The sequence below is a fragment of the Haemophilus sp. C1 genome (assembly GCF_001276515.1).
GTDB lineage: Bacteria > Pseudomonadota > Gammaproteobacteria > Enterobacterales > Pasteurellaceae > Haemophilus.
Genome location: NZ_LDVZ01000001.1, coordinates 1 through 115343, shown reverse-complemented (window position 1 = coordinate 115343; position 115343 = coordinate 1). Strand labels below are relative to the sequence as shown.

129 protein-coding genes, 2 tRNA genes and 5 pseudogenes (1 of these 136 running past the window's edge) are annotated in these 115343 nt (G+C 38.4%); 90 read left to right on the top strand and 46 right to left on the bottom strand.

Annotated elements, in window-relative coordinates:
* The 6 genes from pheT to ABW51_RS00630 all read left to right on the top strand — a co-directional run.
* Window positions 1-2210, top strand: partial view of a phenylalanine--tRNA ligase subunit beta gene (gene pheT / locus ABW51_RS00655; protein WP_053465120.1) — the 3' portion only. Its footprint begins 178 nt before the window's first position; 2210 of the gene's 2388 nt are visible here — the last part of the coding sequence; its start codon lies beyond the left edge, outside the window; its stop codon occupies window positions 2208-2210.
* A 1-nt stretch (window position 2211) separates the two neighbouring features.
* Entirely contained in the window at window positions 2212-2502 is a 291-nt protein-coding gene (locus ABW51_RS00650; RefSeq protein ID WP_005631730.1) for an integration host factor subunit alpha, read from the top strand.
* 51 nt (window positions 2503-2553) lie between these two features.
* A complete protein-coding gene (locus ABW51_RS00645; protein WP_053465119.1) occupies window positions 2554-3039 on the top strand; it encodes a C40 family peptidase in 486 nt (161 codons plus the stop codon).
* Between the two features lie 64 nt (window positions 3040-3103).
* Window positions 3104-4057, top strand: a complete 954-nt coding sequence (locus ABW51_RS00640) for a helix-turn-helix transcriptional regulator (protein WP_053465118.1) — start codon at window positions 3104-3106, stop codon at window positions 4055-4057.
* A 58-nt stretch (window positions 4058-4115) separates the two neighbouring features.
* The gene (locus ABW51_RS00635; protein WP_053465117.1) at window positions 4116-5006 is read left to right on the top strand and encodes a 5' nucleotidase, NT5C type; all 891 of its coding nucleotides are present in this window, start codon (window positions 4116-4118) and stop codon (window positions 5004-5006) included.
* Between the two features lie 3 nt (window positions 5007-5009).
* Window positions 5010-5720: an SIR2 family NAD-dependent protein deacylase gene (locus tag ABW51_RS00630; RefSeq protein WP_053465116.1), complete on the top strand. Its 711-nt coding sequence runs from the start codon at window positions 5010-5012 to the stop codon at window positions 5718-5720.
* A gap of 48 nt (window positions 5721-5768) precedes the next feature.
* Here ABW51_RS00630 and rhuM read toward each other — a convergent pair whose 3' ends face one another.
* Window positions 5769-6767, bottom strand: a complete 999-nt coding sequence (gene rhuM, locus ABW51_RS00625) for a virulence protein RhuM/Fic/DOC family protein (RefSeq protein ID WP_053465115.1) — start codon at window positions 6765-6767, stop codon at window positions 5769-5771.
* A gap of 219 nt (window positions 6768-6986) precedes the next feature.
* Here rhuM and ABW51_RS00620 point away from each other — a divergent pair, with 219 nt between their 5' ends.
* From ABW51_RS00620 to recD, 16 genes and pseudogenes are all read left to right on the top strand, one after another.
* On the top strand, window positions 6987-7187 hold the full coding sequence (locus tag ABW51_RS00620; protein WP_038439774.1) for a DNA translocase FtsK: 201 nt from the start codon (window positions 6987-6989) through the stop codon (window positions 7185-7187).
* The gene (locus tag ABW51_RS00615; protein ID WP_053465114.1) at window positions 7184-8029 is read left to right on the top strand and encodes an SIR2 family NAD-dependent protein deacylase; all 846 of its coding nucleotides are present in this window, start codon (window positions 7184-7186) and stop codon (window positions 8027-8029) included. The genes ABW51_RS00620 and ABW51_RS00615 overlap by 4 nt, the downstream gene beginning before the upstream one ends.
* Complete coding sequence (locus ABW51_RS00610) at window positions 8029-8781, top strand: PP2C family protein-serine/threonine phosphatase (protein WP_053465113.1); 753 nt, start codon at window positions 8029-8031, stop codon at window positions 8779-8781. Before ABW51_RS00615 ends, ABW51_RS00610 begins: the two co-directional genes overlap by 1 nt.
* Before the next feature lie 18 nt (window positions 8782-8799).
* Window positions 8800-10035 carry a PD-(D/E)XK nuclease family protein gene (locus tag ABW51_RS00605; RefSeq protein WP_053465112.1) on the top strand — a complete coding sequence of 412 codons (1236 nt, stop codon included), beginning with the start codon at window positions 8800-8802 and terminating at the stop codon, window positions 10033-10035.
* 63 nt (window positions 10036-10098) lie between these two features.
* Window positions 10099-12149: pseudogene (locus ABW51_RS00600) on the top strand (AAA family ATPase).
* A 194-nt stretch (window positions 12150-12343) separates the two neighbouring features.
* Window positions 12344-14023, top strand: a complete 1680-nt coding sequence (locus tag ABW51_RS00595; protein WP_053465111.1) for a solute:sodium symporter family transporter — start codon at window positions 12344-12346, stop codon at window positions 14021-14023.
* On the top strand, window positions 14023-15468 hold the full coding sequence (locus tag ABW51_RS00590; protein WP_053465110.1) for a sulfatase-like hydrolase/transferase: 1446 nt from the start codon (window positions 14023-14025) through the stop codon (window positions 15466-15468). Before ABW51_RS00595 ends, ABW51_RS00590 begins: the two co-directional genes overlap by 1 nt.
* Before the next feature lie 84 nt (window positions 15469-15552).
* Complete coding sequence (locus ABW51_RS00585) at window positions 15553-16365, top strand: D-hexose-6-phosphate mutarotase (protein WP_053465109.1); 813 nt, start codon at window positions 15553-15555, stop codon at window positions 16363-16365.
* Between the two features lie 150 nt (window positions 16366-16515).
* On the top strand, window positions 16516-17040 hold the full coding sequence (infC, locus tag ABW51_RS00580; protein ID WP_197271839.1) for a translation initiation factor IF-3: 525 nt from the start codon (window positions 16516-16518) through the stop codon (window positions 17038-17040).
* A 210-nt stretch (window positions 17041-17250) separates the two neighbouring features.
* Window positions 17251-17448: a 50S ribosomal protein L35 gene (gene rpmI, locus ABW51_RS00575; protein ID WP_005596065.1), complete on the top strand. Its 198-nt coding sequence runs from the start codon at window positions 17251-17253 to the stop codon at window positions 17446-17448.
* 65 nt (window positions 17449-17513) lie between these two features.
* Complete coding sequence (gene rplT / locus ABW51_RS00570; RefSeq protein ID WP_005596075.1) at window positions 17514-17867, top strand: 50S ribosomal protein L20; 354 nt, start codon at window positions 17514-17516, stop codon at window positions 17865-17867.
* Between the two features lie 337 nt (window positions 17868-18204).
* The gene (locus ABW51_RS00565; protein WP_053465107.1) at window positions 18205-18516 is read left to right on the top strand and encodes a tetratricopeptide repeat protein; all 312 of its coding nucleotides are present in this window, start codon (window positions 18205-18207) and stop codon (window positions 18514-18516) included.
* 12 nt (window positions 18517-18528) lie between these two features.
* On the top strand, window positions 18529-19110 hold the full coding sequence (locus ABW51_RS00560; protein ID WP_053465106.1) for a hypothetical protein: 582 nt from the start codon (window positions 18529-18531) through the stop codon (window positions 19108-19110).
* A gap of 146 nt (window positions 19111-19256) precedes the next feature.
* Window positions 19257-19841, top strand: coding sequence for a tetratricopeptide repeat protein (locus ABW51_RS00555; RefSeq protein ID WP_053465105.1), 585 nt, complete (start codon window positions 19257-19259; stop codon window positions 19839-19841).
* A 147-nt stretch (window positions 19842-19988) separates the two neighbouring features.
* Window positions 19989-23624: an exodeoxyribonuclease V subunit beta gene (gene recB / locus ABW51_RS00550; RefSeq protein WP_053465104.1), complete on the top strand. Its 3636-nt coding sequence runs from the start codon at window positions 19989-19991 to the stop codon at window positions 23622-23624.
* Window positions 23624-25546, top strand: coding sequence for an exodeoxyribonuclease V subunit alpha (recD, locus tag ABW51_RS00545; protein ID WP_053465103.1), 1923 nt, complete (start codon window positions 23624-23626; stop codon window positions 25544-25546). The genes recB and recD overlap by 1 nt, the downstream gene beginning before the upstream one ends.
* Before the next feature lie 46 nt (window positions 25547-25592).
* Here recD and ybaK read toward each other — a convergent pair whose 3' ends face one another.
* Complete coding sequence (ybaK, locus tag ABW51_RS00540) at window positions 25593-26069, bottom strand: Cys-tRNA(Pro) deacylase (protein WP_053465102.1); 477 nt, start codon at window positions 26067-26069, stop codon at window positions 25593-25595.
* 58 nt (window positions 26070-26127) lie between these two features.
* Between ybaK and ABW51_RS00535 the strand changes: the two genes are divergently transcribed.
* Entirely contained in the window at window positions 26128-27081 is a 954-nt protein-coding gene (locus ABW51_RS00535) for an oxidoreductase (RefSeq protein WP_053465101.1), read from the top strand.
* A gap of 19 nt (window positions 27082-27100) precedes the next feature.
* Window positions 27101-27457, top strand: coding sequence for a DsrE/DsrF/TusD sulfur relay family protein (locus ABW51_RS00530; RefSeq protein WP_053465100.1), 357 nt, complete (start codon window positions 27101-27103; stop codon window positions 27455-27457).
* A 50-nt stretch (window positions 27458-27507) separates the two neighbouring features.
* On the opposite strand, the gene trpA is transcribed toward ABW51_RS00530, so the two are convergent.
* From trpA to ABW51_RS00515, 3 genes are read right to left on the bottom strand one after another with little or no spacing between them, the layout of a single operon-like run.
* Window positions 27508-28314: a tryptophan synthase subunit alpha gene (gene trpA / locus ABW51_RS00525; protein ID WP_053465099.1), complete on the bottom strand. Its 807-nt coding sequence runs from the start codon at window positions 28312-28314 to the stop codon at window positions 27508-27510.
* Complete coding sequence (gene trpB, locus ABW51_RS00520; protein WP_053465098.1) at window positions 28314-29510, bottom strand: tryptophan synthase subunit beta; 1197 nt, start codon at window positions 29508-29510, stop codon at window positions 28314-28316. The genes trpA and trpB overlap by 1 nt, the downstream gene beginning before the upstream one ends.
* An 18-nt stretch (window positions 29511-29528) precedes the next feature.
* On the bottom strand, window positions 29529-30287 hold the full coding sequence (locus ABW51_RS00515; RefSeq protein ID WP_053465097.1) for an SDR family oxidoreductase: 759 nt from the start codon (window positions 30285-30287) through the stop codon (window positions 29529-29531).
* Window positions 30288-30466: 179 nt separating this feature from the next.
* Between ABW51_RS00515 and purM the strand changes: the two genes are divergently transcribed.
* Together purM and purN are read left to right on the top strand one after the other, a co-directional pair.
* Window positions 30467-31501 carry a phosphoribosylformylglycinamidine cyclo-ligase gene (gene purM, locus ABW51_RS00510; RefSeq protein ID WP_053465096.1) on the top strand — a complete coding sequence of 345 codons (1035 nt, stop codon included), beginning with the start codon at window positions 30467-30469 and terminating at the stop codon, window positions 31499-31501.
* Between the two features lie 54 nt (window positions 31502-31555).
* A complete protein-coding gene (gene purN / locus ABW51_RS00505; RefSeq protein WP_053465095.1) occupies window positions 31556-32194 on the top strand; it encodes a phosphoribosylglycinamide formyltransferase in 639 nt (212 codons plus the stop codon).
* 83 nt (window positions 32195-32277) lie between these two features.
* Here the strand turns inward: purN and ABW51_RS00500 are convergent, their stop codons facing one another.
* The 3 genes from ABW51_RS00500 to fnr form a co-directional block, all read right to left on the bottom strand.
* On the bottom strand, window positions 32278-33114 hold the full coding sequence (locus tag ABW51_RS00500) for a DUF4198 domain-containing protein (RefSeq protein ID WP_053465094.1): 837 nt from the start codon (window positions 33112-33114) through the stop codon (window positions 32278-32280).
* 200 nt (window positions 33115-33314) lie between these two features.
* Complete coding sequence (gene uspE, locus ABW51_RS00495; RefSeq protein WP_053465093.1) at window positions 33315-34244, bottom strand: universal stress protein UspE; 930 nt, start codon at window positions 34242-34244, stop codon at window positions 33315-33317.
* 133 nt (window positions 34245-34377) lie between these two features.
* Window positions 34378-35151 (bottom strand): fumarate/nitrate reduction transcriptional regulator Fnr, encoded by a 774-nt coding sequence (gene fnr / locus ABW51_RS00490; protein ID WP_053465092.1) that lies wholly within the window; start codon window positions 35149-35151, stop codon window positions 34378-34380.
* Window positions 35152-35435: 284 nt separating this feature from the next.
* On the opposite strand from fnr, the gene ABW51_RS00485 reads away from it, so the two are divergent.
* Window positions 35436-35521 (top strand) — tRNA-Leu (locus ABW51_RS00485).
* Between the two features lie 31 nt (window positions 35522-35552).
* On the opposite strand, the gene ABW51_RS00480 is transcribed toward ABW51_RS00485, so the two are convergent.
* The 13 genes from ABW51_RS00480 to ABW51_RS10000 form a co-directional block, all read right to left on the bottom strand.
* Window positions 35553-36644 (bottom strand): tyrosine-type recombinase/integrase, encoded by a 1092-nt coding sequence (locus tag ABW51_RS00480; protein WP_053465091.1) that lies wholly within the window; start codon window positions 36642-36644, stop codon window positions 35553-35555.
* A 456-nt stretch (window positions 36645-37100) separates the two neighbouring features.
* Window positions 37101-37952: a P22AR C-terminal domain-containing protein gene (locus ABW51_RS00475; RefSeq protein ID WP_053465090.1), complete on the bottom strand. Its 852-nt coding sequence runs from the start codon at window positions 37950-37952 to the stop codon at window positions 37101-37103.
* A 348-nt stretch (window positions 37953-38300) separates the two neighbouring features.
* A complete protein-coding gene (locus ABW51_RS00470) occupies window positions 38301-39005 on the bottom strand; it encodes a PP2C family protein-serine/threonine phosphatase (RefSeq protein WP_053465089.1) in 705 nt (234 codons plus the stop codon).
* Window positions 39006-39008: 3 nt separating this feature from the next.
* Window positions 39009-39770, bottom strand: coding sequence for a serine/threonine-protein kinase (locus ABW51_RS00465; RefSeq protein ID WP_053465088.1), 762 nt, complete (start codon window positions 39768-39770; stop codon window positions 39009-39011).
* Window positions 39771-39879: 109 nt separating this feature from the next.
* Window positions 39880-40248: a hypothetical protein gene (locus ABW51_RS00460; protein WP_053465087.1), complete on the bottom strand. Its 369-nt coding sequence runs from the start codon at window positions 40246-40248 to the stop codon at window positions 39880-39882.
* Window positions 40249-40262: 14 nt separating this feature from the next.
* A complete protein-coding gene (locus tag ABW51_RS10005; RefSeq protein WP_156262537.1) occupies window positions 40263-40427 on the bottom strand; it encodes a hypothetical protein in 165 nt (54 codons plus the stop codon).
* A gap of 56 nt (window positions 40428-40483) precedes the next feature.
* A complete protein-coding gene (locus ABW51_RS00455; RefSeq protein ID WP_005668705.1) occupies window positions 40484-40918 on the bottom strand; it encodes a single-stranded DNA-binding protein in 435 nt (144 codons plus the stop codon).
* Entirely contained in the window at window positions 40918-41568 is a 651-nt protein-coding gene (locus tag ABW51_RS00450) for a translocation protein TolB precursor (protein ID WP_053465086.1), read from the bottom strand. The genes ABW51_RS00455 and ABW51_RS00450 overlap by 1 nt, the downstream gene beginning before the upstream one ends.
* Window positions 41543-42493 carry a recombinase RecT gene (locus ABW51_RS00445; protein ID WP_053465085.1) on the bottom strand — a complete coding sequence of 317 codons (951 nt, stop codon included), beginning with the start codon at window positions 42491-42493 and terminating at the stop codon, window positions 41543-41545. The genes ABW51_RS00450 and ABW51_RS00445 overlap by 26 nt, the downstream gene beginning before the upstream one ends.
* Before the next feature lie 12 nt (window positions 42494-42505).
* Window positions 42506-42799 carry a hypothetical protein gene (locus ABW51_RS00440; protein WP_053465084.1) on the bottom strand — a complete coding sequence of 98 codons (294 nt, stop codon included), beginning with the start codon at window positions 42797-42799 and terminating at the stop codon, window positions 42506-42508.
* Window positions 42799-43098, bottom strand: coding sequence for a hypothetical protein (locus tag ABW51_RS00435; RefSeq protein WP_053465083.1), 300 nt, complete (start codon window positions 43096-43098; stop codon window positions 42799-42801). The genes ABW51_RS00440 and ABW51_RS00435 overlap by 1 nt, the downstream gene beginning before the upstream one ends.
* A 96-nt stretch (window positions 43099-43194) precedes the next feature.
* Window positions 43195-43845: a P22AR C-terminal domain-containing protein gene (locus ABW51_RS09680; RefSeq protein WP_082318341.1), complete on the bottom strand. Its 651-nt coding sequence runs from the start codon at window positions 43843-43845 to the stop codon at window positions 43195-43197.
* 547 nt (window positions 43846-44392) lie between these two features.
* Complete coding sequence (locus ABW51_RS10000) at window positions 44393-44584, bottom strand: hypothetical protein (protein WP_053465081.1); 192 nt, start codon at window positions 44582-44584, stop codon at window positions 44393-44395.
* A gap of 225 nt (window positions 44585-44809) precedes the next feature.
* Between ABW51_RS10000 and ABW51_RS00415 the strand changes: the two genes are divergently transcribed.
* The gene (locus tag ABW51_RS00415) at window positions 44810-45085 is read left to right on the top strand and encodes a hypothetical protein (RefSeq protein ID WP_053465080.1); all 276 of its coding nucleotides are present in this window, start codon (window positions 44810-44812) and stop codon (window positions 45083-45085) included.
* Here the strand turns inward: ABW51_RS00415 and ABW51_RS00410 are convergent.
* From ABW51_RS00410 to ABW51_RS00390, 5 genes are all read right to left on the bottom strand, one after another.
* The gene (locus ABW51_RS00410; protein ID WP_231625686.1) at window positions 45060-45317 is read right to left on the bottom strand and encodes a hypothetical protein; all 258 of its coding nucleotides are present in this window, start codon (window positions 45315-45317) and stop codon (window positions 45060-45062) included. The two genes, ABW51_RS00415 and ABW51_RS00410, sit on opposite strands and share 26 nt — an antisense overlap.
* Window positions 45318-46045: 728 nt before the next feature.
* Entirely contained in the window at window positions 46046-46477 is a 432-nt protein-coding gene (locus ABW51_RS00405; RefSeq protein ID WP_053465078.1) for a hypothetical protein, read from the bottom strand.
* Window positions 46474-46809, bottom strand: a complete 336-nt coding sequence (locus ABW51_RS00400; RefSeq protein WP_053465077.1) for an STAS-like domain-containing protein — start codon at window positions 46807-46809, stop codon at window positions 46474-46476. Before ABW51_RS00400 ends, ABW51_RS00405 begins: the two co-directional genes overlap by 4 nt.
* Before the next feature lie 2 nt (window positions 46810-46811).
* On the bottom strand, window positions 46812-47891 hold the full coding sequence (locus ABW51_RS00395; protein ID WP_053465076.1) for a hypothetical protein: 1080 nt from the start codon (window positions 47889-47891) through the stop codon (window positions 46812-46814).
* 51 nt (window positions 47892-47942) lie between these two features.
* Window positions 47943-48641 carry a LexA family transcriptional regulator gene (locus tag ABW51_RS00390; protein WP_053465075.1) on the bottom strand — a complete coding sequence of 233 codons (699 nt, stop codon included), beginning with the start codon at window positions 48639-48641 and terminating at the stop codon, window positions 47943-47945.
* 110 nt (window positions 48642-48751) lie between these two features.
* Between ABW51_RS00390 and ABW51_RS00385 the strand changes: the two genes are divergently transcribed.
* The 19 genes and pseudogenes from ABW51_RS00385 to lysC all read left to right on the top strand — a co-directional run bounded on the left by ABW51_RS00385 (window position 48752) and on the right by lysC (window position 57259).
* On the top strand, window positions 48752-48940 hold the full coding sequence (locus ABW51_RS00385; protein WP_053465074.1) for a transcriptional regulator: 189 nt from the start codon (window positions 48752-48754) through the stop codon (window positions 48938-48940).
* 48 nt (window positions 48941-48988) lie between these two features.
* Window positions 48989-49429 carry a YmfL family putative regulatory protein gene (locus tag ABW51_RS00380; RefSeq protein ID WP_053465073.1) on the top strand — a complete coding sequence of 147 codons (441 nt, stop codon included), beginning with the start codon at window positions 48989-48991 and terminating at the stop codon, window positions 49427-49429.
* Window positions 49430-49478: 49 nt separating this feature from the next.
* Window positions 49479-50153, top strand: a complete 675-nt coding sequence (locus tag ABW51_RS00375; protein ID WP_053465072.1) for a phage antirepressor KilAC domain-containing protein — start codon at window positions 49479-49481, stop codon at window positions 50151-50153.
* On the top strand, window positions 50150-50650 hold the full coding sequence (locus tag ABW51_RS00370; protein ID WP_053465071.1) for a hypothetical protein: 501 nt from the start codon (window positions 50150-50152) through the stop codon (window positions 50648-50650). Before ABW51_RS00375 ends, ABW51_RS00370 begins: the two co-directional genes overlap by 4 nt.
* Window positions 50647-51006: a hypothetical protein gene (locus ABW51_RS00365; protein WP_053465070.1), complete on the top strand. Its 360-nt coding sequence runs from the start codon at window positions 50647-50649 to the stop codon at window positions 51004-51006. The genes ABW51_RS00370 and ABW51_RS00365 overlap by 4 nt, the downstream gene beginning before the upstream one ends.
* Window positions 51006-52379, top strand: a complete 1374-nt coding sequence (locus ABW51_RS00360; protein ID WP_053465069.1) for a replicative DNA helicase — start codon at window positions 51006-51008, stop codon at window positions 52377-52379. Before ABW51_RS00365 ends, ABW51_RS00360 begins: the two co-directional genes overlap by 1 nt.
* The gene (locus ABW51_RS00355) at window positions 52376-52960 is read left to right on the top strand and encodes a DNA N-6-adenine-methyltransferase (protein WP_053465068.1); all 585 of its coding nucleotides are present in this window, start codon (window positions 52376-52378) and stop codon (window positions 52958-52960) included. The genes ABW51_RS00360 and ABW51_RS00355 overlap by 4 nt, the downstream gene beginning before the upstream one ends.
* The gene (locus tag ABW51_RS00350) at window positions 52947-53378 is read left to right on the top strand and encodes a recombination protein NinB (RefSeq protein ID WP_331436985.1); all 432 of its coding nucleotides are present in this window, start codon (window positions 52947-52949) and stop codon (window positions 53376-53378) included. The genes ABW51_RS00355 and ABW51_RS00350 overlap by 14 nt, the downstream gene beginning before the upstream one ends.
* A 14-nt stretch (window positions 53379-53392) precedes the next feature.
* Window positions 53393-53605 carry a hypothetical protein gene (locus ABW51_RS00345; RefSeq protein WP_156262536.1) on the top strand — a complete coding sequence of 71 codons (213 nt, stop codon included), beginning with the start codon at window positions 53393-53395 and terminating at the stop codon, window positions 53603-53605.
* Window positions 53606-53701: 96 nt separating this feature from the next.
* Window positions 53702-53789: pseudogene (locus ABW51_RS10275) on the top strand (GTP-binding protein); the annotation flags it as partial.
* Between the two features lie 178 nt (window positions 53790-53967).
* Complete coding sequence (locus ABW51_RS00335; protein ID WP_053465176.1) at window positions 53968-54513, top strand: recombination protein NinG; 546 nt, start codon at window positions 53968-53970, stop codon at window positions 54511-54513.
* Window position 54514: 1 nt separating this feature from the next.
* Window positions 54515-54883, top strand: a complete 369-nt coding sequence (locus ABW51_RS00330; protein WP_053465065.1) for an antiterminator Q family protein — start codon at window positions 54515-54517, stop codon at window positions 54881-54883.
* Between the two features lie 100 nt (window positions 54884-54983).
* Window positions 54984-55166, top strand: coding sequence for a type II toxin-antitoxin system HicA family toxin (locus ABW51_RS00325; protein ID WP_053465064.1), 183 nt, complete (start codon window positions 54984-54986; stop codon window positions 55164-55166).
* Between the two features lie 31 nt (window positions 55167-55197).
* Complete coding sequence (locus tag ABW51_RS00320) at window positions 55198-55647, top strand: type II toxin-antitoxin system HicB family antitoxin (protein WP_053465063.1); 450 nt, start codon at window positions 55198-55200, stop codon at window positions 55645-55647.
* A gap of 201 nt (window positions 55648-55848) precedes the next feature.
* Window positions 55849-55922 (top strand) — tRNA-Trp (locus tag ABW51_RS00315).
* A gap of 58 nt (window positions 55923-55980) precedes the next feature.
* On the top strand, window positions 55981-56238 hold the full coding sequence (locus ABW51_RS00310; protein WP_231625685.1) for a hypothetical protein: 258 nt from the start codon (window positions 55981-55983) through the stop codon (window positions 56236-56238).
* Window positions 56219-56761, top strand: a complete 543-nt coding sequence (locus ABW51_RS00305) for a lysozyme (RefSeq protein ID WP_053465061.1) — start codon at window positions 56219-56221, stop codon at window positions 56759-56761. Before ABW51_RS00310 ends, ABW51_RS00305 begins: the two co-directional genes overlap by 20 nt.
* Complete coding sequence (locus tag ABW51_RS00300) at window positions 56734-57069, top strand: DUF2570 family protein (protein WP_053465060.1); 336 nt, start codon at window positions 56734-56736, stop codon at window positions 57067-57069. The genes ABW51_RS00305 and ABW51_RS00300 overlap by 28 nt, the downstream gene beginning before the upstream one ends.
* Window positions 56981-57259 (top strand): Rz1-like lysis system protein LysC, encoded by a 279-nt coding sequence (gene lysC / locus ABW51_RS09670; RefSeq protein WP_082318340.1) that lies wholly within the window; start codon window positions 56981-56983, stop codon window positions 57257-57259. Before ABW51_RS00300 ends, lysC begins: the two co-directional genes overlap by 89 nt.
* Before the next feature lie 118 nt (window positions 57260-57377).
* On the opposite strand, the gene ABW51_RS00295 is transcribed toward lysC, so the two are convergent.
* Window positions 57378-57725: a helix-turn-helix domain-containing protein gene (locus ABW51_RS00295; protein WP_053465059.1), complete on the bottom strand. Its 348-nt coding sequence runs from the start codon at window positions 57723-57725 to the stop codon at window positions 57378-57380.
* Window positions 57709-57960 (bottom strand): type II toxin-antitoxin system RelE family toxin, encoded by a 252-nt coding sequence (locus ABW51_RS00290; RefSeq protein WP_005643377.1) that lies wholly within the window; start codon window positions 57958-57960, stop codon window positions 57709-57711. Before ABW51_RS00290 ends, ABW51_RS00295 begins: the two co-directional genes overlap by 17 nt.
* 77 nt (window positions 57961-58037) lie before the next feature.
* Here ABW51_RS00290 and ABW51_RS00285 point away from each other — a divergent pair, with 77 nt between their 5' ends.
* The 25 genes and pseudogenes from ABW51_RS00285 to ABW51_RS00185 all read left to right on the top strand — a co-directional run bounded on the left by ABW51_RS00285 (window position 58038) and on the right by ABW51_RS00185 (window position 74735).
* Complete coding sequence (locus tag ABW51_RS00285) at window positions 58038-58559, top strand: terminase small subunit (RefSeq protein ID WP_053465058.1); 522 nt, start codon at window positions 58038-58040, stop codon at window positions 58557-58559.
* On the top strand, window positions 58486-59937 hold the full coding sequence (gene terL, locus ABW51_RS00280) for a phage terminase large subunit (RefSeq protein ID WP_231625684.1): 1452 nt from the start codon (window positions 58486-58488) through the stop codon (window positions 59935-59937). Before ABW51_RS00285 ends, terL begins: the two co-directional genes overlap by 74 nt.
* Window position 59938: 1 nt before the next feature.
* Window positions 59939-61270 carry a DUF1073 domain-containing protein gene (locus ABW51_RS00275; RefSeq protein WP_053465057.1) on the top strand — a complete coding sequence of 444 codons (1332 nt, stop codon included), beginning with the start codon at window positions 59939-59941 and terminating at the stop codon, window positions 61268-61270.
* The gene (locus ABW51_RS10270; RefSeq protein ID WP_231625683.1) at window positions 61242-61661 is read left to right on the top strand and encodes a hypothetical protein; all 420 of its coding nucleotides are present in this window, start codon (window positions 61242-61244) and stop codon (window positions 61659-61661) included. The genes ABW51_RS00275 and ABW51_RS10270 overlap by 29 nt, the downstream gene beginning before the upstream one ends.
* Window positions 61662-61664: 3 nt before the next feature.
* Window positions 61665-62459: a phage minor head protein gene (locus ABW51_RS10265; protein WP_331436984.1), complete on the top strand. Its 795-nt coding sequence runs from the start codon at window positions 61665-61667 to the stop codon at window positions 62457-62459.
* 181 nt (window positions 62460-62640) lie between these two features.
* Window positions 62641-62997 (top strand): DUF2513 domain-containing protein, encoded by a 357-nt coding sequence (locus tag ABW51_RS00260; protein ID WP_053465056.1) that lies wholly within the window; start codon window positions 62641-62643, stop codon window positions 62995-62997.
* 60 nt (window positions 62998-63057) lie between these two features.
* The gene (locus tag ABW51_RS00255; RefSeq protein WP_053465055.1) at window positions 63058-64158 is read left to right on the top strand and encodes a DUF2213 domain-containing protein; all 1101 of its coding nucleotides are present in this window, start codon (window positions 63058-63060) and stop codon (window positions 64156-64158) included.
* Between the two features lie 12 nt (window positions 64159-64170).
* Window positions 64171-64611: a structural cement protein Gp24 gene (locus tag ABW51_RS00250; protein ID WP_053465054.1), complete on the top strand. Its 441-nt coding sequence runs from the start codon at window positions 64171-64173 to the stop codon at window positions 64609-64611.
* Between the two features lie 10 nt (window positions 64612-64621).
* Window positions 64622-64876, top strand: coding sequence for a hypothetical protein (locus ABW51_RS10260; protein WP_231625681.1), 255 nt, complete (start codon window positions 64622-64624; stop codon window positions 64874-64876).
* A 12-nt stretch (window positions 64877-64888) separates the two neighbouring features.
* Window positions 64889-65536: pseudogene (locus tag ABW51_RS00245) on the top strand (major capsid family protein); the annotation flags it as partial.
* A gap of 9 nt (window positions 65537-65545) precedes the next feature.
* Window positions 65546-65908 carry a DUF4054 domain-containing protein gene (locus ABW51_RS00240; protein ID WP_053465053.1) on the top strand — a complete coding sequence of 121 codons (363 nt, stop codon included), beginning with the start codon at window positions 65546-65548 and terminating at the stop codon, window positions 65906-65908.
* Window positions 65909-66421, top strand: a complete 513-nt coding sequence (locus ABW51_RS00235; RefSeq protein ID WP_053465052.1) for a hypothetical protein — start codon at window positions 65909-65911, stop codon at window positions 66419-66421.
* A complete protein-coding gene (locus tag ABW51_RS00230; RefSeq protein ID WP_053465051.1) occupies window positions 66418-66789 on the top strand; it encodes a hypothetical protein in 372 nt (123 codons plus the stop codon). Before ABW51_RS00235 ends, ABW51_RS00230 begins: the two co-directional genes overlap by 4 nt.
* Window positions 66713-67216 carry a phage neck terminator protein gene (locus tag ABW51_RS00225; RefSeq protein WP_231625679.1) on the top strand — a complete coding sequence of 168 codons (504 nt, stop codon included), beginning with the start codon at window positions 66713-66715 and terminating at the stop codon, window positions 67214-67216. Before ABW51_RS00230 ends, ABW51_RS00225 begins: the two co-directional genes overlap by 77 nt.
* 4 nt (window positions 67217-67220) lie before the next feature.
* Complete coding sequence (locus ABW51_RS00220; RefSeq protein ID WP_053465049.1) at window positions 67221-68729, top strand: DUF3383 domain-containing protein; 1509 nt, start codon at window positions 67221-67223, stop codon at window positions 68727-68729.
* 61 nt (window positions 68730-68790) lie between these two features.
* Entirely contained in the window at window positions 68791-69384 is a 594-nt protein-coding gene (locus tag ABW51_RS00215; RefSeq protein ID WP_053465048.1) for a DUF4236 domain-containing protein, read from the top strand.
* A gap of 59 nt (window positions 69385-69443) precedes the next feature.
* Window positions 69444-69875 (top strand): phage structural protein, encoded by a 432-nt coding sequence (locus ABW51_RS00210; protein ID WP_053465047.1) that lies wholly within the window; start codon window positions 69444-69446, stop codon window positions 69873-69875.
* Complete coding sequence (locus ABW51_RS00205) at window positions 69875-70285, top strand: phage tail assembly chaperone (protein ID WP_042600671.1); 411 nt, start codon at window positions 69875-69877, stop codon at window positions 70283-70285. Before ABW51_RS00210 ends, ABW51_RS00205 begins: the two co-directional genes overlap by 1 nt.
* A 150-nt stretch (window positions 70286-70435) precedes the next feature.
* Window positions 70436-71554 carry a phage tail tape measure protein gene (locus ABW51_RS10255; protein ID WP_231625678.1) on the top strand — a complete coding sequence of 373 codons (1119 nt, stop codon included), beginning with the start codon at window positions 70436-70438 and terminating at the stop codon, window positions 71552-71554.
* Window positions 71551-72003, top strand: a complete 453-nt coding sequence (locus ABW51_RS10250; protein WP_231625677.1) for a hypothetical protein — start codon at window positions 71551-71553, stop codon at window positions 72001-72003. The genes ABW51_RS10255 and ABW51_RS10250 overlap by 4 nt, the downstream gene beginning before the upstream one ends.
* A gap of 46 nt (window positions 72004-72049) precedes the next feature.
* Entirely contained in the window at window positions 72050-72526 is a 477-nt protein-coding gene (locus ABW51_RS10245) for a hypothetical protein (RefSeq protein ID WP_231625676.1), read from the top strand.
* Window positions 72527-72531: 5 nt separating this feature from the next.
* On the top strand, window positions 72532-73311 hold the full coding sequence (locus tag ABW51_RS00195) for a phage baseplate protein (protein WP_053465046.1): 780 nt from the start codon (window positions 72532-72534) through the stop codon (window positions 73309-73311).
* Between the two features lie 5 nt (window positions 73312-73316).
* Window positions 73317-73625 (top strand): phage baseplate plug family protein, encoded by a 309-nt coding sequence (locus ABW51_RS00190; RefSeq protein WP_053465173.1) that lies wholly within the window; start codon window positions 73317-73319, stop codon window positions 73623-73625.
* Between the two features lie 91 nt (window positions 73626-73716).
* Complete coding sequence (locus tag ABW51_RS10120) at window positions 73717-73875, top strand: hypothetical protein (RefSeq protein ID WP_005654633.1); 159 nt, start codon at window positions 73717-73719, stop codon at window positions 73873-73875.
* Between the two features lie 2 nt (window positions 73876-73877).
* Window positions 73878-74735 carry a phage protein gene (locus tag ABW51_RS00185; RefSeq protein ID WP_053465045.1) on the top strand — a complete coding sequence of 286 codons (858 nt, stop codon included), beginning with the start codon at window positions 73878-73880 and terminating at the stop codon, window positions 74733-74735.
* A 30-nt stretch (window positions 74736-74765) separates the two neighbouring features.
* On the opposite strand, the gene ABW51_RS00180 is transcribed toward ABW51_RS00185, so the two are convergent.
* Together ABW51_RS00180 and ABW51_RS00175 are read right to left on the bottom strand one after the other, a co-directional pair.
* The gene (locus ABW51_RS00180) at window positions 74766-75050 is read right to left on the bottom strand and encodes a helix-turn-helix domain-containing protein (RefSeq protein ID WP_053465044.1); all 285 of its coding nucleotides are present in this window, start codon (window positions 75048-75050) and stop codon (window positions 74766-74768) included.
* Window positions 75040-75360, bottom strand: coding sequence for a type II toxin-antitoxin system RelE/ParE family toxin (locus ABW51_RS00175; protein ID WP_053465043.1), 321 nt, complete (start codon window positions 75358-75360; stop codon window positions 75040-75042). The genes ABW51_RS00180 and ABW51_RS00175 overlap by 11 nt, the downstream gene beginning before the upstream one ends.
* Window positions 75361-75429: 69 nt before the next feature.
* Here ABW51_RS00175 and ABW51_RS00170 point away from each other — a divergent pair, with 69 nt between their 5' ends.
* The 10 genes and pseudogenes from ABW51_RS00170 to ABW51_RS00120 all read left to right on the top strand — a co-directional run bounded on the left by ABW51_RS00170 (window position 75430) and on the right by ABW51_RS00120 (window position 83571).
* A complete protein-coding gene (locus ABW51_RS00170) occupies window positions 75430-76074 on the top strand; it encodes a Gp138 family membrane-puncturing spike protein (RefSeq protein WP_053465042.1) in 645 nt (214 codons plus the stop codon).
* A 139-nt stretch (window positions 76075-76213) separates the two neighbouring features.
* Entirely contained in the window at window positions 76214-76567 is a 354-nt protein-coding gene (locus tag ABW51_RS00165) for a hypothetical protein (RefSeq protein WP_053465041.1), read from the top strand.
* Between the two features lie 128 nt (window positions 76568-76695).
* Complete coding sequence (locus tag ABW51_RS00160) at window positions 76696-77853, top strand: type I restriction endonuclease (RefSeq protein ID WP_053465040.1); 1158 nt, start codon at window positions 76696-76698, stop codon at window positions 77851-77853.
* A 312-nt stretch (window positions 77854-78165) separates the two neighbouring features.
* The gene (locus ABW51_RS00155; protein WP_053465039.1) at window positions 78166-79053 is read left to right on the top strand and encodes a phage antirepressor N-terminal domain-containing protein; all 888 of its coding nucleotides are present in this window, start codon (window positions 78166-78168) and stop codon (window positions 79051-79053) included.
* 112 nt (window positions 79054-79165) lie between these two features.
* The gene (locus ABW51_RS00150) at window positions 79166-80308 is read left to right on the top strand and encodes a baseplate J/gp47 family protein (RefSeq protein ID WP_053465038.1); all 1143 of its coding nucleotides are present in this window, start codon (window positions 79166-79168) and stop codon (window positions 80306-80308) included.
* On the top strand, window positions 80308-80883 hold the full coding sequence (locus ABW51_RS00145; protein ID WP_053465037.1) for a DUF2612 domain-containing protein: 576 nt from the start codon (window positions 80308-80310) through the stop codon (window positions 80881-80883). Before ABW51_RS00150 ends, ABW51_RS00145 begins: the two co-directional genes overlap by 1 nt.
* Before the next feature lie 9 nt (window positions 80884-80892).
* Window positions 80893-82725 (top strand): tail fiber protein, encoded by a 1833-nt coding sequence (locus ABW51_RS09660; protein WP_156262535.1) that lies wholly within the window; start codon window positions 80893-80895, stop codon window positions 82723-82725.
* A gap of 2 nt (window positions 82726-82727) precedes the next feature.
* A pseudogene (locus ABW51_RS00130) lies at window positions 82728-82979 on the top strand (hypothetical protein); the annotation flags it as partial.
* Window positions 82980-82993: 14 nt separating this feature from the next.
* The gene (locus ABW51_RS00125) at window positions 82994-83314 is read left to right on the top strand and encodes a hypothetical protein (RefSeq protein WP_231625690.1); all 321 of its coding nucleotides are present in this window, start codon (window positions 82994-82996) and stop codon (window positions 83312-83314) included.
* Window positions 83293-83571, top strand: coding sequence for a hypothetical protein (locus ABW51_RS00120; protein WP_053465036.1), 279 nt, complete (start codon window positions 83293-83295; stop codon window positions 83569-83571). Before ABW51_RS00125 ends, ABW51_RS00120 begins: the two co-directional genes overlap by 22 nt.
* Window positions 83572-83985: 414 nt before the next feature.
* On the opposite strand, the gene ftnA (ABW51_RS00115) is transcribed toward ABW51_RS00120, so the two are convergent.
* The 7 genes from ftnA (ABW51_RS00115) to mukF form a co-directional block, all read right to left on the bottom strand.
* Complete coding sequence (gene ftnA / locus ABW51_RS00115) at window positions 83986-84483, bottom strand: non-heme ferritin (RefSeq protein WP_053465035.1); 498 nt, start codon at window positions 84481-84483, stop codon at window positions 83986-83988.
* Between the two features lie 17 nt (window positions 84484-84500).
* Window positions 84501-84986 carry a non-heme ferritin gene (gene ftnA, locus ABW51_RS00110; protein WP_005634630.1) on the bottom strand — a complete coding sequence of 162 codons (486 nt, stop codon included), beginning with the start codon at window positions 84984-84986 and terminating at the stop codon, window positions 84501-84503.
* Between the two features lie 691 nt (window positions 84987-85677).
* A complete protein-coding gene (gene sbcB / locus ABW51_RS00105; protein ID WP_053465034.1) occupies window positions 85678-87099 on the bottom strand; it encodes an exodeoxyribonuclease I in 1422 nt (473 codons plus the stop codon).
* A gap of 12 nt (window positions 87100-87111) precedes the next feature.
* Window positions 87112-87987, bottom strand: coding sequence for a hypothetical protein (locus tag ABW51_RS00100; RefSeq protein ID WP_053465033.1), 876 nt, complete (start codon window positions 87985-87987; stop codon window positions 87112-87114).
* Window positions 87988-88057: 70 nt separating this feature from the next.
* On the bottom strand, window positions 88058-92590 hold the full coding sequence (gene mukB / locus ABW51_RS00095; RefSeq protein WP_053465032.1) for a chromosome partition protein MukB: 4533 nt from the start codon (window positions 92588-92590) through the stop codon (window positions 88058-88060).
* Window positions 92590-93324 (bottom strand): chromosome partition protein MukE, encoded by a 735-nt coding sequence (gene mukE, locus ABW51_RS00090; RefSeq protein ID WP_053465031.1) that lies wholly within the window; start codon window positions 93322-93324, stop codon window positions 92590-92592. Before mukE ends, mukB begins: the two co-directional genes overlap by 1 nt.
* Window positions 93325-93583: 259 nt before the next feature.
* Entirely contained in the window at window positions 93584-94918 is a 1335-nt protein-coding gene (gene mukF, locus ABW51_RS00085) for a chromosome partition protein MukF (RefSeq protein ID WP_053465030.1), read from the bottom strand.
* 149 nt (window positions 94919-95067) lie between these two features.
* Between mukF and ttcA the strand changes: the two genes are divergently transcribed.
* From ttcA to ABW51_RS00060, 5 genes and pseudogenes are all read left to right on the top strand, one after another.
* Window positions 95068-96000 (top strand): tRNA 2-thiocytidine(32) synthetase TtcA, encoded by a 933-nt coding sequence (ttcA, locus tag ABW51_RS00080; RefSeq protein WP_053465029.1) that lies wholly within the window; start codon window positions 95068-95070, stop codon window positions 95998-96000.
* Between the two features lies 1 nt (window position 96001).
* Window positions 96002-96331, top strand: a complete 330-nt coding sequence (locus ABW51_RS00075) for a TusE/DsrC/DsvC family sulfur relay protein (RefSeq protein ID WP_053465028.1) — start codon at window positions 96002-96004, stop codon at window positions 96329-96331.
* Between the two features lie 119 nt (window positions 96332-96450).
* Window positions 96451-96660 (top strand): TOBE domain-containing protein, encoded by a 210-nt coding sequence (locus tag ABW51_RS00070; RefSeq protein ID WP_005631673.1) that lies wholly within the window; start codon window positions 96451-96453, stop codon window positions 96658-96660.
* 162 nt (window positions 96661-96822) lie between these two features.
* Window positions 96823-99253: pseudogene (locus ABW51_RS00065) on the top strand (TonB-dependent receptor plug domain-containing protein).
* Between the two features lie 103 nt (window positions 99254-99356).
* The gene (locus ABW51_RS00060) at window positions 99357-102137 is read left to right on the top strand and encodes a M16 family metallopeptidase (RefSeq protein ID WP_053465027.1); all 2781 of its coding nucleotides are present in this window, start codon (window positions 99357-99359) and stop codon (window positions 102135-102137) included.
* A gap of 122 nt (window positions 102138-102259) precedes the next feature.
* Here the strand turns inward: ABW51_RS00060 and thrS are convergent, their stop codons facing one another.
* Window positions 102260-104191, bottom strand: a complete 1932-nt coding sequence (gene thrS, locus ABW51_RS00055; RefSeq protein WP_053465026.1) for a threonine--tRNA ligase — start codon at window positions 104189-104191, stop codon at window positions 102260-102262.
* A 284-nt stretch (window positions 104192-104475) separates the two neighbouring features.
* On the opposite strand from thrS, the gene ABW51_RS00050 reads away from it, so the two are divergent.
* Window positions 104476-105060 (top strand): FMN-dependent NADH-azoreductase, encoded by a 585-nt coding sequence (locus tag ABW51_RS00050; RefSeq protein ID WP_053465025.1) that lies wholly within the window; start codon window positions 104476-104478, stop codon window positions 105058-105060.
* Window positions 105061-105135: 75 nt separating this feature from the next.
* On the opposite strand, the gene topA is transcribed toward ABW51_RS00050, so the two are convergent.
* The gene (topA, locus tag ABW51_RS00045) at window positions 105136-107742 is read right to left on the bottom strand and encodes a type I DNA topoisomerase (RefSeq protein WP_053465024.1); all 2607 of its coding nucleotides are present in this window, start codon (window positions 107740-107742) and stop codon (window positions 105136-105138) included.
* A 95-nt stretch (window positions 107743-107837) separates the two neighbouring features.
* On the opposite strand from topA, the gene ABW51_RS00040 reads away from it, so the two are divergent.
* Window positions 107838-108755, top strand: coding sequence for a LysR family transcriptional regulator (locus ABW51_RS00040; protein WP_053465023.1), 918 nt, complete (start codon window positions 107838-107840; stop codon window positions 108753-108755).
* Window positions 108756-108815: 60 nt separating this feature from the next.
* Here the strand turns inward: ABW51_RS00040 and pntB are convergent, their stop codons facing one another.
* Window positions 108816-110240, bottom strand: a complete 1425-nt coding sequence (pntB, locus tag ABW51_RS00035; RefSeq protein ID WP_053465022.1) for a Re/Si-specific NAD(P)(+) transhydrogenase subunit beta — start codon at window positions 110238-110240, stop codon at window positions 108816-108818.
* A 10-nt stretch (window positions 110241-110250) separates the two neighbouring features.
* Window positions 110251-111789 (bottom strand): Re/Si-specific NAD(P)(+) transhydrogenase subunit alpha, encoded by a 1539-nt coding sequence (gene pntA / locus ABW51_RS00030; RefSeq protein ID WP_053465021.1) that lies wholly within the window; start codon window positions 111787-111789, stop codon window positions 110251-110253.
* A gap of 376 nt (window positions 111790-112165) precedes the next feature.
* On the opposite strand from pntA, the gene ABW51_RS00025 reads away from it, so the two are divergent.
* Entirely contained in the window at window positions 112166-112279 is a 114-nt protein-coding gene (locus ABW51_RS00025) for a hypothetical protein (RefSeq protein ID WP_053465020.1), read from the top strand.
* Window positions 112280-112383: 104 nt separating this feature from the next.
* On the opposite strand, the gene ABW51_RS00020 is transcribed toward ABW51_RS00025, so the two are convergent.
* From ABW51_RS00020 to ABW51_RS00005, 5 genes are all read right to left on the bottom strand, one after another.
* Window positions 112384-112818 (bottom strand): hypothetical protein, encoded by a 435-nt coding sequence (locus ABW51_RS00020; RefSeq protein WP_053465019.1) that lies wholly within the window; start codon window positions 112816-112818, stop codon window positions 112384-112386.
* Window positions 112819-112901: 83 nt separating this feature from the next.
* Complete coding sequence (locus ABW51_RS00015; protein ID WP_053465018.1) at window positions 112902-113324, bottom strand: hypothetical protein; 423 nt, start codon at window positions 113322-113324, stop codon at window positions 112902-112904.
* Window positions 113325-113342: 18 nt separating this feature from the next.
* Window positions 113343-113468, bottom strand: a complete 126-nt coding sequence (locus ABW51_RS10455; RefSeq protein ID WP_269432135.1) for a hypothetical protein — start codon at window positions 113466-113468, stop codon at window positions 113343-113345.
* Between the two features lie 145 nt (window positions 113469-113613).
* Window positions 113614-113916 carry a hypothetical protein gene (locus ABW51_RS00010; RefSeq protein WP_053465017.1) on the bottom strand — a complete coding sequence of 101 codons (303 nt, stop codon included), beginning with the start codon at window positions 113914-113916 and terminating at the stop codon, window positions 113614-113616.
* A 6-nt stretch (window positions 113917-113922) separates the two neighbouring features.
* Window positions 113923-115343, bottom strand: a 1421-nt coding sequence (locus ABW51_RS00005; RefSeq protein ID WP_197271838.1) for a polymorphic toxin type 50 domain-containing protein, incomplete at its 5' end; no start/stop codon positions are given.

Here is a 115343-nt window from a genome sequence, read left to right as displayed (position 1 = left end):
ATAAATTACGTGTAACTAAAGTGAACGTAGGCGGTGATCGTTTATTGGATATCGTGTGTGGCGCACCAAATTGTCGTCAAGGCTTAAAAGTCGCTTGCGCAACAGAAGGTGCGGTATTACCGGGCGATTTCAAAATTAAGAAAACGAAATTACGTGGTCAACCATCAGAAGGAATGCTTTGTTCATTTTCTGAATTAGGTATTGATGTTGAAGCGGATGGTATTATTGAATTGCCACTTGATGCACCAATCGGTACAGATTTACGTGAATATTTAGGTTTAAATGATAATGCCATCGAAATTAGCTTAACGCCAAACCGCGCGGATTGTTTGAGCATTGCGGGTATTGCGCGTGAAATTGGTGTGGTAAATAAACAGCCAGTAAATCAACCGCACTTTGAAGCGGTGCCAGCAACAATTTCTGATAAAGTTCAAATTGATTTACAAGCACCAGAAGCGTGCCCGCGTTATTTATTACGTGTGATAAAGAACGTCAATGTAAAAGCACAATCGCCAATGTGGATGCAAGAAAAATTGCGTCGTTGTGGTATTCGTTCTATTGATCCTATTGTTGATATTACTGACTACATTTTGCTTGAACTTGGTCAGCCAATGCACGCGTTTGATGCGGCTGAAGTGGCACAACCCGTTCAAGTTCGTTTAGCAAAAGAAGGTGAAGAATTAGTATTATTAGATGGTTCAACTGCAAAACTTCAATCAAATACTTTATTAATTGCTGACCAAAATGGGCCTTTAGCAATGGCAGGGATCTTTGGTGGTGCTGCAAGTGGCGTGAATAGTGAAACGAAAGATGTCATTTTAGAATCCGCATTTTTCGCTCCATTAGCGATTGCAGGCCGTGCAAGACAATATGGTTTACATACTGATGCATCGCACCGTTTTGAACGTGGTGTGGATTTTGAATTAGCCCGTAAAGCTATGGAACGAGCAACCGCATTATTACTTGAAATCTGTGGTGGTGAAGCGGGTGAGATTTGCGAAGCAAGTAGTGAAACTCATCTTCCTAAAGTCAATACAGTTCAACTTCGCCGTAGTAAATTAGATGCACTTTTAGGTCATCATATTGAAACAGAAAGCGTAACAGAAATTTTCCACCGTCTTGGTTTCGATGTTACTTATGCAAATGATATTTGGACGGTAACTTCTGCAAGCTGGCGTTTTGATATTGAAATTGAAGAAGATTTAATTGAGGAAGTGGCGCGTATTTATGGTTATAACAGCATTCCAAACAATGCGCCATTAGCGCATCTCCGTATGCGTGAGCACAAAGAATCTGATTTAGATTTAGCTCGAATTAAGGCCGCACTTGTGGATGCAGATTATCAAGAAGCCATTACTTATAGCTTTGTGGATCCAAAAATTCAAAGTTTATTACATCCACATCAAGAAGCACTTGTTTTGCCAAACCCAATTTCTGTGGAAATGTCCGCAATGCGCGTGTCTTTAATGAGTGGTTTATTAGGTGCAGTGCTTTATAACCAAAATCGCCAACAATCCCGTGTTCGTTTATTTGAAACAGGATTACGTTTTGTACCAGATGCCAATGCAGAATTTGGTGTACGTCAAGAATTTGTTTTAAGTGCGGTGATTACTGGAACGGCAAAATCTGAACATTGGGCAGGTAAAGCAGAATCTATTGATTTCTTTGATCTTAAAGGCGATTTAGAATCAGTACTTTCTTTAACAGAATGTGGTAATAGAGTTCGTTTTGTTGCAAAACAATTTGATGCATTACACCCTGGCCAATCGGCTGCTATTGAATTAGATGGTCAAGAAATTGGATTTATTGGCGCAATTCATCCATCTATTAGCCAAAAACTTGGCTTAAATGGCAAAACTTTTGTATTTGAAATTCTTTGGAATGCAATTGCGGCACGTAATGTGGTGCAAGCAAAAGAAATTTCTAAATTCCCAGCAAACCGTCGTGATTTAGCTTTAGTCGTCGCAGATAGCGTACCAGCAGGGGAATTGATCGCAGCATGTAAACAAGCAGGCGGCGAAAAATTGGTGCAAGTGAATTTGTTCGATGTATATCAAGGTGTGGGCGTCGCTGAAGGCTATAAGAGTTTAGCGATTAGCTTGACTGTCCAAGATAATGAAAAAACACTTGAAGATGAAGAAATTAATGCAGTGATTTCAGCAGTATTAGCGGAGGTAAAACAACGCTTTAATGCTGAATTAAGGGATTAATATGGCTACGATAACCAAAATTGATATTATTGAATATTTAAGCGATAAATATCACTTATCTAAACAAGATACGAAAAATGTGGTGGAGAACTTTTTAGAAGAGATTCGTTCATCGCTAGAATCTGGTCATGATGTGAAATTATCAGGATTTGGTAATTTTGAACTACGTGATAAGTCATCTCGCCCGGGGCGTAACCCGAAAACTGGTGATGTTGTGCCAGTTTCTGCTCGCCGAGTGGTGACATTTAAACCAGGGCAAAAGTTACGTGCTCGTGTAGAAAAAACTAAATAGTAAGCAACAAAAGTGCGGTGAATTTCTACCGCACTTTTCATATGAAAAGGTATGAAAGTATATAAATCATTTTTAATCGCTATTGCCTCGTTGTTTTTATTCGCTTGTTCCAGTTTTCAAAACGATGATTATGCGATGAACTATAAAGGCCAAATCGGCGATCCTATTATGGCTATAGCTATGTTGAGCGAACAACAACATGAATGGGCAGGAACGCCTTATGTGCTCGGTGGTGTTTCACGTCATGGCGTAGATTGTTCTGGTTTTGTGCAGAAAACTTTCTTCGATCGTTTTAATCTTCGTTTACCAAGAAGTACAACTGAACAAGCCAATTATGGTAAACATGTCCGCAAAGAAGATATTCAAACAGGTGATTTAATTTTCTTTAAAACTGGCCGAGGCCCTAATGGTTATCATGTAGGAATTTATGTAAAAGAAGACAAATTCCTTCATGCTTCCACCAGAGGGGGGGTTGTCTATTCTTCAATGAATAACCCTTATTGGTCGAAAGCCTTCTGGCAAGTCAGACGGATTTAAAAAGTATAATGCTGGAATTTTCCAGCATTTTTTATAATGATTTTTTTCAAATTTGGGAGATAAAATGTCCTCAAACTTAACCGCACTTCAAATTCAACTTGAAATTTTACGCCTTATTCCAAAAACACGTTTTATTACCGCAGAAGAAATCTTACAAAAACTTGCTGATATTGGTGTTCAACGTGATATTCGTTCAATTCAACGCTTGCTAGAGAGCTTATCTCAACAGTTTGAAATTGAACGTGATATGCGTGATAAACCTTATGGCTACCGATGGAAATCAAATGCTAAAGGCTTGGATTTACCAATTTTAAATGAACAGCAATCACTTGTGCTTATGCTTGCTAAACAATATCTCAATGGCATTTTGCCTTATAGTATTATGAGTTCAATGGAAGCGTTCTTTCAACAGGCCGAATATAATTTGGTTTATGACAGCCATAAAAAATCAGGGGCAGAATGGCTTAATAAAGTTGCTATTGCGCCAACTAGTCAGCCGTTATTACCTGCCAAAATCAATCCAGAAATTTTTTCTCAAATTAGTACCGCACTTTATCAAAATCGATTTTTACAGGTGCATTATCGGAGTATTCTCGGTAAAGAACATAAGGCACAGGTCAAGCCATTGGCTTTGGTACAACAAGGGCCAAGTAGCTATTTAGTCGCACAATATGAGAATGGCGATATTTTACACCTTGCTTTGCATCGCTTGCTTGAGGTAACAGTGAGTACAATGATATTTGAACGCCCTGATTTTAATTTGAAATCTTATGTAGAAAGCCAAAAGTTTGGTTTTACCCATGGTCGAAAAATCCGATTAACTTTCCGCATTAATAAAGATATTGGTAGATTTTTAACAGAAACACCATTATCAACGGATCAAACTGTGAAAGATTCTGGGGATAATTATGAAATTTCAGCAACTGTGATCGAAAGTCAAATGCTGGAGTGGTGGATAGCTCACTTTGGTGAAAATTATCAAGAAATTGAGCGTGTATATTTAGAAGAAACAGTATAACGACATAAATTGTCGCTTTGCGCTTTATGATAAATCTATCTGAAGAGAGGACATTCAAATGAAACAGATTGTGTACATTGATATGGATAATGTGATGGTAGATTTTCCATCAGGTATTGCAAAACTAGATGATAAAACCAAGCGAGAATATGAAGGTCGATATGATGAAGTAGAGGGTATTTTTAGCTTAATGGAGCCGATGCCTAACGCGATTTCTGCGGTGCATAAATTGATGAAAAAATATCATATTTATGTGCTTTCTACTGCTCCTTGGCATAATCCTTCCGCTTGGAGTGATAAAGTAAAATGGATTCAACATTATTTCGGTGAAGAAAAAGGTTCAGCCTTATACAAACGATTGATTTTATCCCATCATAAAAATCTCAACCAAGGTGATTATTTAATTGATGATCGCACTAAAAATGGTGCTGGCAAATTTCAAGGCGAACATGTTCATTTTGGTACAGAACAATTTGCTAATTGGAATTGTGTCTTATCTTACTTAGGCTGTGGGCCTTTTGCACCAAGTGATATTTTGCAAGATTGTTTGAAAAAGCCTGCCGCCCTTGTACAAGTTGAAAATGAGGAACAAAGTCGAATCATTGGTGCTTTTGCAGATCGCTATAAATGGCAAGTGTTTAATTTGGCATGTGTTTATGCGGATGAAACAGCAACCGAACACAGAACAGTCTATTTAATTATCAGCCCTTATCTCAGTGATGAATTTAAAATTCGTATTGAAGCTATGTGTGCTCATATTCAAGCGAAATATGAAGTGTTATTACGCTCAAAATCACTGCTAAAACAATATTTCCAACGCCTTTCAGAGAAGCCATTCTTGCATATTGAAAGCTATACTTATCAACCCCTTTATAAAGCGGGGAATATATTTGGCATGATGGCGAGAGATAGAGCGATTGATGAAATTTTACGACAAAAAGGAGCCTGAAAAATGACAGAGAAAAATAAACCAATTTGTGTAGTATTAACCGGTGCTGGCATAAGTGCAGAAAGTGGCATTCCAACTTTTAGATCTGAAGATGGATTATGGGCAGGGCATAAAGTAGAAGAAGTTTGCACGCCTGAAGCTTTAAAGAAAAACCGTGCAAAAGTATTGGCGTTTTATAATGAACGACGTCGTAATGCTCAAGCTGCAGAGCCTAATGCAGCACACTTGGCTTTGGTTGAATTGGAAGCGTTTTATGAAGTTCATATAATCACTCAAAATGTGGATGATTTACATGAGCGAGCGGGAAGTACGAACGTACTCCATTTACATGGAGAATTGAATAAAGCTCGCAGCAGTTTTAATACCGATTACATTGTTCCATGTTTGGGTAATCAACTGTTAGAGGATAAGGATAATCACGGTCATCCAATGCGTCCACATATAGTCTTTTTTGGGGAAAATGTACCAATGTTTCCTAAAGCAGAAAAGTTAGTGAAAAAGGCAGATATTGTGATTGTTATTGGCACTTCATTACAAGTTTATCCAGCTAATGGATTGGTAAATCTCGCTCCATACGGTTCACTTATCTATTTGATCGATCCTAATCCCAATACAGGATTTGTTCGTAAGCAAGTGATTGCAATAAAAGAAAAAGCGGGTGAGGGCGTTCCGAAAGTGGTAGCTGAGTTATTGGAGAAAATTAAAAAATCATAGAAAAACACCCGCACTTTTTAAATAAATAGCGACTTCGGTCGATATTTATCATTTTTTCTCTTGCTTAAGCATATGCATAATAAGCCTAATAAGCGTTTCTTTTTGTTTCGGATCAGATTCTGCAACTAATAAAGTGAGTGCTGCAAGCCCAGTATCATTGATAACCGGATGCCCATTATGATCAAACAAACGTCCATTTCTATGTAAGAAATCCACAAATAAAAATGCGCCACTTCGTTTATTACCATCTGAAAAAGGATGATTCTTAACCACAAAATAAAGTAAATGTGCCGCTTTTGCTTCAATGCTTGGATAAGCGGGTTCACCAAATACACTTTGATCTAAATTGCCTAAAATCGCAGATAAGCCGTTATCTCGTTCACGTCCAAACAGATCACTTGCTTCACCTTTTGCCATCAGCTGTAATTTTAACTCTGCTAGTGCAGAACAAGCCTCGACATAAGTCGGTAATGTACCGCCTTGCTGTGTTTTTGGTTCGGTAAGTAAACCTTCATCATATTGTTGTAGCCATAAAAAGGCATGCGTATAACGGCTGACAATATCCACTAATCCATGACCGCTTTCTAGTGTTAATTCTGATGAGTTTGCCGTTTTTTGAATAAGAGCAAGTGCTTGTTCTAATTCGTGAGCATTTTGCTGTAAACGTTTTTGGTTAATGGTATAGCCTTGAGTCAGATATTCCTTTAAACGTGCAGTTGCCCAACGGCGGAAACTAATGCCTTGTTTAGATTTTACTCTATAACCAACAGAGATAATCATATCTAAATCATAATGCTCAATTTCACGATTGACTTGGCGTTTACCTTCTTGGCGAACTATCCGGAATTTCCGGATAGTTGATTCTTTCTCAAGTTCCTCGTCATCAAATATATTGGTAATGTGCTCATTGATGGTGCGAATATCTTTACCAAATAACATTGCCATCTGCCCCTGGGAAAGCCAAACGGTGTCATTTTCAAATCTCACTTCTACTTGCGTTGTGCCATCTTGAGCTTGGTAAATTTCAATCTGATTTTGATGATTCATATTCTTTTCCTTAATAAAGTTACATGTATATATAACCAGATAAATATACATATTGCAATAAGGATAATCTTATTTGTAAAAGATCTTTTAAAAATAACCGCTTTCAACATTCGCAAACGACACAAATTGTCGCTTCCTTTCATATAATTTCTCCACAAAGAGAAATTCTTTACTTCTTACATATCTATCAAGCCTTTAATTAAGAAAAAGGAGCAAATAATGGCAATGAAAGTAATTATGGCAAGAGATCCACTTTTTGAGGATGTAAAAAAATTTGTGCAACAACAAAAAGTTGCATCTTGCTCGATGATTCAACGCAGATTTATGTTGGGTTTTAATCGAGCCGGACAAATTTTAGAACAGTTGGAACAAGCGGGTATTATTTCACCAATGAAAAATGGACAGAGAAAAGTATTATGAAAAATGATTTAAATTATGCAGTAGAACTTATTCGCAAAGCGGATGGCATTTTAATTACAGCTGGTGCGGGTATGAGCGTGGATTCTGGGCTGCCCGATTTCCGCAGCGTTGGTGGATTTTGGAATGCTTATCCTATGTTTAAAGAACATAATATATCTTTTGAAGACATCGCGACACCACTAGCTTATAAGCATAATCAGGAACTTGCCTATTGGTTTTATGGACATCGATTAGTTCAATACCGAAATACTATTCCTCATGAAGGGTATCAGATTTTAAAACGCTGGGCGGAAGCTAAATCTCACGGATATTTTGTTTTTACCAGTAATGTTGATGGGCATTTTCAAAAGGCTGGTTTTGATGATAGCCACGTTTATGAAGTACACGGTACTTTGGAGCGTCTTCAGTGTGTCAATAATTGTCGAGGATTAAGTTGGTCTGCATCAAGTTTTCAACCTGTCGTGGATAATGAAAACTTATGTTTAACCAGTGAAAAACCACATTGTCCTTATTGTGGGGGCTTTGCTCGTCAAAATGTACTAATGTTTAATGATTGGAGTTATGCAAGTCAATATCAGGATTTTAAAAAAGTGCGGTTAGAATCGTGGTTAAAAGAAGTGCAAAATCTCGTCGTCATTGAACTGGGTGCAGGGAAAGCCATTCCAACTGTGCGTCGATTTTCTGAACGTACGGCAAAAGCAAAAAAGGGCGGATTTATCCGTATTAACCCACAAGATGCAGGCGTGCCGAAAATGCACTTTTTAAGTCTAGAAATAAAGGCGTTAGAGGCTCTAAAAGCGATTGATCGCCTTCTAAATCCTTCTCAACAAGCGGTTGAATAATGGAAAACTTTTGCGAAATTACCTTCTGCCAACAAATTGGTAGCAACAAGCGACACAACCAAGATGCCCTTTTTAATGGCGAGGCGGTGTTTCAATATAAACTCAAAACAGCTGAAAAACGTCTTGAAACCCGACCGCACTTTATTGTGGGCGTGGCAGATGGTATTTCCAATAGCCTCCGACCTGAAAAAGCGAGCAGGTTGGCAATGCAATTATTAAGCAAGATGGAAAGCCTAAGTCGCCAAACGATCTACGATTTACAATCCAGTTTATCAGCAGAATTAGCGGAGGATTATTTCGGCTCAGCAACCACGTTTGTGGCGGCTGAAATTGAGCAAATAACCCGTAAAGCCAAAATTCTCAGCGTAGGCGATAGCCGTGCTTATTTAATTGACGCCCAAGGTAAATGGCAACAAATTACCCAAGATCATTCTATTCTGTCTGAATTATTGGCGGATTTTCCCGATAAAAAAGAAGAAGACTTTGCCACGATTTATGGCGGTGTTTCTTCTTGTTTAGTCGCCGATTATTCCGAATTCCAAGATAAAATTTTTTATCAAGAAATTGAAATTCAAAAAGGGGAAAGTTTATTACTTTGTTCTGATGGATTAACAGATGGACTTTCTGCTGAAGTAAGAGAAAAGATTTGGAAACAATATGATAATGATAAATCAAGATTGACGGTGTGTCGTAAATTAATTGCGAAACAAGGGTTTTACGATGATTTGTCTGTTATAATTTGCGAGTTTTAATTAACCTAAGGAGCCTCTATGGCAAGTAATATTAACCAATTTGTTGATTCCTTAATTTCTATCAATCAAGTGATAGAAAATTTTAGATTACAACGTGAAAAAACTGAACTATACGACTCGAATCGTTTTAATCCGTTTCAGTTTATGAGAACGGATGAGATGGGGTTATCAAAAATTCTTGCCTTTTTGCTAGATCCTAAAGAAGCTCATGGGCAAGGGGATTTGTTTTTAAATAGTTTTCTGAAGTATATTGAAAAACATAACTTCCTAGCATACGACAATATTCAGGTGTGTGTTGAAAAAACTACAAGTAAAAATCGTCGTCATGATATTTTTATTGAGGGATTTTTAAATAATAAACGTCGTTGGATCGTTTCAATTGAAAATAAGTTGAGATTTGCCAGTGACCAAGAAGAACAGTTAAAAGATTATCGAGATGATTTGGAGGGATATAGAGAAGTTGAATACTGTCTAATTTATCTTCCAGTTTTTAAGGAACCTCCTTCTGAAAACTCCATTCGAAAAAATGAATGGGAAGATCTGATTAGCGCGAAAAAAGCTATATTACTGTCAGCTAAGGATTTGCTTGATTGGCTAGATAACACATTAATTATAGCACCAGCAGTTAAACAATTTATTCAGGATTTAAAGAAATTTTTGAGTGAGGAACTTATGGGAAATACTGAAACTAATAATGAATTGGTTAATTATTTAATGAAAAATAATGATGTTTTATATTCTGCATTAAATGTTATTGCTTCACGTGAACAACTTTATGAAAAATTAATGACTATGTTGGTAGAACAATTACAGACTAGATTTGAATCTAATTACAATAAACTAAAAGATTATGGGTGGAAATGTAACTCTAATGGTGATATTGATGCTAAATATTTTGGTATTTTTATAGATCAAGGCGATACATCTTGGGGAGTTGGCATTGAATTTGATACAGCTGATTTGAGAGATGGGTATTATGGAGTGTATTGTCATAAAGATGAAAATGAGGAGTTATATGATCTAATATGGAATATTTTTGATAAAGCCAAACTAAGAACTCGTTTTAAATATACAAGGTTTTGGGTTATGTGGCGATGGCTAGATGGTCAGTTGATAAATTGGGATTCAGAAATTCTAAAAAAAATTCCTAATGGAGAATTAGCTGAACAAATTTTTGAGTTATGGAAACCCTTATTAGATACCATTACAGACAATCTAGATAAAATAAAAAAGCTGAATATTAAAAAATTCTAACGACACCTTTTGTCGCACCTCTCACTAAAATACTCCTTACTAACCCAGTAAGGAGTATTTTTTATGTCCGAATATAAATTAAATCTACCAACAGTGTCTTCTTATACTGAAAATATGATGCTCAAAATTTTATTTGAGCATAAAGGTTTTTCCGAAGTATTTCGGGAGAGTAGTTGGCGAAGCGATGAAATTGCTAGTGCGTTTGGACTGCCAGAAGAATTAGAGAATGATAAAAATTTACGCGCAGTTGCTCGTCAGCTTTTAAAAGCGCGTTATAAAACACTTCAAAAATCCACCGCACTTTTACCGGAGTTATGGAAACAGGCGTATGAAAATTTGGCAACGTTGGCAGAATTTTTGCAACTGAATCCCGTTGAACAGGAACTTCTCCGCTTTGCCATGCATTTACGCAGTGAAGGAGCTATGCGAGATTTGTTTGGCTACTTGCCGAAATCGGATTTACAAAGAACGGCGGCGATCATGGCGGATTTACTTAAACAACCGAAAAATCAGATTCTATCTGCCTTAAAGAAAGGCGGTAAACTCGATGCTTATGGCCTGATTGATCGCGATTATCGTCCCGATAGTGTGCATGATTATTTAGATTGGGGCGAAACCTTAGATTTTGATGAATTTGTGACACAACCATTAAACGAAAACGTCCTATTAAAATCTTGTACGGAAGCCGCTCAAGTGCCAAGTTTGCAACTGGATGATTTTACCCATATTGCCGGCATGAAAGAGATGATGTTGACCTATTTGCAACAGGCACTAAAACATTATCGGAAAGGCGTGAATCTTTTAATTTATGGTGTGCCGGACACCAGTAAAACCGAATTTGCTGGGTTGCTTGCACAGGCATTAGGGATTTCGGTGTATAACATTACTTATATGGATTCTGACGGAGATGTTGTGAAGGCAGAGCAACGCCTGAATTACAGCCGTCTTGCTCAAACGTTATTGAACGGGAAGCAGGCGCTTTTAATTTTTGATGAAATTGAAGATGTGTTTAACGGCTCGCTCATGGAGCGTTCTGTTGCACAAAAAAATAAAGCATGGACAAATCAGTTACTGGAGAATAATAACGTGCCGATGATTTGGTTATCGAATTCGGTTTCTGGCATAGATCCTGCTTTTTTACGCCGCTTTGATCTTATTTTAGAAATGCCAGATTTACCGTTAAAAAATAAGTCGGCACTGATTACGCAACTGACTGAGGGAAAATTAAGTCCAGCCTATGTACAGCATTTTGCTAAAGTGCGGTCATTAACGCCGGCGATTTTAAGTCGCACAATTCGGGTGGCAAAGGAACTCAATACATCAAATTTTGCGGAGACGTTGCTCATGATGTTTAATCAAACATTAAAATCGCAAAATAAACCGAAAATCGAACCGCTTGTTTTAGGCAAAGCCGACTATAACTTGGATTATGTGGCTTGTAATGACAATATTCATCGTATTAGTGAAGGGTTAAAACGGTCGAAAAAGGGCGAATTTGTTGCTATGGCCCGCTGGGAACAGGAAAAACTGCTTGGGCAGCATGGCTTGCAGAACAGTTGGATATGCCTCTGTTGTTAAAACAAGGCTCAGATTTACTTAATCCTTATGTGGGCGGGACAGAACAAAATATTGCTCAAGCCTTTGAACAAGCGAAAGCTGATAATGCGTTATTGGTGTTAGATGAAGTGGATACGTTCTTATTTTCTCGAGAGGGTGCAAATCGAAGCTGGGAGCGTTCACAAGTGAATGAAATGTTGACACAAATTGAACGCTTTGAAGGGCTGATGGTGGTATCAACAAATCTAATTGAGGTGCTTGATCCAGCAGACTTACGCCGTTTTGATTTAAAATTGAAGTTTGATTATTTAACGCTCAAACAACGTTTAGATTTTGCTAAACAACAAGCGGAAATTTTAGGGTTGCCGTTGTTATCAGAAGAGGATTTAAGTCAGATTGAATCGCTTAATTTGCTGACACCTGGTGATTTTGCTGCGGTGGCTCGTCGTCACCAATTTTCCCCTTTTCAAAAGGTTCAAGATTGGCTGAACGCATTACAAGGTGAATGTGAAGTGAAACCAGCGTTTTCTGCAACAACAAGACGAATAGGATTCTAATCAAAGTGCAGTCATAATTTTATGGTTTTTTTGACCACATTTTTTTAACTGCCAGAAGATAAAAACCATTGAATTTATCTTCAATTATTATTTCTGTGATCCACCTCACAATCTTAATATGACAATTATCATAACTCTTTAGAGAGCGTTATATTATCTTTACGCTATGTTGATCGATATAGGGAGGACAACATATGCTCATGACGATACTCAGCTTCCTCATTGTAACCGGTGTGGTTGCTTATATTTCTTGGTTAAAAACAAAAGGGGATGATTTAAAATCTTCAAAAGGATATTTTTTGGCAGGTCGTGGATTAAGCGGTTTGGTGATTGGTTGCTCAATGGTACTCACATCGCTTTCAACGGAACAACTTATCGGTGTCAATGCGGTGTCCTATAAAGGCAATTTCTCCGTGATTGCTTGGACAGTTCCAACGGTTATTCCGCTTTGTTTCTTGGCGCTTTATATGCTGCCGAAATATTTGCGTAACGGTTACACCACTGTGCCAGAGTTTTTTGAAAGCCGTTTTGACCGTCAAACACGTTTGATTATGTCAGCATTATTCTTGGTATTTTATCTTTTCATCGTAATTCCAACCGCACTTTACACTGGTGCAATCGCCTTCAATAAAATCTTTAACTTAGAAACTGCATTTGGCTTAAGCTATGGGGCAGCCATAACTTACACGGTTATTGCCATTGGTGTTGTAGGGGCTATTTATGCGATTTTTGGTGGTTTGAAAGCAGTGGCGGTATCAGACACGATCAATGCGGTGATTTTAGTCATTGGCGCATTGCTTGTCCCATTCTTTGCCTTGATGTATTTAGGCGATGGCAGTTTCTCCGAAGGTTTACACACAATCACAACAACGCACATTGAAAAATGGAATGCGATTGGTAGCGAAACAGATGCCACACCTTGGCCAACTATTTTCACAGGGATTATGGTTGTTCACTTTTTCTATTGGACAACCAACCAAGCTATCGTACAACGTTGCTTAGGTGCGAAAGACTTAAAATCTGGTCAAAAAGGGATTTTGATTGCGGCATTATTCTTATTAACTTTGCCGATTATTTTAAACCTTCCAGGTTTATTGAGTTTCCATATTTTAGGTGAAGGCGTAAATCCAATTGATGCCTCTTATCCATTATTAGTAAACAAAGTATTACCAACTTGGTTACAAGGTTTCTTTATTGCAGCATTATTTGGCGCAATTTTAAGTACCTTTAACTCATTCTTAAATTCAGCAGCAACCATTTACTGTAAAGATTTATTACCTTCTATCAGCAAAAAAGTGCGGTCAGAAGAAGAATTAATTTCTTACGCGAAAAAAGTTTCTACCATTATGGCAATTGTCACTATGATTTTCGCTCCGTTACTCATGTTTGGTACAGATGGTATTTTCTTAATCACTAAACGTTTCGCAGGATTTGTGAATATTCCAATAGTTGCTTTATTTGCCGTAGGTATGTTTAACAAAACTGTATCTGGCAAAGCGGCACGTATTGCTTTACTTACTCACGTTATCTTGTACTTCTGCATCGTTTGGGTGTTTAATGTCAAAATCAACTTTGTTTATGTTATGGGAGGATTATTCGTATTTGATGTCGTATTAATGCTCATCTTAGGACAATTCTTACGCCGTGAACCTTACATTGAAAACAAAGAAAACTTAGGTAACGTAGATTTAACTAACTGGAAATACTTAAAAGTAACCAGCGTGTCTTTAATCTTAGGTTTACTTGCGCTTTACACTTTCCTTTCACCACTTGGTATGGCATCAGAATCCGGCAATCCATCAATGGTGCTTGGCGTATGGGCGGTGTTACAAATTATCGTGTTATTTGTTGTACGAGATAAAGAGGCTAAATAATGAACATTATTTATATTCTACTGGATCAAATTCGTAAAGATATGTTGGGGCCTTATGGTCACCAAATTGTAAAAACCCCGAATTTAGATCGTTTGGCAAAAGATGGCGTTCGCTTTAATAACGCCTTCACTCCAGCGTCTGTTTGCGGTCCTGCACGCACTTCACTTTTTACCGGATTAATGCCGTCTTCTCACGGCATTATTAAAAATGGGGAAAAAGGCGGTACAGGTGAAATTAGCCAAGAAAAACCGAATATCGGTAAATTGGCTGGCTATAACACTTATGTTGTAGGGAAATGGCACGTAGGCACGAAATCCGTACCCGAAGATTACGGGATTAAAGGCCATAACTTTGATGGTTATGGCTATCCCGGTAGTGGAGTATATAAAAATTTAGTCTTCAACCAACCACCAACACATTCTAATCGTTATAAAGAATGGTTAGAAGAAAAGGGGTATGAAATCCCAGAAGTAAGCCGTGCCTACTTTGGTGATAACCCGCATTTACGGGTACAAGAACTTTGCGGTTTACTCTCAGGCACAAGAGATCAAACCATCCCTTATTTCATCATTGATGAAGCGAAAAAATATATTCAAGAATCATTAGATGAAGGCAAACCATTCTTTGCATGGATAAACTTCTGGGGGCCACACACGCCTTGTATCGTGCCAGAACCTTATTATTCAATGTATCGAAAAGAAGATGTGGTGCTTGATAAGAGTTTCTTTACACCGTTAGAGGGCAAACCAGGTCATTTCCGCACAATTTCAAAAATGTGGGGAATGTGGGAGGCGAGCGAAGATCATTGGAAAGAAGTCATTACAAAATTCTGGGGTTATATTACCTTAATTGATGATGCGATCGGTGAATTATTCGATTATCTTCAAAAACGCGGAATTTATGACCGCACTTTCTTGGTGGCTACGGCAGATCACGGCGATGCAATGGGCGCACATCGAATGATTGAAAAAGGGGAGTTTATGTTTGATACCACCTACAACATTCCGATGATTATCAAAGATCCAAACTCTAATCGTGTAAATCAAGAAGATGATAACCTTGTTTATCTTCACGATTTAACTTCAACAGTGTTCGATTTAGCCAATCAAAAAGTGCCAGAAAGTTTTGAAGGGCAGAGTATTCTCCCGATTATACGCCAACACCAAGATAACCAACGAAAAGGTGTGCTTGGTCAGCTTGCGGGGCATTTTGTGTATTTTGAACAACGTATGTGGCGTCGTAAAGATTACAAACTCGTATTTAATGCGACCGATGTGTGTGAACTTTATGACATACGTAATGATCCTGAAGAAATGCACAATTTGTTTTATGATCCGCAATACAACAGCATTAAAAAAGAAATGCTAGAAGAAATGCATGCTGAGATGAAACGTCTGAATGACCCACTGGAAAATTGGGTTTATCGAATTATTGACGAAATTTAACCAAAGTCGTAGATTAAGGGCGTATTTGATACGCCCTTTGTTATCTCTGAACCTTATTTATCTTTTAAAACCACAGGAATAAACATGAAAACAACATTACTAAAAACACTGACACCAGAGCTTCACCTTGTTCAACATAACAACATCCCAGTTCTTCACTTGAAACATGCGATTGGAACAGCAAAAATTTCCTTACAGGGGGCACAGCTTATAAGTTGGAAACCGCAAAATGCGAAGCAAGATGTATTATGGTTAAGTGAAGTAGAACCATTCGAAAATGGCAATGCTATTCGTGGTGGTGTACCGATTTGTTATCCTTGGTTTGGTGGCGTAAAACAACCTGCACACGGCACAGCTCGTATTCGCTTATGGCAGTTGAGTCATTACGATATTTCATCACATAAAGTGCGGTTAGAATTTGAGTTATTTTCTGATTTAAATATTATCGAAGCTAAAATTGTAATGGTATTTACAGACAAATGTCATTTAACTTTCACACATTATGGCGAAGAACCTGCACAAGCCGCATTGCATACCTATTTCAATATTGGGGATATTAATCAAGTGGAAGTACAGGGTTTACCTGAAACTTGTTTTAATAGCTTAAACCAACAACAAGAAAACGTTCCGTCACCGTGTCACATTTCTGAAAATGTTGATTGCATTTATTCCGCAGAAAAAATGCAGAATCAAATCGTAGATAAAAGTTTCAATCGTACGATTGCACTGCATCATCATAATGCAAGCCAATTTGTCCTTTGGAATCCTTGGCACAAGAAAACGAGTGGAATGACTGAAACAGGCTATCAAACGATGTTGTGCTTAGAAACTGCACGTATTCATCACTTGCTTAAATTTGGCGAAAGTTTAAGCGTAGAAATTTCCCTTAGAGGCTAAATTTTGTTGCATAAGTGGTGTGAATACTATAGAATTCGTGGGATTTTGCTCGTTCCTTACGGGCAACAAATTTGAAATCTTTTATTTTTAGCGAAAAGATTTTTACTATTAACCAATAGAAGGAATACGATTATTAAAACCGTAAAAAAAGTGCCGGCAGTAAATCGCCCAAACCGTATCAATGAAGAGATTCGTGTAAAAGAAGTTCGTTTAATTAACCAAGATGGTGAACAAGCAGGAATTGTTTCTATTCAACAAGCCCTAGAAATGGCAGAGCAAGCAGAGCTTGATCTTGTTGAAATTAGCCCAAATGCAGAGCCGCCGGTTTGCCGCATTATGAACTACGGTAAATTCCTTTACGAAAAAAGTAAAACCGCTAAAGAACAAAAGAAAAAACAAAAAGTTGTGCAAGTGAAGGAAATTAAATTCCGCCCGGGCACAGACGAAGGTGACTATCAAGTTAAATTACGCAGCTTAATCCGTTTCTTAGAAGACGGTGACAAAGCAAAAATTACCGTGCGTTTCCGTGGTCGTGAAATGGCTCATCAAGACATTGGTTTTGATGTGTTAGAGCGCGTTAAAAATGATTTAGCTGAAATTTCTGTGATTGAATCTGCGCCGGGTAAATTAGAAGGTCGTCAGGCTGTAATGGTGTTAGCACCGAAGAAAAAATAAGAATTTTGCTGAGATTTCTCAGCAAATCTTTTTGTTTAAGTTTGACTTAAATGAAAAGACAACTGCATGTTGGGCACACTACGCAGCCTAACTGCTTTTGAAAAGGCAATTTAATTTGCCTTATGATGGAAATGATCAGTGCTTCCAAGTAACTTTTTAAGTTCGCCTGATTATGTTGTTTTAAACGAAAAATGCGGAGTTATTTTAACAATGCCTAAAATCAAAACAGTACGCGGCGCAGCGAAGCGCTTCAAAAAAACTGCTTCTGGTGGTTTCAAGCGTAAACAATCTCACTTACGTCATATTTTGACTAAAAAAACAACTAAACGTAAACGTCATTTACGTCATAAATCAATGGTTGCGAAAGCAGACCAAGTTTTAGTAGTAGCTTGCTTACCATACGCATAAGCCGTTATTTAAGCAAAACGTACGATTAGTTCATTTTAGAAAAATATTACATAGGAGATTAAATAATGGCTCGTGTAAAACGTGGTGTTATTGCAAGAGCACGCCATAAGAAAGTTCTTAAGGCTGCTAAAGGTTATTATGGTGCACGTTCACGCGTGTATCGCGTTGCTTTCCAAGCGGTGATCAAAGCTGGTCAATACGCATATCGTGACCGTCGTCAGCGTAAACGTCAATTCCGTCAATTATGGATTGCACGTATCAACGCTGCAGCGCGTCAAAATGGTTTATCTTACAGCAAATTCATCAACGGCTTGAAAAAAGCATCCGTTGAAATCGACCGTAAGATTCTTGCTGATATCGCTGTATTCGACAAAGTAGCGTTCGCTGCATTAGTTGAAAAAGCAAAATCTGCACTTTAATTTTTTAAAGTTTAGATAAAAAAGAATTAGGACGCTGAAAAGCGTCCTTTTTTCATTATTATGATAGATAAGTCTATCTTTTCTATAAATTCTAAATTGATAATTTCGCTAAATTATCCTCCTAAAACCAGTGTGCGTTTTTTAGCCTATTTCTATCATTTTAAATGATTAAATATTAATAAGAAAAAAGCATTTTGTTAGTTATTTAAAGTTTAATTTTTAACCTTTTCGCACCCAGTATACTGGGTGTTGTTATCTCTTTACAGAGATAACAACAAAACATCTTGCTAAACAAAAAAGTTTGGTATTTCAATTAAGGTTAATTAATAGGTATGTTATGAAACTGACAAAAACACTTCTCACTAACGCATTGTTAGCTACTTCAATTTTTTCTTTTCAATCTACTGCTTGGGCAGATACCACAAGTCAATTTCAACAAGCTCTTAAAGCCTCTGAAAAAAATGACTATGAAACAGCCCTTAAACTTCTTCAACCTTTGGCTAAACAGGGACATACAGATAGCCAATATCTTTTAGGTCTTATGTATGCCGGAGGAATTGGGGTAAAAAGTAATATTTCTACTGCTAACAAATGGTTCCGTAAGGCTTGTGATAACGGTTATCAAAAAGCTTGCAAACATTTGCAATAGTGGAGATTCTTTATGAAGATTGAAAATACTAAAAAAGAAGTAAAAAGCTATAAGGGTATATTAACTAAATACCAAGCTTTACCAGAAAATATTCGAAAATATTTCGGACATATTCCAAAGTTGATTAATGATGATTATGAATATGAAATTGTCATAGCCTATCTTTTCTTAAAAATTGAACAAGGACAAAATAGATTACTTTATGGCGGATCTGTGAAGTGTTTAGGGGCTGAAGCAGAAGTAGCAACAAGCATTATTAATTATCATCATTTAAAGCGAAATGATTTTGGAAAAATTTACAATAATATTTTTGGATGTCCATTGCCTGAAAATATCAGTAAACAGCTTAAAAAAGCTGAAAACATACGAGATCGTGTTGTACACGGTAAAAAAGTTAAAGATGATGATTTACGAGACGCAATTATTGATTGTTTTGAATATGCGAGATTAATGAATCAAGAAATAGCAACTATTGCAGGCTTTACTCCTTTTGGCGATATGCGAGGCTTTAAAGGAAGAGCTGAATCTCTTAATAAAAATGTTACTCGTATTTTATTAAAAGGGGTGGGATTTGAAGGATTAAAGGAAACTTAATAACTACAGGAAAATATTATCTGAATAAAATTCGTTTTTGGAGCCTAATGATTTTTATTCTTACAGTTTATTGGTATTTCTTTACAGAGATACCAATAAAATATTTTACCAAATAATTTATTTTTTAATATATTTAAAGGTTATATATGAAATTCACAAAAACACTTCTTACCACTGTACTTTTAGGTACTTTAATTTTTTCTTTTCAATCTACTGCTTGGGCTGATTTAACAGAACAGCAATTACAGCAAGGTATTGAAGCCCTTGAAAAAGAAGACTACCAAACAGCTTTGAAACTTTGGGAGCCTTTGGCTGAACAAGGTAACGTATCAGCTCAATTTAATTTGGGTTTGATGTATCACTTAATGTTTCAAAAGGATCCTATGATTCTCTTAGATTCTAATAAAAGTAAGGTTTTACCAGAAAGTATTAAATGGTATAAAAAAGCAGCTAAACAGGGGCACGTAGATGCTCAATTAAATTTAGCTGTTATCTATGAGAGTATGACAGCAAATTATTCTGAGGCAATGAAATTGTATGAAAAATTAGCTGAGCAAGGTAACCCTGCTGCTCAAGCTAAGTTAGGTACAATTTATTTAGATTCTAGTAAAGCAGAGAGATTTGAGATAAAGCGAGATAGAGTAAAAGCAAAGAAATTTTTTAAGCAAGCCTGTAATAATGGCTTAAAAGAAGCTTGTGAAGTATATAATTATCTAAACAAGAATAAGTAATAGATGAACTTTCTTTAAAATTTGTATAAATACTTTATATAACTTTATAAAAAGTAAATTTATTAGGACGCTGAAAAGCGTCTTTTTTTGCATTTTTAACTTCAAATTTTGTAAAATAATGCCATTAGTTCTCATCTGTTAAAATCTATGGCCGAAACAATCCCACTAAATCCTATCACGTTGCCTTTAAATCAAATTAGCTTAATCGAAGCATCCGCTGGTACAGGGAAAACCTACACTATTGGATCTTTATATCTCCGACTTTTATTAAAGGCGGGAGAAAATAACTTTTCTCGTCCGTTAAATGTGGAAGAAATTCTGGTGGTAACGTTTACGGATATGGCGACAGAAGAACTCAAGAAAAAAATTCGTGAGCGTATAACAGATGCGATTGGTAAACTCATAGCCTTTGCAGAAACCAAAGATAAATCCGCATTTAAAAATGATGAATTTCTTACCGCACTTTGTCATGATTTAGATATTTTTGAGGTAATTCATCGCTTAAAGCTAGCTGAGCAAAATATGGATTTGGCGGCGATTTATACCATTCACGGTTTTTGTCGCCGTATGTTGATGCAATATGCTTTCCATTCTGGCATTCACTTCAATTTAGAGTTAATTAAAGATCAATCTGATTTATTAGTTCGTTTTGCTAATGAATTTTGGCGAGAACATTTTTATCCGTTGGATTTTGAATCTGCGGATTTTATCGCGACAGAATTAGTATCACCTGCAAATGTGTTGTCTTTGTTGAAAGCGGATTTAGGTAAAGATTTGCAAGTGGAGATTGAAAATAAACAGGCGTTATCTGTACCAATACAAATCTTTTTACCGCAATATCTTGGTGGTTATCAAAAGGCGTTGAATGAATTAAAGGCATTTTGGTTAGAAAGTGCGGATGAAATTTCAGCGATTATTACCAATGAACTGGAGAAAGATTATCCAAAAGATCAGTTGAAATCGTTAAATCGTAAAAAGTACCAAGTAAAGCGTTTAGGGGATTGGATTAATAAAATTAATCAATGGTCAAATAATCCTAGAGATTATCAAATTAATACCACATTGAAAGACTATTTTCTACAATCATCTATTGAGAAAAATTACGAAGAACAAACTGATAAAAATAAAGATAAAAAACCGGCAACGCCTTTTTATTCACCGATTTTTGAAGATCTTGAAAAGCGAGTTAATGCTTTAATATCCCCAGCTTTACTAAGCAAACTCACTCTTTATCATTATCGCCAAGGTCTACAACAAAAACTTTTAGACTATAAACTTAATCATCAAGAAAAATCCTTTGATGATTTATTGCGTTTGCTTTGTGAAGCCTTGCAAGGTGCGCAAGGAGATGAATTAGCGGAAATGATTCGTTTCCAATATCCTTTCGCGATGATTGATGAATTTCAGGATACGGATTCACAACAATACGCTATTTTTTCAAAAATTTATCGTGATAATCCCGAAAAAAATACTGGTTTTATTATGATTGGCGATCCGAAGCAGGCGATTTATCGTTTCCGTGGTGCAGATATTTTTACTTATCTAAAAGCCTCAGACGAAGCCCAATCTCGCTTTGAACTCACTAAAAATTATCGTTCAGAGAGGCATTTGGTTGATGGAGTAAATGCTTTATTCGATTTTCCTCAATCGCCATTTATTTATCAAAATATTAACTTTACTGCTGTTGATTCTCGTGATGATCATCTTCGATTTTATTTAAACGGTAAGGCAGAACCTGCTTATCGTTTTTATTTAACTGAAAGTGGCAAAGTGAATAAAACTGAAATGGCAAAAATATGTGCTATTTCTATTCAACATTGGCTAAAAAGTGCGGCTGAAAATCAGGCAGTTTTTCAAAATGAAGATACCTGTAAAACCTTACAAGCGGCGAATATTGCCGTGTTGGTGCGTGATAAAAATGAAGCGGCTTTAGTAAAAAATGAATTGCAAAAATTGGGGATCGCGTCAGTTTATCTTTCTGATCAAAATAGTGTATTTGATAGCAATGTTGCGAAAGAATTAGCTTGGGTGCTTAAAGCTTGTTTGAATGTGGCTGAACGTCCAATTTTGAACGCAATTGCGACCGCACTTTTTGGCTTAAATGCAGCGGATATTCATCAAATTCAGCAAAATGAGGCAGACTGGCAACGTTGGGCAGATAGCTTTGCTCAATATCAACAAACTTGGCAGCGTCAAGGGATATTAGCAATGCTACATCAAATTTTATTGGAGCAAGGCATTTCAGAGCGATTATTAAGTCAAGCCACGGGCGAGCGAGATTTAACGGATTTCCTACATTTGGCAGAAATTTTACAACAAGCTGCCACGATACACGAAAGTGAAGCGGCATTGCTCAGTTGGTTTGAAAAACAAATTCAAGGCGAAGGTCGTCAAGAGGCTCAAATTCGTTTAGAAAGTGAACGTCAGTTGGTAAAAATAGTGACAATCCATAAATCTAAGGGCTTAGAATATGATTTAGTTTGGCTACCATTTTTAGCCGTGCCGAGCAAAGATCCAAGTAAAAAAGACATCAATATTTATTATTCTAAAGAACGAGATGAAACCTTATGGGATATGGAAAATCGTAATTTAAACGCACTTTATGAAGAAACTTTTGCGGAGGAGTTACGTTTACTTTATGTGGCTTTAACCCGTGCCAAATATCAAATGGCATTCGCTTTGCCTGCGCAATTTGATAAAAAATGGAATGCCTTACATTATGTATTAAGTCAAGGCGAAATAGGCAAGGAAATAGCGTTATCAGCACCTAAAGATACCGAGACGTTGTTGCAAGCCTTTAAAGAAAAAATGCAAGATAATGTGGAAATCTGCACTAAGCCAAATTTAGAGGCTTTTCCGACTTTATCAATTAATACAAAAAATGATGATCTTAAAGCCGCAGAATTTACGGGCAATATTGAACAAGATTGGCGAATAACCAGTTTTACTTCAATTGAACAAGCACATCGCCGCCAGCATTATTTCACTGAAAGTGCGGGTAAAAAACAAGCTCTTTTTGATGACGCAAAAGATTATGACAGCCAAAATGCTATTGAAATTTCGACCGCACTTTTAAACGAAAATGAATCAAACATTTTAGATTTGCCACGAGGTAAACAAGTCGGGACTGCATTGCATCGCCATTTTGAAAATTGCTATTTTTCTGATTTAGCAAATACAGAAGAAATTGACAAATTAAGACAATCCTTACAGTTAGATGAAACCTTTACAGAACCGCTACAAAATTGGCTACAACAGATTTCACATACGCCACTTTCTAATGAAATAGGAATAGCATTAGCTGATTTGGCAAATAAAGATTGTATTAAAGAAATGCCATTTTATCTGGCTATTCGGGAACATTTTGATGTTGATACTTTTAATCGTGCGTTGAAAGCCCATCATCATTTGCCAAGTGAGTCACTTCAATTTGAACAGATTCAGGGCATGGTGAGAGGTTCAATTGACTTAGTTTTCCGCCATAATGGGAAATATTATCTTATTGATTATAAATCTAATTTCTTAGGTTCAACCCTTGCTGATTACAATCAAGAGGCATTGAAAAAAGAAATGTTACACAGTCACTATGATTGGCAATATTTAATTTATACGCTGGCATTGCATCGTTATTTACAAAGCGTTGTGCCTCATTACGATTATGCGCGAGATTTTGGCGGGGTATTTTATCTTTTCTTACGTGGAATGAATGGTGAGCCACAATCTGGCGTATTTTACGATCGTCCAAGCGTTGAATTAATCACAGAATTAGATGGGGTGTTTTAATGTTATCCGTATTACAAAAACTTAAAGAGCAGGGCATTCTTTCTCAAGGTGATTATTATTTTGCTAAGTTGATAGCTGATAAACAATGTCATACGGATTATGCGGAACCAGTCAAAAATTTAGCCATATTATTAGCCGCACTTTGTAGCTGGCGTTATACGCAGGGAAATACTTGCAGCCAATTAGATCGCTATTTAGAACATAATTTATTTGGTTTGGCTTATCGCACCACAGAAGAAAACTATTTAGCAGAAATCCTTGAAAAGATTGGTTATTTACCTGTGGAAGATTGGCAATGTGCGTTGTGCGGGCATATGGCATTTACGCAAGATCCCCTCAATCAAATTGCGCCAATGGCATTTCAATTTGGTGCGTTGTATTTCTATCGCGCTTGGCAAGATGAATATCGCATCGCACAATATATCAAAAACACCTTAAAAAATAACCGCACTTTAGCCTTTTCTTATGATGAAATTCGTCAAAAATTGGATAAATATTTCCCTGAAAAACAGGAAAAAATAGATTGGCAAAAAGTGGCAGTGGCGACAGCGATTAAAAGTCCATTTTCGATTATTACAGGCGGCCCAGGAACAGGAAAAACCACGACAGTTACGCGTTTATTGCTCGTTCTACAAGAATTATTTGATTGTAAATTACATATCAAATTAATTGCACCGACTGGTAAGGCAGCCTCTCGTCTGGAAGAGTCGATTAAAAATGCGTTAGGTTTTATGCAAGAAAAAATGAATTTATCCGATTCACTTTTCAATGCGATTCCGCAAAAAGCCAATACTTTGCATAGTTTACTAGGTGTGAATGCCTTTAATGATTACACGCGCTATAACAGTCATAATCCTTTGCAATTAGATGTATTAGTTGTTGATGAAACATCAATGATTGATTTGCCGATGATGGCAAAACTTATCAATGCGTTAAAGCCTGAAACTCGATTAATTTTATTAGGTGATCAGGCGCAATTAGCCTCTGTTGAGGCGGGGGCGGTATTGGGGGAATTGGCACAATTTGTTAATCAACCTTATAGTCATGAACAAGCTGCATATTTGCAAGCGACGACAGGATACGAAGTAAAAGGTACTGATTGTTCAAATCCAATACGTGATTGTTTATGCCATCTAACAGAAAGCCGTCGTTTTGATAAAGATTCAGGTATTGGCAAGTTAGCTGAATTCATTCAAAAAGGCAAAGCAGACGATAGCCTTGGGTTATTTGAACATTATCCGCAAGAATTGCACTTTAATGCCTTAAATGATGAAAGCGATACGGTTAATCAAGTAGTAAAAAGTGCGGTGGAAAATTACCGCACTTTCTTAAAAATGTTGGATGATTTACGTAAACAAAAAATTGATCCTAACGCTAAAAATGAACAAGGCATTTCCTATGCCGAAGCTATTCAAGCACAATTTAATTCTGTGAGATTTTTAACCGCACTTCGTAATAGCGATTTAGGTGTTGAAAATCTCAATAAAGAAATCGCATTAGCGTTGCGAGAGGAAAAATTGCTTTGGTTCCGTAATGAACAAGATTGGTATATCGGCAAGCCAATTATGATTACTGAAAACGATCATAATGTTCGCCTTTATAACGGCGATATTGGACTGTGCTTGGCGAATGGTAAAGTATGGTTTGGCAATAGAGAAGTGCTGACAAGCCGAATTCCAGCACATGAACCCGCTTTTATGATGACGATTCATAAATCTCAAGGTTCCGAATTTGAACATACCGTCATGGTGCTTCCTACAGAAGTAAATCCAGTATTGTCGCGAGAATTAGTTTTCACGGGCGTGACTCGTGCGAAAAAAGAACTCACTGTATTTGCCGATGAAAAAATATGGAAAACAGCAATTCGCCAGACCGTAAAACGCCAAAGCGGATTGGGGAAATTATTGGAAGAGTTGAATTAGTCAAAAAGGCGGAATGAATCCGCCTTTAAATTTGTAAATCCATCAGTTATTCATCAACAATATCAGTAAATTCTGCACCTAATACTTTTGCTAAATCTTGTGGTGCAATTTCTACACTTAGTCCACGTTTTCCGCCTGAAACATAAATCGTTTGAAACTCAAGTGCAGTTGAATTTATCACGGTTTTAACGCGTTTCTTTTGACCGAGCGGGCTAATTCCCCCTACAAGATAACCTGTGCTTTTTTGCGCCGCATCTTTATCCGCCATTTCTACTTTTTTAACACCGATAGATTTTGCTGCTTTCTTTAAATTCAGCATATTGGCCGTTGCAAGCACAAAGCAAGCAAGTTTTTTCTGATCGCCATTTTCCGCCACAAGTAACGTTTTAAAAGAGCGCTTAGGATCAATGCCTAGTTTTTCTGCTGCCTCATCACCAAAATGTTGATTATTCGGATCATGATCATAAGTATGCAAGATAAAAGGAATTTTTTGTTTTTTAAGTAAATCAATTGCAGGTGTCATTATTTCGTTCCTGGTTTTGGTGTAAAATAATGCCGATTATTTTACAGCGGAGAGAAAAATGGACGCAACCTTAAATATTGCGATAGCAGCAGAATTTGAATTAAGTGAAAAAATTGTAGAACGTTTAGAACAAAGTGCACTTGAAATTAGTAACGTTTCTATTGTTGAAATAACACCTTTTGAAGAAGAACAAAATATTCGTTTTCGCAATAAAGGCGTTGAACAACTTTCTCCAAATGAAGTTGAGTGGGCTGATTTTAATTATGTGTTTTTTGCAGGAAAACTTGAGCAAGTTGCCCATATTGCGCAAGCAGCAGAGCAGGGCTGTATTGTTATTGATATGTTAGGCGTTTGCAGTGCGCTTTCGGATGTGCCAGTTATTGTTCCAACTGTAAATGAATCACAATTATTTGAACTGAGACAACGTAACATTGTCAGCTTGCCTGATCCACAAGTAAGCCAACTTGCCTTAACGCTTGCCCCGATTTTACAAGAGACTAATCTCAATCAAGTATTTGTTACCTCTTTATTGCCAGCTTCTTATACGGATGCGGAAACCGTGACTAAACTTGCGGGACAAACAGCCCGTTTATTAAATGGCATTCCATTAGATGAAGGAGAAACGCGTTTAGCGTTTGATGTTTATCCACATCAAACACCTAGTTTATCGAATCAATTACAACGAATTTTTCCGCAATTAGATCGTGCTACATTCCATACAATCCAAGTGCCTGTATTTTATGGATTGGCGCAAAAAGTCACCGCACTTTCAGATTATGATTTTGACTATCAGCCTCAAAATAGCGAGCTTATCGCTTTAGAAGAAACCTTAATTACGCCTGTACTTAATGGAGAACAAGAAAATGGCGAAGAATCAGTAAAACTTCATTTAAGTCAAATAAGTGCGGTAGAAAATGGCGTAGAATTCTGGTCTGTGGCAGATGAACAACGCTTTAATCTAGTCTTACTTTCAGTGAAATTATTGGAAGGAATTTATCAGCAAGGTTATTAATGAAATTAAGGAGAAGAGTATGCAAAATATTCTATTTATTATCCATTCATCCCCTTATGGTGACGAACATTTTTTTAGTGCATTACGTTTGGCTTTACAGTTGCAAGATCAGCATAAAAGTGCGGTTAATTTAAAAATATTTTTAATGTCTGATGCGGTAACTGGCGGTTTAGCAAAACAAAATCCAGCAGAAGGGTATCATTTACAACAAATGTTGGAAATTTTAACGGCACAAGGAGCGACAATTAAACTTTGTAAAACCTGCACAAATGCTCGTGGTATCACTGAACTGCCGTTGGCGGAGGGCGTGGAAATAGGCACGTTAGCAGAGCTGGCAGACTGGACGATGGAAGCCGATAAAGTATTAAATTTTTAATTTTCTCGGTAGATAAAAGAAACCCGCAACAAGTGCGGGTTCTTTTTTGCTTATTTTGTTGCAGCTTTCATTGCTTGAACAAATTCAGCTAATTCAGCTAAACATTGCTCGTGATTATCTAAATTTCGCTCAATAATTTTTACTGTTGCCGAACCTGAAATCGCACCAGCAGCCCCCAAAGACAACGCTTCTTTCACTTGTGCAGGCTGTGCAATGCCGAAGCCTTGTAAAATTGGTGGGGCATTATGGGCTTTAAGCTGTTCTACAAGGGTGTCCAAATTTGCTGCATGAGCTTGATTTTCAGCACTGGTTACGCCTGCTCGTGAGACTAAATAAGTATATCCTTCGCTATTTTCCGCTACACCTTGGATAGTTTTCTCGTCCGCATTTGGTGGGCAAATAAAGACGGGTTGAATGCCGTGTTTTTTAGCTGCTTGCACATAATCTTCTTTTGCGAGTAAAGGAATATCTGCTACAAGCACAGCATCAACACCGACTTCTGCACAACGTTGATAAAAAGCATCCAAACCTTTGGCAAAAATTAAATTGGCACAAAGTAATAAGCTAATCGGAATCTCTGGATATTTTGACCGCACTTTTTCTAATAACTTAAAGCTATCTTCAGTGCTATGACCCTCAGTTAAAGCTCGATTATTCGCAGCTTGAATAACGGGGCCATCAAGTAGCGGATCGGAAAAAGGAAAACCAAGCTCTAAAGCATCCGCACCGTTATCTACAAGCGTGCAAATAATCTCAAAAGAGCGGTCAAAAGTAGGGTCACATAAGGTGACGAAAGGAACAAATGCCCCTTCATTTTTTGCTTTAAGTGCAGCAAATTGAGTTTCAAAACGGCTCATTATTTCATTCCTTTTTCTGTCAAAATTTTATCTACGGTGAAAATATCTTTATCGCCACGGCCAGATAAATTCACGACTAAAATTTGTTCTTTGTTAGGTTCTTGATGAATCATTTTTAAGGCTTGAGCAAGAGCGTGTGAGCTTTCTAATGCAGGAATAATGCCTTCATGTTTTGCTAACTCTTGGAAAGCATTCAATGCTTCATCATCAGTAATACTTGGATATTCTGCACGTCCAATACTTTGTAAATAAGCATGCTGAGGCCCAACAGAAGGGAAGTCTAACCCAGCTGAAACAGAGTAGGATTCCTCTACTTGACCATCTTCGGTTTGCATTAAAGGGGATTTCATCCCGAAATAAATGCCCACTTTTGCATGACCTAATGGTGCGCCATGTTCACCGCTTTCAATGCCTTTCCCCGCAGGTTCAACACCAATTAAACGCACATTTGCTTCATCAATAAAATCAGTAAACATACCAATTGCATTAGAACCACCGCCAACAGCTGCAATCACTGCATCAGGTAAACGACCTTCTCGTTCGAGAATTTGACGTTTCGTCTCAATCCCAATCATTTTTTGAAATTCTCTCACAATCGTCGGGAAGGGATGAGGGCCTGCCGCGGTTCCAAGTAAATAATGGGTGGTTTCATAGTTTGCTGACCAATCACGCATAGCTTCACAACAAGCGTCTTTTAAAGAGCAAGAGCCTTTTTGTACAGGAATCACTTCAGCTCCCATTAAACGCATACGGAACACGTTTGGCGATTGACGCTCAACATCTTTTGCACCCATATAAACACGGCACGGCATATCTAACATAGCACAAGCTAGGGCTGTCGCAACACCGTGCTGACCCGCACCTGTTTCGGCAATAATACGTGCTTTGCCCATACGTTTAGCTAATAAAATTTGTCCTAAAACTTGATTGGTTTTATGAGCGCCACCGTGTAATAAATCTTCACGTTTAAGATAAAGCTTAGTTTTTGTTCCTTTGGTTAAGTTACGACAAAGGGTAAGTGCGGTCGGTCTGCCTGCATAATTTTTGAGTAAATCAGCAAATTCTGCTTGGAATGTAGGATCATTTTGTGCTTCTACAAAGGCTTGTTCTAATTGTTTTAAAACAGGCACTAAAATTTCTGGCACATACATTCCGCCAAATTCGCCGAAATAAGGGTTGAGAAGTGTGTCTGACATATTTTTTCCTATTATTTTTTAGTTATCTTTTGCAACGCTCATTCCCGCAAAAGATTGTGCGGTTGGCATTACTTCAATGCGATTAATGTTCACGTGTTCAGGTTGTTGATGAAGCCATAATACAATGTTCGCAATATCTTCAGGCTGAACTGATTGCACGTTTTCATACACTTTTGCCGCTCTTTCATCATCGCCGTGAAAACGCACATTAGAGAACTCCGTACCGCCACATAGCCCAGGTTCAACATTGCTTACTCGAATTTTTGTGCCTGCCAGATCAGTTCGTAAATTTAAGCTAAATTGTGTTACAAAAGCTTTAGTTCCACCATATACATTACTGCCAGCATAAGGATAAGTACCTGCAATTGAACTCAAATTGATAATCTGCCCGTGATTACGAGCCACCATATTTGGCAACACAAGGCGAGTAATAGTAACCAATCCTTTAATGTTGGTATCGACCATCTGATACCAATCTTGTAAATCCGCTTTATGTGCTGGCTCTAATCCCAAAGCTAAACCTGCATTATTCACTAATAAATCGACCGCTTGCCAGCCTTCAGGAAGGGTTCTTAGAGCGTTAATTGTGGCTTGTTCATCGCGAATATCAAAGGCAAGTGGTAGAAAATTGTTACCTAATTGCGAATGGATTTCTGCTAATCGATCTGCACGTCTGCCCGTGCCAATCACTTTATAGCCTGCTTCTATCAATTTCTTACAGATTGCCAAGCCAAAGCCTGCGGTTGCACCTGTAACTAATGCGGTTGTGGTTTTCATTTTTTCTCCTAGATCTTGAGCTTATTTGTACTATTAAAGTAGTACAAATAAATTTTGATTGCAAGCGATTTCATTTTAATTTTAAGAATGTTATCAAATGAATTAATTTAACAATACTGCAAACGTTTGCCTAGTGGTATAATCTGCCCAATTTTTATTTCAATTGTTCGAGGTTAATCGTGAGCGACACACAACTTAGCCACAAAGATGCAGGCGTCAATATTCACGCTGGAAATGAATTAATCGAACGTATCAAAGGCGATCTAAAACGCACTCGCCGTCCTGAAGTCATGGGAGGATTAGGTGGTTTCGGCGCATTATGTGCTTTACCAACCAAATATAAAGAGCCAATTTTAGTTTCTGGCACAGACGGAGTAGGCACAAAATTACGACTCGCGATTGACTTGAAAAAACACGATACCATTGGTCAGGATTTAGTGGCAATGTGTGTGAATGACTTAATCGTGCAAGGTGCAGAACCGCTTTTCTTCTTAGATTATTATGCTACAGGGAAATTAGACGTTGATGTGGCAGCAAGTGTGATCAAAGGTATTGCAGACGGTTGCGAAATGTCTGGCTGTGCGTTAGTCGGCGGCGAAACCGCTGAAATGCCAGGAATGTACCACGAAGGCGACTACGACTTAGCGGGTTTCTGCGTAGGCGTGGTAGAAAAATCAGAGATTATTGACGGCACAGCAGTGAAAACGGGCGACACCTTAATCGCACTTGGTTCAAGCGGTGCACATTCAAACGGTTATTCGTTAATTCGCAAAGTGCTTGAAGTAAGTGGTGCAAATCCAGCGGATTTGTTGGAAGGCAAATCACTTAGCGAGCACCTTTTAGCACCAACCAAAATCTATGTAAAATCGATTTTACAGCTGATCAAGCAGACCGAAGTTCACGCCATTGCTCACTTAACAGGCGGTGGCTTCTGGGAAAATATCCCGCGTGTATTGCCTGACAACACCAAAGCAGTGATTGATGAATCAAGCTGGCAATGGCCTGCGATCTTTAACTGGTTACAAGAAAAAGGCAATATTAGTCGTTATGAAATGTACCGCACTTTTAACTGTGGCGTAGGTATGGTAATTGCATTACCAGAAAAAGAGGTTGAAACCGCTCTCGCATTGCTTGAACAAGCGGGCGAAAAAGCGTGGGTTATCGGCAAAATTGTACCTCTTGGCGAAGGCGAAGCACAGGTTGAGATTCAATAATAAAATCTTAAATTTCAATTCAGCCCTTTTGGGCTGATTTCTATGAGGAAGAAAATGAAAAAAATTGCCGCCCTTATTTCTGGTCAAGGAACGAATTTACAAACTATTATTGATGCCTGCCATTCAGGCGATATTCCCGCCAAAATTGCTTGTGTGGTAAGTAACAAAGCTGATGCTTACGGATTAGTTCGAGCCAAACAAGCACAGATTCCGCAAGCGGTCTTTCTTCGCAAAAATTTTGCCAATAACCTCGAAATGGACGATGCCATTGGCGATTATTTGCAAAGCCTAGCTGTAGATTTGATCGTCCTTGCTGGTTATATGAAAATTCTTACCCCAAAATTTACTCAACGTTTTGCAGGAAAAATTTTAAATATCCATCCTTCTCTTCTTCCTAAATATGCAGGCTTAAACACCTACCAACGTGTGATTGAAGCAGGCGACAATGAACACGGCACAACCGTTCATTTTGTCAATGAAGAAGTGGATGGTGGTGCGATTGTTTTACAAGCAAAAGTGCCTATCTTTCCTGAAGATAATGTAGAAGATGTGGAAGCTAGAACCCGTGAGCAAGAATATAGAATTTATCCGCTTGTGATTAAATGGTTTATCGAAGGTCGATTAAGACTTAAAGATAATTTGGCATATTTAGATGGGAAACCCTTGCTAAAATCAGGATATGCAAATGAATAACTTAGGATTTAGGTAGACTATTTCTGTATTTTTTATTTAATTAGGGTATAAAAGTGCGGTGAAATTCCACCGCACTTTCAAAATTAATGATGATGGTGTTCTGGTTTTGGTGGTAATTTAGCTAATCCTTTACCAACGGGTAAAATTAATGTGCTATAGCTTGCAGATTGCTGACAAATTTGTTGATCTGCAAATGGTGTTTTATGAATAACTTTAATTTTCCAAATACCATCAATTAATGGAATGATATTTACACGTCCTTGACTATCTGTTTTACCTGAAAAACCTTGTGGTTCACGATGGCTTGTGCCTGCTTCAAGATCTTTCACTACAATAGTATCTGCTGTTGCAATTACAGTTTCACCTGCTAATGGCTGATCTTGGTAGAAAATTTGAACAGGGAACGGTTCTCCTGATTTCACTTTGCTTGGATCACGCAAAGGAACAATTTCAAGTGGTAAACCAACTCTTGTCATTGCCATTTCTGCATTTAATGGTTTTTTACCAACTGTAACAAGACTTTTACCAAACATTTGAGTTTGTTCGCAATAAGTTGGATTTTCTAATCCTTTCAAATTATCCATTTTCCAACCTTCAGCATTTTGTGACCAAAATGTTGGTTTATAAGTTGCTGTCACCCAATAAGAGCCATCAGACAATGCTTTCTCTGATTGATATTGATAGTTTTCACCTTTTTGAACTAAGGTTTGTTTTTCACCATCTTGATGAATAATTTCCATTGGCGCAAAAATTTTTAAACGCGCTTCAGGGATTTTTTCTATGTAAGGGTAGTCCCCATAAGCTAATTCTGCTTTTAATACAGAACCAGATGCCAATTTTGTAGGCGCTTGAACCCAAACTTCATGAGCTTGCGCTGCACCAGCTAAAACCAATAAACTCGCAATTAATGTTTTTTTCATACCTTTCCTTAATAAAAAATAGAGGGAGCATTTATAAAAAATGAGTGCGAATATTAAATAAAAATAACTATCATTCAAATGGTAATTTAGAGAAAATTTAATATTTGTGATCTAGATCACAAAACATCTATATAAAGCATATAAAAAAATTTCCTAAATACCTTAGTACTTAGGGAATTTTTAAATGTAGATGGCTGTTATTAATCGTCTTTTTTAGATGGCTTAATGCCTAATAAATTACAACTTAATTTACTAATCACATGCTCCGCAGTATTGCCCAATAATGCAGCAGATAAACCTGTGCGTCCCACTGTACCTAAAATTACTAACTCTGCTTCAATTTCTTTTGCGACTTCAGGAATCACTTCTTCAGGGAAACCTTCACGCACATGAGTATGGTCTTCACTAATCCCAAATTTTTGACGCAATGCTTTCATATTAATGAGATGTTGGCCACGAATACCGTTTTCATAGCCTGAAGTATTAAATTCTGGTAAATCAATAGCCATATTGATTGGTGCAGAAGGGTAGGCTGCAACCAAGTGAACATTGCCACGATTTAAATTTTCAGCGAGTGACATGCCTGTTTCCACGAGTTCTTGATTAAATTCATCTTGATAGTCTTGCTCACCAGAAACATTCACCGCCACAAGAATACGGCGTTGATGTTTCCAATCGCCATCGCGAACCATCAAAACGGGAACGGGACATTTACGAAGAAGCTGCCAATCCACTGGTGTGAAAATAAGTGAGGTAAAACTTTCTTCATCTTTAGTATATTTCACTACAAGATCATAATTGTTACCTTCGACTTCTTCTTTAATCGCCTCAGCTTCGTTGCTATTCCAAACAATGTGAGATTGCAATTCAATTTCTGGATCTGCATATTTATCTAAGTAATATTGAACCGCATGGCGGTGTTTTTCGATTACTTGTTGATGCATTTCTGAACGTTCTTCAGAAGAAAGTAAAGCCGACATTTCATAAGATAAGTCATATACAGATAAAAGTGCGGTAATTTTTACCTTAGTTTCATTTTTTTGTTCTTTCACCAGACGCACGGCACGCGCAAGAGCGTACTGTTTTTCATTACTAGGATTAAGTACAACGAGAATATTTTTAAATTTCATAATAGCCTCCCAAATTGGGCATAGGATAAAAAAGAATAGCAAGAATGGCAAGGAGCGATTTTCAAAAAGGTGATCTAGTGCAAAATTTATTTTTAATGAATACAAAAAAGGCGTGAAATTCACGCCTCAAAAATTATTCAACTAATGTTATTTTGGTTTTATTCATGCCAGTTAATTCAATTAAACCATTTAAATCATTGATTGTAATATATTTGCCTTGTACGCTAATCACGCCGAGTTTTTGAAAGCGGCCTAATAAGCGGCTGATAGTTTCCACAGTTAAACCTAGATAATTACCAATATCGCCACGTGTCATTGTTAAACGAAATTCTTTTGCTGAAAAACCTCGAGCAGAATAGCGTTTAGAAAGATTATGAATAAAAGCAGCTAAACGCTCTTCTGCATTCATTTTAGATAGCAATAAAATCATCTCTTGATCACTTTTGATTTCACTGCTCATCAAACGTAAAATTTGTTGGCGTAGCTTTGGCATTTTTCCTGCCAAATCATCTAAAATATCAAAAGGAATTTCACATACCATAGCCGTTTCTAGAGCTTGAGCAAAACTAGGATGTTGCATTTGAGTAATGGCATCAAATCCAACTAAATCACCAGGCAAATGGAATGAAGTGATTTGTTCTTCTCCAGATTCACTAATCGTATAGCTTTTTATTGTGCCAGAACGAATTGCATAAATTGAATTGAGGGAATCACCTGCTTTAAAAAGAACTTGTGATTTTTGGATAGGTTTCTTTCGTTCGATAATATTATCAAGCTGATCTAATTCATGTTCGTTCAGCGTAAAAGGAATACAAAGTTGACTAATACTGCAATCCTGGCAATGAATAGCACAACCTCCCGATTGAACCCGGCGTCCTGCCTTGGTTTCTGCAACGAAATTTTTCATGTAAGCCTCAAATATTTCGAAAAATTAGTGTAAAATTGATCTAACTCAATAATTATACCACTAAATAGTCATTTTAAGAAGAGTAAAGCATTATGGCAGCAGAAAAATTAACAAAAAAACGACTGATTCAGATTTTAATCATGTTATGTATTTTAGTTATTGCATTTGTTTGGCGATATTTTTAGAAAACAGAAAATTCTTGCTCATTTTTAAAACAAATGGATTATTTCCAATAAATTTTACTTGTCACACATTTATATATACGTATAATTCAACAGCATTAAGCCTGGGTGGCGAAATTGGTAGACGCAGCGGATTCAAAATCCGCCGTTGAATAAACGTGTCGGTTCGAGTCCGACCCTAGGCACCAACTTAAGTAAAGTCGTAAATCACGAGGGGAATCAATGATTTACGGCTTTTTTATTTGTGCTTTTTTCGCTAATTTCGTCATTTTCTGCAATGACATTTGACGTGTCAAATGATGACTTTGACGTAAATTTGACGTGATTTGCGTAGTCTAACAAGTGTTTGGCGTTAAGGTGCGCATAACGCTTAACCATTTCTAATGTTTCCCATCCGCCAAGTTCTTTTAACACCATCAATGGTGTACCGTTTTGGACGTGCCAACTTGCCCATGTGTGACGCAAGTCGTGGAATCGGAAATTTTCAATTTTGCAGCGTTTAAGTGCGCGGTTAAAATCGTATTTATCGACTTCACTTATACGTTTTCCTTTTCCTCGGTGGAAAACATAAGGTGACATGCGTAAATTGGCTCGTCTTTTCAACACATCCATAGCCTCTGTGCCCAAGAGTAACGATCTTGCTCTTCCTGATTTTGCAATATCGCTACTTACAATGGCTATTTGTCTCTCAAAATCAATCTTATCCCAAGTAAGAGTAAGAATTTCGCTCGCTCTCGCACCAGTAGCAAGTGCAAATGAGCATACATCTTTCATCCAGTCTAATTGCAAGGCGTTGATAAGGCCTTGTGCTTTGACTTGGCTTATCCACCGTACTCTTACTTTAGGCTCTTTATTTCTTGGGATATAAGGGATGTTATCGATCCAACCTGATTGCTGTGCAATGGATAGAGCGCGCATAATAGAGGAGCGATAACGATTTTGAGTTGATGGGGAAATTGGCTCTTTTGTCCCTGTTTTATGGGTAGGTAGGGCATTAAGAATATCATCTGTTGTTAAAGAGCTGAGTAAGCGTCCTGCCAATACTTCACGCCAATATTCTACATGGCGAATTTTTGTGGCAAAATCTTTTTGTCCTTGCGAAACTTCAAGAAACCGAATTAATACCTCCTCAATGGTTCTTTCGGGTTTCTTATTTAGTTTTTCAACTTGCCAAAGCTCGTGTTTTAGTTTGTCATGGTACTCTTGCGCGAGCCGCTTTTCAGTTGTTTTAGCAGAGCATCTAATTCTTTCTCCGCTCGGTGTGGCAATATCGATTTGCCATACGCCGTATTTATTTTTTCTGATCGACATTTTCTATTCTCCACAGAATAATCGCCGACCTGCACATCGCAGTATAGATTATTCTGCTTTTTTCTGCGTTGTTCAAGCACTGATTTCTCAACTAACCAAATATTAGATCCCTCCATCTGGAAGAACCCCCATTTATGGCGATGATTAAAAACCGTGCTATAGCTTAGATTAAGTAATTTAGCTGTTTGTTTTATTGTAAGAGTTTGTTCCATCCCATATTTACTCCAATAAAAAACCGCCCATAAGAGCGGTGGTTTGTTAGTATTGTTGTGTCTGTTCAGTGTGACAGATTTTGCCGTCACAGTCTTGATTAAGATTTAGGGCGTGCGCCATATACACCACAAATGCACACACAAGCGTAATGATTAATTTGTTCATTTTCTGTTCCTTTTGTCGAATTTTAGGTGTGAGAATCCGCCGCAGGCTTAAAAAAGTGCGGTCGGATTTTGTGGTGTTTTAGAGAATATCTAGCTGAAAGCCTGTTGCTTTAGGGTTGTAGGCTCGAAGATATTTTAATACGCGCCAGTTATTTCCTTTCTCGCATTCAAATTGCTCTGTAATGCGTGTCAATACGTTATGGGCATGACGGAGAGTACTGCGATATTCGTAAGCCATGTCATGAACGGAAGCAGCATAGTGCGAGCCAATTTGTTTTAATGCGGGGTGAAGCACTTGGCAAAGTTCCATGCCACGCAATAAAGCGAACCACGCCCACACAAGCTGTTGGAGGTCATGTTCTGTAAATTCACGGGTGAATTTCTTTTCGACTGATGGCAGGACAATCGGCTGTAAGTTCATAATGAACGCCATTGCATTGCCGTATTGGTCTTGTGGCAGTTGGTCGTATTTGGCAATGTGGAACACGGCTTTTAATTGGCGGTAAATCTCTTGCCAGTGTAAGCCTGTTCTGTGATGCGCTTGTTGCACGGCAGATTGAATCGCTTGTTGTTGCTCTGGTGTAATCGTGCTTGGTAAAAGTGCGGTCGATTTTTTGACTTCTTCATCTAAAACATCGAGCACCCATTTTCTAAACGCTTTGGCGATTTTGGTGCGAGCAAACATTGCAATTAGGTGTGCGCCACGCAATGAGAAGATACGCACTTTTTGTAGCCCGCCTGCGGTTTGCATTTCCACAAGTGCGGTCATTTCTGGGGTAAATTCGTCTGCATTGCGGTCGTAGATTTTCATAACTGCAATTGACGGTTGGATATATTCTAATGCATTACCTAAATCAGTTGCTGTAAAGAAAGTTTTGTTGTGTTGGTTGATAACCGAAAGGGTAGTATTTTGAAAAGTTAAAGTTGTCATTGTTAAAATCTCTGTACAAGTTTTTAAAAACTCATCACACAGAGGCTAAACTGGTGATGAACTGAATTGGATTAGCCTTACCGTTGTACAGAGAAAACGGCGATCCGAAGATCTCCAACTCAGCCCATCATTGACTACTTTAAAGGGTATACCAAATTGGTATAACCTTTTTAAGGTATGAATTACTGATTTTCGGCTATAAAAAAAGCCGCTTTTGGCGACTATCATCATTTCCACCGCTCTATACATTTCAGGAGGCTAATCCCGACTTTCTGTTGAAAGTGAGAATATCCTAAATGATTGGGCGGTGGGTGTCAATAAAAAATCCCCGAATTTTCGGGGCGGGGGCTAGTCTATTTTAAACTGTACAGCAACAAGGGAGTAGTCGTCCGTTGGTGCTTTTTCTATACGTTTTTGCAATGCTGCTGAAAATCTGCTAATACTTTGCATTGTGGCATCTGAAAAGCGTGGGCGATGTTCCCAAAAATGGTGTGCACCGTCTGACATAATGTAGATAAATACTTCGTTGTTTTCACCTTTGAGTTCGTCAATAGGGATAAAAAATTCATCAGGCTTCATTTCAACTTGCGTTGAAATGGCAGTGGTGATGATGTTTTTCCCAGGTTGCTCTTTTAATTCTTTCTTGGTGTAAATTTTTTCATCAAGTAATCTTTGATGTGTAGTGTGATCTTTGGTTTTTTGACGTAATTTTTTGCCTTGCTTGATGTATAAGCGACAGTCACCAATATGCCCGATATATAAGCCTTCAGGCGCGAGATAGCCAAAGGTTAGAGTGGTTGAAGCCCGTTGATATTCTTCAGGCATTTGTTTAATTTCGGCTAAAGTGGCTTGAAATACGTTTTTCGGATCTTGCTCAAGGTTTTTAATGGCAATTTGAGAAGCAATTTCTCCGCCCTTGTAGCCTCCTACACCATCTGCAACAGCGAAAAGATAGCCGCTTTGGTATTTTTGCGGAGCTAAAATGTGGTCTTGGTTTTCTCGCACTAATTCTTTTGGAAAGCAATATGTTGATGATGAAATTAAATGTAACATTGCTTATTTTCCTTCTATTTGATTTATTCTTTCAATCATTTCATTAACAGATTGAAATCTATTTTTAGGTTTTCTTTGTGTTGCCTTTTCTATTATTTCGTCATATTTTTCACTAAGATCTAATTCTTCCATTAAAATCCCTAGAGCATAAATATCAGATTGAGGAGAATAAATGCCATTTTCAATTTCAGGTGCCATATATTTATTCGTTCCCATTCGTTGCCCAATTTGGGTGATAGGGTTCGATTGACTATTGAGATTTTTAACTAACCCAAAATCAGATATTTTATAAGTTCCATCAGGATATTTCAAAATGTTGAGGGACTTAATATCTCGGTGTAAAAAGCCATTCTGATGAAGGTAAGCAACGCCGTTTAAGACCATATGCAGAACATCTAGTTTATAACGTTCTGATAACTTTCTTTCTCCTTCCACACAATCATTGTTATAAAGTATTTCGTCTAAATTACTTTCTGCAATTTCCATAACAAACCAAGGCGTTGCAGAATTTAAATTACACATGTAAATTGGCACAATATTGTTATGGAAACACTTTGCTTGATAGGTTACTTCTCGTTTAAATCGTTCTTGAAGTTCATTTAACCCAGATTCAGAAGGTTTATAACTTGGACGAAAATACTTCCTTGCGAAAATTGTTTTATGGGTTCGTGATTTATTATAAACATTCACTTTTTCAACATAACCAAAAGTGCCAGAACCAATTTTATTAACTGGCTCAATAAAATAATTCCCAAATTCTTCCATACTCTTATACCTAATTCAATTGTGGTAAAGAGGAATATACCATAATATGGGATATGTAATTGTGATGTCGCTCGCAAATTTTCATAATTCCGGATTTTTGAGCAAAAAGTCATCTTTCCCTCTGTTTTAAATTAATCACAGGCAACACAGGCACAATCGGTTTTGCTGTTGTGCCAGTTGTTGATGTGCTACTGCGGTTTTCATTTATCCAGTCAGCTAATTCACTCCATGCCGATAAACTCTCCTTAAAGAATGTATCATTGCGTAGGTGGTGATACTCCTTGATAAAAAATTTCACTTCGCCTTTAATTCTTTCTCTTGTATGGCTATCCAATGCCGCCCAATATTCTTTAACATCGTATATGCAGATTAAAACGGTTGTGCCGTTATCGTGTAGGGCGTCTCTAACATAACGGTGCATTAATGTTTGGAATTTATGTAAGGGGAGTTTGATGTTAATTTCGTTTGGTTGTGTCATGGTTTTCCTTTTTATTAATTTCTTTCTTCTGGGATATAAGTAGTTGGCTTGCCCTCATTTGCTGCTCTAAACCAAAAATCAGCTTGGCTACGCAACCGCTCATTTTCTTTTTTCAGTAAATCAATTTCTTGCTTTAACTGTTCAATTTGTTGCATTAGTATTTTGGCGTCTTTGCTCATAATGATTTTTTGGAGATATAAAAAAGCCACTATTGGTTAGTGGCTTGTGGTGTAACTCAAAACGGAATATCATCATTAAACCCATCTTGTTCTGCTGCTGCGTTTAATGGGTCAGGTTTTTCTTTGTCTTTGGTTGGCTGTTGTGTTTCATTGTTTGCCTTGCTGTCTAGCATTTCAAAGGATTGTGTCGCTACTTTAAGTGCGGTGCGATTATTGCCGTTTTGGTCTTGCCAGCTTTCCTGTACTAGTTTTCCTGTTACGCAGATTTTTGAGCCTTTTTGCAGATATTGTCTTGCTACATCAGCAGAATTGCCATGCACCACAATAGGTATCCAATGCGTACGTTTAACTGTATTACCTTGTTTATCTCGGTAATCATCGCCGATAGCAAGATTAAATGTGGCAATTTGCCCTCCATTTTGGAATTGGCGGATTTCTGGGTCACTGCCTAAATGACCGACTAATATCACGGTGTTGGTATTACGTGCCATTAGCGCATCTCCTGTATAAGTTGTTGATAATATTCTTGAGCAATTTCTACTCGTTCTTTGATTTGCTCGATGATTTTCTCATCACGTTTAATTGTGACGGTGGTGATACGTTTTTCTTGGGGGATTTGCTCAACTAAGTCAATGTATCGACTTGGGTCATCATAGCTTGATAATTGGTCGTAAGGGGTGGGGAGGAGGACAAAATCAATTTGCGCCTCACTACAATCCCATAGCCACATATAGCCTTGCATTTGTGCGTCATACCCCGCTTTTTTGGCTTTTTCTTCCGCCTCATCAGCAAAAAAAGGGTGTGAGCCAATATCCCAAGAACATTTAGTGTCTATGATTAATCTTCGGCTTGGCACATAAATATCGCACTCGCCTGTAATCCAATCGTTTTCACGTCTTTCCGTGTTCTTTTTAAGAGGTAAGCCACGTTTACGACCGCTTAATTTAATGGCTTGCTCTTCCAGTGCGATGCCTTTCTCGGTGTATTTATTCCCCTCAAAATCTCGATAACCGAATAAATCAAATTTCACTATCTTTCTCACCGCACTTTTTGCTGCAGCAGATATTCCGTTACCGCTTTTAGGCTTTACTATTAAATCAGCCAAGCCAGAGCATTTAGCTTTGAGTTGGCACATTTCCATTCTCAATCGCCTCCAACTCCGCAATCTGCTCTTGGCTAAACTCATAAGCCCCGCTATCACAAAGTTCTTGCAGGGTGGTTTCGCCATTGGTAATGCTTTGTTTGCATTGTTCGAATGTGGCTTCATCAACAACCGCTAAAAATTCCGCTTCTTGAATATTGTCGGTGTAGTTGAACTCTTGATTTTCTACATCTTTCACAACGGCTTGGTCGGCTAATACGGCTTGTTGCATTTCAACAGAGAGTGGAGCTTGTTTTAACAATAAGCGTTTTATGACAGTTTTAAGCGCCATAGCTTCAAAGTTTTCTGCCCATACAGATTGTGTCCATTGTCCTTTGGCTTTTTTATCAAGATAAGTGCGGTAGGTTTGACTGTATTTTTTCGCATGTGCATTGATTTCTTCATGCGTCATGTAAAGTTCAGCAGAAAACTCGTTCATCAATTTAAAATAAGCGTAGTAACCAATCGGCAATTCACCTTCTTCTGGCTCTTTCTCCCAGTCGAACTCAAAACCATTAATGAAATCCTTTTTGATAAGTTGCTTTTTGTACACAGGCAATGCGACTAAGCGTTTAAATTGCCCGCTACGTTGTGCCAGTTGGATAAAGCCTTTATAGCCAATTTGGAATTGCGCTTCAGTTTTCTTTTCTTTGTTGTTTCTGAAAGGGACGATGTAGGCAAAGCCTAAGCCATTTTGTAGTGGCAAATTCAGTGTCGCTGCCATACAAGCAGCGTTAAAAATGCTCATTGGGTCTGCTGTTTTAAGCATTGCATTGCTATTGGCGATTTGCATAACACTTGTTGCAAAGGTTGCCGCATTTTTGCCAACAAGTTCCTTAATCTTATTTTGCACATTCGCACTTTCAAAAAATGTTTTAAGTGCAGGAGTCTGTTTATTTTGTTGATGTTGAACTTGGTTTGTCATCTCGCCCCTCCATTAATCTGGGTCATAATCATTCATTCTTGCGTGCAATTCACGCTCTGCAATTTTCTTAATCGCCTCTTGTCTATAAGGTTCATAACTTGCACCACTACCAATGGCAAGCCAGAAATTATCATTATCGCACAACATTTCCGTGAGTTCGTGATAATGCGTTTGGTCGCCTTGTTTTAAATCATTGTCGATTTCAGTAGCGACTTCATCTAAGGCGATTTCATAGCCTGCTTGCCAATCCACTTTACGTTGGTAAGCGGCGCCAAGTTGATAGTAGTAATCATCGGAAGGTTTCATTATTTACTCCAAGTGCGGTTAATTTCTGCTTGTTTTTGTGCGGTGTAAGCCTGCAGTTCTTTTTCTGCTGCGAGTGTGAGATTTGGTTGTAAACATACGCCATTTTCATATATGCCACCTTTCAGTTCACACTGTGTTTCAGCTTGGATTTGTTCGCTTAGCGTATTGTTGTGCCAGTCGGTGGGTTCATCGGCAAAACAGTAGGCGATACTGCCAATTAAAAAAGCGAGGGCAAAGGCGATGGCTGTTTTACAAAGAAATGGGATGGTTTCAGCGAATACATCAGTAAATTTTTGCATTTTTGTTTCCTTTTTAGTCGATTTGTTGAATTTAGGGTGTAGCAATCCGCCGCACGGATTTCTTGAGGAAAAGTGTGGTCGGATTTTCCGTTGTTTTTAGAAGTCGATTTTGACTGCTTTTGGATTAAAGCCTCGCAAGTGTTTTAATACACGCCAGTTTGTCATTTGGTCGATGTTAAAATCGCTTGTTATGCGGTTTAAGATTTGATTGGTAGAACGTAACACGCTTAAATATTCGTAAGCCTGTCCGTAGATTTGCCCGCTCATATTCGAGCCTAACACATTAAAGGCTTTTTCAATATGTTGGAAAGTGCCGACACCACGTTTGAAAGCAAACCACAACCAAGCAAGCTGTTGAAGTTCATATTCGGTAAATTCAAACGTGAATTTTTGCGGTTCAGGCAAGGCGAGCTGTTGCGGTTGTTGCAAGGCTTTTAATGTTCTTTCGCAACGGATGAAATATTGGCGGATTTGTCTGCCTCGTTCGTTTCTTTCGACCATACCGAGTTCTTTGCCCATATCAAGGGTGATGTGATATTCCTTGCATGGGCGTCCGTTGGTGCGTTCGGTGATGACGAAGTAGTCTTCATCTTGGATGAAACCATATTCGTTGATGCGGTTTTTGATCCAGTCATTGTAACGAGTTTGTATTTCTAGGAATGCGTGAAGTTCACGAGCGTTGCAAAGTTGAACAGGTTGATTTTGGATTAAACCGTCAAAAACAGGAATTAAGTTTGAGTTTGTCATTTTGTGATTCTCTAATCAAAGTTTTAAAAATCATCACGAACAAACGCCAATTTGTTGGTGATGAACTGTTCAAGATTGGCGTACCGTTGATTAGAGTAAACGGCGATCTTTCGATCTCTCAAACAGTTCATCATTGGGCTTTTACTAAAATTTTAGCAAAAGGTAGATTTGCTGTTTTACGGCTATAAAAAAAGACGCTTGAGCGTCTGTCTTTTCGCCGCCCTAATCAATTCAGGAACGCCAATTCCCGACTTTCTGTTGAAAGTGAGGGTATCCTAATCCGAAGTGGGGGCGGTGTCAAATGTTTTACGCATAATAAAACCCTCTTAGTGTTGTGCTAGAATGGCAGTGTTCAAATATCATTCATCAACAAAAAGAGGGCTTAATTATGTGGGCAACGTTGATTTCTTCTATTTTTTCCGTGTTAAAAACTCATTTTGAGGAGGTGATTTTGCGTATTTGTATTTGGTTTTTGTTACTTATTGCATGTTGGATATGCATGCCACAAGAGATACAAGATTACTTGTTTTCTCACCCCCTCCCAGCATTACCGAACTACGTCTTGTTTTACGCATTCCTTTTGACTGTCGCAACTTGTGGTTGGCAAGTGTTCTTCATCATTTTGGATATATTGACTAGTTTGGTCGAAAAATTTCGGCAATACAAAGCTGTCAATCCACAATCCAAGTGGGTTGAGATTGATGGCGAGTATAAAAATTATACATTCTTTAAATGTCATCGTTTGTCCTTACTTTTACGAATAAAAAAATCATCAAGTTCAGCAAAAAACTAATAAAAAATACCGCTCTTTCGAGCGGTCAGTGGAGTAGTGCAATCAGTCTATGCTGATTTTGTCTAGATAGGGTGCCTTTCTTTATGCTTGTAAGGCTCAAGCCCTTATTGTCACCACAACACATAAGGAATATAATTTTCTCCAACCACAACACAAAATAAGGAGATTATTATGAAAAATAATATCTTAGTCACTTATGACTTAAATAAAGTTGGACAGAATTACGAAGCACTTATTGAAAAAATAAAACAACTAGGCGCGTGGGCCAAAGTCCAACAATCTGTTTGGTATCTTCACACTTCTTATTCAGCTAATGAAGTTTTAGATCACCTAACTAAAGTGACTGATTTCAACGATTCTATTTTCGTTGCAAGTATGAGTGATGCTTATTGGAGAGGATTGTCTGCCGAAGTACAGCAATTTATTCAGGAGCAGTGGTGGAAATAGCTCCACAACGCCCAACCCCTGTATTTTTGCCGTAACGATTAATCCGCTCAAGTGCGAAACAACATCTATCGGCAATTAATGCAGGTTCTAGACAACCGTTTTCAACTGCTCTTAATACAGCCAATTTGATTTGTTCTTTATCTCTTTCAGATAGGCTGCTTTCTTGTTTTTCTTCCATTTTTAACCTCGTTTGTTTTATGTTTACCATTTCAAAGCGCACTCTGTCTTGCATTTGACACGTTCGCATGCTTAAAACTGTCGCTCTGCCGAATGCGCTTTGAAATTTACCGTCTCTCCGATATGTCACGTTTCTTACGTCACGTTGACGTGCATAGTTTGTTTCATGCCGCTTTGTTAGCCTCCCTCTTGGGAGCGCATTACTGTCAGTCTCACTACGAGTCATCGGCTTGTCTAACATTGCAATAAAAGACTCTGTTCGGTTGCTTACGTTTAGCTATTCCCACCCATTGGCTTTGTTTGCATTTCCGTAAGCATTCACACCGCAATGTAAGGTTTTCTCCATCCGTTCATCGCTATTTACGATCCGTCGGGATTGGCGTGTTATCACAACAAGGCCATAAGTCACTTACTCCTAACTACTTATCGCTAATTAATCGGTGAGCTTTGTCATTCTCACTGCCGTTTTAGCCGCGCTTAAGTGTTGGTCGATGTGTTTTTAATCGTATTGTTAAAGAGCGTTGAGATGTTGGTTATGTGTATCTCGTTTTGATGAGGTTATTCTACTAAAAGTAGAGGTTGATGCAACTAAAATTTGTATAAAAGTAGATTTATTCTCTACTTTAATTTGTAATCCGTTGATTTCAAAAGAAAAGAATTTTGAGAAAAGTTGTTTGATTGCCTATTTTTTAGGCAAATTAGGGGGGGGGAAGTTCGGTCGATTTTTGAGGTGTTTCGGTGAGTTTTAGGAAAAAGAAAACCGCCACGAAGGCGGTTTAGGTGTCATATAAATTTAGGAGTAAAGAAAGTCTTTAGTGCATCTAACTTATAAATTAGTCCACGCATTGCAGTGTTCCTTACCTCAAGATTATCTGATACAAGATGATCTGTAATTGCTTGTTTTACTTCTCTTAACTTCATTCTAGGGTAACGTTCTGAATTTGATAGGCTTTTAATTTCCAGACATTTTGATTGCAATCTTTTATGAAATGCAATCATCAGGTGGTAATCCATTTCATCACTTAAATTTGATTGTGTCTTTTTGTGGATATTTAACGCTTCTGTAAAAACAAGATCGCACAAATCAGATAATTTTGAGAGCTCTCCATTATAAGCTGTATTTTTTAAACCCCTTGCGCCTAATATATAGCTTATAGGTAACGCAAAGATAGAAACTATAAGCGCGGAGAAAGCTATTAGATCAGAAAGAGTCATTTATTATCCTTCAAAGATAAAATCTTAATCTCTTTTTCTACATAACTTTTAATTTCGTCAATAATATCATGGTCGTCATTTGAAATAAGGTTTTTAACAAGATTTAAAACAACCTCTGGAGAAATACCTTTTCTAATTACTCCTCCAAAAGTTTCTTCAAGAAATGAAGAGCCATATCCTTCTGTGTCATCTAAATTAAGAATGATATCAGGATCCCTTTTTATTGCTGGGATAAGAATAGAATCTCTAAATTCCTCTCCACTAGCTTTACCATCTTTAATGTAACGTGGACCTGGATATTGACTGAAATCTTTTACATAAATAGTTTGCATTATTATTCCTTAATTTCTTGTAGCGGAATGTTCCACTGAACAACAGTACCATTAATAGAGTATCTAGATTCTTTGGTTAAATCGGGCTTATCTTTGCCATTATACACATACATTCCTCGATTTGAACGAATTATTAACCTGCTTCCTGGTGTTTTGTCAATAAATGCTCGAATATCACTTCCCCCTTTTCCTCTATGTCCCAATCCTGTTCGGGTTTCTTTAATGAGGGTAGAGGCTTTTATATATAAACAATCTTTTGTCGGTTTCCCCAGCTGCTTTAGTCTATTCCAAATAGCAGAAAGTACATTTGCTTTCTGTGTTTTTTCTAGAGTATTAGGGATCCCGTGACCCAAATCACAAACAAAAAGTGACAATTTTCCTTCTAGGATAGCAAGCAACATCCACCAACGTTTTATAGGAAATTCTCGTTCACTATAAATATTTTGGGCGTAAGCATGTTCTACCGCATTTGCAATCGCTTCAATGTAACTAGGATATATCCCTTTCACCCCCATACTTTTAAGTTCATCTAATAGTGGCTTTGTGATTTCGCCATCTGCACTATCACTATAAACATAATGCCAACATTTCACATTTTCTTGAGAAGATGAAGATGTATAATTAAACCCTAAGGATTTATATAGTCCTATATGACAAAATATAGCATCAACATCATAGGGAATATGTTTACGATGATCTGCTGGTTTTGATTTTGGTCTTACAATTTGAAATTTCAAGATTCTATATTGCGATTTTATCGTATCTAAAACAGCTATTAAAACGCTACAAGCGGCAGCATCGATAATATCAGTGTCCCGAAAATTTAGTTTCAGGCGACTTCGACTTCGTGCTGCTAGTTTTGCTTTTTCTTCGAGCTCTTCTTTAAATGCTACAAATTCATACCCTATTTCTTTAGCTAAAATAATTTTATATGGGGCGATAACCTCAAAAAGATTAAAGGATTTATGAGCAAGCTGTTTATATTTAGGCTTTCCGCCTCTTTGTCTGATTTTCTTTTCTTTACTTGTGAGAGCTCGTAATGTTCTTTGTCTAACAATAGATCTCCATAATCGAATATCCATAGTTGGTTCCTTGGGTAACTTATGTAGAAGTCGTTTTAGTTATTATGTTTTCTATAATAATACTGAATACCAAAACACTTTCCCTAACACAGAAATATCTTGTAGTTCTGCTATTTCATCAGGGTGTTCTTCGGTGTTATAACTGCGGATTTTCACTTGTTCGTTTGGCATATTGTAAAGTAGTTTTATGCGCAACAAGCCACCGTGATTGATAGCGTATATCTTGCCGTCTCGGATTGTCTTATTGCCCAAATCAATTCCCACCGTGGTTCCATCCGGAATAACAGGTTCCATTGAATTTCCATCAGCAATTACACATACCGCATTTTCGTACTGTACGCCTTGTTTACGTAGTGTTGCTTTGGAAAAACGTAATTTGAAGTTGTTATAGTCCATTATGTCATCAGCAAAGCCGTTTCCGGCAGCAAGCCTAATATCTTGATAAAACGGAACGGCATATTCATCGCTATTTAGTGGGGTATTGCGATCCCATAAGTCGAATGAGCCAACGTCTTTCACATTAGAAGTTAGTTGATTTTCTAAAGAATCGGCTGTTCCGTATTTCAAATAAGCAGGGGTAACTCCAAAGTACTTCGCCATAGCTTCAATTTTATTATCTCTCGGGGTTGCAGTGCCTAAAGTGTAACGTCTAGCCATTTCATAGGTTACGCCAATAGCTTTTTGTAAATCCACAATATTTTTGCCTTGTTTAGCCATTAATTCATTAAGTCGGCTTGCTAAATCTGTCATAGATGCTCCTTTATTCTACTAAAGGTAGAAGATACAAAATTAAAATAGTTGATTCAATTCTATTTTTAGTAGTAGAATTAAACTACTTTAAATAGAATAAAGAGGTTAAAATGCTACCAATCGAAAAAGCTTATGAAATCGTGGGCAGTATTTCGGCTATGGCTCGACATTTCAATCTTACCCCTTGGGCTGTTTCCAAGTGGCGTGAAAAAGTACCAGCGGAACGTTGCGCAAAGATTGAAGAACTTACAGCTGGAAAAGTCAAGAAATCCGAATTACGTCCTGATTTGTGGGATTAATTTACCAACTTTTACCCAAAAGAAAACCATAAAAATAAGGCAAAAATTATGGAAATGAAGAAAGTTATTATCGAAATGATTGATCGGATTCCTGGGGGGAGAAGTGCGGTAGCTGGATTCCTAGGTTTTACCGAAAGTGAATTAAAGAATCGCCTTTATCAAATAAAAGGCCAACGATTCAAAAATGAAGAATTGATTGCACTGCAACTTGAGTATGGATGCACTGATTTTATCGATGAGCTTTGCCGTACCGCTGGTGGTCGTTTTGTACTTGATGTGACAGAGGAGGAATTAGACAAGGTTGAGCTTGCCAATTTACAACTGCACGAGCTTTCCGCGCGCGGCTTGTTATTTGCTGCATTAGAAACGGCGTTAGAAGACGGTGAAATCACTTCACAAGAAGAAGACAAAATCCGTCAAGCATTGAGTAAACATTTGGCTGCAACACAACATTCGATTGAATGTGCGATTGTGTTACACAAGAAATAAAAAAAGCCACGACGGACACCGTGGCAATTTCAGTATAGGAATTATTTCTATGAATGAATTATTAACGATTTCGAAAGAAAACACAAGCACTTTGACGATGAGCAGTCGGGAAATTGCGGAGTTAATCAATAAAAACCATAGCGATCTGTGTCGTTCAATCGAAAGACTTATCGCAAAAGAGGTAATTGGGGGGTATCAGCCAATGGCTTACACCCATCCACAGAACGGTCAGACTTATTATGAGTACCATCTAAGCAAACGAGATAGTTTAATTGTTGTTGCTCAGAATTGTCCTGAATTTACTGCGGCAATCGTTGATCGCTGGCAAGAGTTGGAAAACCAACAAAAACCAACCGCACTTATTCCGCAATCTTTTTCTGAGGCGTTGATGTTAGCCGCTCAGTTACAAGCAGAAAAAGAGCGTAATGCGCCTAAAGTCGCTTTTGTTGATCACTATGTGGAAGTAGGGACGAGTAAATCATTTCGTGAGACGGCGAAGATTTTAAAAATGCCCGAGCGTGCATTGGTCAATCGCTTGGTGGAAGATAAATATTTGTATCGTCAATCTGGCGTGCTTTTGCCATATCAATCGGCACACACCAAAGATCTTTTTACGGTTAAAACAGGTACTGCTGAACACGGTCACAATTACACTCAGACACGTGTAACAAGCAAAGGCATTGAATTTATCGCGTCACGTTATGCTTCGGAGTTGATGCTATGAGTATTGGTAAATTATTAATTGACGATCAGCCGCTACAAGTTCTCCCTTCTTTGGCTGAAGCCATTGGTTTAAATGAAGCCTTGATTTTACAACAAATTCACTGGTTGCTATTGCGTAGCAAAAAAGAATTTAAAGGTAAACATTGGGTATTTAATACCTATGAAGAATGGCAAGAAAAACATTTTCGTTTTTTCTCTGTTTCCACGATTCGACGCACGATTAATCATTTAGAAGAGCTTAATTTGCTGATTTCAAGCACTGAATTTAATCAAATGAAAGTGGATAAAACGAAGTGGTACACAATCAATTATGAAGCCTTAGATAATCTTGCTATTGCGACTGCTAAAAATGACAGTCCATCTGTTCAAAATGAGCAGTCGAACTGTTCAAATTGGGCAGATCCTTCTGTTCAAAATGAGCAGACCAATAACCAAGAGAATACACAAGAGACTCCTAATAATAACCCCCTAAAGGGGAATCGGCTGGCGCCGATGTGACGGAGGGGCAGGGCGATACGCCCTCTGATGAAAAACAAAAAATTGATCGAACGGATTATATCGGGATAGCTCAAGCCTACAACGGTGCATTGGACTTAACAGGCGTTGCTTTGCCAAGAATTGCCGATCCGTCAAATTTGAGTGACAAGCGCAAACGAGCCGTGAAGAAACTTTCTGATGTGTTTAAAAAACGATTTGGCGATGGTAGTGCGTCGGCATTGGGCGAATATTTTACGGATTTTATGCGCTCTGCTCGTGAGTTTTATTTCGGTGAGAATAACCGGGGCTGGAAAGCTGATTTTGATTTTTTACTACGAGAAAACACGTTGGATAAAGTTTTGGAGGGGAATTTGTAATGCGTAACGGAATCTACGATTTGGAATATTCTTTGGTCGGTGCGTTTTTAAACGGCGGATTATCCCCACAAGCTCGAGAAGTGATGAGTTGGCTTGAACCTGAAATGTTTGCCACATTCCAACTTGGCGCACTTTACGGAAACATTCGCAAACAGGCTCGCAAAGATGATTTGATTGATATTTTGTTACTTGCGCAAGACTACGGTGAAAACTTTGCCAATCTAGCAGAATTAGCAAGCGGATATGCTTACAGCGGAAATATTTTAGGGTATGCAAAGAAAGTCCATTCTGCTTGGATGAATCGTACTGCTCAACAGGCATTGTTGAAAATGGCAGGGGAGTTAGCCAACGCGAAAGAGGAGCAAGTAGACCAAATCACTCAAAATGCACTTAACCAAATCCAAAAACTCCTTGTCAGCAAAACAGAAATCAAGCCAATCGCCATGGGTGAGCTGGTCGATTCTTACGTGGATGTTTTAGAAAAACGTTCAAAAAGCGATTTCAAAGAACGCTTGCTTTACACTGGCATTGAGGCGGTCGATAACATTCTTGGCGGCATAAATTCAACGGATATTGTCATTGTGGCTGGTCGTCCAGGAACAGGTAAAACAGAATTTAGTCTGACAGTGACTCGCAATATTGCCAAAAATCATGGCTCAGTTTTATTTTTCAGCCTTGAGATGGGTAACTTCCAGCTGGTCGATAGATTATTAAGTGCTACTGGTGGCGTAAGCGTAAAAAAATTGCGCAATCCTGCCGAGCTTGATGAAGGCGACTATCATCGCTTAACAAGCGCATTGCAAGAAGTGCGGTCGCAAGATGTTTACTTTGTAGATCGTGGTGGTTTATCTGCCGATGAAATTTGCGCAATTACCGAAAACCATATTAGCGAGAAAGGCGCGCCATCTGTGGTTGTAATTGATTATTTAGGCTTGATGAATCACAAGCAAGAGCGTGGTGTAAATCTAACCCAAGCTATCGCAAATTCCATGAGCAAGCTAAAAGCCTTTACCAAAAACTTCAACATTCCAATCATTTTACTTTGTCAGCTTAACCGTGATGTAGATAGCCGTGCAGTAAAACGCCCTGCTAATTCAGATTTACGTGACTCAGGCTCAATCGAACAAGATGCAAGTCAAATCATCATGCTTTACCGTGAGGGCGCATACAAGGCAGATTGTGATAATCCTTACTCTGAGGCCATTGTGACTAAGAATAGATTTGGTGGATTAGGCACAGCCTATATGAAATTTGATAGAGGTCACTTCCTCGATTGCGATCAGGCGCAAGCATACCAATTCATCAACGAGAAACCACAGCAACAAGCCAAAACCTATGCGGCTAAAAGTTATGGTAAAGGGGCATTGCAATGACAGAACAACAATTTGATAAAGATACATGGCAAACACCCCGCTATGTCTTTGAATGGCTATCTCAACGTTTCGGATGGTTTGATCTTGATGGTTGCGCAACAGCAAACAACGCCTTGACATGGCGCTATATCGGCGAACCTAACTCAGACAATGATGAGCATCAATCAATCGCAGATGACTTTCTAATGCCGATTGAGCAAATGTTAGATGTATTGTTGGATGAAACCGCAGAACGTTGTTCGGCTCCGTTAAGAATCTATGTGAACCCGCCTTATTCCAACGTTACACCATATTTACAACGTGCGAAAGAATTATGTGATGCTGGTTATTTAGTCGTGATGTTACTCAACAATGATAAATCTACTCAATGGTATCAAAACCACATTCAAGGCGTGGCGAATGAAGTGATTGATATCACAGGTGGACGAATTGCATTTATCAACCCTGTAACAGGAAAAGAAATCAGGGGGAATAGCAAAGGACAAATGGTCGTAGTCTTTGATCCAACAATGGAAGATTTTGTCACACGTTCAATTAGCCTTGATTTTATCAAGAAAGTAGGTGGTTATGATGGAGCATAATTACCCTCGGATGTATTTAGTCAATGAGGCAGTAAGAAATCGAGTGATCGACACTATCCGCCAATTGCCAATAAACGAATCAGATCCTCTTGTTGTGGAGATAAAAGTAAAAACCCGCTCAATGGAGCAGAACGATAAATTTCATGCAATGCTTGGTGATATATCAAATCAGGCGTTATGGCAAGGCGACAAATACGATTTATACGGATGGAAAAATTTATTGGTGAGCGGGCATACCATCGCAACAAAGCTACCCTATAAGTTGGTTACCGGAATTGAAGGAGAGTTGGTTAATGTACGGGAGCAAACATCAAAAATGGGTGTTAGACGCATGGCCAGCTTGATTGAATATACGACCGCATGGGGTGTGCAAAATGGTGTGAGATTTAACGATAGATGGGGATTTTACGGACGATGATTGAGGTAGGAACTATGATTTTATTTTTGATTGCATTTTCGGCTATGTTGTTTTTTCTTTTCGGTCAGCCCCTTGCTGCCATCCTTGTCTTGTGTGGAGCTTGTTGGCTTTCTGGTTGGTATTTTGCTCATAGCACGGTCGCAACAGAGTGCGAGAGATTGGGAAAGTTTTACGTTGGCAAAAACGTTTATCAATGCTCAAAAATTGAAACGATCGAGGGTAAATAATGTTAGAGGTAATTTTACTCCTGCTCATTGCGATGATTTTTATTGCCGTGGTGGTTGTGATTTTGGATTGGTTTATTGGTGATGGATGGTGGTTTGATGAGTAAAGAGAAATTTGAACGCACAAAGCCGATTGTGAATGTTGGCCCTATAGGTCATGTTGATCACGACAAAACAAAACTCACGGTATTAGTAGCAACAGCAATAGTGGCTAACTTAGCGTGTAAATCGGTTGATGATGTAAACGAAAAACTAACGCATGGATTGACAAAAGAACGTGACGACTGGCGCAAGTGGAGACAGTCAGGTAGTAAGAATAAGAGTTTGATTAACGGAGTGAAATGGTGACTACTCCAAAAACTAAAATCCTCAAGCATAAAAAATGCAAGGTGTGCGGCATTGAGTTTATCCCCAAAAGCTCTCTCCAAAAAGTCTGCTCACCTAAATGCGCACTTGATTTAACTCGTCAAAACGCGCAAAAAGCACAAGAACGAGCAGAAAAGAAAAAGCAAAGGGAACGTAAAGCTAAATTAAAAAGTCGTTCAGAATGGCTAAAAGAGGCCCAGTCAGTATTTAATAAATTTATCCGTCTGAGAGATAAAAACGAACCATGTATCAGTTGCGGTCGGTATCATCAAGGGCAATACCACGCAGGGCATTATCGGAGTGTGGGAGCATGCCCTGAATTGCGATTTTGTGAGCTTAACGTGCATAAGCAATGCGCACCCTGTAATGACCATAAAAGCGGAAATATCATCGAATATCGAATAAATCTCGTCAATAAAATCGGTGCGGATAAGGTAGCGTGGTTAGAACGCCAAGACCACGAGCCAAAGAAATACACCATTGAAGATTGCAAGGCGATTATTAAGTATTACAAGGCAAAAATTAAAGAGCTGGAAGGAGAGTAGAATGTCGTATAGCGTTGAGAGAGTGTTGGAAAAGTGGGGTAATTGCTGGGGTAGAGACAGAATTGGCACAGAATACCCAAGCACGACAATTTCTATTCCTGTTTTACCTACCGTGCGCAAGGCTCACATTCGATTCTTAACAGATGACGAGTGCTTAAAAATTGAGGAGCAGATAATGAATCTTCACGAGGATAGTTTGCTGCAATACCAAATCTTAATGGCGCTATACGTTCAACAAGCGAATGAACGAGATATTTGTACCGCACTCCATATTTCCCCTGCGCATATGTATCGTGAGCGTGCTAAGGGGGTAAGATTCCTAAAAGGTGCATTTACTGGGGCGAAGATTAAGTTTATGTTTTTGGGGTAGGGAAGTGCGGTCGATTTTGACCGCATTTTTATTACACTTTATCTTGATTTGTGTGTATTTGTGTATTATAATTCATCTTGATTAAGACAAAGGAGGATGCATGCACTCAGGTGACTTAATCAAGGAGCTTAAAGCAAATAGTTGTTATTTTGTTAGGCATGGAAAAGGTGATCATCAAATTTGGTTCTCGCCGAAAACTGGAAAGCGATTTCCAGTTCCGCACCCCAAACAAGATTTAGCAATCGGAACTTTAAAATCCATTAAAAAATCGGCAGGGCTTTAAGCTCTGCCGAGCTTAATCGGAGGAGTATTAAATGATTTTTACCGTAGGTGTTGAAACCCCAGAAAATGAAAACCAAGCATACGGAATGATCGTTCCTGCACTTTGTCAATTAGATTATGGTTGTTTTAGCGGTGCTGACGATGTTGATGATTTATTACCAATGGTGTCAGAAGCCATTACAATAATGCTTGAAGCGATGGTTGAAGATGGTTTTGATCTTACCACGCTAAAAGATAAAGGCGTAACGCACTATAAAGCCGATCCTGAATATGCTGATTTTGATACTTGGCTTTTAGTTGACGTTGATATTTCAGAATACTTAGGTAAAAAACAGCGTATTAATGTGTCTTTACCTGAATATTTATTAACGCGCATTGATCGCCGTGTTGCAGCAATGGGTAACTACTATAAAGATCGTAGCCATTTCTTAGCAAATGCGGCGCACCGCGAGTTGCATGCGCATTCAGATAAAGAAATGTAATTTCTGACTCCCCTTGATAAGCTCCTATTTCAAGGGGAGTGATTTTATTATACATCGAAAAAAAATGATAAAACTACTTGATTACTTGCAAGTGAAAGTGTATTACATGTACTATATCGTGGTTTTAGCACATAGCAAACGCACAAAAGAATTTTACAGCCCTGATCGGAAACGGTCGGGGCTTTTTTGTTATCAAACTATAAGGGCGTAGTCTAATGGTAAGACAGCGGTCTCCAAAACCGCTAATTGAGGTTCGATTCCTTGCGCCTTTGCCATATCACAAGCTCACGTTAATGCGTGGGCTTTTTTATTGCCCTGTAAATGGGGTGGAGTATGAAAATGTTAAAAGACGCAGGGAATCAAAGTATTTTTTGGTCTGGCTTTGGCGCATTCTGGGCAATGTATTCATTTCAAGAATGGCTAGCCATCTTTGGTTTGATTATCGGTTTAATTAGTGGTCTCGTTAATATGTACGCCAAGTGCCAAGAAGGCAAGGTTAGGGAGAACGAGGAACGTAGAGCGGAAGAGATGCACAAGGCAAGAATGAAACGATTAGAGCAGGGGCTTGATAATGGTACTAAGGAAGACTAGAACGGCGATTGGTGCCTGCTCCGTTGTTGCGGTTATTGGGATTATGTACTCTCAATTTGGCAGTGAGCTAAGATTAAGCCCCGCTGGAGCGGAAATAATCGGTAACGCAGAGGGGTGTATGGCGACTCCATATAAATGCCCCGCTGATGTATTGACTGTTGGTATTGGCTCAACGGAATACTCTGGGCAAAAGATAGGGCCTAACAAGAAATACACAAATGAAGAAATCGCTTACCGATGGAAAAACGATATTAAACTTGCTGAATCGTGCGTTGATAGATATGCCAATGGAAGAGAATTACCTCAATCTGTGTTTGATGCCATGGTATCTGTTACGTTTAATAATGGATGCGGCAAGGTTAAAAACTCAACGATGTTTGGGTTTATGCGACGCGGAAGATATATAGATGGGTGTAATCAGCTCCCAAATTGGGTTTATGTTGGCAAAAAGAAAATACCAGGTTTGGTTAAGCGAAGAGAAAAAGAGAAAGCATTATGTTTAGCCGATTTGAAACAGCCTTAAAGCTAACCGCACTTTGCTTGATTTTGGGCTTGTGTGGTTGGACTTGGTACCAATCTCAGAAGATAAGTAGCTTAAAGGCCGAGAACCAAGCGCAAGCCCAAACCATTCAGCAGCAAGAAGATGCCAATAAGGCATTGACTATTGCGCTACAACAAGAGCGTGATGCGGTAATAGCACAACAGCAACGTAATGATGAAATAGAAAGGATAGCAACAGAAAATGCTGAATCAGTTAAAACAATCATTAAGACACAACCTTGTGCTCACACTCGTTTGCCTCAGTCTGCTCTTGACCGCCTGTACAAATAAAGTCACGACCAAGGCAGAATATATTTACCCGCCTCAAGCCTACACCACACCTTGTGTTAAAACAGCATTTACTGGTGAGACATACGGTGATGTAGTCATACAGTTAGTAAAGGTAACAGCAGAGCGAGATAAGTGCGCAAGCCAAGTAGATAATATTCGTAAATTTGTAGAAAAAAATAAGAAAAATTAAAGACGGGGCTAGTGCTAGACACTATCGGAGGAAAGAGTCGGAGAGTGTACATACCCGATTTCTTGGCGTTCTCGCGAGTTTAAGCTCGACCGAAAAAAAGCCCAATAAGGGCTTTTGTTTAGAAATCTAATTGACTTGGATTGATGCCAAGAGCATTTGCCATTTTTATGCGAGTTGTTTTCCGCAAGGTCTGTGAATTTTCGTGTTGTGAATAAGCTGCTTGAGAGATGCCTAAGCGTCCTGCAACTTCCACTTGTGTTAAGCCTAAGTGCTCGCGCCAAGCACGCAATGCAGAATAATCGTTTAATAACGCTAATTTGGCGACAGATTCAGGGATACCTGTTTCAATAGGGGCTGAAAAATTCGCTTTTTGTTTTAGCCAGTTAAGCGTGGCAATTGGCATAACAGCAAAAGCGGGGACGCCTTGCTCATTATTAATGTATTGAATATTAGTAAGTGCGTTCATCTCTTTTTTTAACCTCTTCAATAGATACGATATTCATCGTATTGCCAACGATATTAAAGAAAACACGATAATCACCAACACGGTAACGATATTCGTAAGTGTGATTGGTCAGTGCTTTGATATTAGAACAATCGGGAAAGGTTTTAAGCGACTCACATTTTTCAATTATATGTGCTTTTGTTGGAATCTTTCTCAATTGTTTTAATGCTTTTGGCTGATAGATGATTTCTTTCATAGCTAAAGTATTGCGTTTAATTAATAAGTATTTTATAGGTTTTATAAGTTTTATTCAAGTTATTTTAAGGATTTTCTATGTCAGACGTGAAAGGAAAATCCACGTCTGATGGCGTGGGGAAGAAAAAAACTGGTCGCCCATCATCTTATGTAAAGGAAGTGGCTGATGATATTTGTCAGCTTATCGCTCAAGGTGAAAGTTTGCGTAAGATTTGTGAGCGACCAGGAATGCCAAATCAACGAACTATCTTTCGTTGGTTAAATGAAAGCGATGAGTTTTGTCAGCAGTACGCGCGTGCGCGCGAGGACCAAGCCGATTTTTTGCTTGAGGAGATGTTGGAGATTTCAGATCTTGCCACTCCCGAAAATGTTAGCGTAGCTAAGTTGAGAGTTGATGCTCGTAAATGGTACATCACCAAAGTCGCCCCTAAAAAATATGGCGATAAAGTAACGCAAGAAATCACTGGTGTTAATGGGGCGCCGATTGAGCAAAAAATATCTATGGATTTATCAAGGTTAAGTGTCGATGAACTCAAACTTCTTAGAGAGCTTAAATCTAAAGCAACTGGATGCGATGATAGCTCAAAAGAGCTTGATTGATTTCACCTTGCAAACCAAACCTGACTTCGTAACAGGATGGTTTAATATTCTCATTGCACAAGAGTTACAGCAATTTTATCAAGATGTAATAGATGGCAAGCAACCTCGATTAATGATATTCGCCCCACCTCGTAGTGGTAAAAGTGAATTATTTAGCCGTCGTTTCCCCGCTTGGGCCTTTGGTAAAAATCCAGATTTGCAGATGATTGCCTGTTCTTATTCTGCTGATTTAGCTAGTCGAATGAATCGCGATGTACAGCGCATTATGGATGATGAAAGTTATCACGGCATTTTCCTTAATTCATCCTTAAATGATAAACGCATTGCGACCGTCTCGGGTCGGCCTTTGCGTAATAGTGAGATTTTTGAAATTGCGGGTCACAAAGGCGCTTATCGCTCCGCTGGTGTTGGTGGTGGTATTACAGGAATGGGGGCGGATATAGCCATTATTGACGACCCTATAAAAGATGCTAAAGAGGCTAATTCTCAAACAGTTCGAGATGGTGTTTGGGATTGGTACACAACCACGCTTTATACGCGTTTATCACCAAAATCTGGTGTGCTATTAGGTATGACAAGATGGCACGAGGATGATTTAGCTGGTCGATTAATTGAAGAGATGAAGAATGGTGGAGACCAATGGCGCATAGTGAAATTTCCTGCGATTGCAGAAGAGGATGAAGAGTTCCGCAAAGAGGGTGAACCATTACACCCAGAACGCTTTGATTTAGAGCGATTGAGTAAAATTAGAAAGGCTGTTGGCTCTCAAGCGTGGAATGCTTTATATCAACAAAGACCATCTAATAAAGGCGGTGGCATTATTAAAGGCTCTTGGTTTGGTCGATACAAAATCCCTACACTAATTAAAGTCAAGGCAATCTACGCTGATACGGCACAAAAAATTAAACAGCACAATGACTATTCAGTCTTTATTGTCGCTGGCAGAGGGAGCGATGGAAAGGTTTATATCCTTGACCTTGTGAGAGGTAAATGGGAGGCGCCAGAACTTGAGCAGACATTAAAAGATGTTTGGGCTAAACATAAAGCGAAAAAGGACACTGGAATATTAACTCGAGCAAATGTGGAAGATAAAGCCAGTGGCACGGGATTAATTCAAGCTATCCGCAGGAATAATCAAATTCCAATCTCGCCCATTCAAGTTGATGCAGATAAGTACACTCGTGTTTTAGGTATTCAAGGGTACATTGAAAGTGGTTATGTGATGATACCCGAAAATGCTCCTTGGGTAGCGGATTTTATTAGTGAGTGCGAGGCATTTACCGCAACAGATAGTCACGCGCACGATGACCAAGTCGATGCACTTGTAATGGCAATAACGGATATTTTAGGGAAACCTAAATCACTACTGGATTTATAAGATGAATATTTTAGATGGCATCAAATCACTTGCGCTAAAGTTAGGTGGCAAACAAGATCAGACATATTATGCTCGTGGGCTGAGTTTAACGGATGACTTAATGCAGATTGAAGCATTATGGCGTGATAACTGGATTGCAAACAAGGTCTGTATTAAACGCTCGGAAGATATGGTGCGTAATTGGCGCGATATTTTTTCCAATGACTTAAAATCTGAACAGCTAGACGAGTTCACTAAGCTCGAGCTCAGATTAAAACTACGTGAGACATTAACTAAAGCGTTGCAATGGTCTAGCCTGTATGGCTCAGTGGGTTTATTGGTGGTAACCGATACTATTAATATCACCTCGCCGTTACAGCCTACAGAGCGATTAAAACAATTAATTATCTTGCCTAAATGGAAAATCTCCCCGACAGGACAACGAGATGATGATGTATTTTCACCAAACTTTGGTCGATATAGTGAATATACCATTACTGGCGGCACACAATCTGTTTTAGTGCATCATTCTCGCTTATTAATTATCAATGCCAATGATGCGCCTTTATCTGATAACGATATTTGGGGTGTATCAGACCTTGAAAAGATTATTGATGTGCTTAAACGCTTTGATAGCGCCTCTGCGAATGTGGGCGACCTTATTTTTGAAAGTAAAATCGATATTTTCAAAATTGCAGGGTTGTCTGACAAGATATCTGCAGGCTTAGAAAATGATGTAGCTCACGTTATTTCAGCGGTGCAGTCGATTAAATCGGCGACTAATAGCCTCTTGCTTGATGCAGAAAATGAGTACGACCGAAAAGAGCTATCCTTTGGTGGGTTAAAAGATTTACTGACAGAGTTTCGCAATGCGGTGGCAGGCGCGGCAGATATGCCAGTCACCATTTTGTTTGGGCAATCTGTTTCAGGATTGGCGAGTGGTGATGAGGATATTCAAAACTATCATGAGTCCATCCATCGATTGCAAGAAACAAGATTACGTCCTGTGCTTGAGGTGCTTGATACATTGCTATGCAATGAATTATTTGGCGGACAACCTGAAGATTGGTGGTTTGAGTTTTTACCACTGACGGTGGTGAAACAGGAGCAACAAGTCAATATGCTTAACACCTTTGCTACAGCGACAAATACGTTAATTCAAAATGGTGTAGTAAATGAATATCAAGTGGCAAACGAACTCCGAGAAAGTGGTTTATTTGCCAATATCTTTGCTGATGACATTGAGGACATGAAAAATGCTGATGAACTTGCCAGAAATTTTGAAGAACCAGAAGGCGAAAACACGCAAGTTCAAGCCAGTGAAAATGAGCAAGAGAACAGAGCTTTGGTATAGACAACAGCTTAAACAGTTCGTCAAAACGATGACTGATGATGTAGAAAGAGCCATGCAACAACCGCAAGGCTCTTTTTTTATGGATGATGCAAAAGGATTTCAGGCTATTAGTGCAAAAGCGCTGATGAAAGTATTAGAAAAGTACGAAAAATCCGACCGCACTTCACAGGCCGAGAATATCGCCAATGGCTTTGTTAGTCGTGGTGATGCGCAAAACCATGCCGAAGTATCAACCAACCTAAAAAATCAAACTGGCATCGATTTATCTGCCTATTTACGCAATAGTCCGAATATTGTAGAAAGGGTAAATGAATTAACGGTAAGTAACATCCAATTAATCAAATCCATTCGCACGCAATATCTTGATAAAGTGCAAAATGCCGTCATGTAAGCGATGGTTCAGGGGACATTGAATAAAGACTTAGGCGAACAACTCAAAAAACTGGGGAAAGATGTAGAAAGTCGTGCAATGCTTATTGCGCGAGACCAATCCTCAAAATTAAATGCAGCATTAACTCGAGCACGCCATGAAGAGGTTGGCATAAAAAAATACATGTGGTCAACATCGGGTGATGAGTGCGTGCGTGAAAGCCATGCGGAAAAAGATGGGCAGATATTCGAATATACCAATCCTCCTGCTGATACTGGTCACCCTGGTCATGATGTTAATTGTCGATGTGTTCAGATTCCGGTGCTTGATGATATTGTTAAACCTGAATCTAGCGAAGATGAAAAAGAATCTCTTATTCAGAAATCTGGAAAAATGGAACTATCTGACTTGATTGATTCGTCAAGTGGTAGAGGTGGTAATAAATTATATTCCGATATAGGCAGTGTTAGTTCGGAGTTGGTAGCTAAGGCAAAAGAGAGTATTGGGCTTGATATTTCAGACTGGCAACATAGTGTGGACGAATCAGGTATTCGTCATACATTTAAGCAACACGGCAATGAAACGACAGAAAGTAAACGAGGACAACGAGCTGTAACAAAAAAAGATATTCTTTTATTGCCGCTTATTATTTCAAGTTTTGACAGTATTGAATATGCGGGATTAAGTGATATGGGGAATAAAACGTTTTTGATCAAAAAAGAGATTGAAGATGAAATATTTACCGTTCAAGAAGTGCGTAAAAAACACAAAAAACTGACAATGAAAACGATGTGGATTAGGCGGAAATCAAAAAAATAACCGCAGAATAGTTTGGTGCGTAATTCCTAGTTTATTAACTCGCATCCGCATACGTCCAAAACGTTCCCAAACTCAATCTACGGTTTAGTTCATTTTATCATTATTAGTTTAAATGTTAAACAGTCTAAACATCATCTTATTATGAGATTATAGATATGCTTTGGCCGAGAGGTAGTAAAGAATGAAACGTAATTGGGATTTAATTCGCTCTATATTGCTTAAATTGGAAAGTCAGGCAGAGGCTAGAGGGAGCTTATCCCCTGATGGATTTACTGGATTTGATTCAGAAACAGTGTCTTATCATTTTAAGTTATTGCAAAGTGCAGGGCTGATTGAAGCGATAGATTACTCCTCTCTAAATGAATTGAGCCTTGTTGCTCGGTCACTGACTTGGCAAGGTCATGAATTCTTAGACAAAATTCGTAATGATACTGTCTGGAATAGCTTAAAAACTACAATAAAAAGCAAAAGCCTTGATTTATCGCTTGATACGATAAAACAGGTAGCGCAAACAATAATTAGCCAAATGTTGGCGTGATATTGCAAAAAAACAAACAACCCGATCAGAAATGGTCGGGTTTTTTATTGGGGTAAATAAATGAAATTTACAGACAAAACTACTCAAGCAGCCACACAAAGAACCATCACTAAGGATGGTTTTTTAGTTGTGCCTGCAACCATTTCGAAAGTTGGGGTATTTGATTACCTCGCTACAGAACTAGGCTTAAAAGAAGACGGCATTAAAAAGGTCGCTCGTACTGAGAAATCGTTGTTTAGCGATGAAACGATTAAGAGTTTTGAAAATGCCACATTAACCGTAGGGCACCCAAAAGATGGGGTAAATGCGAAAAACTGGAAACAGCTCTCGGTCGGTGTCGTACGCAATGTTAAGCGAGTGGGCGATGAGCTCACGGCAGAGGCTTGGATTTATGATGAATCTGCGATTAAAGCCGTGCAGGAGAATGGTGTTGAGCAATTATCTTGCGGATATGACTGCAATATCATTCAGTCAAGCGTTGAAGATGCAGATTTTGAGATGTCGCCGATGATCGGCAACCACGTAGCGATTGTGGCAAAGGGTCGCTGCGGTGGAAGTGTAAAACTTGCCGATGAGGATAAAACCATTATGGGGAAAACCGCAAAAATTCTCGATGCGTTTTTAGGTGCGTTCGGCATCAAGTTGTCGGATGAACAGAAAAAACAAATTGAGGAAGAAGAAAAGTCTGGTGGTGAAGAGGGTAAAGAGCCAAAAGCCGAAAAACCAACCGAACCCAAAGAAAAACAATCTGAACCTGAAAATAAAAAGGAAGATGATGTGGAAAAAGAAGAACTTGAAAAACGCCTTAAAGCTAAAGATGAAGAAATTCAGCAGCTAAAAGATGCGCAAGCAAAACGTGACGCAGAAGTAAAACAAGCCGCTGTGTTAGCTGATGCAAAAACTGCATTTAAAGAAGTTAATTTTGCGGATAACGCGACTGTGCGTGAAATCCAAGAAAGTGCGGTAGTTGCACAGGGCATTTTTACAAAAGACGAAGTAGCCAAATTATCCGATGAGGAAATTTCGGGCGCATACCAAACGGCAAAAGCGGTCGTGGCAAAATTAGCCGATGAACGCAAATCACTTAGCAGTATTTTGCTTGGTGATGCGGCGCCTAAAGCTGCACCAAAAATAGATTTCAACAAAACTTACAACAGTTAGGAGAGTAATTAGATGAGTTACGCTTACGAACAAGCACCTGCACGTGCAGGTGAATTAGGCAAGGGCAATCTTGCAAGTGCAAAAACGACGGCAGAAAAAGTCACAGGCAAAGTAAAAGCAGGTGAATTTGTGGCATTAAATCCTGCAGGTGGTGTGAAAGCTTTATCTGCTAAAACAGATGTATTGGCTGGCGTGGTATTAGCAAGTCGCATTCGTGATGAATGGCCTGAAGGCGAATTAGTCGATGTGATGCACATTGGTACAGGCGATGCGATTTGGGTCAATATTGCACCAGAGAAAACCGTATCTCGTGGTAGTAAAGTGTTTGTATTAACGACGGGTGGCGAAGGTAAAACTGGCGCAATCCAAGGCGAAACCGATGCAAATGCGATTGAAACAGGCTACACCGTGATTGACGTTAAAGGTCAATTAGCGATGATTACAAAATTATAAGGGGTGATGAATGTCATTATTAACTTATGTACAAAACGGCTTAACGGCTGTCAGCAAAGAAATTTCAGAAACCAAATATCCTGAAATTGTGTTCCCGCAATTTGTCTATGTTGACCAACAAGCAGCAGTAGGCGTTACTGAAAAGCTACACTATGGTGCAGATGAGCATGGTTCTCTTGATGATGGTTTAATTACCACTGGTACAAGCACATTAGACCAAGTAGAAGTCGGCTTTACGCCTACTCGCTCTTACATTGTGCCATGAGCTAAATCCGTAACCTGGACAACACCAGAGCTTGAACAGGGTAAATTGTTAGGGTTAGCGTTAGATACCGCCAAAATTATGGCGTTAAATAAAAACGCACAACAAACCTTGCAAAAAGTGGCGTTCTTGGGTCATGCCAAAGATACTCGTTTAACTGGTTTGTTAAACAACAAGTCTGTTGAGGTTTACAACATCAAAGGCACGGCAGCAAATACGAAAGTCCAAGCGATGGATTTTGACAAATCAGTAGCATTCTTCAAAGAAATGTTCCTTGCTGGCATGGAAAAAACCAAACGCATTGAAGCACCAAACACCTTTGCGATTGATTCACTTGATTTAGCGCACTTAGCGTTAACGCAACGTAATAATACTGATACAACCGCATTAGAGTTCTTAACTAAGAGCTTGTCTGCGGCTGCAGGTCGTGAAGTGGCAATTAAAGCCTTTCCATCAAACTTTGGTACTCGTGTAACAAGTGGCAAAACTCGTGCAATGGTTTATGTAAACAGCAAAGAGCATGTTATCTTTGATGTCCCAATGTCGCCAACTGTGTTAGCTGCTCAACAAAAAGGCTTATTAGCTTATGAATCTGGCTTACGCATGGCATTTGGTGGCGTAACCTTTATGGAGCCAAATTCCGCACTTTACGTAGATTACTAGGGAGTCATTATGCCAACATTTGATACGGATGTATTCCTTGAGCGTTATCCTGAGTTTAAAGAGGTTGATTATGAAAAAATCGACCTTTTTTTATCGGATGCAGAAATGGAAGTAAGTCAATCTCGTTGGGGAAAACTCTACCAGCGTGGCGTGTTGGCATTGACTGCTCATCTATTGCGTTTGTCGCTTTGGACTACTGAAGGTGGCGGTGGAGCGAATCGGAATCTCGCCAGTGAAAGTGCTGGCGAGTTATCTGTTAGCTATGCCATGCCAACACTGACAGGCACTGATGCAGATTATCAATTAACGGCGTATGGCCAAGAGTATTTGCGATTACGTAAATTGGTTGGCATTGGGGTAATGGTAGCGTAAATGGCGGTGCAAATTACGGGGAATTTAGCGCAAGCAAAAGCGTTAATTGAGCGATTGAAGGCTGATAAAGACAAAGCGGTTTACGTTGGATTTCCTGCTGAGTTTGATAAGCCAGTCGAGGGGGCTGAGAATTTTAATCTCGCCTCTTTGGCGGCCGTGTTGGAATTTGGTAATGAGCGCATCCCATCACGCCCTTTCTTGCGCCAAACCTTGTCTAAAAACCAAGGGAAATACACCGCACTTTTTGCTGAGCGTTTCAAGCAAGGAATAGATATAGCCAAAATCTATGAGGAAATTGCATCCATAGCGCAAGGCGATGTTCAGTTAAATATTGTTAAAGGCGGTTGGGTAGAAAACGATGACTCAACCAAAATAGCATGGAGACTTAAGGATATTAAAGATCCTAAACGCAGGAAAAAACTTAGAGCAACATTAGATCCAAGTAGCATTAAGAAAAAGCCGCTTATATGGAGTGGACACTTGCGTGATTCTGTAAAAGGTATCGTTAAATGAGTTTAATCAACCAATATCCTCGCTTTCTAAATAGCAAATTTCGCCAAATTGTCACCGTGAAACATCTGCAAGGTGAGCATTCATCCGATGGGTTCGGGGCGAGTTATACCGATGAAAGCGTGACTGCCATTGTTATGCCGACCTCTCCTAATGATGTGTTGTTATTGCCAGAAGGTGAGCGTTTTATTCCCTCAATAAAAATCTACACCATTAAGCCGTTAAAAATTGGCGATTTGGTTATTTATGAGGGGGAAACCTACAAAATAAAAACCGTAGCAAATTGGGGAAAATATGGATACCACAACAATATCGGCGTTAGACACAGCCAAACTGCGAAAGTGGATTCAACAGGCTTTACAGTTACCTAATGGTGCCGTTATTGGTGGCTGGCTCCCTGAAAATCCTTTGCCTGCTTTTATTACCGTGGATTTGATGACAAGTAATGAAATAGGGCAGGCTACGAGAGAATTTGACTGCAAGCGTGAGCGTATCACCCAGTCAATGCAAAGCACCGTGAGTATCTCTTGTTTCGGTCGAAATTCCCTTGCACAGTGTTACAAGCTAAAAGCCATTTTCCAAAGTTCAGCGTTTCTTTCTTTTCTCAAATCAAATCAATGGGGCGTGATTCGTTTTTCAGATGTCCGTAATTTAACGGCTACCGTTGGGGCAGATTATGAAGAACGAGGGCAGTTTGATGTTGTATTTAGTCATCATCACATTGTTGATACACCTTTAGATCCAATAGAAAGAGTTGAGCAACGCACAAACCATTTAATTCAACAAATAGGAGGATAGCCTTATGGCATTATCTATCTCGCAGATTGTCAATGTGCAGTTAAATACTGTACCAAAATCTGCCGCGCGTAAATCATTCGGCATAGTGGCATTGTTCACGCCAGAGGCAGGGCAAGCATTTGCTGATGCGACTACGCGTTATGTTTATGTCGATAATCAACGTGATGTAGAGCAGTTATTCGGCACCAATTCAGAAACTGCAAAAGCAGCGCGTCCGTTCTTTGCTCAACGTCCTCGTGCGAAACAGTTGATTATTGCACGCTGGCAAAAAGAATCTGCAACCATTGATGCAACCAAAAACACATTAAGCGGTGCAACCTTATCAGACGATTTAGAACGTTTTAAAGCGGTTGTAAATGGTCGATTTACATTAACTATTGGCACTGAAACCAAGAAAGTAAATGGGCTATCTTTTGCTGATGCGCCAGATTTCAATGCGATTGCAAGCAAAATTCAAGCTAAATTGACCGCACTTTCCTCATCTTTGTCTATTTCTTACGATAGCGTAGGGCAACGTTTTATCATCACGGCTAACAACGCTGGAGAAGATAAAGCGACCGAAATCCATTACGCCTTTAATGGTGGCGGTGACGGTGAGTATATTGGTTCATTGCTTAAATTAGAAAATGGCCAAGCAAGCCGAAAAGTAGGCAAGGCATCAATTTCTTTGAAAAAAGAAACTGTTGCAGAGGCATTATTTAACGTAGCCGAAGTGAATAATACATGGTATGGCTTTACGTTTGCTGCACAGCTTACTGATGGCGAAGTGGAATCTGCTGCAAAATACGCGCAAGCTAATACCAAAATGTTTGGTGCGAATGTTATTCGTGTTGAACAACTTGAATGGTCTGCTGATAACATCTATAAGAAATTATATGATGCAGGTTTAGATCACACATTAGCAATGTTCGATAAAAACGATATGTACCCAGCATCTTCTGCATTGGCTCGCTTATTATCAACGAACTTTGCGGCAAATAATTCAACCTTAACGCTCAAATTCAAGCAACAACCGACTATTACGGCAGATGAAATTACGGCAACGGAGTTCGCCAAAGCTAAACGCTTAGGCATCAATGTGTACACCTATTTTGATGATGTTGCGATGATTGCTGAAGGTACGGTGATGGGCGGTAAATTTGCGGATGAAATTGTTATCTTGGACTGGTTTGCCGATGCGGTACAAAAAGAGGTATTTGCTCGTTTGTATAAATCACCGACCAAAATCCCATTAACAGACAAAGGCCAAGCGGTATTAATTGCAGCGGTTGAAAAAGTCTGCTTAGAAGGTGTAAACAATGGCGCTTTCGCACCAGGTCAATGGACGGGCGATAGCTTTGGTAACTTGACGACAGGCGATTATCTTGAAAAGGGTTACTATGTATGGGCTGCACCGATGGATACGCTATCTGATAGCGACCGTGAGCAACGCCGTGCGACACCAATCCAAACCGCAGTGAAATTAGCAGGCGCAATTCATTATAGCGATGTGATTGTGAACTATAACCGATAAGATGTGAACTTTAGCTTTCTATCATTTATACTATTTGTCATATTTTCCTTTAGGAGGTCTTATGGCAATTAATTTTAGAAAGAGAGTTAAAGTTGCACCAGGTGTCTATATCAATCTGGGCAAGAAAGGAGTTTCAACTACAATAGGAGCAAAAGGGTTGTCGGTTAATGTTGGTAAAAATGGAGCTAACTTAAATGTAGGTATACCAGGAACAGGCCTTTCTAGCAGAATACCGATTTATAGTGCGGCAAGCGGCGTAGAAATGATTGATGGTGTGCCAAATATTCCTTTTGATCATTTAAGTCGTTTATACATAACAGAACGTCCAAATTTTACCAAGCAACAGAGCGATATACTTCGCCCCCGTTTTAACTCATTAACACCTACTCAAAAAATGGCCGTACTCAAACGCGTTAAGGTTTACCCTGATTCTGATGTTGGCATTTATTCTGGTTGGTTAGGTTGGTTAGCGGTGGATAGATTCCGGGCAAAACAATATGGGATCACAATATTAAAACTCTTTTCCATGTTGACTTTGTTTGGTGGATTATTGTGGTTGCTTTTTGACCTTTTTTATTTCAGACGTCAAGCTAGAAATGCGAATTTTCTATCCTTTATGGCAGCAATTAATCAGGTTATAGAAAAAAACAACTAAGCCACTTCGCACTAAACTAACAAGCCCCATCTGGGGCTTTTTTTATATAAGGAAAAACTATGGCAGTTTTCGATCCAAAACAAGTTGTCGTGTTATTAGACAGCAAAGAAATTAGTGACTGGGCAGACGGCTCAGATGTGATTAATGCGACCAACCAAGTTGATGCAGGGCAAATGGTTATTGGTGCAAATGGCACAGGCGTATTTATCGCAAACCCTGACCAATCAGGTAAATTAACCCTAAAAATTAAACAACATTCTGAGGATAACGCCTATTTATCGAAGTTGTTTAATCAACAAAAAACCAGTATTAAAACCTATTTACCGATGACACTCGCTATCCGCGACTTAATCAATGATGATGTTGTCACGGCAAGTAAAGGGTATTTCACCACGCCTGCGCCTTACGTGCGCGGGAATGGACACAATGCGACAACCTGGACGATTGTGTTTGAGAGAATGACGATGAATCTTGAAAAAGGTGTCCAATAATGGAAAGTAAACAAATCAATATTGAAAATGTCACCTATACGATGACGCCAGCTAATGCGATGACAGCATGGACTGCACTCAAAAATGCAATGAAATTATTGCAATCAGTCGATTTATCATCATTAGGTAACAATAAAAAGCTCGGTGCAAGCGTATTGACGACTGTATTGGCGAATTTAGGCGACCCAAGCATTAAAGAGCTTGAGGATATTGTGCTTAAACATACCTCATGCGAGCAAGATGGCAAACTATACCGCCTGTCTGAACGCTTTGATAGCCATTTTAACCAACACCGTGGGCATTTAATCCCAGTATTAAAAGAAGGGTTGATGTATCAATTTGCTGATTTTTTTATCGGTGGGGGCGGATTGCTGAGCAATATTCAAGCCAATCTAAAAGCGAAGAAATAAGCCAGTCAGACAGCAAAGTTGACTGGTTTATTTTTACGCCCATTGTAAAAAAATTTTGTTCACTACACGAATTAAGGTCGGTTTATTCGTTAGCCGACCTTTTATCTTTTCATGAAGTCATTGTTGAATTAAATCAAATGGAGCAACGCAATGCTACTCGATGAACTACTGATTAAAATCGGCATTGATGCGGATAGCCAAGCAATGCAACAGTTTGAGCAATTCCTCAATGCAATTGGAGACGGCACTGAAGATGCCGCAGAAAGTTTAGGTGCCTTTGGTCAAGCGCTAGAAGAGGCTGCGAATAAAGCAACCGAGCAAGTCAAAGACATGCCTGAGTTCAGTGAGTTTTTTGCATCGCTTGAGAAACTACAAGACGAAACAGAAAATCTTTCTGAAGATGAAGCCTTAGATGCGTGGGTGCAGAAACTTATCGAGGGGGATAAGCTCTTATCTGAGTTTGGTGAGAGCTTTCTTCAAAACACCGAACAGCTCTCAAAAGAGTTACAAGAAGCGGGATTAAGTGCGGAGCAGGTTGAGAAAGTTATTGGCAAACTCAAATCTGCGATTGAGCAGAAAACCGATGCTACCGAAAAAGATACAAAAGCCGTAGAAGATAACGCCAAAAGCACAGAAAATTTATCTGACAATATCATTGACTTATGGGCGACCCAATATGGCGCAGTCGGATTATTGAATAAATTTGAATTGCTTGGCATTAGCATTAATAAAACCACACTTAAATTTGCGGCATTTGGTGCAGCTTTCTACGCTGCCACAATCGGGGTGAAGAATTTTGTTGATGCTAATCTTGATGCACTCGATGAAATTAAACAACTCTCGGCTGTCACGGGCGAATCAGCCGACCAAATTTACAACTTAGGTAAGGTTGCAGAGGTCAATGGCTCATCTGCACAGGCTGCCCAATCATCTATTGAAGGGTTATCTCGTGTTATAGGTGAGGCGGCAACGGGTATCGGTCGAGGGGCTAAATCATTTGAGCAATATGGACTAAGCGCCAAAAAAGCGAATGGGGATGTTAAAACCTCAAGCGAAATGCTGGGTGAAATCTCGGACAAGATGAAAGCAATGGGCGAGCAAGAGCAAATTGCGATGCTTGCGAAACTCGGCATTGATGGTTCGATGATTCAAACCTTGCGTCTTGGTAATGATGAGCTGAAAGAGCAAATCGCCCTTGCGAGCGCGCTCACGCTTGGGGGGGTAACGCAGAAAATGCAGAAACCGCCGCTGCGTTTAAAGATGAGTTGACGCAGGTTTCTCAGGCATTTACAGCTATTGGCGAATACGTATCACTCCGTGTCGCGCCATCCATTCAGCGATTAGCCGAACGGTTTACAAAATGGTTCACAGAGAATAATGAGTTTATCAAAGCCACACTCAACGGCTTTGGCAAAATACTGTCATTTTTGTTTGAGTTAGCCGCAGCCATCGATAATGTTGTTGAATATACAGTTGGTTGGAAAACTGTAATATATGCATTAGGAGCAGCGTTATTGTGGTTTAGTCGGCGAATGTTATTAGCTTTCGCTACCAACCCTGTCACGTTGATTATCGCAGCAATTGCAGGCTTATTTTTGCTTGTTGATGACTTTATCACTTATCTTGAAGGCGGAGAAACGGCATTAGGTGAATTTTGGAAGCCATTTAAGAGCGCACTTTATATGGGTAAAATCCACGTGGAAAAACTTTGTCGATAATTTTAGCGTCGATCCAATTGGTGCAACCTTATCTCTTGTTAAGGATATGCTCGAACTACCATTTAAAACTGGGCTTGCGATTGTTGTTGGTTTGTGGAATTTATTTACTGGCGAACAGTTAGATTTGGATGTTATCGAAGCCAAGTTCGCCCAAGTTACCGACTGGATTAAAGAGCCATTCCAAAGTGCGTTCGATTGGGTTAAAGGATACTATGACAAGTATATCGCACCAATTATCGATACAGTGAAAGGGTGGTTTAGTGATAGTGGAGAAAAGGCAGGAACGGCAAGTCAAAATACGAAAGCCTATGACACAATGATGTTTGACCCATCTTACACAGCGGCTCCACAAGTTGCTGCGGCAGGTGCAACAACAAATGGTGCCATGACAGACAATAGCCAAAAGAACAGCAACAACAAAATCACCATTACGCAAAATATCCAAGGTACGGACAATCCAAAAGCAGTGGCAGACCAATCGGCTCAAGCGATCAATAATCAACTTTCACCTGTTGTGGGGTAACCTCTATGTTAAATTTTGCTCAAGTATCCAATCGCAAGATTGGCAAAATTACCTTTGATGTGGTTACAACAGAAGACCATCAGTCGGATTTATCTATTACAGAAAACCCGATTGAATCAGGTGCAGCCATTGCTGACCATGCGGTTATTCAGCCTAAACAAGTTACCATTAATGGTATAATGGTTGATCACGACCATTCGACTTTTGGTTTAGACCTTCCGTTTATCGGCAATATTCGTGGCGGGATAGACTTTCTTAATAACTTCCCTTTGCCAGTTAAGGTTATCACTCAAACATCGCAAACTATCGCAAGAGCGGGGAGAGTGATTAGCCAAGTGGCAGGTGCGTATAGTCAAGCGAAGAACCTCCTTAATCAAGCGCGAACCATTGCCCCTTTTTTGCCTGACTTTGGGCTAGGCGGATTGCTTGATAGCAGTGCAGGGGATGGCCGAGTGCAAAAATGCTATGCCGACCTTGTAGCTTGCCAGAAATCAGGGGAAACCATTGATATACAGACAGGGATTAACTTGTACAAGAACATGCTCATCCAATCTGTAGCGGTCAATCAATCACAAGATGGCAGTGCGACATTTACGATAACGGCTCGTGAGATATTTATTGTTGAGACAAAAACAGCTCAATCTAAATCATCTGCATCGGGCAAGAGTAAAAGCGGTAGAGCAGCGGCTCAATCCGCAACAAAATCACAGCAAGGCTCGACTCAACCAAAAAACGATACACCTAAAAGAACCTCCTCGCTTTTCAATCTTTTTAAATGGTGGTAAGACGTATGCGTAAAATTCCATTAACACAACATCCTTATCAGGAGCAAACTTTTGAATTTAACGGCATAAAAATCCGCTTAACCTTGCGATTTAATAGTATTGGACAGTTTTGGGCGATGGATGTATTTGAGCCAGTAAATCAAAAGCAGATTTGCCGAGGCCATGCGCTTGCGTGCGGAGTGCCATTATTGGCGCGCACTACGCAGCCTTATTTCTTCTATTTGGACGATGAAAGTGGTGCTGAATTAGGCCCAATGAGCATGGAAGATTTGGGCACTCGATGTTTTTTGTATATAGGCGAAAAATCATCTTAAAAATAACCGCACTTTTAAGAACAAACCCCGAAGCGTTGCAAGCACTTCGGGGTTTTTCCATTCCACAAGCAGGAAAGGAGTAGATATATCTGTGGATAATTTTACATCTATTTTGATTTTAATTAAAGGGGTATTGCAAATGACATCAAAATTACAAGCGTGGCGATTTATTGCCATTTTAATTGCAGTGGTTTTATCTTTTGCAGTATGGCGTGCGCCTGAATTAATTACTGCAATTCGTTGGTGGTAAGTATGAAACAATTTGGCAGACGTTGGAAACTGGACATTAGCAACGACCAAGAAACGTTAAGCATTGAGCAATTACGTGTTGCATTTGAAATCGATAAAACCATCAATGAAAAGCCTAATCCCGCTAAAATCCAAGTGTGGAACTTAAATCGAGACCATATCAACCAATTATTAAGCCAAGACTATAAGAAAGTTGCCTTATCCGTTGGTTATGGCGAGTTACGCCAAATCTATGCGGGAGATATTACCAAGACAAGAATCCAACGAGAGGGGTTGGATTTTGTTCTTACGCTTGAGTGTTCAGATGGGCATCAAGCCTATACTCAGTCAAGAGCTAAAACGACATTAAAAGCAGGAGCAACAGACAAACAGATTGTTGAGGAATTGCAAAAGACCATGCCTAAAGTGCAGACTGGTGCCATTGACATTCCTAATCAGCGCAAACTCCCTCGTGGCAGAGTATTAAACGGCAATAGTCGAGATATTCTCACCAAAATTGCACGCAATAATAAGGCTGATTGGTCTATCCAAGATGGCTCGCTTATTTTCCTGCCGAAAGATAAAGTGCTAAGTGATGATGCTGTACTGATTTCTCAAGATACAGGAATGATTAATGCGCCAGAGCAAACTGATGAGGGACTAGAGCTGACTTGTTTACTCAACCCAGCATTACAAATTGGCGGACTTGTGAAAGTTGAATCTATCATTGAGTACTTCAATGGGGAGTATAAGATTGTAAAACTTGCGCATTCTGGCGATGGTATCGGTGGGGATTGGCACAGCAAACTAACAGTTGTCGGCGGCAAGTTCCAAAAGGTAGAAAAGCCTAAAAAATCGGACAAAAAAGACAGGAAAAAATGACCGCACTTTTGTTAAGTGCAGTCATTTATATTAAATGACACCTACACGCAATTCGGCACCGCAAGCATGCGCATAGCGTTGTAGTGTTAGAAATGAAGCCCGGCTGGCATTCTTTTCTAATTTGCTGATTGCCGGTTGAGTTACACCCATTTTTTCGGCAACTTGAGAAATAGTGAGACCTGCACGAATACGCATTTCTTGGAGTAGTGATTGCAGTTCCTCAATACGTTTTTCTTGCAAATAAAGTGCTTTAGTTTCTTCGTCTTGAAGTAAGGTCTCTTTTACTTGTTTGTAACTTATCGGTTTAACTTTCATCGGTCATTTCTCCTAAACGTTTTAAAGCTAATTCAATTTCTGACGGTGGGGTTTTCTGTGTTTTCTTAACAAAAGTGCGCAGGATGTAAATTTTCTTCCCTATGGCAAAAGCAAAAAAGGTGCGCGAAATATCTTTATTGCCAGCGCGTAGTTCAAATAAACCATTACCCATTGCGCGCGTATGCGGGAAACGAAGCTCACTGCCTAATGTTTCTAACTTATCCAGAGCATTTAATGCTTTAGCTCGCATTATTGGAGATAAGGCTTCAATTTCAGCAAATGCTTCAGGGTGAAATAATAACTCGAACATAAAACTCTCATAACTTTTAAGTTATGCAAATCATAACATATTTAAAATATAAATCAAAGGTTATATTTAATGAACTACGAACAATTACTCGCCACCCCTGAAACAGCAGCAGATAGACAAATCCAGCAGGACCGATTAAGCCTTCACACGGCATTGCCGGCAAAAGTGGTGAGTTTTGACCCAGTCAAGCAAACTGTATCACTTGCCATACAAATAAAAATGCAGTTAGTCGATGGGAGTGGGGCAGATATACCGCCACTTCTTGATGTACCCGTGAGTTTTCCTCGTGGCGGGGGTTTTGCGGTGACATTCCCGCTTAAAGCAGGCGATGAGGGGATAGCGATATTTTCCGAGCGTTGCATTGACGGATGGTGGCAAAACGGCAGCGCATCAACGCCTTTAGATTTTAGGCTACATGATTTATCCGATGCGATGTTTATTCCTGGCATATGCTCTGTGCCGAAAGCTATTGGCGGATTTTTTACCGAAGGGTTATCCATGCAGACCCTTGATGGCAGCACATACATCAGAATCAAAAACGGCTCGATTTTGATTAAAGGAAATATCGAACATCAGGGCGATACCTCTCAAACAGGCTCGCATAGCTCCACAGGTGTTATCTCGAGCGATACGGATGTGAAAGCTGGCGGTATTTCAGGGAAAACCCATAAACATACAGGCGACAGTGGCGGTAAAACAGGCGTGCCACAATAAAGTTACAAATTCATCTTAAAAGGATTAGATATGGAAACGCAAACAACTCCTTTAATTCGTTTTGCGATTGCTTTTGCTATCATTTGCTTAGGCTTATCCATTCTTACACCATTTATTAACGCAATTAGATGGTGGTGAAATGAAAGTACGCAGAATAGATAGCAATCACGATTGGACATTTGGGCAAGGCTTTTCGAACTACGCAACAGAGTCCGATGCTATTGCTCAAAATGTACAAACTCGCCTTTGGTCATTTGCTAATGACTGGTTTTTAGACCTAGAACACGGTTTACCTTGGCTCGAACAAATGGGGCGAGGGGTAAATATGGCGGATTGGGAAATCAAAATAAAACGCTATGTGTTGGAAAGTGAAGGTGTAAGCAGAATAACTGATTATCAAGCTAATTTTGATGCAGATACACGCAAGCTGACCATATCGATTGATTACCAAGATATTTACGGACAACAACAAACCGCACGTTATGACGCTTAAAGTGAAGTTAAATTAAGTAAAGTTTTGTGACGGAGATCGCAAAAATAGAAAATTTCTGATTAAAAATCTTAAAGAATATATTTTTATTTCATAGAATGGATATCAAATTTATTCTAGAGGAAATAAAAATGAGCGATCAAATTTTTAAAGAGAGAATTTTAGCTCACTCCCAACATGTAATGAGAGTGGGGCAACATTGTTCAACTGAGGAAACAACAAAGCAAGCTTTAATTCTTCCTTTCCTTGATATTTTAGGGTTTTCAGCTTATGACCCTACTAAGGTAAAGGCTGAGTATGCAGCCGATTTTGTCGGAGCAAAAAATGGTGAACGAGTAGATTACGCCTTATTTTGTCATGATGTCCCTGTTATGTTTATTGAGGCTAAATCTTACAGTGAAGATCTTTCAAACCATTCCCCACAATTAGCACGCTATTTCAATGCAACTCCAGAAGTTGCTGTTGCAGCAATTAGCAATGGTCGTGAATGGCGATTTTTCACAGATCTAAAAGATAAAAATATTATGGATGATGCGCCATTTTTGCGCATTAATTTTGAATCACTTGACGAAACCAAAATATTCCAATTATCTCAATTTTGTCATGATAAATTTCAGCCTGAGGCATTACGTACATTAGCTGAAGAAAGTATCTACCTATCAACATTTACAAAAACAATATCCTCATCATTAAAAGAGGTTGATTGTGAGTTTGTTCGTTATATAGCAAGCCGTTCCAATATTGGAAGACAGTTGAATCAGCGCTTTATCGAGTCTATAACGCCGATAGTAAGACAAGCAGTTGAAAAAGCTGTAAGTGATATGGTTGTTTCTGGATTGTCGAAAAAAGCCATTGATACAGAACCTGCTGTGGTTCCTGAGGTGGAATATAATGATGAAAAAGCAGATGTTGTAGATCCTGACAACTGTAAAATTATTACTACATATACTGAAAGACAAGTTTTAGAGTATGTAACAATGATTATTGGGGCTGGTAGCGATGCAGATTTAGTTGCAAAAGACACGGAGAGTTATTTTGGTATTTTATATCAAGGGAAATCTAATAGATGGATTTTGCGCTACTATGATAATAAACAACGCCCTTCGATCATTGTCCCTATTGACTTAACTCCTGAGCATCAAAAAGAAATACTTAGAGCAGGATTAGAGATTTCAGGCAACCAAATTATTATTGATTGCCCTGAGAATATTTTAAGATTAAGTGGCATTATTCGTGATTGTTTCGAGTATTGTATTAATGACGAAAATTTTAGAAAAAAATCGCAATAAAGCTTTCAAAAGCCTGTTTACAAAGCAGGCTTTTTTCATTATTATTTTTACCAAGGCGTCAGAAACCTTACAAACAGCGGCAATTCTGCACCCGATAGCATAGCGGTTTTTTTATGCGTGAAATTTAGTAACCTTGTTTGTTTTATTGCCATTAAACATTCATTATACATAACCACATCTTATCTATGCCGAGAGGGCGGAGAATAAAATACCCGAAAGGGGAATAATCCCGGTCGACTGTTTGCGACTTCTGAACCTCTTGGCGATCCTATCAGGTCAAATTTTTTCAGAAACATCAAACAGGAGTCAGAAATGGCTAATCAAATCTCAACCCAAACAATTTCATTCAACAATCAGTCATTAATTACCGTTGAACAAAATGGCAATCACTATGTTGCTATGAAGCCAATTTGTGAAAATATTGGTCTTGCATGGGAACCTCAAGTATTACGTATCAAACGTGATGAAGTTCTTTCTCAAGGTATGATCGTCATGATCATACCTACTAATGGCGGCAACCAAAATATGATTTGCTTACCAATCGAATATTTAAACGGTTGGTTATTTGGAATTGATATTAATCGTTGCAAACCAGAAATCCGTGACACATTAATCAAATACAAAAAAGAGTGTTATCAAGCGTTACATGATTATTGGTTTAATGGCAAAGCAGAACGTAAAACCACAGTAGATGATCGCACAGGCTTACGCAATGCCGTGAATATGCTCGTGAGCAAAAAGGGATTAATTTATTCTGAGGCTTATCATTTAGTCCATCAACGCTTTAATGTGGAATCAATCGAAGATTTAACATTAGAGCAACTCCCTGAAGCAGTAGAGTATGTTCACAGAATCGTGCTTGAAGGTGAGCTTATCACTGAACAGAAAAAAGATGAGCTATTCACCCGTGAATTTACAGAGCATGACCTACAACAGCTCGTTTGGGCGTGGTTCGCTTTATTGCGTGGCACGGAACTTTGCCAAGTACTTCACCCAGCATTAAAACAAATTGGCTCGCACTATGCTGCTTCCGTTTATGGCGTGGCTTACGAATATCGCAATACTCTCCGTCAGGCCCATAACGTATTGACACGCATTACAGAGCAATTTGAATGCGAGCAAGGAAATAACTGGCGTGTCTTAAAATATCTTCGAGCCTATAACCCTAAAGCAACAGGCTTTCAGCTAGACATCCTATAAAACAACGAAAAATCCGACCGCACTTACCGCTTACGGGAAACTGTAAGCGGCTTTGGGCGTGCTTAAAATCACCACCCGATCATTTCCGATCGGGTTTTTTATTGGAGAAAATATGGCAAAACTGATTGAAACAGGCATTCAAATTGAGCGATTAAACGAAATCGTGGCGCGATTTGAAGATGGATTTATACAAATCTATGGGCAGAATATCGACCTATCGCCCAACTCACCCGATGGGCAAATGGTGGGCTTGCTTGCTCAAATGAAAATGGATATTGAGGAGCTTGCCGAGAATGTATATCGACAGTTAGATCCTGATGTTGCGACAGGTGCTTGGCTCGATCAGCGTGTTGCTTATGCAGGATTGATAAGACGAGCAGCAAGCTATAGCTATTTGCGCTCAGTGATTTTGACAGGGGAGCCTTTAACTCACCTTTATGCGGGGATTGTAGTGTCTGACCCACATAAAGTGCGGTGGGTATTAACGGCAGATGTACAGTTAGATAGCAATGGTTCTGCTCGTGCAGACTTTCGTAGCGAAGAATTGGGTGCGTTTAACCTCATAAAAAACACGAATTTGACCATTGAGACCGTTACGCTTGGGCTTACCTCGGCAACCACATTCGAAAATTCCGAAATTGGCGAGGAAGAAGAAACCGACTTACAATTAAGAGAACGTTTTTTCATCAGTCGAACCAAAAATGCGCAAAATTCGGCGGACGCTATCCAATCCAAAATCGCCGCATTGCCTGATGTTAGACAAGTTAAAGTGCTAGAAAATAACACTAAGCAGCGTGATAAATATGGGGTTGAACCTAACTCCTTGAATATTATTGTAGATGGCGGGGCAGATGAGCAAATCGCTCACGTTATTTATGAAAACAAAGGGGCAGGGGTCGGGTTGCAAGGTGCGACAGAAACGACTTTAACGGTAAATGGCGAGCGTAGAGCATTACGGTTCGACCGTGCAACGCCTGTTGATGTGCAAGTATCTATGCGTTGTGTTCGATATGAAGACTTCACCGAAGTAGATAAGGATGAAATCAAACGATTATTATCCATTCAACGCTTTGGCATCGGGCAAAATCTTTCGCTTTCCAGACTTTATTCGCCAATTAATAAAGTGGGTGGTTTCTGGGTGAAAGAACTAAAAATCGGGCGTAAAGGGCAGTCTCTTACCACAGAAAATATTACCGCACAGCCACGTGAATTAATCCGAATTTTAGCAACGGATATAACCATCGAGGTGAAATAATGGGCTATGCTGATTTGTTAATTTGGCAATACCGAAACAAGCCAAAAGCCGTCTCAACGATTAAGCTATTTGAAAACATTATCGGGCAAGGCTTTATCGAGTTATATCGATTGCAAGATGTGTTGAATATTGAAACAGCAACAGGGCATCAGCTTGATTTAGTCGGTAAACACGTCGGGCAATTTCGGGTTATTAATGGCTATCAATTACGTAAATTTTTCGGTTTCCGCAATTCACCCAATGCGCTGGGATTTAGCAAAAAAAGGCTAGGCGGTGCGCAATGGTATCGTAAACGAGACCCACTGTCTGATTATGTCAGATTATCTGATGATGATTATCGATTCTTGATTAAATGCAGAATCCTTAAAAACTACCAAATAGGCACGCTACCAAACTTAATTGAGGCGTGCCTATTTATTTTTGGTGAAGGTTGTCACATCGTGGATAACTACGATATGACCGTCTCTATCTCTGTTCCAAGCGCTATCACATCTGATTTTAAAAAATTCGCAATTAACCACTTAGATATACTGCCACGCCAAGCAGGTGTGCAATATCTTTTCAACCTAATATAGAGGTCACATATGGCATTAGTAAATAAGCCAGATGAAAGCATTTTTGCATCATCTGCAAAACAGGGTGAGGTCGATAATTTCCCCGACTTATTGCGCGGTTGGGGGATTACATTTGACCAAACACAAGGCATCCCTCCTATGGAGTGGTTTAACTTTTTGTTTAAACGACTTGACGAAAAACACACTTATTTAATGCAACGAGGGTTGCCCGAATGGTCTGCTACACAAGACTATACTAAAGGCTCTTGCGTTCAGTTTGAAGGGGTAAGCTACCGAGCATTAAAAAATAGCAAAAATAACAGCCCGAATGAATCAAACTCCCAATATTGGGTGCGTTGGGGGTTTGCGTTGAGTGAGATTGCTCAGGCGACATTAACTCAATATGGGGTAACCCAACTCTACACTGGCTACGATAGCCAAAGCGAAGATTTGGCATTGACGCCTAAAACCGCTTATCAGCTAAAACAGCTTATTGACTCCAATACTCGCTCGCTTGGCAATGTTATCCCCAATAGCAAAAAATCCTCTGCAGTAGATAGCAATAGCGCAGACACTGTGGCAACCAGTGCGGCGGTTAAAACGGCTTATGACAAAGCCATTGCAGCCGAAGAGCTTGCCAATACAAAATGGGCAGCAAAATCAGCAACAGAAACAGAGCCCGGTATTTTACCAATATCGCACAAAACAGATGGAGCAGATAAAAATAAATTTGCCTCCGAATATGCGGTGGGCGAGGCTGCTAAAAAAGGCTTGCCTTTAGGTGCAGTAGTATCATTTCCACGTGCGGTAACAAATCCTGTAGGTTTTTTACGTGCTGATGGTTCTACGTTCAGCCAACAAACCTTTCCAGATTTATATCGGGTGTTGGGTAGCAACAAACTCCCTGATTTAACTCGTAGCGACGTGGGGATGACAGCTTATTTTGCCGTGGATAACATCCCTGCTGGCTGGATTGCCTTTGATGAGATTGCCGCGCAAGTTACCGAGCAGCGTTACCCAGAGTTATATCGTCACTTAGTTGGTAAATATGGCTCCATTGAACGCGTGCCTAAAGTAGCAGATAGATTTTTGCGTAATGCGGGGAATGGCTTGTCTGTGGGGCAAATACAAGAGGATGAGTTAAAACGACATGTGCATAGAGTACCGATAGACTACGATTCTTGGTTCGACGACTCAAGTCAAGGAAGAAATAATTCGTATTTTGACTATACAACATTTACTCATTCTTCAGATTTGTGGAGTGTCAATTATTATGATGATAGAGATGGCGATAATGGTTTTGTTTCACCTAAAAACACCTCTCAAATGGCAACAGGTGGAGATGAAACTCGCCCTAAATCTCTCGTGCTAAAACTTTGCATCAAAGCCCTTAATAGTTTTGATGATGTGGTCTTTTGGATTAAATCCCATGGTGAAGTAACCAATGCTGGTTCGCTTGATGCAGGGCGATTAGCGCAAGGACTGCAAGATAAAGCAGACCGTAATCATACTCATACCGTGAGTCAGATTACGGATTTTAATCAGTCAGTAAGAGAGATAGTTACACAATCTATTACTCAAAATCTAGCCGAAACGGGGTGGTGTAAATTGCCAAATGGGATGATTTTACAATGGGGGCTCGCTGTACTTAACAGAGGATATGGTCGTATAACTGATACTTATATTACCTTCCCGATTAGGTTTCCATCATCTTGTTTTAATGTTGTGATGTCTTACGGAGTGATGACGGATAAACGAGTTACTCAAGACCCAGTTTTAGCGTCGCTAGATCAAACTCGGATGACGGTAAGGCAACAATCAGACCGAGATATTGTTATTTACTGGCGTGCAATAGGAGTCTAAATATGTATTACTATGATAGTGCAAACAAGTGTTTTTTGAGTGACGATATCCATAATATCCCAGCTCATGCAGTACAAATTACCAATGATTTATATAGCACCTTGTTAAATGGGCAAACGCAAGGCAAACAAATCATTGCAGATAAAACAGGCAATCCTGTATTAATTGACCCACAACCCAGTGCAGCACATGTGTTAAATCTTGACACACTTACGTGGGAAATTTCAGCTGAAAACAAACCGCACTTTTTGCACAACAAAAAGAAGGGTTGCTCAATAAGTTAGCGGACAAAGCCGACCAACTTAAAAATGGATTGCTGGCAGGCTATCCACAGACGGAAATTGAAAGTTTTTACCGTCAAGAAAAAGAGGCTCTCGCATGGCAAGCCGACCACAACACACCCACACCGATGCTTTCACAAATTGCGCGTGTACGTGGTGTACCACTGGATATGCTAATTAGCAAAGTGATTGAAAAATCCGCTCAGTTTGCTCAGGCATTTGAAGACCGCTTACTGGCTTTAAAAACGCCCGATGATTTAACCGCACTTGAACAGGAGATTGAAGCATGGATATTCAATGCAAATTAAAACGCTATGGCTATCACGTTGTGATTGCCATAGACCAACTGTTTAACGCCCTCACAGGTGGCGCAGCAGATGAAACCCTTTCTAGCCGAACTTATCGCGCGTGTTTAAAACCACAGCCGAAAAAACGCTGGCGAGTACTATATCGTTTCATAAACGGTATCTTCTTTGATAGCAATCACTGCAAAACAGCCTATGAAAGCGAGGTTTCAGGCAAACAGCATGATGCACGATTTAATAAACTATCCAAAATACAGTAACTGTTTTTAAAATTAAAACGGCGGATAATTCCGCCGTTGTTTGTTCTTATAATTTAACCTATCGTAAGTAGAGTTTCGTTTATATGCAATTGAAATAGAGTGACATTGTAACTAAACTTTGACGTAACTTTGACTTAAAATATAAAAAAGATGGGTAAAATATGAAAATGGTAAATCAAAAAAATGATGTGCAAGTCTTTGATTTAATTATTAATTAATGTATTTTTTACTGATAAATTATGGGATTCAAAATCCGCCGTTGAATAAACGTGTCGGTTCGAGTCCGACCCTAGGCACCACAATTATTTAACCCCGTATAATTTTATACGGGGTTTTTCTTTATAAAATCAATATCTCAAATAAAAAAATAAGCCTAGTGTAATACTAGGCTCATAAATATTTTATACTCTTAGACTAAGCTTCGTTAGCAAGATTACCTAAATCTTTATCAACTAAGAATAAACCTTTACCATCTTCGCCAAGAAGATTCAATTTATCCAAGATGCTACTGAATAATTTTTCTTCTTCATGCTGTTCTGCTACATACCATTGTAGGAAATTAAATGCAGAGTAGTCTTTTTCTTCAAAAGTTTTACCTACTAATTCATTGATTTTACTTGTAATCAATTTCTCATGTTCATAGGTAATTTCAATCACTTCTTTTAATGATTTATATTCGTGTGATGGGGCTTCAATTGCAGAAATTAGAGCAACTGAGCCTGTCTCATTTAAATAAGTGAATAATTTACGCATATGTTGCATTTCTTCAGCAGCATGAGCTGATAAAAATTTTGCAGCACCTTCAAAACCTTTTTGCTCACACCAAGCACTCATTTGTAGATATAAATTAGAAGAATAAAATTCCAAGTTCATTTGGTCGTTTAATAGTTTTACTACATTTGCTGATAACATTTTATTTCTCCTATCTATTATAAAGTTGCTAACTCACGATCAATAAAGAACAACGCTTTACCATCTTCGCCAACAAGGTTAAATCTATCAATAATGCCACTAAATAATTTTTCTTCTTCGTGCTGTTCTGCTACGTACCATTGTAAGAAGTTAAAAGTGGAGTAGTCTTTATTTTCAAAAGTAACTTCAACTAATTCATTGATTTTGGAAGTTACTAATTTTTCATGTTCTAAAGTTGTTTCAAATACTTCTCTTAATGAAGAATAATCGTGCTTAGGTGCATCGATTTTTCCTAGAAGCGGCATACCGCTAGTTTCACTTACATAATTGAACAATTTTTGCATATGTTCTAATTCTTCATCTGCATGACGAAGTAAAAATGCTGCTGCACCTTCATAGCCATGAATTGAGCACCACGCACTCATTTGTAAATATACATTAGAAGAGTAGAACTCTAAATTTATTTGGTCATTCAGCTTGTTTGTGATGATTTGATTAAGCATAACTAATTCCTTTCCATTTGATTGATAAAGTGCAATAAAACTTGACTTGCAATTCTCATTTTAAGCTTACAAATGAGAATTGCAAGTTTTTATTAAAATAAAATTCATATAACCAATTAATTTTAAAAAGAAAAATTAAAAACAATTATTCTCATTTGAATAATCTAGGCGCATAAAATAATTACAATGTCACAATTAAAACTAAAGATGTTAAATCTACTAGCAAATCTTCTGTCAATTTATTCAGATTTCACCTAGCGCAATCCAAATCTAGAATTAAATATTATTACTTTAACTTTTGAATAGAGAAGAAGCAAAGTATCCCTTTTGGCACCTCACAAAAGTTACTTTTACACTTGCTTAATTTAACATAATATACATTATGCGAAATTAGTTATCAGGTTAGCGAAAACTACGGATTAAATAAATCACACAGTTATGCACAAGTCACAGGTACTAGCAAAACAAGACAAAATAAGGCTAGATAACACGTTGTAACGCGTCATTTTATAGAGTTATTGAATGGATGAATTGAAATGTAAAGACAATGTAAAGGTGAAATAAGATAAATCTATGCGATTACGCTACGTAAAATCTGAATAATTTTGGGGATAATTCCTTCCCAGAAAAAACACAAAAAAGCACGTTTTTCTTAAAACGTGCTTTTTGACAAAATGTGACAACGTATTAACTAACCTAGTAGTTTTATACCATATTCATATACTTGTTGTAACAAAGATAGTTTTTCAGGGTTATCTGAATGTTCCTCTGCTAAACGTTGTAAACTTGATTCAAAATCTACCGCACTTTTTTCAAGTTTATTCTGTCGGTATTTTTGCCATTTAATTTGTTCAGCGCGTGTGAGGGTTTTATAAAAATGACGAGCGCGATAATGGAACAATAATTCAGGGATACGTTTATCTTCAAAAGCTAAACCATGTTCAGCTAATTTTTCTGCAGGTAGACTACGTAAAATAGATATATTGTTTTTATCAGCATTGCTGAAAAAGCCATTGTATAGCTCAGTTTCTACGTTATCATTCGCTTCAAATTGACGTTCTTCATTAAAAATATCCGCCACTTTTTCACGAATATCAAAAGATGCTCGTAATTTTGCAAGATTATCCAAGCATAATTGTCGATCAATATCCAAGCGATTTGCTGTTTCTGGCAACAAGGTTTTGGCTGGCGCTAAAATAGGACATTTATTAATATGCACAAGCTTTAATGGAACAGATGGAACTCCCCTTTCTTCTAATTCCGATTTTTTGGTATATAAATCTGTTCGCAATTCATCCGCACTTTTGGCTAATAAATTATCAACATCGCCAGTTAAATCACACACAATTAACGAGTTTTGATTTGTCGGATGCCAAGCTAAAGGTGCAACCCAAGTGCAATTTCCACGATAATTTCCTAGCATTCCAGAAACATGCACTAAAGGCACCATTGCTCCTATATCAACCAACTTTTCAATTTCTTTTTTACCTCGGTTTTCAAAGAAATATTGGAATAATTTAGGCTGTTTTTCTTTAATTAATTTCGCCATAGCAATAGTTGCATATACATCCGCCATGGCATCGTGAGCATTTTCATGCGCAATATCATTTGCTTTAGTGAGTTTTTCTAATCGGAAACTTGGCATTCCATCATCGTCATAAGCCCAATTAATCCCTTCTGGACGCAAGGCATAACAAGCTCGCACTAAATCTAACAAATCCCAGCGTGAATTCCCGTTTTTCCAGCTGTATTCATAAGGATCAATAAAATTACGATAAAACGTATAACGCGTCATTTCATCATCGTAGCGAATATTGTTATAGCCCATGACACAAGTATTGGGTTGGGAAAACTCTGCTAAAATGTTTGCGGCAAATTCAGGCTCAGAAAGCCCTTTTTCATTACATTCTTGTGGTGTAATTCCTGTTACCATTACCGCTTCAGGAGCCGGTAAATAATCGTTGGTTTGTTTACAATAAAACATTATTGGTTCACCAATGATATTAAAATCAGCATCTGTACGAATACCCGCAAATTGCGCAGGACGATCTGTTGCTGGATTTACACCAAAACTTTCATAATCGTAAATAAAAAAGCTGAAATCTTTTGCCATGACTACTCTCTTTTACGCGATGATTTTATCTAAATAATATAGGCAAAAAATAGCTGATAAACTAAAAATAATACCAATCCAATTTAGCTTACTGATTTTTTCTTTAAAAGCTAATGCTCCAGTTATCGTACCTAAACAAATTACGCCGATGTTCATTCCAGCGAAAACAAGCGTCGGATTTCCAGCAAAACTTTGATGAGCTTTTATATAGAATAAAATATTAAAGAAATTCAATACACCTAAAACGATGCCGCCAATTACACTTGATGCTGTCCATTGGGCACGTTTTAAGAATAAATAGATAAACATAACACAAGCTGCCAGCGAGAAGGAAATAAATAATGTTGCAGGAAATGCACCGCCGCTTTTCGCCACTTGCTTGAATAAAATATCAATGATGCCGTAACCAAACCACACACCGATTAATCCTAAAACACCTTTAAAATTCACCGCACTTTGCCCTTGATTTGGCTTAGTTAATAAACAAAACAAACCAATAAAGGCTAATACAACGCCAATGATTTTAGATTGGCTTAGTGTTTCATGAAAAATTAAAAACGCTGATAAAATAGGAAGAAATAACGAAAGACGTTGTGCAGCGTCAGAACGTACAATTCCAGCAAACTCCACCGCTTTTGACATAATAATAAACACGCTAGGTAACAATAAACCTAGCGCTAAAAAAATGGGTGAGTTTTCGCTTTGTACGATGTAATCAGTAAATTCTAAACCTTTAAAATCAGGTTTGAGTAAGAAATAACTGAAGGTGATGGCTGTGATGTAGTTGAATGCGATAGCTTGTTCAATAATGATATTTTTTTTACGAGCTATTTTAAGCAAGACTGAAACAGCTACGCTGCAAAGAATGGCAAGAATAAGATTGTGCATTTAAATTCCTTATATAATTAAAGTACGGTCAAAAAATCTTAAAATTTTAACCGCACTTCCCTTCTATTTTTTATTCTGTCGCACCGAATCCGCGTAAACCAACAACGTGTACATGTTCTTGGTTGCCTGCGATTTTACGTACGAGTTTATAGGTTGTACCTTTTTCCGGGCTAATGTTTTCTGGCGCCGCAATAAGCAACTGCATATCCAAACGTTCGCAAAGTTCGAATAAGGTAGAAATAGATTTACCGTCTAAACGCGCTGCTTCATCTAAGAACAACAAGCGACAAGGCACAATATCTTTACCACGAATTCGACGGCTTTCTTCTTCCCAGCTTTGAACAACCATTAAGAGAATTGACATACCTGTACCGATAGCTTCACCAGTAGAAAGTGCGCCACTTTCTGCACGTAACCAACCATCTGCGCCACGGAATACTTCCACTTCTAGCTCAAGATAATTACGGTAATCTAACAATTCTTCACCAATTGTTTGCGCTGTACGTTGCCCCATATCAATATGTGGATTGATGCGTTGATAGAGCTTCGCCATAGCTTCAGAGAAAGTAATGCGGTTGTCGTTAAATAAGTCTTGATATTCATCTTGCTGACCAGAAAGTGCGTCCAACAACATGGCATGGGTATCACGAATATTCACTACCAAACGAACAGACTTTACTTGACCAAACGAGATGTTTTGCAAACCTTGATTGAGCATACGAATACGATTTTGTTCACGCTGAATCGTTTTACGCATAATATTTGCAACACTTTCAGAACTGATAGCCAATTTTTTCTCACGGCCAGTTAATTCAGCCGTTAAACGAGAAAGCTCAATTTCCATTTGTTCAATGGCATCAATTGGATCATCCGTTTTAATGATGTCTTGACGAATACGTTCACGTAGATGCTGATACACCGCAATAAAGAACCGAACTTTATTTTCAGGTTTACGACTATCTTCAGACATTCTTAGACTATCACGTAGATATTCATTATCTGCCACCGCTGTACGCAACGCACCTAATGCTTTATCCGACATTGAACGTAATTCATCTGCAGATAAATAAGCAAGCTCTCGGCGATTGAGGCGTTTTTCCATATCAGAATTACGTGATAGACGTAAAACTACACACCAACTCACTTTCGCTGCCACCACTAATTCACGTTGAGTCTTATAATCGCGTTCAGTTTTGCGGATTAGACGATTTAAGTTGTCAGCTTCGCTTTCAATTAATGTCAGTTGTTTTTCTACATAAGACCGACGCTGACGGCTCGTTGAAAGTTGTTGATGTAATTCATCACGACGGATACGCGCGCGTTCTTCAGCACCATCATCAGCTCTCACGCCAAGATCGCTAATCTCACCAATCAATTCATTTAAAAGCTGATATTTACTATCGTAAGAACTTTGTAACTGAATTAATATGCGGTTATATTCAGCAAATTGGCTTTGTTTTTGGCGAACTTGCTCACGTTGCGTATCTCGCTGAGCCTGCATTTGTTCTAAACGTTGGCGAAGTTTTTCGTTGAGTTCAGAAGTTTTAGCCTGCCCTGCATCTTCATAACCAAAATGATGTTTACGTTGTACAACATCAGCTAACGCAAATACACGTTGTTGAACTTGTTTTTGACGCTCAATCGCTTGAGTTAATTCATTTTTTAAGCCTTCGTAATTTTCTGGATCACTTTGTAAACTATTGGCAATCGGCTCTAATTGTGACAACGTTACACCATATTGACGAATAAAATATTCATCTTGCTCTGCAATATCTAATTGCTCGCGACATTCTTCAATACGATCAATTAAATCTTCATCAGCTAATACATTGAGTTGTGGAATTAACTTGTTGAGTAATTGCAGTTTTTCTTTTGCATTATCTAATTGAATGCGTAATTGTTGTTCGCCGCTATTAAATTGGTTTAATTCACGATCAATTTCATTGCGTTCGCGATTAATCTCAGACATTAACTCTTCTGGATTTGGCTGGAATGCCAGCGCCAAATGCAACCCAACAAATTGGCTGAAATGTTCGTGTAAACGTTGGCATTTTTGTACATCAAATGCAATTTGGGCATGTTGTTCTGCCACTTCATCACGTTCAATTTGTAATTCTTCTAAACGTTTTTCACGTGCTGCACGCCCAAATAACGGTATTTCAGGGAATCTTGAATAGCGTAATTCACGATCTGAAACTTGCACGACAACACCTAGCTCAAGTTCTTGTGCGGATAATACGCTGTCGTCAAATGCGGTAGGATCACCTTCAATTAAATACAAATCGTCTGGGCAATCTTCTAATTGCGCAAGTTGTTCACGCACAGCATTGAGATCACGCACAACAATAGCATGACGTGCAGGCCCATAAAGTGCGGAGAAATAAGGTGCATCTTCAATGGTTACATCATCGTAAAGCTCTGAAAGCAATACCCCACCAAAACGTTCTGCTAACATATTTAAACGAGGATCTTCTGAACCATCTGGCTGACTTAAACGAGAAATTTGTTCATCTAATTGCAAACGTTTTTGTTCAAGTTGATCACGCTGCATTGTGAGTTCACGCTCTTTCACAAGTTGTGATTGCATAAAGTTCATCACATCTTGGCTATGTTCAAACGTCTCGCCACTTTGTTGCTCTAAACGTTCTAATGCAGCTTGAGCTGTCAGCCATGCCGGTGCTTTACGCGCATTTTCATCATAAAGTGCGGTTAAATTTTCACGTTTTTGACGAAGTGTAGAACGATTTTCCACTTGTTCTGAAAGTTCAGCAGAAATATCTTCAATTAACGCTTCTTGCTCTGCGTGATAATCCTCTAATTCTTCTGCCGTTTGTAAACTTAAATTAGCACGTTGATTAAAATCATTAAGTAATTTGACCGCACTTTGTTGTTGTGCGTAACGTTGCTCAAGTTCATGTAATTTTGTGCGAAGTTGTGGCGTTTGTTGTGCCTGCAATTTTTGGCTTGGATATTCACGTAACAATTCTTTGGCACTTTCCCAGGCTGCAGAACGAGGCATTTCACCTGCAATTTTGCATACCAATTGATACGCTTTATCGAACTGAGATTTCGCTGCTTCAGAAATAGACATTTTGTGCTCAAGCTCAAGTACGGTTTCTGTCAAACTTTCAGCATGTGCTTCAAACTCTGCGTGATAATCTTCCACATTTTTAACACTTAAATCCGCTAAACCGCATAATGTTTTCGCTTTTTCAAGAGCTGTAATGGCTTGTTGATATTGAAGTGCGCGAGTTTGTTGGGCATCTAGTGCTTGTTGATAGTCTGCTAATTGGGCTCGCACCGCATCAATTTCAATTTCAGTTTGCTCAAATTGGGCTTGGCTTTCTTCTAACGCATCATTCGCATCTTCAACCACCATTTTTTGTTCTTCTAAACGCTCGGTGAGTTCTGCAATATCTTCTTGATAACGCGTGATTTTTTCTTGATGACGCAAAGCATTTAGCACTAAGTTAAGATGATCAACCGCACTTTGGTGATCAACTTCTAAAGTACGTTCATTTTCTGCCAATTCAGCCGCTTCTCGACTTAAATCAACTAAACGATGTTGAGATAAATTCTGCTCTGCTTTTGCTTTATACCACTCGCGACGAGATTCTAATGCAGCTTCAATATTGCCACGGCGTTCATTCGCATTGCGCATATAATCTGAAGCAACATAGTTGGTGGTTTCAGTAATTAAATGTTTGAATAAATCGCGATCTGATTGCGTGACCTTAATCGCCTCTAAAGTCATACGGTTCTCACGCAATGCACTTTCCATATCTTGGAAAGCTTTGCGTACGCCTAAATTTTCTGGCAATAAATAGTCACGTAAAGAACGTGTGATCGCACTGGAAATACCACCGTATAAAGATGCTTCGATAAGTTTATAGAATTTGCTGCGGTCTGATGCTGAACGTAAACGTTTAGGAATAATACCTAAATCGAACATCATGCCGTGATAATCGGTGATGGAATGATATTGTTTAAATTGCGCACCAATATTTTCAATTTTATCTTTAAGTTCGTTTAAATTGAGTACGCGTGCTTGACGTTCGCCCACTGTTTCAGTGAAAAGTGCGGTCGGATTTTGAGATAATTCAACGCCCTGAATTGAGAACGTTTTTAAATCAACTTTTTTATCACGACCCGCAATTTGCTGCAGACGCACACCAACAAGAATACGTTGATGACGTGAGTTAATGGTATCTAATACCGCGTAACAAACACCCGGACGCAATTTACCATGTAAACCTTTATCGCGAGAACCGCCTGTGGAGCCAGCCTCTGTTGTATTACGGAAATGTAAAAGAGTTAAATCGGGAATTAATGCTGTCACAAATCCAGCCATTGTGGTTGATTTACCCGCACCGTTACCCCCAGAAAGTGTGGTAACTAATTCGTCTAAATCAAAAGTACGCGCAAAAAAACCATTCCAGTTAATTAAGGTTAAAGAACGGAATTTACCACGCTCTACACCATTATTGGCCGTCATGCTAAAAGGCATAGGTGCTTCAACGATTTCTTCGACGTTTTCATTTTCCATAATGACTTCATCGCTCTCTAATTCGATTTCATTTTCTAATCCAAAAACATCAGACATTATTCTTGTTCTCCGTCAAATTCTTCGTCAATTTCATCCGCACTTTCTGCATCGTTTTCCATTAATTGTGCTTGTTTTTCCAACGCTAAGGATTCTGGTGTTGCCGCTTCTCCATCACGAATAAGTCGAGCTTGTGCTTCTAATGGATCATCTCCGCTACGCACTTCCGCACCAAAACGAAATACAGATTCAGAAATCGTAAATTTCCCACTATTTTGTTCGCCAACAGTTTGAATCATACCTAAACGACGTAAACGACTAATTGCCGCCCGCACTTTTTCTGCCAATTTTTGTTTATCTAGGTCAGAACCACTTGAACGCTGATTAACTGCTTTTAATAATTTTCCTTCATCGGCAAGATTTAATAATTCATCATACACTTCTTGCGTACTAAAAATGCCTTGTTGAGCTAAACGTTCTGGGCTTAAATAAAGATAACAAAGCACTTTACCCACAAGCATTTCCAACTCAGAAAGTACTGAACGCGCAATTAATGTCGTTGCTTTCGGGCGAAGATAGAAAAAGCCTTCCGGTGCACGAATAAGTTCCACGTTATAACGGCGATAGAAACCGTCCAATTCATTTTGGAAATCCATTAAAAATGCGTGATTATCTAAATGCTCCGTGCTGATATGGCGACCGGAACGTAACAGGCTATCCACCGCTGGAAATATTGGATTTGCAATCGCCACAGCGAGTTTTGGGGAAATTACATCTTGAAGGTTGTCTGTCATAGGTTATTTCTCTATTAAAACTTTATTCAGTTACTTTCTTCGTTAATCATTATTGCCAAATCTCCCCTAGCCCCTCTTTGCTAAAGAGGGGGATATTCTTTAACAAATCAATTTTTGCTGATTCCTTCAGCATTTTCTAACACAATGAAATAATCTCAATATCGATTATTTCATTATTATTCCCCTATTTAGCAAAGAGGGATTGGAGAGATCTAACAGAAGTAATTCCGTCGAAATTAGCTTTTAAATTATCTTAAAATCAATACTTATCAATCACATGCGCTTGCACTTCTGCGCCACGTTGATTAATTGCTTGCCAATCTGGATAAATACCCGATAAATCATCATTTGCCATACCAAGGCGTACGGCTTGATCAACAATGATTCGAGCCACATCAAAATGACGAGAAAGTGGATAATTTTCCAGTTGTTCTTTTAACACTAAACTCAAATCAATCGGACGGTTATTTTCACGATAAGCAATCAGTAAGCCTTGCATATGCTCTACAATTTGATCGTGTAAATCAGAAAGGGATTCGTATTGCAATTCTTCTGGTAATTCACCTAACGCATCATCTTCACGCAACACCATTTCTTCATCGCGTAGATCAACTAAACGCTCGGCTTGCGCTGTCCATAAGAACCAAGGATGCTCAAAATAATGATGAATAGAATTACGTAAACGTTGTGAGAACACACGATTTTTATCCATATCAATGGCAGTACGAATAAATTTATGCACATGGCGGTCGTAACCAATCCATAAGTCTATGGCTTGTTGTCCCCAACTAATAATTCGGTCAAGTTTAGATTGTAAATCGGTAATTAATTGATCAATAAAATACAAATCATCTCGCCCGATCACACAATCTTGAATACGCAATAATTGCGCCTGAAGTTTATCCCCTGCTGCATTTAGCGTATCTTGCAATTCGCGCAAATTCCCTGATGTTTCATCTAATAAACGTTCACAGCTTGAAATTGCCGCTTGCCAATCTTTAGTAAGAAGCTCTGCAATTTCATCTTTAATGCTTTGCTGGTTTTCATCCATAATGCGTTGTGAAAGATCGATGCTATCAAAAATCTCTGCAACGGAATATTTTAATGGCGCAAACACATTACGACGCCAATAATGTTCACTTTCATTATTCTCCACGCCTTCTTCTGCAGAGTCAGAAGCACGTTGAATTTCATCTGCCACAATGGAAAGTTGCACTGAAAGACGCAATGCCGAAAATTCACGCTGACGAATGTAATAATCAGACACGCCAACACCTAATGGCGTTAAACGATAAATCGCCAAGCCTTCAGTAAATTCGCTACTAAAACGATTTAACAAACGTTGTTTCACTAATTCATTAATTGCATTATTCGCTCGTGTTGCAATAGCATCCGTGGATTGCTCAAAAGCATTCATCGTGTGGCGGAAAATATCCACAAGATCAGCTTCTAACATTTCGCCGTCTAAACGTTCATTGTTATAAATTGCAATCGCCAGCAGGAAAACCAAGCGTTCGGTAGGTAAATTCAAAGAAAACTCGCGATCTTTTGCCCAAGAGACGAGTTCAGGAATAGTTTGGGATGTTTCAATCATTGAATTGCAAAGCGTTAAAATTGAACAAAAAATTGGAAAGATTATACAGGATTTTTTACGGATCTTAAAAATCTTCTTTTGAATTGACCGCACTTTTCCTATTTTTCACGTATAATGTGCGCCTTTCATGAATAACTAAAGATAACAGAATGACCCAGTTAGACCAACAAGAAAAAAAACAAACCTATAATTTCAATAAATTACAAAAACGTCTTCGCCGTAATGTAGGCAACGCCATTGCAGATTTTGGAATGATCGAAGATGGCGATAAAGTCATGGTATGTTTATCCGGAGGCAAAGACAGTTATACGCTTCTCGATATTTTGTTGAATTTACAGCAAAATGCACCGATTAAATTTGATATTGTGGCAGTAAACCTCGATCAAAAACAACCAGGGTTTCCAGAGCATGTATTGCCTGAATATTTAGAAAGTATTGGCGTAGATTACAAAATTGTACAAGAAAATACTTACGGCATTGTGAAAGAAAAAATTCCAGAGGGAAAAACAACTTGTTCGCTCTGCTCTCGCCTACGCCGTGGAATTTTATATCGCACTGCCACAGAACTTGGTGCAACCAAAATCGCTTTAGGACACCACCGAGACGATATGTTAGCGACACTATTTTTAAATATGTTTTATGGCGGCAAAATGAAATCGATGCCACCTAAATTAATTTCTGACGATGGCAAACAAATTGTGATTCGTCCGCTTGCTTATTGCAAAGAAAAAGACATTGAGAAATATGCCATCGCGAAGGAATTTCCGATTATTCCTTGTAACCTATGTGGCTCACAACCAAATCTTCAACGCCAAGTTGTAAAAGAAATGCTTAATACTTGGGATCGCCAATATCCTGGACGTTTAGAAACCATGTTCAGCGCAATGCAAAACATTACATTGTCACATATGTGTGATCCAAAATTATTTAATTTCAAAGGAATCAAACATGGGCAAGTAATTGATGGCATTGAAGGAGATACCGCATTTGATGAAGAACAAATCACGCCAATGCAATTTGAAAACGAAGATCAAACCGATTTTTCAAACAACGAAATGATTAACTTTAAAGAAGTAAATTAATATGTTGAATATCAATGGAATGGAAGTTGAAACTGACAAAGACGGTTATTTGCTCCATAGCCAACAATGGAACGAAGATGTCGCTCGCTCTATTGCGCAGTTAGAAAGTATCGAATTAACAGATGCACATTGGGAAGTGATTTATTTTGTGCGAGACTTTTATCAAGAATATAACACTTCCCCTGCCATTCGTATGTTGGTAAAAGCCATGGCTGAAAAACTGGGAGCAGACAAAGGCAACAGCCGTTATTTGCAGCGTTTATTTCCTGAAGGCCCGGCAAAACAAGCCACAAAATTAGCAGGCTTGCCGAAACCTGCAAAATGCCTATAAAAGTGCGGTCAATTTTCCAAAAATTTTTAAACACTTGTGTTTTTTACTTATGACTTGTCTTTTTTAAGATAAGGAATAAAATACAGGCTCTTCTAAACCCTAACTAACAAGGAAATGTTATGAAAATTAGTGCAAGAAACCAACTAAAAGGTAAAGTTGTTTCAATCGAAAACGGTTCAGTAAATGCAATCGTTCACATTGATATCGGTGGTGGTAACGTGCTTTCTTCTACTGTATCTTTAGCAGCAGTTAAAGAATTAAACTTAGAAGTTGGTAAAGAAGCATACGCAATCATCAAAGCAACTTCTGTAATGGTTGGCGTAGAATAATTTCTTCCATAAAACAGAATTGAATATAACCGCACTTTTAAAAGTGCGGTTTTTTTATTTCTTTGATACCTCTTTTAAGTCGAATTCCCCTTGCATTTATAAATTTTAAAAATATAATGATAATCATTCTTATTTATATCTTTTATTTTAGGGAACTATACTATGTATCAAAAAAAGCCATTAATGTTGTTATTCTGCACAACATTTGTTAGTCCATTTGTTATGGGGAAAACTATTGAAACAACCAACAACCAACAACCAACAACCAACAACCAACAAAAATATATTGCCCGAAATTGTTGTGTATGGCGACAATAATAAATCACTTTCTTCCGTTAAAACACTCTCTTCTGACGAGATAAGTAAAACGCCTACATCAAACGGTAATATCACTGATTATCTTCGTTCTAATCCCCATATTCGTTATGAAAATAGCGACCAAGATGGTTTTCAACGTGGAGAAATCAAGCCTGAAAATATTTCAATTAACGGTGCCGATCCAAATCAAACTGCTTATTTTGTTGATAATGTCAATATAAATAATGAACTTACTGCTGATAGCGATATTTTTGATGGTTCTATGCAAGTTGTACCCGGAATTAGTCACACTCAAGCTTATTTCTTTGATGCGACTATGCTTTCTAAAGTGGAGGTACAAGATAGTAATATTTCTGCTAGCTTAGGGGGATTTATGGGGGGTGCCGTTATCGCCAAAACAAAACAATATAGCGGCACTGATAGCATAAAACTTAAATATCGCACGACAAATTCCTCTTGGGCAAAAATGGAAGCTGGAGACTCAGTACAAAAAATACTTAAACAAGTAAGACCAGATCTTGTCGGAGTGGCAGAGCTACAACCTAAATATGATAAACAAACATTCAATATTTTGGCTGAAAAAAGGCTAAATGATAATTTAGGAATGGTTTTTGGCTATAGCCGTAGAACATCATCTATTGAACAAAATCGTTTAATTGGCTTTGATCAAAATGCCAATAATAAAGCACAGTTAGACAAACAAAATCATCAACGACTTTCCGATAATCTTTTATTAAATTTCAATTGGACACCGCAAGAAAAAGAACGTATTGAACTCGGTTTACGTTATTCAAATTATAAAGAATTGAAATATTTCCAGGAAAATATAAATAACAACGTAAGCGATTATCATCAAGCATTGGGGACAACACTAGCTTGGGTGCATTCATTTGACTCTGGCATTTGGACAAATACCTTAGCATACGATCGTTTTAAGGATAAGCGTAAATCATCCTCGAATAATGTTGAAACAACATCTGTGTCAGATGAAGATGGTGAGCAACTTTATAATTTTGAAAAAGGCGGACATGGCAATAGCCGTTTAACCCAAGATAATTTACATTTTTCAACTGAATATGTCATGGATCCTTTTTATTTAGCTTCTACGGAGCATTCTGTTTCTATTGGTGGAATTTATCAGGCAACTAAATATCAATTCTATCGTCCACAAGATGTTCATTCAAAAATAATATTATCTACTTTACAAAATGATGGGACTATAGATCCTTTCCCTTTTCCAGAAAGTACAACATCAAAAGGTCGTGTTAAAACCAACTATCAAAATATCGCTATTTATGCTGAAGATTTGATTAAATGGCGTAAATTTGAATTTCGACCGGGCATTCGTATTGAACGTAATGACTATTTAAAAAACAATAATCTTGCCCCGCGTTTTGTTGCACGTTACCGACCTTGGGATAATACAGGATTTACATTGGGTTTAAATCGTTATTATGGTCGTTCTTTTGCTTCGTTAAAATTAGCGAATGGTATTTTAAAGCTTAATAATGATCCAACACGTCAGCATCAGAATTTTTCATCCCTAAAAAGCCCTTATGCAGATGAATTAAGCTTAAGTTTTGATCAGAATATGGGTAATTTGGCACTGAAACTCGGTTATATTCATCGTGATAATAAAAATCGTATCATATTGAAACGAGAGCCTATAATGGGTAAAAGAAAAACTAGTTATATCAATGGGCGTCCGTTTGGTGTTGATATTTATACTTTCCAACTTAACAATATAGAACCTTGGAAATTAGGTAAAACTTATTGGACTACGTCACTTGGTTTTGATTGGTTAAATACAAAACGAGCTGATGGCGAAGAATTTGATCTAAATAAACTTGTTTCTTTAGATGGTAAATTAATGACTTATCGTGAAATGTTACGACAAGTTAATAGTAACACTGAAGATTGGATTGCTCGTTTAGGTATTGATATGACGATACCAGATTACGATATTACTTGGTCAAATAAAGTGTATATGAAAGCACCAATTCGTCGTTATGATCCAATTAATGAAAATAATGATGACGATAATGCTCCTCCACGCTATCGTAGCTATCATTATGGCAGACATACACAATGGGATAGCAGCATTCGTTGGCAACCAACCATTAGAGGTAAGCATAGCGTTTATATACAAGTAGATATTTTAAATGTACTTAATAAAACACGTAAAAATAAAGTCGCTACTATTTCTACTAGCGATGAATATGGTGTCTATACGCCTGGGCGTGAATTTTGGCTAGAAGTTGGCTATCAATTCTAATTATATTCAATGTATAGGGCTTGTGGGCTTTTGAAACATCCACCAGCCCTACTCTACGCTTATTTTTACTTAGCGTAGAGTTTTCTTTTTTCTAGGTAAAATAATGAAAAAAACAACCGCACTTTTTTTACTTATCTTTTCACTAATTGCTTGTCAATCATTGGAACTATCGACCAATAATAATTTACCTTTTGATCCAAATATTCAGCACGGTAAACTATCAAATGGTCTGCAATATTTTGTATTAAAAAATACTGAACCCAAAGAACGCGTTTATATTCGATTAGTGATCAATGCTGGATCTATGCATGAAGATGACGATCAGAAAGGCATTGCTCATTTAGTTGAACATATGGCATTTAATGGCTCAAAGAAATATCCAGAGAATCAAATTATTAATGCGTTAGAAAAACTTGGAATGAAATTTGCACGAGATATTAATGCTTTCACCGATTTTGAAAATACTGTCTATACTTTAAATTTAGATAGCAACAATCAGCAAAAATTAGAATTGGCGTTTGATGTCATCAATGAATGGATGAATAATATTACTTTTTTGCCTAAAGATGTGGATGGCGAACGTGGCGTAGTACAAGAAGAATGGCGGAGACGTTTAAGCCCTATGCTACGTATTGGCAATAAGAAAAGTGCTATTGAAATGGCGGGTTCTCGTTATGTGTTGCGTGATCCTATTGGAGATATGGATATTATTAAAACAATTTCAGCTAAACGCGTCGCTGATTTTTACCACAAATGGTATCGACCAGATAATATGTCAGTCATTATTGTAGGCGATATTGATACAAAACAAGTAGTAAAACTATTAAAACAAAACCTATCTCAAGAAAACCCAATTACTAAAACAACATTGGAAAAAATTGATTTTAATATTCCTCTTATCAACAAATGGCGATTAGATTCTATTTCTGAACAAGGCACAACAATTCCGAGTATTGAATTAAGTTTTTTTGAAAATACAATTGAAACCAATACATTAGCGAGTTATAAGCAGGAATTAATTCAGCAAATTACCACTCGATTGCTTAACTTACGTTTACAGCAATGGGAAAAGGAAACAGAAAATGGCGTAGATTCTGCAAATTTTTATCGCACTCATTTAGGTAAAGAAACACTACAAAGCATTTTTTCTCTCCAGCTTATAGATACACAATATTCAAAAACGATAGATAAATTATTTGCCTTTATTGCCAGTATAAAACAACAAGGTTTTACTCAAAATGAATTAAGCGGCGAGATTAAACGCTTAACTCAACTCAATGAAAAACAATTAAATATTCGTTCTGGTAGCTTAAAAATTGCCGATGATCTCATTACTTCTGTGGCAAATAAGCAAGTGGTATTGAGCGTAAATGATCGTTATGAACTCAATAAACATTTTTTATCTCAAATTACATTAGCTGATTTACAACGCACGTTAAATCAAACCTTAGCATTAAAAGCAAAATTATTATTAATCATTCAACCTTTGCCACAAAAAGCCTTGCCTTTTGATGTAGTAGAAATAGAAACTCGTTGGAACAATGCAATGGAAATGCAACAACACCAATGGGATGAAAAAAAACAAATCGAAAAATTACCGCACTTAACATTTAACACAGGCTCACTTTCTCAAGAAAAATACTGGGATCGCGGCGATATTTATGAATTTCGTTTAAGTAATGGAAGTAAATTGATCTATCACTATAGTGACAAAACTCCAAATCAAGTACATTTTCGTGCTGTTACTCAAGGTGGTTTACGTTCTATCCCAGATAAGGACTATCACTTATTGCGTGCAGCCGTTAGTGTAGTTGATGAAACAGGTGTTGGAGAACTTTCTCTTTCTGCGGTTAATCAAATTTTTTCGCGCGATCCATTGGTGATTGCAACTGTAATTGATGATGATAAACAAGGTTTTACTGGTGTATCTAAACCTAAAGATTTGGAAAATTTACTGACATTGTTCCGCTTAAAATTACGTTCTTCTCCTATATCCGATCTTGCCTTAGAAAAATATCGACGTGAAATCCGCGATTATTTCAAACAGATTGATTTAGAAACACAATTTATGCAAGCCGTTTCAAAACTGCGTTTTCCAAATATTGAAACTGTCTATACTCAAAAACAAGCACAGCAATTAGCATTTGATAAAAACCAATTAAGTAACGCTTATCAACATTATATTTTAGATAAAACAGATTTTACCTATTTTATTATTGGTGATATTGAACTTAATCAAGTAAAGAAATTGGCAGAACATTATTTAGCTTCTGTTAAATCGAAAACTCAGATACGCCATCTTGTCCCAACTATTATTCATACACCAACTCAATCATTTATGATGAATGGCTTGAAAGAACCGAGAGCTGATGTAGAAATATACCTTACCGCAGATAATACTTGGCGAGCGGAACAAAAATACTTATTCAATATTCTTGCTGATATTGTGCAAGAAAAATTACGCTTAATTCTACGTGAAAAAGTTTCAGGGATTTATTCTGTAAATAGTTGGTTTATGCAAGATGTTCATACACCACAAATTGAGGGAAAAATTGAATTTAGTTGCGATCCTAAGCGAGTAGAAGAACTTACGCATCTCACAAATCAGGTGCTAGATGATATTGTAAAAAATGGCATTGATGAAAACTTATTACGTAAAAAACTAGCGGAACAACATACTCAGATTCGACGTGAATTTGATTCTTTAGTTTCAATTGCTTCGATTATTGAAGAAAGTTACTGGCAACAAGATAATCCAGATGCTATTTACACCTATCAACATTTAGATCAGTTAGCGACAAAAGCCACAATAGATGCGTTGGCGCAAAAAGCCCTAAAAAAATCAGGCAGATTTGTCAGTATATTAAAAGCAACTACTTATTAGAAAATAAATGAAATCTCAATAGATCTGAAACAGATAAAAATAACGGCAATCGCTTAAACGATCACCGTTAAATTGAAATTACTGTTTAAACAGTAAATTATATTGGTTATTTTCGAGAAGTATTACTCTTCATTCAATAACTTTAATTCACGATTTCTTACTTGATTTTTCAAGATTTCCGCAAATTCTTCCACAGTAAATGTGCCTAAATCAGCACCTTTACGGGTACGTACAGCAACTTTGCCTTCTGCGATTTCTTTATCACCGCAAACAAGCATATAAGGTACTCGACGTAAAGTATGTTCACGAATTTTGAAGCCCACTTTTTCGTTACGTAAATCAATTTTCACGCGTAAACCTACATCAGAAAGCTGTTTCGCAACTTTTTGTACATAGTCAGCTTGGCTATCAGTGATATTCATTACAACCGCTTGGGTTGGTGCTAACCATGCTGGGAAGAAACCTGCATATTCTTCAGTAATGATACCAATGAAACGCTCAATAGAACCTAAAATCGCACGGTGAATCATGACAGGGGTTTTACGGCTATTATCTTCTGCCACGTAAGTTGCATCTAAACGACCTGGTAATGCGAAGTCTAATTGAACGGTACCACATTGCCATTCACGGCCAATGCTATCACGTAATGCAAATTCAATTTTCGGACCATAGAATGCGCCTTCACCTTCTTGAATTTCATATTCCAAGCCATTATGTGCTAATGCAGCCGCAAGACCTGCTTCCGCACGATCCCACATTTCATCTGAACCGATACGATTTTCCGGGCGAGTAGAAAGTTTTACTGCGATATTAGTGAAACCAAAGGTGCTATAAATATCGTACACCATTTTGATACAGCTAGTTACTTCACTCTCAATTTGATCTTCAGTACAGAAAATGTGTGCATCATCTTGAGTAAAGCCACGCACACGCATTAAACCGTGTAAAGAACCTGATGGCTCATTACGATGGCAAGAACCAAATTCCGCCATACGGATTGGTAAATCGCGGTAAGATTTTAAACCTTGATTAAAAATTTGAACGTGTCCTGGACAGTTCATCGGTTTAATTGCATATTCACGGTTTTCAGATTGAGTTGTGAACATTAAATCTGCGTAATTTTGCCAGTGACCTGTTTTTTCCCACAACACGCGATCCATCATAAACGGACCTTTTACTTCTTGATAATCGTATTGTTTTAATTTAGTACGCACGAACGTTTCAAGTTCACGGAAAATTGTCCATCCATCATTGTGCCAGAACACCATACCTGGCGCTTCTTCTTGCATATGATATAAATCTAATGCTTTGCCAATTTTACGGTGGTCACGTTTTGCCGCTTCTTCTAAGCGTGTTAAGTATTCAGCAAGTTGTTTTTTATCCGCCCAAGCCGTACCATAAATACGTTGTAACATTTTATTTTTACTGTCACCACGCCAGTACGCACCAGCAACTTTTTGTAATTTGAAATGCTGACAGAAACGCATATTTGGCACGTGTGGGCCACGGCACATATCAATATATTCTAAATGATGATATAACGCAGGCGTTGCAGTACGTTCAATGTTTTCATCTAAAATTGCCATTTTATATGGCTCGCCGCGTTTTTCAAAGGTATCACGCGCTTCTTGCCAAGTAACACGTTTTTTCACGACGTCATAATTGGTTTTTGCCAATTCCAACATACGTTTTTCAATGGCATCTAAATCTTCTTGCGTTAAAGAGCGGTCTAAATCGATGTCATAGTAGAAACCATTTTCAATGGTTGGACCGATTGCCATTTTTACATCTGGGAATAATTGTTTAATAGCGTGCCCGAGCAAGTGAGCGCAAGAATGGCGGATAATCTCTAAACCGTCTTCATCTTTTGCAGTAATAATTTCTAACGTTGCATCTTGGTCGATAACATCGCATGCATCACGACGCTCACCATTTACACGACCTGCGATCGTGGCCTTAGCAAGACCTGCGCCAATATCTTGTGCGACTTCAAGAACAGAAACAGGATGATCGAATTGACGTTGGGAACCGTCAGGTAAAGTAATAATTGGCATTGTTTTTTCCTTATACAGTGGTCACCCATACGAAAGGTAACGTGTTCGTTTAAAATTCTATAAAAATTAACCGCACTTTTGCCCTACTTGGCTTCATTCCTACCATTGAACGAGTGAAATTAGGCAAAAAATGCGTGGCAAATTCTATCACTTTCTTAAGGTATTGTTAAATAAATGCCCATATTTTACAGAAAGGAAATAATGTTTTTCTGGTTAGGGGCTTTATATCCTAAAAATAGAGGCTAGAATAACCGCACTTTTAAATACCCAGTTAAGGAATAAAAATGAGCAACGTATTAGTATTAAAATCTAGCATTTCAGGAAATAACGCCCAGACCAATCAATTAGCCGATTATGTTATCGAAAAATTACAAAGTAATAACATTGTCGTACGCGATCTAGCCCAACAACCGCTTCCATATTTTGATGCTACAGCAGCAACGGCTGTACGTGGTGAACCTAAAAACGATGAAGAAAAACAACTTCTTGCACTTTCCGATGAATTAGTCTCCGAATTAAAAAATGCAGAGACTCTGGTTATTGGTGCACCAATGTATAATCTTGGCATCCCAACACAATTAAAAACTTATTTTGATTTTATCGCACGTCCACGCATTACTTTCCAATATACGGCAAACGGCCCTGAAGGGTTATTAAAAGGTAAAAAAGCGATTGTGTTATGTGCATTTGGTGGATTGTATGATGAAGAAAATCTAGTGACACAGTATATGAAAGCTATTTTGGGCTTTATTGGTATCACAGATGTGCAATTTGTTTATGCGCAAGGCATTGGATTAGGTGCTGAAGCCATTGAAAAAGCACAATCATCTGCGAAAAATAAAATTAATGAACTTATCGCAAGCCTTTAATTCTCAGATAATCTAAAAAATATAAGAAAATGTATTACAAACAAAAAAGTGCGGTAATTTACCGCACTTTTCTTCTTATTTCTTTCGTTCAACCCATTTTCCATTGATGAAATCAACCATCCATTTCGTTGCTTTTCCATCTTTTTCAGAAGTCACATATTGTTTCTTCTCTTTACGACTAAAACGAACAATCGCTTCATTCCCTTCTGGGTCTTTTTGTGGTGCATCGGCTAAATAAGCTAATTTTTCAGGTAAACGCTCGCGATATTGCACTAATTCTGCGATTTTAACTGGACGTGTTTCACGGGATTTCGGGAAGTTATGCGCTGACATAAATACACCACTCGCACCATCACGCAATACAAAATATGCATCAGATTTTTCGCATTTTAACTCAGGGAAATGTACTGGCTCTTCTTTCGGCGGTGCGACTTCGCCATTTTTCAAAATTTTGCGCGTGTTATCGCAATTTGTACATCCCATATACTTGCCAAAACGACCAAGTTTTAAATGCATATCCGCACCGCATTTATCACACTCAACAACAGGTCCATCATAACCTTTAATTTTGAATGAACCTTCTTCAATTAAATATCCATCACAATTTGGATTATTACCGCAAATATGGATTTTACGATGGGCATCGATTACATAGCTATCCATTGCCGTTCCACATTTTGTACAACGTTTACGATCCATTAATGCTTTGGTTTCTGAAGATTCATCTAAAACATTCAATAATTCTGCTTCAGGAATTAAATTAATCGTTGTTTTGCACCGCTCTTTTGGCGGCAATGCATAACCTGTACATCCTAAAAATACCCCCGTACTCGCCGTACGAATGGCCATTTTTCTACCACAGGTTGGGCATTTAATATCGGTTTCCACAAGGCTATTTGGGCGCATACCGCCTTCAAGTTCATCCAATTCAGCTTTAGAAAGCTGGCTAGAAAAATCCTTGAAGAATTGATTCAATTCAGTTTTCCAATTCACTGAACCAGAGGCAATTTTATCTAAAGTATCTTCCATATTCGCGGTGAAATCGTAATTCATTAATTCACCAAAAGACTCATTGAGGCGATCAGTCACAATTTCGCCCATTTTTTCTGCATAGAAACGACGATTTTCAGTACGAACATAACCACGTTCTTGAATGGTAGAAATAATTGCCGCATAAGTGGAAGGTCGGCCAATACCACGTTTTTCCAATTCTTTTACTAAAGCCGCTTCAGTAAAACGAGCGGGTGGTTTAGTAAAGTGTTGAGTGGGTTGCACTTCTTTTAAAGCAAGTTTTTCTGAAACAGCAACTGAAGGTAATTCTTGATCTTCAGGATTTTTGCCTATCTGTGGCAATACTTTTGTCCAACCATCAAAACGTAAAATTCGGCCTTTTGCTTTCAAGGTATAATCGCCAGCTGATACGGTCAATGTACTGCTATCATATTGAGCAGGTGGCATTTGACATGCTAAGAATTGACGCCAAATTAAATCATAAAGACGTACTGCGTCTTTTTCCATTCCCTCTAAGGATTCAGGCAATGCTCGAATGTCAGATGGACGAATAGCCTCATGCGCCTCTTGCGCATTTTCTTTACTAGAATAAAAATTTGGTTTTTCTGGTAAATATTGTTCACCAAAATGATTTTCAATATAGCTACGCGCCATATTCAGCGCATCTTGACTCAAATTGGTTGAATCTGTACGCATATAAGTAATGTAGCCCGCTTCATATAAACGTTGGGCTAACATCATTGTCTTCTTAACACCAAATCCCAAGCGAGTACTAGCCGTTTGTTGAAGCGTTGACGTAATAAATGGTGCACGAGGGCGAGAACTTGTTGGCTTAGTTTCCAAATCTGTGACAACGTAATCTGAAACATTCAGAAAATCTACCGCACTTTGTGCTTCTTTTTGATTTTTTGGATCAAATTTCTTGCCTTTATAATCCGTTACGTCCAAACGTATAGCTTGTTTATTTTGATTATTCGTAAGGACGGCAACTTCCCAATATTCTTCAGGCTGGAAGGCTTTAATTTCACGCTCGCGTTCTACTAATAATTTAACTGCAACAGATTGAACTCGACCCGCAGAAAGCCCGCGCGCGACTTTTTTCCAAAGTAGCGGAGATACCATAAAGCCGACTACTCTATCTAAAAAGCGACGAGTTTGTTGTGCATTAACGCGATCCATATTTAATTGTTCAGGCTTTTCAAAAGCCTGTTTAATGGCATTTTTAGTGATTTCGTTAAACACTACACGGCTAAATCGCTCATCATCGCCACCAATCACCTCGCGTAAATGCCATGCAATCGCTTCCCCTTCTCTATCCAAGTCGGTTGCGAGATAAATATGATCTGCTTTTTTAGCAAGCGATTTTAATTCGGAAACCACTTTTTCTTTACCAGGCAAAATCTGATAATTTGCTTTCCAATCGTGATAAGGATCAATCCCCATACGTTTAACTAAGGCGTTACGTTCCTTCTCAGCCTTAATTTTTGCTTTTTCTTCGGCATCCATACCTTTGGTTGAAATTGGTTTAGCTTTTTCACCTGTACTAGAACCAACCGTCGGCAAATCACGAATATGTCCAACACTAGATTTCACCACATATTGGCTACCTAAATATTTATTGATGGTCTTTGCTTTTGCCGGCGACTCCACAATCACCAAGGATTTACTCATTTGATTACCTAATATCACTAGAATTTTGTAAAATTGGGGGTATAGTGCAAAGTTATGTAGGCAAAATCAAGCATTTTTTCAAAAAAGGTCTATAAATGGATAAACTCAACGCGATTTCTATTTTCTGCAAAGTCATTGAAACCCAAAGTTTTACATTGGCAGCAAAGCAACAAAATATTTCTGTGGCAATGGCTAGCAAATTAGTTTCACAGTTAGAAGAACATTTAAAAACACGCCTGTTACAACGTACCACTAGAAAAATTATGCCTACTGAAGCAGGGATGATGTATTACCAACGCTGCCAAGAAATTTTGCTTGATTTAGATGAGGCTGATTCTAGCATCACTCACCTTACCAGTTCATTACAAGGAAATTTACTTATTTCTGTTCCTCGTGATTTCGGTTTGCTTTTCATCGTACCGAATTTACCGCTATTTATTGCCGAACATCCTAATCTACATGTTGAAATTGAGTTTAATGACAAAAAAATTGACCTTGTGGCAGAAGGCTATGATCTTGCATTACGTATCGGCCATATGGCGGACAGTTCTCTTGTATCACGCAAAATCAGCACAAATACGCTACACTTTGTGGCATCACCAAGCTATCTTGAAGCGAATGGTATTCCACAAACACCTGATGATTTAGAACATCACAATGGCTTACTTTATAAAAATGTAATGAATCAAGTGAATTGGGTTGGCTCACGCATAAATCAAACACAACGTTTCAAAATCCAATCAAAGGTTGTGAGCAATAGTGGTTTAGCCTTATTAGAAATGGCAAAAGCAGGACTAGGTATTGTGAATTTACCGAGATTTATTATTGGTCAATCTCTCGAAAAAGGTGAACTGATTGAAATATTACCAGAATATAAACAACAAAAATTAGAAATTCATGTGGTCTATCCGAATAGAAGACATTTACCAATAAAAGTGCGGGCATTTATTGAATTTTTATCTGGCTTAGGCTTGTGTTCAGAAATTTTGGAAAATCCTAAAGATAGTCACTAAACGCCATAAAAAAATACCGCACTTAGGCAACCCTAAGTGCGGTTATTTTTAGATGTATTTTTATAATGCTTTTAAGATATCTTCAACACGATCTTTTGCATCACCAAAGAGCATTTGCGTATTCTCTTTGAAGAATAGTGGGTTTTGTACACCTGCATAACCCACGGCCATAGAACGTTTGAACACAATCACATTTTGTGCTTTCCATACTTCTAACACAGGCATTCCCGCGATTGGGCTATTTGGATCTTCCATCGCAGCTGGATTTACCGTATCGTTCGCACCGATAACCAATACCACATCAGTATCAGCGAAATCGTCGTTGATTTCATCCATTTCAAGTACCACATCGTAAGGCACTTTCGCTTCAGCTAAAAGCACATTCATATGCCCCGGTAAACGTCCTGCAACCGGGTGAATACCAAAACGAACGTTCACACCACGTTCACGCAATTTTGCCGTAATATCAGCGACTGGATATTGTGCTTGTGCAACAGCCATACCATATCCCGGAGTGATAATCACAGAACTTGCATTTTTCAACAATTCAGCCACTTCTTCTGCCGTAGTTTCACGGTGTTCGCCTTGTTCTTCGCTTGAAGAAACTTGAACATCATTACCAAAACCACCCGCAATTACGCTCACAAATGAACGGTTCATTGCTTTACACATGATGTAAGAAAGAATTGCACCAGAAGAACCAACAAGCGCACCTGTAACGATTAGCAAGTCATTATTCAACATAAAACCCGCTGCAGCCGCGGCCCAACCAGAATAAGAGTTAAGCATTGATACCACAACTGGCATATCTGCCCCACCGATTGATGCCACTAAGTGCCATCCAAATGCAAGCGCAATCGCTGTCATTAATAACACAGGAAAAATGCTTTCTGGATTATTTAAGAATGCAACCATCAATAATGCAGATACCACAAGTGCGGCTAAATTTAATTTATGGCGATGTGGCAACATTAATGCTTTTGAATTAATTTTTCCGCTTAATTTACCAAATGCAACAACAGAACCAGTGAAAGTTACTGCACCGATAAAAATACCTAAAAATACTTCAACATTATGAATATTCGTTAATACTGCTTGTTCTGCTGCGAATGCCGCTTGTGCTGCTGCATCTAATCCTTCAGGCATTAATGCCTCATGGTGTAAACCATAGCTATTAAAGCCTACGAGTACAGCCGCTAAACCGACGAAACTGTGAAGAATCGCCACAAGTTCTGGCATTTCAGTCATTTCTACTTTTAATGCACGTTGAACACCGATTGCACCACCGATGATCATTGCAATAATAATCCAAAATGTTCCTTCAGAATGAGGCCCAAAAATTGTTGCGATAAGGGCAATTGTCATACCAACAATACCGAACCAACAACCCGCTTTAGCAGTTTCATGTTTAGAAAGTCCTGCCAAGCTCATAATGAAAAGTAATGCTGCTAAAATATACGCAGCCTGTACTAAACCTTCAGACATTGTGCGCTCCTTAACCTTTTCTAAACATTGCTAACATACGTTGTGTGACACGGAAACCACCAAAAATATTGATGCTTGCCACCAAAATCGCCACAAAAGCTAAGGCATCGATAAATAGGTTGCCTGTTGGCTGACGAATTTGTAATAACGCCCCTACAATAATAATGCCTGAAATTGCATTTGTTACTGCCATTAATGGTGTATGAAGTGCATGGCTAACATTCCAAACCACGTAATAACCCACCACGCAAGCTAAAACAAATACAGTGAAATGTGATAAAAATGCAGCGGGTGCAACAGAAGCTAACCAAAGGAATAACACACCTACACCTGCCATCACACCGTATTTCACACGAGGATCTGTTGGTTTAGATTCTTTTTTCTCTGCCACTGGTGCAGCTTTGGTTTCTTGTTTTGGTTGTGCAGACACTTGGATTTGTGCTGGTGGAATTTCTTCCCCATCACGAACAACAGTCACACCTCGAAGAACCACATCTTCAAAATCAATATTGATATTGCCATCTTTCTCTTTGCACAAAAGTTTTAATAAATTGACTAAGTTTGTGCCGTACAGTTGAGAAGATTGTGTTGGTAAACGGCTTGGGAAATCTGTATAACCAATCACTTTTACTTGGTTTTCAGTTGTAACAACTTTCCCTGCTTGCGTATATTCACAGTTACCGCCAGTTGCAGCCGCTAAATCCACAATCACCGAACCTGGTTTCATTGAATCCACCATTTCTTTGGTGATTAAACGAGGCGCTGGTTTACCCGGAATGGCTGCCGTAGTAATAATAATATCGACTTCTTTAGCTTGTTCTGTATAAAGCTCCATCGCACGACGGTTAAATTCTTCCGACATCACTTTCGCATAACCATCTCCACTACCGCCTTCTTCTTTAAAATCAATTTCTAAGAAGCTTGCACCCATACTTTGAACTTGCTCTTTCACTTCAGGACGAGAGTCAAAAGCACGAACAATCGCCCCAAGGCTATTTGCTGCACCAATTGCCGCCAAACCAGCCACACCTGCACCAATCACCAACACTTTTGCTGGTGGAACTTTACCTGCAGCAGTAATTTGACCAGTAAAGAAGCTACCGAATTCATGCGCAGCTTCAATAACAGCGCGATAACCAGAAATATTCGCCATAGAAGAAAGCGCATCCAATGCTTGCGCACGAGAAATACGAGGCACTGCATCCATGGCTAACACATTAATTTTCTTCGCGGTGAGTTTTTTCATTAACTCAGGATTTTGCATACGCCAAATAAAGCTCACAAGCGTTGCCCCTTCCTTCATTTGAGCGATTTCTTCATCTGTCGGTGCATTTACTTTGAAGATAATATCCGATTGCCAAATTTCAGCCGACGTACCGATCTTCGCGCCAGCCTCTAAAAATGCTTGATCTTCAAAACTAGCTTTAAAACCTGCATCGTGTTCCACGATCACGTCAAAGCCCAATTTCAATATTTGCTGAACCGTTTTCGGCGTTGCCGCCACACGGTTCTCATTCTCAAGCAGCTCTCTAGGTACACCAATTAACATACTGTTTCCCTCTGATTGATGATTGGGTTGATGAGATTAATGAACAAACCTTCGCCTATTCATCGTTAAAATGACAAAAAGTCAAACGGATACAACTGTATCATTGATTGAATGAAAATAGGTAACGTTTTTAAGTGGTTTTACAAGATATTGTGATAGGGATCACGAAAAATCCCACATAAAAAAACATCTCAAAAAATTACTGCACTCCAGCGGAATAGTTACCCAACACTTCTTCATTAAAACGACTCTAATTTACCACTTTGACTTAGTGCAAGCTCTGTTGTGATATCTGTTTTAATCTCAGCAATTTCTTCTTGTACCATTTTGCCTGTACGTTTTAATTGCTCCGCGTCATCTTTAATTATGATATTTTGTGTACGGCAAAGGCGAAGTCAATAGCCATCGCCGTTTAAGTGTGTTACTCACTCGTGATATTTTGGTGGAAAAAGTAGAGCTAGCTTACGATAAGTTAAATGTAAAATTATAAGGTTTGCTTAACATAAGCATCATTGAAAATACAAAAGTGCGGTCAATTTTTAAGGAGTTTTAAAATCTCTCCAAAATTAACCGCACTTTTCATGCAAAGATTAGCTATCTTGCTGTTTCTTCCTTCGCTTTTATTCGCTCTTCCCAAATCTCTCTAGGAATCCCATATTCCTTTATCTCATTTTCTTCAAGATCACTAACGCCTCGAAGATAGAGCATTGGCCAACTATCTTCATCTGGAACATATGCAAATTTAATATTAAATTCCATATTATCAAATAGGGAAAACTTATATTGAGTCCATTCTTGAGATAAGGTTGCTCTCAATTGCTTCATTAAATTTATAATTTCACCTTCAATTTCATCAGGTCTTTGACCTAATGGAAAGTAATGAATATCACCATTCGCAACAACCCATTCAGCTCCACCAGAATAATGTTCAGGATAAATAGAACCAATAAAATCAATCCTTACAGCTTCGTCAGGCATTATTGACCACAATAACTCCCCAATTTTCTGGTAAATTTCTTGTTCTTTCATTTTTGATTTCCTGTATAAGGATTTTTGCGATTATTTAAAACTTATTATTAATAAAATAAATTATTTAAATAGATACCACCTTATTATAAAGATAAATTTATATACTGAGAGTCAAGTAAATTAAAATATATACACTCCGTTATATTCATCTTATCAGAAATGGTACTAACACCTAACTCCTCAATAATAACACCCATATCATCAGAATCATATTTTATATTTAAATCAGATAAAATTTTTTCAAGTTCATCCTTTCTCTTACCTAAAAAATCAATATCTAGGATAGATACAAAACTAGGTCTAAAAATTTCAATTTCTTGCAAGAGGTTATATTCATCATAAAAACAATGAACACCCAACTTATTGAAATTATCTGCAGTATTCGATGAAAATTGACTTTTTCTAAACTCTACATAATTAGAAGCTAAAACAGTTCTTACATGCTCTCTTGATTGTTTATAAAAAAGACACTTTTCTTCTTTTTCTTTTGATAAAAAAAATTTCATATTTATTTCCCCTTGCCTTTATGTACCTAAATCAAGATTTTGCGTGGCATGAAGTTGTGTTTTCCCTTTGCCCTCATTGATAAGATTGACGGTATTTAACGCAATGTTTTCTGCCGCAACCGTGAGACTGCCATTCTCGCCCACGATGGCGCACGTTTCTTAACGCGTGCCCAAAACATCAATTTCGTTTAATTCAGATTTATACTATTTTCATTAACAACTTCATTTTGTTTATTTTTAGATAGACACAAGCACGCATCAGGAAACACGTGCTATCTAGGGACCTATATTATTCATACTTTTCATAGCGCTTATATACACATATATAATTATCAAAAGGTAGATATTTAGGATAATCAATCCTAACTAAATTCTCATCAATAGTATAATCTTCACCGAAATTAGAAATAATATCTGTACCTATTTCATAGATCTCTTCATTCCAATAGTTAGAGATATCTCCATCAATAACAACATAAATACTTATACAATTTTCATTGATTCTTACATAAACACCTCTAACCTCTTTGGTAATTTTGCCTATCAAGGCATTTTGGGTAACAATTCTTAATCTTATAATTTCATTATTCATAGACTATTATTCCTTTGGTTTAGCTGGAACTATATGATATCCATTTTTACTATAGTGAATAATTCCCATAGTTGTTGGAGTTTGATTTCCTGTAACAGGATCAATATAAATACCGATATTTTTATTGAAGTTCACCCTTTCTTTAGAGCCTGGAAGCCCAATTTCAATTTTTCCCACTTGCTGTCCAGTTCCTACATAACCTTTTAAAGAATCTAAACTTACAGTGATAAGGCTTTTCTGTTGTCCATTAGCAAGAGAAACTTTATACTCATTCGTATTTTCTAAGTGCTTATTTTGCTTAGATATCTCAATTTCTAAGTTATTTAAATTAACTTTTGTGGTGTTATACCCCTTAGTCCCCCCAATAATCGGCAATTTCTCATTTGCATTGGATCCTTTAGGCAATCCCTTAATTGCTCGCCCCCAGCCTTGGAATTCACCTAACCAGCCTAGATCAATACCATTGCTTATCCAATTATATTCCTGTTCAGGTGATGTATTTTTGGATTTTGCAACATCAATAGCAAATGCTTCCTTCTGAATTGTAAGTGAATCTTTTCCAGCTAAAGCTTCATTTGTTCGAGCATAATCATTACTGAACACATTTTTGTATTGGCGCTTATCTTGAGTATACCCCACAGGTTGATATTTATCTGTAGAGGCATTGTAACTACGTCTTGCCTTTTCAGCATCTTGGATTGAGGCCTGACAAGCACTTGAATTTTTCCCAAATTTTGGACAGTTATCTTCAATTTCTTTCTGAGTACGAATATCTTTAGCAACAAGACTGTCCAACTCTTCTTGATATTTTGCTTTTTTCTCAGGATCATTTTCTCTCTGAATTAGCATCAATAGATCCGCTTTTCTCGCAGCTTCATTAGCCGTGAGATAATTATTCTCCACAGCATTATTCGCCACCGTTGTCCCTATCGATGATTCACTCAAAATTTTGACCGCACTTGAACCTTGACCAGCAGCGGCTAAACCACCTGCCACACCAGCAAGTGCTTTTGCCATTTCTTTCACTTGACTACGTTCAATTTCAGTCAGTTCAGCTTTTTTGTTATAAAGATGCTCTGTTAAGTATTTCGCACCTAATTCACCTGCTGCAGTCGAAATTGCACCAGTTGATGCTTTTCCGCCCATCAACTCCGCTTCTACCGCCCCCCATAAAATATGCGTTGGAATATTTAATGCTGGATAATCTTCCGTCGCCTTTTTGATTAATTGGTTTACATAAGGTGAGGCCGCTGCCGTCGCGATACTTTGACTTGAGCCTCCACTTAACGCAATTAAACCGGCGTGAGTAATGGCATCAACCGCACGCTTGGTGCTACCACCTGTTCCCCAATTTTCGGCTTGCGCTTCAGCTTGAAGAATATCTTTTTTAAGTTGATTAACTACTTCTTGATTACCTTGTTGTTCAG

Bases quoted from the DNA above. Each gene is read 5' to 3' on its own strand.
- ABW51_RS00305 (WP_053465061.1), top strand. From the start codon at position 56,219: ATGGTACTAAGGAAGACTAGAACGGCGATTGGTGCCTGCTCCGTTGTT.
- ABW51_RS00635 (WP_053465117.1), top strand. From the start codon at position 4,116: ATGAAACAGATTGTGTACATTGATATGGATAATGTGATGGTAGATTTT.
- ABW51_RS00250 (WP_053465054.1), top strand. From the start codon at position 64,171: ATGAGTTACGCTTACGAACAAGCACCTGCACGTGCAGGTGAATTAGGC.
- ABW51_RS00535 (WP_053465101.1), top strand. From the start codon at position 26,128: ATGGACGCAACCTTAAATATTGCGATAGCAGCAGAATTTGAATTAAGT.
- ABW51_RS00645 (WP_053465119.1), top strand. From the start codon at position 2,554: ATGAAAGTATATAAATCATTTTTAATCGCTATTGCCTCGTTGTTTTTA.
- rhuM (WP_053465115.1), bottom strand. From the start codon at position 6,767: ATGAATCATCAAAATCAGATTGAAATTTACCAAGCTCAAGATGGCACA.
- ABW51_RS00410 (WP_231625686.1), bottom strand. From the start codon at position 45,317: ATGCAAGACAGAGTGCGCTTTGAAATGGTAAACATAAAACAAACGAGG.
- ABW51_RS00345 (WP_156262536.1), top strand. From the start codon at position 53,393: ATGATTTTATTTTTGATTGCATTTTCGGCTATGTTGTTTTTTCTTTTC.
- ABW51_RS00360 (WP_053465069.1), top strand. From the start codon at position 51,006: ATGCGTAACGGAATCTACGATTTGGAATATTCTTTGGTCGGTGCGTTT.
- purN (WP_053465095.1), top strand. From the start codon at position 31,556: ATGAAAAAAATTGCCGCCCTTATTTCTGGTCAAGGAACGAATTTACAA.
- recD (WP_053465103.1), top strand. From the start codon at position 23,624: ATGTTATCCGTATTACAAAAACTTAAAGAGCAGGGCATTCTTTCTCAA.
- ABW51_RS00190 (WP_053465173.1), top strand. From the start codon at position 73,317: ATGCGTAAAATTCCATTAACACAACATCCTTATCAGGAGCAAACTTTT.
- ABW51_RS00230 (WP_053465051.1), top strand. From the start codon at position 66,418: ATGAGTTTAATCAACCAATATCCTCGCTTTCTAAATAGCAAATTTCGC.
- ABW51_RS00015 (WP_053465018.1), bottom strand. From the start codon at position 113,324: ATGAAATTTTTTTTATCAAAAGAAAAAGAAGAAAAGTGTCTTTTTTAT.
- ABW51_RS00070 (WP_005631673.1), top strand. From the start codon at position 96,451: ATGAAAATTAGTGCAAGAAACCAACTAAAAGGTAAAGTTGTTTCAATC.
- recB (WP_053465104.1), top strand. From the start codon at position 19,989: ATGGCCGAAACAATCCCACTAAATCCTATCACGTTGCCTTTAAATCAA.
- ABW51_RS00300 (WP_053465060.1), top strand. From the start codon at position 56,734: ATGTTTAGCCGATTTGAAACAGCCTTAAAGCTAACCGCACTTTGCTTG.
- trpB (WP_053465098.1), bottom strand. From the start codon at position 29,510: ATGTCAGACACACTTCTCAACCCTTATTTCGGCGAATTTGGCGGAATG.
- ABW51_RS00390 (WP_053465075.1), bottom strand. From the start codon at position 48,641: ATGACAGATTTAGCAAGCCGACTTAATGAATTAATGGCTAAACAAGGC.
- ABW51_RS00455 (WP_005668705.1), bottom strand. From the start codon at position 40,918: ATGGCACGTAATACCAACACCGTGATATTAGTCGGTCATTTAGGCAGT.
- ABW51_RS00180 (WP_053465044.1), bottom strand. From the start codon at position 75,050: ATGAAAGTTAAACCGATAAGTTACAAACAAGTAAAAGAGACCTTACTT.
- ABW51_RS00155 (WP_053465039.1), top strand. From the start codon at position 78,166: ATGGCTAATCAAATCTCAACCCAAACAATTTCATTCAACAATCAGTCA.
- ABW51_RS10270 (WP_231625683.1), top strand. From the start codon at position 61,242: ATGAGCAAGAGAACAGAGCTTTGGTATAGACAACAGCTTAAACAGTTC.
- ABW51_RS00605 (WP_053465112.1), top strand. From the start codon at position 8,800: ATGGCAAGTAATATTAACCAATTTGTTGATTCCTTAATTTCTATCAAT.
- lysC (WP_082318340.1), top strand. From the start codon at position 56,981: ATGCTGAATCAGTTAAAACAATCATTAAGACACAACCTTGTGCTCACA.
- ABW51_RS00220 (WP_053465049.1), top strand. From the start codon at position 67,221: ATGGCATTATCTATCTCGCAGATTGTCAATGTGCAGTTAAATACTGTA.
- ftnA (WP_005634630.1), bottom strand. From the start codon at position 84,986: ATGCTTAATCAAATCATCACAAACAAGCTGAATGACCAAATAAATTTA.
- ABW51_RS00240 (WP_053465053.1), top strand. From the start codon at position 65,546: ATGCCAACATTTGATACGGATGTATTCCTTGAGCGTTATCCTGAGTTT.
- ABW51_RS00470 (WP_053465089.1), bottom strand. From the start codon at position 39,005: ATGTTACATTTAATTTCATCATCAACATATTGCTTTCCAAAAGAATTA.
- ABW51_RS00350 (WP_331436985.1), top strand. From the start codon at position 52,947: ATGATGGAGCATAATTACCCTCGGATGTATTTAGTCAATGAGGCAGTA.
- ABW51_RS00330 (WP_053465065.1), top strand. From the start codon at position 54,515: ATGTCGTATAGCGTTGAGAGAGTGTTGGAAAAGTGGGGTAATTGCTGG.
- rpmI (WP_005596065.1), top strand. From the start codon at position 17,251: ATGCCTAAAATCAAAACAGTACGCGGCGCAGCGAAGCGCTTCAAAAAA.
- ABW51_RS10000 (WP_053465081.1), bottom strand. From the start codon at position 44,584: ATGACATTTAAAGAATGTATAATTTTTATACTCGCCATCAATCTCAAC.
- ABW51_RS00275 (WP_053465057.1), top strand. From the start codon at position 59,939: ATGAATATTTTAGATGGCATCAAATCACTTGCGCTAAAGTTAGGTGGC.
- ABW51_RS00560 (WP_053465106.1), top strand. From the start codon at position 18,529: ATGAAGATTGAAAATACTAAAAAAGAAGTAAAAAGCTATAAGGGTATA.
- ABW51_RS00460 (WP_053465087.1), bottom strand. From the start codon at position 40,248: ATGACACAACCAAACGAAATTAACATCAAACTCCCCTTACATAAATTC.
- ABW51_RS00435 (WP_053465083.1), bottom strand. From the start codon at position 43,098: ATGCAAAAATTTACTGATGTATTCGCTGAAACCATCCCATTTCTTTGT.
- ABW51_RS00610 (WP_053465113.1), top strand. From the start codon at position 8,029: ATGGAAAACTTTTGCGAAATTACCTTCTGCCAACAAATTGGTAGCAAC.
- ABW51_RS00630 (WP_053465116.1), top strand. From the start codon at position 5,010: ATGACAGAGAAAAATAAACCAATTTGTGTAGTATTAACCGGTGCTGGC.
- ybaK (WP_053465102.1), bottom strand. From the start codon at position 26,069: ATGACACCTGCAATTGATTTACTTAAAAAACAAAAAATTCCTTTTATC.
- ABW51_RS00205 (WP_042600671.1), top strand. From the start codon at position 69,875: ATGGAAAGTAAACAAATCAATATTGAAAATGTCACCTATACGATGACG.
- ABW51_RS00325 (WP_053465064.1), top strand. From the start codon at position 54,984: ATGCACTCAGGTGACTTAATCAAGGAGCTTAAAGCAAATAGTTGTTAT.
- ABW51_RS00475 (WP_053465090.1), bottom strand. From the start codon at position 37,952: ATGACAACTTTAACTTTTCAAAATACTACCCTTTCGGTTATCAACCAA.
- ABW51_RS00040 (WP_053465023.1), top strand. From the start codon at position 107,838: ATGGATAAACTCAACGCGATTTCTATTTTCTGCAAAGTCATTGAAACC.
- ABW51_RS00450 (WP_053465086.1), bottom strand. From the start codon at position 41,568: ATGGAAATGTGCCAACTCAAAGCTAAATGCTCTGGCTTGGCTGATTTA.
- ABW51_RS00145 (WP_053465037.1), top strand. From the start codon at position 80,308: ATGGGCTATGCTGATTTGTTAATTTGGCAATACCGAAACAAGCCAAAA.
- ABW51_RS00295 (WP_053465059.1), bottom strand. From the start codon at position 57,725: ATGAACGCACTTACTAATATTCAATACATTAATAATGAGCAAGGCGTC.
- ABW51_RS00320 (WP_053465063.1), top strand. From the start codon at position 55,198: ATGATTTTTACCGTAGGTGTTGAAACCCCAGAAAATGAAAACCAAGCA.
- ABW51_RS00385 (WP_053465074.1), top strand. From the start codon at position 48,752: ATGCTACCAATCGAAAAAGCTTATGAAATCGTGGGCAGTATTTCGGCT.
- mukB (WP_053465032.1), bottom strand. From the start codon at position 92,590: ATGTCTGATGTTTTTGGATTAGAAAATGAAATCGAATTAGAGAGCGAT.
- ABW51_RS00050 (WP_053465025.1), top strand. From the start codon at position 104,476: ATGAGCAACGTATTAGTATTAAAATCTAGCATTTCAGGAAATAACGCC.
- ABW51_RS00530 (WP_053465100.1), top strand. From the start codon at position 27,101: ATGCAAAATATTCTATTTATTATCCATTCATCCCCTTATGGTGACGAA.
- ABW51_RS00620 (WP_038439774.1), top strand. From the start codon at position 6,987: ATGGCAATGAAAGTAATTATGGCAAGAGATCCACTTTTTGAGGATGTA.
- ABW51_RS00445 (WP_053465085.1), bottom strand. From the start codon at position 42,493: ATGACAAACCAAGTTCAACATCAACAAAATAAACAGACTCCTGCACTT.
- ABW51_RS00355 (WP_053465068.1), top strand. From the start codon at position 52,376: ATGACAGAACAACAATTTGATAAAGATACATGGCAAACACCCCGCTAT.
- ttcA (WP_053465029.1), top strand. From the start codon at position 95,068: ATGACCCAGTTAGACCAACAAGAAAAAAAACAAACCTATAATTTCAAT.
- ABW51_RS00465 (WP_053465088.1), bottom strand. From the start codon at position 39,770: ATGGAAGAATTTGGGAATTATTTTATTGAGCCAGTTAATAAAATTGGT.
- ABW51_RS10005 (WP_156262537.1), bottom strand. From the start codon at position 40,427: ATGAGCAAAGACGCCAAAATACTAATGCAACAAATTGAACAGTTAAAG.
- ABW51_RS00235 (WP_053465052.1), top strand. From the start codon at position 65,909: ATGGCGGTGCAAATTACGGGGAATTTAGCGCAAGCAAAAGCGTTAATT.
- ABW51_RS10260 (WP_231625681.1), top strand. From the start codon at position 64,622: ATGTCATTATTAACTTATGTACAAAACGGCTTAACGGCTGTCAGCAAA.
- trpA (WP_053465099.1), bottom strand. From the start codon at position 28,314: ATGAGCCGTTTTGAAACTCAATTTGCTGCACTTAAAGCAAAAAATGAA.
- ftnA (WP_053465035.1), bottom strand. From the start codon at position 84,483: ATGTTATCAGCAAATGTAGTAAAACTATTAAACGACCAAATGAACTTG.
- ABW51_RS00650 (WP_005631730.1), top strand. From the start codon at position 2,212: ATGGCTACGATAACCAAAATTGATATTATTGAATATTTAAGCGATAAA.
- thrS (WP_053465026.1), bottom strand. From the start codon at position 104,191: ATGCCAATTATTACTTTACCTGACGGTTCCCAACGTCAATTCGATCAT.
- ABW51_RS00615 (WP_053465114.1), top strand. From the start codon at position 7,184: ATGAAAAATGATTTAAATTATGCAGTAGAACTTATTCGCAAAGCGGAT.
- ABW51_RS00500 (WP_053465094.1), bottom strand. From the start codon at position 33,114: ATGAAAAAAACATTAATTGCGAGTTTATTGGTTTTAGCTGGTGCAGCG.
- ABW51_RS00285 (WP_053465058.1), top strand. From the start codon at position 58,038: ATGTCAGACGTGAAAGGAAAATCCACGTCTGATGGCGTGGGGAAGAAA.
- ABW51_RS00555 (WP_053465105.1), top strand. From the start codon at position 19,257: ATGAAATTCACAAAAACACTTCTTACCACTGTACTTTTAGGTACTTTA.
- terL (WP_231625684.1), top strand. From the start codon at position 58,486: ATGAACTCAAACTTCTTAGAGAGCTTAAATCTAAAGCAACTGGATGCG.
- ABW51_RS00215 (WP_053465048.1), top strand. From the start codon at position 68,791: ATGGCAATTAATTTTAGAAAGAGAGTTAAAGTTGCACCAGGTGTCTAT.
- mukE (WP_053465031.1), bottom strand. From the start codon at position 93,324: ATGACAGACAACCTTCAAGATGTAATTTCCCCAAAACTCGCTGTGGCG.
- ABW51_RS00225 (WP_231625679.1), top strand. From the start codon at position 66,713: ATGGATACCACAACAATATCGGCGTTAGACACAGCCAAACTGCGAAAG.
- ABW51_RS00310 (WP_231625685.1), top strand. From the start codon at position 55,981: ATGAAAATGTTAAAAGACGCAGGGAATCAAAGTATTTTTTGGTCTGGC.
- ABW51_RS00395 (WP_053465076.1), bottom strand. From the start codon at position 47,891: ATGGATATTCGATTATGGAGATCTATTGTTAGACAAAGAACATTACGA.
- ABW51_RS00170 (WP_053465042.1), top strand. From the start codon at position 75,430: ATGAACTACGAACAATTACTCGCCACCCCTGAAACAGCAGCAGATAGA.
- ABW51_RS00010 (WP_053465017.1), bottom strand. From the start codon at position 113,916: ATGAATAATGAAATTATAAGATTAAGAATTGTTACCCAAAATGCCTTG.
- ABW51_RS00160 (WP_053465040.1), top strand. From the start codon at position 76,696: ATGAGCGATCAAATTTTTAAAGAGAGAATTTTAGCTCACTCCCAACAT.
- ABW51_RS00260 (WP_053465056.1), top strand. From the start codon at position 62,641: ATGAAACGTAATTGGGATTTAATTCGCTCTATATTGCTTAAATTGGAA.
- ABW51_RS00185 (WP_053465045.1), top strand. From the start codon at position 73,878: ATGAAACAATTTGGCAGACGTTGGAAACTGGACATTAGCAACGACCAA.
- ABW51_RS00255 (WP_053465055.1), top strand. From the start codon at position 63,058: ATGAAATTTACAGACAAAACTACTCAAGCAGCCACACAAAGAACCATC.
- ABW51_RS00195 (WP_053465046.1), top strand. From the start codon at position 72,532: ATGTTAAATTTTGCTCAAGTATCCAATCGCAAGATTGGCAAAATTACC.
- pntB (WP_053465022.1), bottom strand. From the start codon at position 110,240: ATGTCTGAAGGTTTAGTACAGGCTGCGTATATTTTAGCAGCATTACTT.
- ABW51_RS09680 (WP_082318341.1), bottom strand. From the start codon at position 43,845: ATGACAAACTCAAACTTAATTCCTGTTTTTGACGGTTTAATCCAAAAT.
- ABW51_RS00515 (WP_053465097.1), bottom strand. From the start codon at position 30,287: ATGAAAACCACAACCGCATTAGTTACAGGTGCAACCGCAGGCTTTGGC.
- ABW51_RS10255 (WP_231625678.1), top strand. From the start codon at position 70,436: ATGCTACTCGATGAACTACTGATTAAAATCGGCATTGATGCGGATAGC.
- ABW51_RS00210 (WP_053465047.1), top strand. From the start codon at position 69,444: ATGGCAGTTTTCGATCCAAAACAAGTTGTCGTGTTATTAGACAGCAAA.
- ABW51_RS00060 (WP_053465027.1), top strand. From the start codon at position 99,357: ATGAAAAAAACAACCGCACTTTTTTTACTTATCTTTTCACTAATTGCT.
- rplT (WP_005596075.1), top strand. From the start codon at position 17,514: ATGGCTCGTGTAAAACGTGGTGTTATTGCAAGAGCACGCCATAAGAAA.
- ABW51_RS00590 (WP_053465110.1), top strand. From the start codon at position 14,023: ATGAACATTATTTATATTCTACTGGATCAAATTCGTAAAGATATGTTG.
- ABW51_RS00415 (WP_053465080.1), top strand. From the start codon at position 44,810: ATGAAAAATAATATCTTAGTCACTTATGACTTAAATAAAGTTGGACAG.
- ABW51_RS00175 (WP_053465043.1), bottom strand. From the start codon at position 75,360: ATGTTCGAGTTATTATTTCACCCTGAAGCATTTGCTGAAATTGAAGCC.
- ABW51_RS00565 (WP_053465107.1), top strand. From the start codon at position 18,205: ATGAAACTGACAAAAACACTTCTCACTAACGCATTGTTAGCTACTTCA.
- ABW51_RS00440 (WP_053465084.1), bottom strand. From the start codon at position 42,799: ATGAAACCTTCCGATGATTACTACTATCAACTTGGCGCCGCTTACCAA.
- ABW51_RS00370 (WP_053465071.1), top strand. From the start codon at position 50,150: ATGAGTATTGGTAAATTATTAATTGACGATCAGCCGCTACAAGTTCTC.
- ABW51_RS00480 (WP_053465091.1), bottom strand. From the start codon at position 36,644: ATGTCGATCAGAAAAAATAAATACGGCGTATGGCAAATCGATATTGCC.
- ABW51_RS10265 (WP_331436984.1), top strand. From the start codon at position 61,665: ATGGTTCAGGGGACATTGAATAAAGACTTAGGCGAACAACTCAAAAAA.
- ABW51_RS00120 (WP_053465036.1), top strand. From the start codon at position 83,293: ATGGATATTCAATGCAAATTAAAACGCTATGGCTATCACGTTGTGATT.
- sbcB (WP_053465034.1), bottom strand. From the start codon at position 87,099: ATGGCAAAAGATTTCAGCTTTTTTATTTACGATTATGAAAGTTTTGGT.
- ABW51_RS00150 (WP_053465038.1), top strand. From the start codon at position 79,166: ATGGCAAAACTGATTGAAACAGGCATTCAAATTGAGCGATTAAACGAA.
- ABW51_RS00595 (WP_053465111.1), top strand. From the start codon at position 12,344: ATGCTCATGACGATACTCAGCTTCCTCATTGTAACCGGTGTGGTTGCT.
- topA (WP_053465024.1), bottom strand. From the start codon at position 107,742: ATGAGTAAATCCTTGGTGATTGTGGAGTCGCCGGCAAAAGCAAAGACC.
- ABW51_RS00405 (WP_053465078.1), bottom strand. From the start codon at position 46,477: ATGACTCTTTCTGATCTAATAGCTTTCTCCGCGCTTATAGTTTCTATC.
- ABW51_RS09660 (WP_156262535.1), top strand. From the start codon at position 80,893: ATGGCATTAGTAAATAAGCCAGATGAAAGCATTTTTGCATCATCTGCA.
- pntA (WP_053465021.1), bottom strand. From the start codon at position 111,789: ATGTTAATTGGTGTACCTAGAGAGCTGCTTGAGAATGAGAACCGTGTG.
- ABW51_RS00585 (WP_053465109.1), top strand. From the start codon at position 15,553: ATGAAAACAACATTACTAAAAACACTGACACCAGAGCTTCACCTTGTT.
- ABW51_RS00640 (WP_053465118.1), top strand. From the start codon at position 3,104: ATGTCCTCAAACTTAACCGCACTTCAAATTCAACTTGAAATTTTACGC.
- ABW51_RS10245 (WP_231625676.1), top strand. From the start codon at position 72,050: ATGCTCGAACTACCATTTAAAACTGGGCTTGCGATTGTTGTTGGTTTG.
- ABW51_RS00400 (WP_053465077.1), bottom strand. From the start codon at position 46,809: ATGCAAACTATTTATGTAAAAGATTTCAGTCAATATCCAGGTCCACGT.
- ABW51_RS00375 (WP_053465072.1), top strand. From the start codon at position 49,479: ATGAATGAATTATTAACGATTTCGAAAGAAAACACAAGCACTTTGACG.
- ABW51_RS00075 (WP_053465028.1), top strand. From the start codon at position 96,002: ATGTTGAATATCAATGGAATGGAAGTTGAAACTGACAAAGACGGTTAT.
- ABW51_RS00290 (WP_005643377.1), bottom strand. From the start codon at position 57,960: ATGAAAGAAATCATCTATCAGCCAAAAGCATTAAAACAATTGAGAAAG.
- fnr (WP_053465092.1), bottom strand. From the start codon at position 35,151: ATGAAAAATTTCGTTGCAGAAACCAAGGCAGGACGCCGGGTTCAATCG.
- mukF (WP_053465030.1), bottom strand. From the start codon at position 94,918: ATGATTGAAACATCCCAAACTATTCCTGAACTCGTCTCTTGGGCAAAA.
- ABW51_RS00100 (WP_053465033.1), bottom strand. From the start codon at position 87,987: ATGCACAATCTTATTCTTGCCATTCTTTGCAGCGTAGCTGTTTCAGTC.
- uspE (WP_053465093.1), bottom strand. From the start codon at position 34,244: ATGAAATTTAAAAATATTCTCGTTGTACTTAATCCTAGTAATGAAAAA.
- ABW51_RS00380 (WP_053465073.1), top strand. From the start codon at position 48,989: ATGGAAATGAAGAAAGTTATTATCGAAATGATTGATCGGATTCCTGGG.
- ABW51_RS00165 (WP_053465041.1), top strand. From the start codon at position 76,214: ATGAAAGTACGCAGAATAGATAGCAATCACGATTGGACATTTGGGCAA.
- ABW51_RS00020 (WP_053465019.1), bottom strand. From the start codon at position 112,818: ATGAAAGAACAAGAAATTTACCAGAAAATTGGGGAGTTATTGTGGTCA.